Source organism: Salinicola corii, assembly GCF_008298015.1.
GTDB classification, from domain to species: domain Bacteria; phylum Pseudomonadota; class Gammaproteobacteria; order Pseudomonadales; family Halomonadaceae; genus Salinicola; species Salinicola corii.
On sequence record NZ_VTPX01000005.1, the window covers coordinates 113501 to 224221 of the forward strand.

Sequence of the window (110721 nt, forward strand, 5' to 3'; positions counted from 1 at the left end):
CGTCCCGCCTCTCGGCCTCGATCATACGACAGCGTGTCTCGATGCGTCAGTGCCTGCACAGGCGCCGGCGATGCCCACGAGCCTGGCGCCGCCCCGCGCCATGCTGCATCGGAAATTCCTACGCAAGGCAACGGCAAAGGCTGTTTTACCGATCCCGCCGCGCGAGGCCATGATGGCCTCGAACGGTGAACGGCTGATCGCCATGTCTCAAGTGACCGCGTCGTATTCCGTCGACGTTCACGCGACACGACGGCATCACGAGCTGCCCGACACCACGCCTTTCGACCATCGAACGAGAGCTAAAACAATGCATAAAGCCATCGCTCTGACCCTGCTGAGTGCCAGCCTGATGGGCATCTCAAGTGCGAACGCTGCCGACAAGTTGATCGTCAGCACCTGGGGCGGCAGTTTCCGCGATCTCATCGACGAGGCCATCGGCCAGGAGTTCACCCGACAGACCGGCGTCGAGGTCGAATACGTGACCGGCGGCACCATCGACCGTCTCAACAAGGCCAAGCTGGCTGGCAGTGCCGAAACCGATATCACCTTTACCACGTCCCACGTGGGTTGGCTCTACGCCAACGACGGCCTGTTTGAGGACCTGGACATGGGCAAGATCCCCAATGCCAAGAATCTCGTGCATCAGGCCAAGCTGAGCCCGAATCACATCGGCGTGTGGGGCTACGTCTACACCATCGGCTATCGCCCGGACTTGGTGCCGGACGACATCACTTTCGACAGTTGGGAAGACCTGTGGAATCCCGAGCTCGAGGGCACCATCGCACTACCCGACTGGGATCCGAGCCATATCATCGCTGTGGCTGCCAAGCTCGAAGGTGCCGACGCCGAGCACTGGGAGGCCGGCCAGGACAAACTCAAGGCGCTCATTCCCAATATCAAGGCGTTCTATACCAACGACGCCAACAGCCAGCAGTTGATCGCCACCGGGGAGACGCCAGTACAGCTGCTGCTGTCGATGAACGCCTACCACATGATGGACGAAGGCGTGGACATCGAACTGGCGATGCCAAAGGAAGGCGCCGTGCTTGGCATCGATGCCATGGGCATCAACAAGGGCAGCGAACACGCCGATCTGGCCTACCAGTTCATGAACATCGCACTGTCGCCGGACGTCCAGGCGAAAATCGCCGAGATCAACAACGGCAGTCCGGTCGTGACCAATGCGGCAGTCGACCCGGAAATCGCCAAACTGCCGGGCATGCTGACGACGGCCGAGCAGTGGGACGCCACGCTGGACACCGATCCCAAGCTGCGGGCCGAGATGACCGCCGAATGGCGCAAGTGGTTCTCGGAAAACATCATGACGCATTGATCATTGTGACTCCAAAGGCTCAAGACCCGGCCGCCGAGGCTCTCCCCCGGTGGTCGTTTCTCCCGACCGTGCTCGATGGAAAGCCCCATGACTCGTAGACCTGCCTTCGTCGGTTGGTTCCTGCTGCCGGCGATACTCACCGCACTCGGCCTGACGATCGCCATGCTGACCGTGCTTCAGTACAGCGTGCGCGCGTACATTCCAGGCTCGCTGGACGTAGGCGGCTTCACGCTCGACAACTTTCAGGACCTGATGAAGGGCCTCTACGCACGCGCCTTTCTCAACACTGTGTGGCTGAGTTTCAAGACAGCGCTGTTCGGGCTGATGCTGAGCTACCCACTGGCCTATACGCTGGTACGCACACGCACCGCATGGTTGAAGTCGTGCATCCTGATCATCGCCATCACGCCGCTGTTCCTCGGCGAGGTGGTGCGGACGTACTCTTGGATCATCGTGCTTGGCAACAGCGGCTTCCTCAATAGCCTGCTGCTGGCCATCGGGCTGATCGACAAACCGCTGCAACTGATGTTCACCAACACCGGCGTGGTACTGGCGCTGGTCCACGTCACCATGCCGATCATGGTACTCATGCTGGCGACCGGCCTGTCGCACATCGACATCGCCTACGAAAAGGCCGCCACCAGCCTGGGCGCAAGCCCCTTCAGAGCCTTCCTGACCATCACGCTGCCGCTGTCGCTACCGGGTGTCGTCGCCAGCGTGACGACCGCCTTCGCCTGGACGTTCAGCGCCTTCGCCACACCGCAGCTGATCGGTGGCGGACGCGTGAGTACCGTCGCCACGCTGGTCTACCAGTTGGGCTTTTCGTCGCTGAACTTCCCCTTCGCCGCCGCCCTGAGCATGGCCGGCCTAGCGATGACGGTAGTGCTGCTGGCCGCGCTCAAGCGTATGACCCGACCGCTGCAGAACGTAGGGATCCACTGAAATGACTCGCTCGACCCGTGATCGATGGCTGGGCTACGCCGGACGCCTCCTGGTGGCCCTGATCCTGCTCTTCGTGCTGCTGCCGACGGTGGTGGTAGTCATCTCCTCGTTCAGCAGCACCTCGGTGCTCTTCTTCCCGCCCAAGGGCTGGTCGCTGCGCTGGTTCGAACGCGCCGTGAGCTACGACGACTTCAGAAGCGGTTTCTACTCGGGGCTGATCGTCACCGCCTGGGCCTCGACGCTCGCCGTGTTCATCGGCACGACCCTGGCAATCGTCATCCACCGCTACACATTCCGCTTCAAGGCCGTGCTGGAAGGCATCCTGCTGTCGCCGCTATTCATCCCCCATTTCACTATCGGTCTCGGCCTGCTGATGCTGGTGGCACAGTTGAATCTGGGACGCGGCTACGCGCTGGTGATCTTCTGCCATGTCGTGCTCGTGCTGCCGTTCGTGCTGCGCAGTCTGTACGTTTCGCTTCAAAACCTGGGCCAGCGGGTCGAGATGGCGGCGGCCAGCCTCGGTGCCTCGCCACTGCGGGTGGTGTGGACCATCACGGTTCCGCTGATGCTGCCAGGCCTGTTCGGCGGGTGGCTGTTCGCCGCGATTCTCTCGTTCAACGAATTCACCGCGTCACTGTTCATCACGACCCAACGCACCCAGACGCTGCCGGTGGCGATGTACAACTACGTTCGCGAGTTCGCTGACCCGACGCTGGCCGCACTGTCGGTGATCTACATCGTGATCACGGCCACTCTGCTCACCCTGGCCAACCGTTTTCTCGGTCTGGGCCGGATTCTCAACGTCGACGCACCGCGCTGAATGCGCGCTCGCGTGACCTCATCCAGGAGAGACGACGCATGACCTTTTCCATCACGGGGCGTTGCGCCGAGACCGGGCAGATGGGGATCGCCATCAGTTCCTCGAGTATCGCCGTGGGGGCCCGATGTCCCTGGCTGCGTCCCGGTATCGGGGCGGTCTCCACCCAGAACGTGACGCTACCCGCACTCGGCGAGCGAGTGCTGGCGTGTCTGGCCGAGGGCGCGTCCCCGGCGCAGGCACGGGACATGGCGCTGGCCACAGATGCCCATTGCCAATATCGGCAATTAGCGGTGCTCGACGCACAAGGCCGCACCGCCCACTTCAGCGGCGACGAGACGCTGGGCTGCCACCACGCCGTAGCAGGCGAGCAGTGCGTCGGTGCCGGCAATCTGCTGGCCAGCCGTGACGTGATCGAGGCACTGGTGCGAGCGTTCGAGACCCACCGAGGCCCGCTGGCCGACCGTTTGATCGCGGCGATGCAGGCGGCAATGACCGCCGGCGGTGAAGCCGGGCCGGTACATTCGGCGGCGCTGCTGGTGGTCGGGGAACCGAGCTGGCCGATCGTCGATTTGCGCGTGGACTGGGCGGATGAGGCGCCGATCGAGCAGTTGGCGACGCTCTGGGCAGACTATCGGCCTCAGATGCAGGACTACCTCACCCGCGCGTTCGATCCGACCCAGGCGCCCAGCTACGGCGTCCCGGGCAACGAATGAGGCAGCGGTTGGCGCCGACCGGCATGGCCCATGCGAACGTCGGCCATCGCTGTACCCGTTCCACACGCCGCACGCGATCCGCACGGTACGCCGGGTTCACGTGCAGCGCCCCATCCACATGCCGCATAGGTTCCACGCGTCATAACGGGGCTTCAAGCCTTTCAGGAAACTTGCATGACAGTCGAGAGAATCAACACGCTGGTGGTCGGTGCCGGCCAAGCAGGCATCGCCATGAGCGAGCACCTATCGCTCATGAACATTCCCCATATCGTGCTCGAGCGCGCCCGCATCGCCGAGCGCTGGCGTTCCGAGCGATGGGATTCCCTGGTGGCCAACGGACCCGCCTGGCACGACCGTTTTCCGACGCTCGCGTTCGAGGGCGTTTCACCCGACGCCTTTCCGCCGAAGGAGCGCATGGCCGACTATTTCGAAACCTACGCGGAGATGCTGAAGGCCCCGGTTCGCAACGGGATCGAGGTGCAACGGGTGGAGCGCCTGACGGGGCGACGCGGGTTCCGGGTCGAGACTTCCGAGGGCGAATACGAGGCGGACAACGTGGTTGCGGCGACCGGCCCCTTCCAGAAGCCGACCTTCCCTCGCATCATTCCAGAGACGGCCGACGTGCAGCAGTTGCACTCCTCGGCGTACAAGAATCCCGATCAGTTACCCGACGGTGGCGTGCTGGTCGTCGGCGCGGGCGCGTCCGGTTCGCAGATCGCTGAGGAGCTGCGCCAAGCGGGCCGGCGGGTCTATCTGTCGGTGGGCGAGCATTATCGGCCGCCGCGCGCGTATCGTGGGCGCGACTACTGCTGGTGGCTGGGTGCCTTGGGTCTGTGGGACGAAGTTCGTATCCGCCCGAAAAAAGCGCATGTCGCCTTCGCGGTCAGCGGTTACGAAGGCGGCCGGACCGTGGACTTCCGCCGGCTCGCCCACGCTGGCATCACGCTGGTAGGCCTGACCCGTGCCTGGGAGGCGGGGCGCTTGCGCTTCGACGAGGGTCTGGCGGAGAACATCGCTCAAGGCGACCAGGCCTACTTCGACGTGCTGCGCGAAGCCGATGCGTATATCGCGCAGAATGGTCTGGATTTCCCACTGGAGCCAGAGGCCTGGGAACTCCTGCCCGATCCCGACTGCCTCACGTCCCCGATCCTCGAACTCGACCTGAAAGCCGAAGGCATCACCACCGTGCTATGGGCTACCGGTTTCCAATTCGACTTCGGCTGGCTGCAGGTCAACGCCTTCGACGACGCAGGGTTGCCGTTCCACAAGCGCGGCATCTCCGCCGAGAGCGGTATCTATTTTCTGGGCCTGCCCAATCTGGTCAATCGGGCCTCGTCGTTCATCTACGGGGTCTGGCACGACGCCAAGTACATTGCCGACCATATCGCGCTGCAGAATGCCTACATGGCTTACGAACGCGCTTGAGCAACCCAAGTGAGCGCCACGCCATGAGTCACGTCACCTGCATCGAAGATCTGCGCCGTCTGGCACGCAAACGCGTGCCGAGGATGTTCTACGACTACGTCGATGGCGGCTCGTGGACCGAGTCAACCTATCGCGCCAACGAGCGCGACCTCCAGCGCCTCGAGTTCCGTCAACGCGTGGCCTGCGACATCGCCCACCGCAGTCTGGACTCCACGATGGCGGGGCAATCCGTCTCCATGCCAGTGGCCATCGCCCCCACCGGGCTGACGGGAATGCAGCGCGCCGATGGTGAGATCCTCGCGGCGCGGGCGGCAAAACACGCTGGCATCCCGTTCACGCTGTCAACGATGAGTATCTGCTCGATCGAGGCCGTGTCCGACGCCACCGGAGACCATCCGTTCTGGTTTCAGCTCTACGTCACGCGTGATCGTCGATTCAGCGAGGCGCTGATCGAGCGCGCCCGTGCCGCTCGCTGTTCGGCGTTGATGGTCACCATGGATCTCCAGGTCTTCGGTCGACGGCACAAGGACCACAAGAACGGTCTCTCGGTGCCGCCACGACTCACGCCGAAACATCTTCTCGACCTCGCGTGCAAACCGCGCTGGTGCCTGGGCATGCTCGGCACACGACACCGCCAATTCGGCAATATCGTCGGCCACGCCCACGGCGTCGACGACATTCAATCACTGGTGGCGTGGACGCAGGAGCAGTTCGACCCCGCCTTGTCTTGGACGGACGTGGAGTGGATCAAAAAGCGCTGGGGCGGTCCGTTGATCGTCAAGGGCATCCAGCACCCCGACGATGCCCGTTTGGCGGTGGAAAGCGGCGCCGACGCCGTAGTAGTCTCCAACCATGGCGGTCGGCAACTGGACGGCGCGGCATCGTCCATCACCACGTTGCCGGAGATCGTCGAGGCGGTGGGCGCGACAACGGAGATTCATTTCGACAGCGGGATACGTTCTGGCCAGGACGCGCTCAGGGCGTTGGCGCTCGGCGCGCGAGGCGTCTACATCGGCCGCGCCATGCTCTATGGACTCGGCGCTCTTGGTGAGGAGGGCGTAACTCGGGCACTGACCATCCTTCACGATGAGCTGGACCTCTCAATGGCGTTCTGTGGTCACACGGATATCCGGGATGTGAACCGGGAAATTCTGCGGAGGCGGTGATGAAGCTCTCTTCCCTTCTTTACGAAGCGGGGGCGCGAGGTGGTTCATTTCCCCACCAACTGGAGAGTCGGTAATAGATTCGTAAGTCACGACGCCCCCGGAAAATGCTCGAGCAGTGACTCCCACGCAGTCAGCCGCAGCCCGCACTTCTAGCCGGCATCCCGACGGACACGCTTCAGCCAGCGCTGCTTGGCGTACTTGCGCAGGTTGTGCACGTTGTCGGTCTCGTCGACGATGTCCTGGCCCAGGATCGTCTCGATCACGTCTTCCATGGTGATCAGCCCGACCCAGTTGCCATGGTCGTCGTAGACCACGCGCAGATGGTTGTGATCCTTGAGCATGGCGATGAAGACATGCTCGACGCTATCGGCTTCGTCGACGATGGCGATCGGATGCATCAGTGCCTTGAGCTTCTGCTCGTCATCGGCGTGATAGGTATCCGCCTTGTGCACATAACCTAGGGCGTCTTCGGCGCCGTCCATGACCGGAAAGCGCGTGAACTGCGTCTTGCCGTAACGCTGATCGAACTCGGCCACGGTCATGTCGGGCGTCACCGTTTCGCACACGGTCCGCGGCGTCATCACGTTCTTCACCAGAATCTCGTGCAGGTTGAGAATATTGGTGATGGTACGGGTCTCATCGGCATCCAGCGCCTTCTCTTCCAGGCCGATTCTCGCCAGTGCCTTGATCTCCCCGCGCATGTCGACGTCATTCTCGCTCTTGGCGATGCGATTGGTGATCATCTCCGAAAGCCAGATGAACGGCAGCAGCACCAGTACCATGACGCGCAAGGTCGGCGGCAGAAAGGGGGCCAGGCCACGCCAGTAGCTCGCCCCGATGGTCTTGGGAATGATCTCCGAGAACACCAGGATGCCGAAGGTCATCAATGCCGAAGCGATCGCCACGTGAGCATCGCCGAACACGACAGCCACCTGGGCGCCGACACCCGTGGCACCGACAGTGTGCGCAATCGTATTGAGGGTCAGGATCGCCGCCAGCGGCCGATCGATATTCGATTTGAGCTTGTTGAGCTTGTCGTGAAGCTTGGGGCGGGTGTCCTTGAGCTGCGCGATGTAGCTCGGTGTCAGCGAGAGCAGCGCGGCTTCCAGCACCGAACAGACGAAGGAGAAACCGATCGAGAGAACGACGAATGCCGTCAGCAGAAACATGAGGGGTCGCTATGTGACTTGTGAGGACTCTTTATCCTGACTTGTCACGCGGCTGTCAATGACCTCGCGGAGAAATCCGCCGACATCCGGCCGGACGCCGGCGTGAGCTATGCTGACAACTCGCTACGCAGGGACGGTCAATCATGCATATTGCAGTCGAAGGCCCGATCGGCGCCGGCAAGACCACACTGGCTCGTCAACTGGCCACCTATCTCGAGTGGGCACGCCGAATTCCCGTGCGTCTGTCGCTGGAAAACTATCAGCGCAATGCGTTTCTGGCTGACTTCTACGCCACCCCTGATCGCTGGGCGCTAGCGGCCCAGCTTGATTTCCTGGTCTCCCGTCACAAGCAGCTCGAAGCTTTGCCGACCACCGGTGACGAAGTGATAGTCGCCGACCATACGCTACTCAAGGATCGCATTTTCGCGGACCTGGTGCTGCAAGGCCGAGAACTGGCCCTTTACAGAGAGATCGCGGATGCCATGCCCGTGGGCGGTTCCCGTCCCACGCTCATGATCTATCTCGACATCGAGACCGACACGCTACTTTCCCGCATCGCCAAACGCGGCCGCGACTTCGAAACATCGATCACCGCGGCCTACCTGCACGACCTCCATCAGCTGTATCGGCGCTATCTCGCACGCTCCGAGGTGCCGGTGCTGACGGTCGATGCCGACCTGGTCGATCCGGGTTCGGATGAGCAACTGGCGGCGCTGTGGCAACGTATTCTCCGCGCGCATCCAGGTTCGGATCGCCAATGAACAAGTCGGGCTAGGCTCGGCGTTGCAGCTGGGTATACTGGAAACCATGACAACCAAGACTCCCTTCTCGCTAGATCACGCCGCCCTGCTGGAAGAACTGGCGGCCACCGACAATCTGCTCGTCATCCAGGATCTGGACGGGGTCTGCATGGGACTGGTCGGCAATCCGTTGACGCGTCGGTTGGAGCGGCGCTACCTCGATGCCACCCGTCGACTCGATGGGCACTTCTTCGTGCTGACCAACGGCGAACACATCGGCTCCCGCGGCGTGAACGGCATCGTCGAGGCGCAGTTCGAGACGCCGGATCGCCCCGGCGAGCAGGGCCGCTACCTGCCCGGGCTGGCGGCCGGCGGCGTGCAGTGGCAGGACCGTTTCGGGGCGGTGTCGCACCCCGGCGTGAGCGACGCCGAGCTGGCGTTTCTGGAGGCGTTTCCCGTCCAGGCGGAGGCATTTCTCGAGTCGCTGCTGTCGCGGCCACCCTATGACCTTTCGTCGGAGGCGAGACGCGATCTGATTGCCGCGGCGGTACTCGACAACATCGCCTCGCCGACGCTCAACCTCAACGTCTTCCACCGCCACTGGCAGGCGACGCCAGCGTACTATCGGGCACTGCAGGCCGACATCGCCGAGTTCATGCACGCGCGGCTCGAAGCCGCTCGCCAGGCGGGGCTGGATGACGCCTTTTTCATCCACTACGCGCCCAATGCCGGCCATGACGCCGACGGCAACGAGCGCCTGCGACAGGGCGACGAAAACGGAGAAGGTGCCGGCACCACCGATTTCCAGTTGATGCTGCGCGGTGGCGTCAAAGAGATCGGCGTGCTGGTCATCCTCAACCGCTATTACCATCGTCACACGGGGCACTACCCGTTGGGCGAGGCGTTCAACGCCCGCGAGGCGCCCCGCGATCACAAGGCGCTGCTGCGACTGGCCAGCGACCATTTCGATCCCGCGCTGATGCCGCGCATCGTCGGGGTGGGAGACACCGTGACGTCGTTCATTCCCTCTGGCGATGCGCGCGGCGAGCGCCAGCGCGGCGGCAGCGACCGCGGTTTTCTGACCATGATCCAGCAACTGGGCGAAACCTTCGGCAGCGACAACCGCGTGCTCTACGTCGACAGCAGCGGTGGAGAAGTTCGGCGCCCCGGCGTCGATGCCGAGCGGCTGGCGCGCCATGCCGGGAATCCCGACATCGAGGTCTGGCCGGCGCTGGAGGGGATCAGTGATGCCGAGGACCCGTTGACGCTGGATGCGATCTTCCCGGCGGGTCACACGCAGTACATCGATTTCTTCTGCGAACTGGCCGCGCGGCGCTGAGCCCCGGTCGTTGAATCAGCGCCAGTCCCTCGCGTTCAGCAACACCGTGCCGGAGAGATGATCCAGGGTCGGCTCGGGTGTCAGCGACCCGCTCAGCGTCACTGGCAACAACCCTATTGACACCCCATCCTTGCGAAGCGTCACCAGCGTTGCCTCGGCGGCACTCCCGGTGGAGGCGGCGGTCATCTGCCGCGGCAGAGCGAAACCGATCGATCTGGCCTGCGCGGAGACGAGCAGCTCCCGCCCCTGCACGGTAAGGCGTAGAAGCTCCCCCGTCGGCAGCGTCACCTCGGTCTGGCGCCCGGCACTCACGTCGACGGCGTTCAACAGCAGATCGAACCCTTCGAGCGCGACGCCCGTCGAGCCCGAATAGACGCGCGAGTAGCGATCACTGCCGGCAGTGGCCGCCAAGGAGGGATCCAGCCCCCAGGCCCGGGCCAACGGCCCGATGCCCGATGGCGCCTCGCTCGCCGGCATGCCGCCCGTGGGCGCCACCCGTCCCAGTTCGCCGGCGTCCTCCAGATACCTCAGCGCCGCCAGGGCTTGGCCGGTCTGCTCCGCGTCTCTCGCCGGTTGCTCGACGATCGCCAGGAAGCGATTGCCCTGGCTGCGAATCGATGTCCATTCGGCCCCCTGGGGACCGAAGCTTGCCACCAGCATCGTCACGACAGGAACCGCTGCCATCAGCCGGATATCGCCGCGTGAGCGCCGAAAAACCTGCAGCAGCACCACCACCGCCAGCACGGTCGCCAGGGCGGCAAGCAGATAGCGCTCCGGCGTCACGCCATAGGCGCCGATTCGCTGCGCGACAGCGATGACGACGAGCACGAGCGGCACCGGCAACACCCATGGCCAGTAGCGCAGCAAGACACGCACGAGGGCGCGTTCTTCGCGCATGAAAGGCCGGCATACGATCAGAGCGACGAGCAGGCAAACGCCGAAGCCGGAAACCAGCCAACCGCTCTGCCCATTGGGCAAGCCCCCGCCCAACAGGCACTTCACGGCGTAGGCGTGAAGGATGAGGGCGTAGACGAGAATCAGCGGTGCGGCGATCCATTCACCTAGCGCGCCAATCGCGCGGGCGGAGAGCCTATCGAGTCGGCAATCGTCGGCCAGGTAGAACGAATCCGGTATCAGTGCCAGCCAGAAGAGTGGCGCGAAGAGTAGCGCCGTGATGGCGGCAATGTGAGCATAGAGCTGGAACGGCACCTCGAGCCCGAACAGCAGATTCAGGCTGACGAAGACCAGCGAGAGGCCGATACCGAGCAAGTTCCAGCCGATGCAGGAGAGCAGAAACGCGAACGTCAGCCGCCCCAGGAATCCTCGGAATGCCGTGCCGGAGCCTCCCGCGAGATAGGGCGACAGCGGAACCAGCGCGACGAGAGCAAACGCCAGCAGCCACGTCGAGGTATGCAGTGCGTCCTGAAACCAGACCAGGCAAAACCCAAATGCTCCGGCGATCACCGCCGTGAGCTGGCGCATGCCCGCACCGACCATCTCGCGTCGGGACGCCAAGGCTTCAAGACCAAGCGTAGCCGAAAGCGCGGCCAACGCGGCACATGCCAGCCCCATCAGCGCACGCCACACTAACGCCGCTGACCCGATCTCCTCGATCAACAGATTGGCGACGAACGTCGCCACCAGAAGCAGCGCGATGACCACCGGGAAACGCACCAGCACGTCCCGGTAGCTGGCCATTTCGCGCAGGCGTTGCCGCAGACGGTTACCGATCGACGCCGACATCGAGGATCAACCGGTCACCCGGCCAGGACCCCGTCAACCAGCGCCTTGGCCTCCTCCTGGATACGCTTGAGATGAGCCTCGCCCTGGAAACTCTCGGCGTAAATCTTGTAGACGTCCTCGGTACCGGAGGGGCGCGCGGCGAACCAGCCAGCATCAGTGACCACTTTCAGGCCACCGATGGCGGCACCGTTGCCTGGAGCCTCGGTCAGTTTGCGGGTGATCGGGTGGCCGGCCAGCGTGTCGGCGGTGACCTGCTCCGGCGACAGCTTGCCGAGCCTGGCTTTCTGCTCGCGGTTGGCCGGCGCATCGACGCGTTCATAGACCGGCGCACCGAAGCGTTCGGTCAGCGCCTGGTAGCGTTCGCCCGGGTCCTTGCCGGTGACAGCGGTGATCTCGGCGGCGAGCAGGCCGAGAATGATGCCATCCTTGTCGGTGGACCACGGCTTGCCGTCCAGGGTCAGGAACGAGGCGCCGGCGGACTCTTCGCCCCCGAAGCCGAGGCTGCCCTCGATCAGGCCATCGACGAACCATTTGAAGCCCACCGGCACCTCGACCACGTCCCGCCCCAGCCCTTGTGCGACGTGATCGATCATCGACGACGATACCAGCGTCTTGCCGATGGCGGCTTGGCCGCTCCAGTTCGGACGGTGGGTGAAGAGGTATTCGATGGCGACGGCGAGATAGTGGTTGGGATTCAGCAGCCCGCTCGAGCGGGCGACGATGCCGTGGCGATCGTGATCGGTATCGCAGGCGAACGAGACGTCGAAGCGATCCTTGTTCTCGATCAGGCCGGCCATGGCGTAGGGCGACGAGCAGTCCATGCGGATCTTGCCGTCCCAGTCGACGCGCATGAAGCGGAAGGTCGGATCGACGGTGGTCGAGATCACTTCCAACGGCAGGTCGTACTTCGCGGCGATCCGCGGCCAGTAGTGCACCCCGGCCCCGCCCAGCGGATCGACGCCGAACTTGAGTCCGGAGTCGCGGATCGCAGCCATGTCGATGACCTTGTCGAGGCCACCGACGTAGCTGTCGATGAAATCGAAACGCTGGGTGGTCGGTGCCTTCAGCGCGTCGGCGTAAGCGACGCGGCGAACGCCCTCGAGCCCGTCGGCGAGCAGTTCGTTGGCCCGTTCCTGGATCCACCTGGTGACGTTGGTATCGGCCGGCCCGCCATTGGTGGGGTTGTACTTGAACCCGCCGTCCCCCGGCGGGTTGTGCGACGGCGTGATCACGATGCCGTCGGCCAGACCGTCGCTGCGGCCCTGGTTGTGAACCAGAATGGCGTTGGAGATCGCCGGCGTCGGCGTATACCCCACCTCGCCACCGGTCTCGTTGCAACCGGCGTCGATGCGCGTCTCGACGCCGTTGGCCGCCAGCACTTCCAGTGCCGAGACGAATGCCGGCTCGGAGAGCGCGTGGGTATCCATGCCGATGAACAGCGGGCCGTCGACGCCCTGCGCTTCGCGGTACTCGCAGATCGCCTGGGTCGTGGCCAGGATGTGCCATTCGTTGAAACTGGCCTTCAGCGAGGAACCGCGATGGCCCGAGGTGCCGAAGGCCACCTGCTGGCCCGGGTCGCTGGGGTCCGGCCGCTCGCTGTAGTAGCGTGACACCAGGCGCGGAATGTTGGTTAGGCCGTGCTCGTCCGGCAAGCGTCCTGCTTGGGAAGCGATGCTCATCGTCAGTTCCTTTCGATGGTCTGGGGAGGGATGCCTTCCTTATAGCAGACCATCTTCACGGCCCGACAGGCAAGATGAGCTCGCCCATGCTCCCGACCGATACCCCGGTATCACCGGCCGGGTTGCCGATGTTTCACGTTTTACTGACAGGTTGCCGCCAGGGCGTCGCGATCGGCCGACGCTTCCGGCCGCGTCCTGACCGCAACCAGGATCAACGCGGTAGCGGCCAGCAGCAGCGTGCCGGCCGTCGCACAGACGCCCAGAACCCCGCCGATATCGAACATCACGCCGCCGACCGCGGCGCCCAGGGCGATCGCCAACTGGATCGAGGCCACGATCAAGCCGCCGCCGCTCTCAGCCTCGTCCGGCACGACACGCGTGATCCAGGTCGACCAGGCGACCGGTACGGCGCCGAAGGCGAAGCCCCACAGCGCGACCATGAGTGCATCGGTCCCCATCGAGAAGCCGCCCAGCGTGGCCAGCAGCCAGCCCAGCGAGCCCATGATCAGCGGCATCAGCAGCAGCGTCAGGCGCAGACTGCGCTCGAGCAGATAGCCCGCAGCCAGGGTCCCGACGAAGTTCGCCACGCCGAACGCCAGCAGGGTCGACGAAAGCGCATTGATCCCCATGTGCGACACGCCCTCGAGAAACGGACGGACGTAGGTAAAGAAGGCGAAATGGCCGCAGAACACCAGCAGGATGGCCACGATACCGACCACCATGCCCGGCCGTTTCATCACGCTCACCAGCGTGCCGAGCGGCGTCGGATGCTCCGGTGTCATGCGCGGCAGGGTGACGTACTGGAAGACCAGCGTCAGCACCGATATCGCGGTGGCGAGCAGAAAGACGTTGCGCCAGCCCACCAGGTCGCCGAGATAGCTGCCCAGTGCGGCGGCACTGATGGTGGCGATGGGCACGCCGGTGAACAGCAGGGAGAGCGCGCGCGGGACGTCGTGCTCCGATACCAGCCGCATCACGGTAGCGGCGGAGAGCGCCCAGAATCCGCCCAGCGCCACGCCCAGCAGCACCCGCCCGGCCAATAGCCAGATCAGGTCCGGCGAGTAGGCGACCAGCAGGTTGGCGGCGATCATTAGCCCGGAGAACGCCAGCAGCACGTGGCGACGATCGAGTCGCTGGGTGACGGAGGTCACCAGCAACCCGGACAGCAGCGCCACCACCGCCGTCACCGTGACGGCCTGCCCCGCCTGGCCCTCGCTGATCGCCAGCGAATCCGCCATCGGGGTCAGCAGGCTGGCCGGCAGGAATTCAGCCATGACCAGGCTGAAAACCCCCATCGTCAGCGAGAATACGGCAAGCCAGCGCGACGGCACCGGCGGCTTGTCCGTGGCGTGTTGAGCATCTTGCGTCGTCATGTCGATATTTCCGATTGAAGGCTTGGGATGCTGCATAGACTAAAGTAGGATTTCAGGATCATCTATCACCAAAGCTCCGACATGATTGATCAAAAGTCCGAGATTTTGACCGACATCGGCTCGCCCGCCCGCTCCAGCGAATGGATCAACGAGCTGCTCCTTGGCATGCGCCTGTCGGGGCTGAACTATCGATGCGTCCAGATGGCGCCCCCTTTCGGCATCCGTTTCGACACCGATAGCCAGTGCGCCCAGTTTCACTTTGTCGCCCAGGGGCCGGTCATGCTGCGGCTCCGAGACGAAGAGCAGGTTCTGGAGACGGGCGACGCCGTGCTGCTGCCGCGGGGAGGGCAGCACTGCCTGCTCTCTTCACCCGAGGTGGAGAGCCGTGACATCGGGCAGATCGATGCACTGCCGCTTTGCGCCGGCTTCAGCTGCGTCGGTGAGGGCTCGCCAACCGATGGCGGCGTTCCCCCCGTGCGCCTGTTCAGCGGCTGCATGCAGTTCGACCTGGGCGGCATGCAGCCCTTGATCCCGATGATGCCGGCGGTGATGCACGTGGGAACGCTGCTCTCCCGCTATCCGGAGATGCTGCCGATGCTCGAGGCGATGGCGCGGGAGTCGGGACTCGAGCGCGCGGGTGCCGCGGGCATTCTCTCGCGGCTGGCAGACGTGGTCGCCGCCAGCATCGTGCGAGGCTGGGTCGAGTGCGGCTGCGCGGAAGTGGGCGGCTGGGTCGAGGCGCTGCGCGACCCGCGCCTGGGCAAGGTGATCGCTGCCGTCCATCGCCAACCTGGGCGCCACTGGAGCGTGGCCGCCATGGCAGCGGAAATGGGCAGTTCACGCTCGGCCTTCGCCGAGCGCTTCCGCACTGCCTTGGGCGTTTCGCCGCTGGGCTACGTGACGCAGCTACGGATGCGACTCGCCACGCAGTGGATTCGCGAGAAGCGTCTCTCCATCGATCAAGTCGCCTGGCAGTTGGGCTACGGCTCCCAGGCAGCCTTCAGCCGCGCGTTCAAACGCGCCACCGGAAAGACGCCGGGCATGGTGCGCTCGCACTCGGGAGCTACGAGAATTACCGTTACACCGTCGGAATCTCTTTGACCCGCTCAGATGAGCCCATCACTATAAAAGTGGACTCGTAGACGGTTGAGAGGTTAGCGGTTTGAAAAAGGAAAGAGCGCCCACGATTCGTGATGTGGCCAAAGCAGCTGGTGTTGGAATGGGCACCGTCTCGCGAGTCATCAATGATAGTGGCTATGTGGGCAAGGAGACCCGCCAACGAGTCCAAGAAGCCATCGAGTCGCTTTCCTTCAAGCCAAACTTTATTGCCAGCGGGATGCGTTCGAATAGGCTACGTAGTATCGGGGTCATCGTCAGTGACATTACCAACCCCATGTTTGCCGCCATTGTTCAAAAAGCGCAGCAGATTCTGCTGGAAAATGACTATCAGCTTTTCCTAGGGGTTACCAACGATGACCCGGAGCTAGAAGTTCAATTATTCCAGACGCTCGAACATCAGGGCGTCAGCGGCATAATGGCCACACTGAATGATGATTCCTCTCCTCAGACGGCCGCGATGATCGAAAGCCTTGGCGTGCCGGTCGTCCTTCTCAATCGCGCGTTGGTACATGGAAAGGCCACTGTCGTGGCCAGCGAGCAGGAAACCGGGTGCCGGCAAGCGATAGATCACCTCGTCGAGCAGGGCCATCGCAGCATCGGGTTGTTAATCACGGATCAAACTACACTTCCAGGCCGCGAACGCCATAGCGCCATTACCTCCGCGCTGGCTCGGCATCGACTCGCCCCGCCACCGGAATTGGTCGCTACCGTGCGACACGACGTGTCGAGCGGATACCAAGCAATGGCAAAGCTGATGACACTCGAAATGCGACCCTCCGCCGTCGTCGTGGGAAGTAACCGCGCCCTGATAGGCGCACTCGACTACCTGCGGCAAAACCATCTACGCTACCCGCAGGATGTCTCGATCATCGGCTTCGATGAAACCGACGTCACACGCCTACTCTCTCCAGCCATCACAATCGTCAACCGAGACTATGGCGCTCTCACCACGACAGCAGTGGATCTGTTGCTTCAACGAATCAACAAGCCCCTGAGAAAGACCGAAACCGTATTGCAGCCGACATGGCTGGAGAAACGGGAATCGGTGAGCAAAATGGCGGATCAGGCCGGCACCTGACCACCAGGATCGGTGTTCTTTACTGATCCACCACGGAGCCATCCACGTGAAGACGTGTATTGACCTCCCGGCGTCGATAAGGGAACCGTTCACAAACATCTTCGACCAGCGCGATTCCCAAACCGGGGTACCTGAGCGCAGGGATAAAGCCACTCTCCGCCTTGGGCACCCAGGTCACCATATCGCTCTGCTTGAAGGAGCTAGGATCGACGGCCTCATCGCTGGTGTAGCGTTCGGTAGCCGATACGGTCTCATGATCCGGCAACTCCATCACGGCAAAGTTATCCACTGCCACGGAAAGCTGCAGGCAGGCGACGGAGCTCACGGGACTCAACGGATTGTGAGGTACGATTGCTACCCCGTGAGACTCTGCAATTGCGGCGATCTTGCGCGCGCCACTGATACCGCCGCACAAGCAGACACTGGTTCTGGCGTAACTCATGGCTTTACGTGACAGCAGCATTTGGAACTCTTGAATCGTATGAATACGCTCCCCGGTGGCGATAGGCACGGTCGTCTTGCTAGCCACCAGTCCCATCGCATCGAAGTTATCCGCAGGAATCGGATCCTCAAGGAAAAAAGGCCGGTACGGCTCTACTGACTGGGCAAAGGCGATCGCTTCTCCGGGTTTCATGCGGCGATGGAGTTCTAGGCAAAGATCTACCTCGTCACCTACCGCTTCCCTCAGCTTTGCGACACGATCCGTTGCCTCATTGATCAGCTGCGCATAGGTCATGAAATAGGGCTTATTACGCGGCTCGTCCAGAAATGGGGAAAGATGGCCGACTGCGGTGTAACCCTGAGACTTGGCTTTCAAACATTCGTCAATTAGCTCTTCCGTGGTTTCTCCACTGACATGGTAGTAAGCACGGACTTTCCGCCGGGATTCTCCGCCAAGAAGCGTATGGATCGGAGCGTCGAACCATTTCCCGGCAATATCCCACAATGCGATATCGATAGCACTGATTGCTCCCATAATAGCCGCACCGCGGAAGTGAAAAGAGCGATAGAGATACTGCCAGTGATGCTCGATATGCAGTGGATTCTTGCCAATCAAATACTGTTTGAACGTTTGCATGGCCTCTGCCGAGGCATCCAGAAACCCCCACGCGCCGGATTCTCCAATACCGGATATTCCCTCATCTGTCGTAACGCGCACATAGAGAAAGCGATTGGCCGGCAATATTTCAACCTGAGTAATTTTCATTGATTCATCCTTGCAGCAATCGTGACTTCAAAACAATAAGAAACCGGCAATCAAAAGGATTAGCGCACCACCGAGTCGGGAAGATATTTGAGCAAATGGCATCAACTCCATTCGATTGGCAGCGGACAGCACGGCCACATCACCGGTCCCTCCCATATTCGCCATGCACAGACCAGCAGTAATAGCAGCCTCAATAGGATAGAACCCAACCAGCTTACCTGCGACACCGGCTCCCAATGCCGCGCCGATAACGACACCGAGGATAATCAGGACATAACTAATACTTATCGTCCCTAAGACAGCGCCAATATCAGTATAGACAATACCGATTCCGGTCAAAATAACGATGACAAAGTTTTGAATACAAAATTCATACCATTGCCTCGCACCATCAACGACAGCTTGTGGAACGATATTGGTAACCTTGATAATTGCTACGGAGAGAATCATCAACGCATAAGGATGGATGGGAATGAAAATATGTAGAACATAACCCAGCGCCAGAAAAGCGCAGGAAATCACCAGTCCGGCCCCCATCTTCCCGACATCAAGCGGGGCTTTTTCTTCAGGCTCATACTCAAAGTTCTTGAGTATTTTTCCGTTTCCCGAAAGGCTGGGGAATCGCTTCCCCAACATGTTGAGCAAACTGCCGATGATAAGCGCAAAAACATTACCTAATGCTAACGCAGGTACCAAAATGGATATGTAATAGGCAGGATCATTACCTAATGCCGAAGCATACATCTGGGACATTGGGACCGCTCCGGCGCCCATTCCACCGCCCATGATGGGCAGCGCGATGACCATAACCGCCTCACGTAGATCGAAGCCAACGATGGCAGCTACGATTACCGCTATCAATGCTGACCCGAAAACCGCCGCGAGCAGCGGAATGATATATCGAACACCTGCGTAAACGAGCACTTTGGAATTGATGCCGAGGATGCTCCCTGTGATCAAGCCTGCTATCACGAAGTTCAAGAAGCCTCCACCGACCATGAACTCATTGACAGCGTCTAGTGTCTTTCCTGGAATCAAGTCAAAATAAACCATGATCGCGGGCACGAAGATTGCGACAATCGCACCGCCACCAAAGAAAGATCTGATAATGGGTGTCCTATCACCAATCCATCCCAGAATGGAACCTAACGATATAAGAAATATCAAACTGCCGACCATCCCGCCCGGCATTGACCCTGTGTAAGTCGCAACACCAGTGACAACAAACAATACAATGAAACAGCTAATAGGCATATTATATAGCGATAGATTGGCTAAACCTCCGCCACTGACTGGCTTTGCACTCGTCGACATAGCGCCCCCGTGTGAAAGAAACCCCTGTTGATGATGCTTCCCACTCCAACGCTTCATCTCAAATTCCATGAGAATGAGTCCGATAAACCTCACATGGAAACGTTTCCATAAAAACTTAAGGCAACTGGCCGAACGAATGCAATTGCCATCTGAAAAACGTGAGTCGGGAACCATTTTTGGAGAAATTCACAAGAGAGGCTGGATCATGCTCGCGCGCTCAAAATAACCAATAAAAAACAACAAGTTAAATTTAATAACTTGTCATTGGAGGCTGATGAATAGGAACCGAATATGCGACCAATGTCTAAACAAAAATGGTTCGTCACGGGAGGCACGACATGGTGATCTGGACGTTCAGAGACCTCAATTTCGCTATGGAAAAGACCTGGGGCGTCTCTTCTCGAGGTCGTTCCCGCCATGACCAGAATGACAAGAGCGGATCGAAAAACAACGACAGCCTGCCCAATGCACAGGATTTTGGCCGCCTGTAGTACGTTTCATCTGGTCGGTATCGAATAGACTCAGGGCATTAGAAGACGCATATCATTAATCTCGAAGAAGAAGCTGATATTCTAAAGATCGCTAGTTTGTCGCAGTAACCAGCGCTTCCTGCATCCATATGGTAAGGCGCATTGATTACCGAATAGTTGCTCTCACTTCGCGTCAGACGGTCAATATCACAGTGGTGAATTTGCAGACCGAAGATTCTTCCGCTCAGCCTATTCCTTTAAGACGCATCGGCTATCGTTGTACTGTCGCAGCCACACTCACTAGACTGAAGCGACTGCCTGCCTCGACGGATCGTTATCATACCCTTGTTTAGCCGTGACCGATTTTCCCGCGCTCGAACCTCCGAATCGCCGGGCGATATCGTCCACGACGACACCCTTCGCCTGCCTGCAGAGCCCGTCGTCCCCGGGGATGTGAGCGCGCACCACGACGTCTACAGCGACGAGCGCTTCTGGCGCAAGCTGAGCGCGCCGGCCGCGAAGTGGCCTTGAAAGCGCTCCAGTTCTACCTCTTGCTCAAGCGTCCCGATGTGCCGTTCTGGCAAAATCGACGATCGTCGGGGCGCAGCTACGGATGCGACTCGCCACGCAGTGGATCGCCGAGCGGCAAGTGTCGATCGAGCAGGTCGCCGAACGCCTCGGCTACGGCTCCCAGGCCGCCTTCAGCCGCGCCTTCAAGCGCGCCACGGGCAGAACACCGGGCGCGGTGCGCAGTCATTGAGAGGCTGGCTCACTCTCTCGCCATCGGCGGCGTCAGTCGCGGCAGCCGCGCCTCCAGCAGGCGTGCCACCGCCATCACCCGGTCGTCGCGGTAGCGCGGGCCGACCAGATGCAGGCCAACCGGCAAGCCATGGTCATCCAAGCCACAGGGAAGCGATGCGGCGGGCTGCTGAGTGAGGTTGAACGGGTAGCTGAACGGGGTCCAGTCGACCCAGTCGACGTAGCCGCTGCCTGGCGGCACGTCATGACCGACGGCGAAGGGCGAGAGCGGCAGGGTCGGTGTCACCAGCAGATCGAACTCGCGGTGGAATTCGGCCATGTGAGCCGTGAGCGCCGTTCGCGCTTCGCGAGCGACGAGATAGTCGGTCAGCGTGAGCGTCTTGCCATGCTCGGCAATGGCACGCAGGCCGGGATCGAGCGCGTCCCGCCGGGCGTCGTCCAGCCCGTCCAGCAGGCGCGAGGCACCGGCGTGCCAGAGCGTATCGAAGGTCGCCTTGGGCGAGTCGAAGCCGGGATCGACCTCGACTACCTCCGCGCCCAGCGCCGTCAACGCTTCGACCGCGGCATCCACCGCGCGCAGGATGTCCGGCGCCACCGAGATGTAACCCAGATCCCGGCTGTAGGCAATGCGCATGCCTTCGAGGTTCCGTGGCTCGGTCGCCAGCCAGTCGATCGGACAGACAGTGCCGGCGTAGCCGTCCCTGGCGTCGGGCTGGGCGATGACCGAGAGCATCAGCGAACTGTCGGCGGCGGTGCGGGTCATCGGTCCCAGGTGGGAGAGCGTGCTCATCGCGCTGGCCGGCCACTGCGGAATCCAGCCGAAGGTCGGCTTGATACCGAAGGTGCCGGTAAATCCGCAGGGAATGCGAATCGAGCCGCCAGCATCACTGCCCTGATGCAGCATGCCCAGGTTGAGCGCGGCCGCAGCGCCGGCCCCCCCGGAAGAGCCCCCGGCCGTGAGTTCGGGATTCCAGGGGTTGCGCGTCACCCCGTAGAGCGGGTTGTCGGTGACGCCTTTCCAGCCGAATTCAGGCGTGGTGGTCTTGCCCAGCAGCACCGCACCGGCCTTGCGCATATGGGCAGTGAACGGCGCATCGATCTCCCAGGGGCCCTCCGCCGGCGTGGTGGTCGAGCCCTTGCGCGTCGGCATGCCGGCGGTCAGGGTCAGATCCTTGATCGTGCCGGGTACGCCATCCAGCGCCCCCACAGGCTCGCCTCGCCGCCAGCGCTGTTCGGATGCCCGCGCCGCGTTCAGGGCCCCTTCGGTATCGACATGGCAAAACGCGTTGACGACCGGGTTGTGACGCTCGATTCGTGCCAGGCAGTCCCGGGTCAGTTCCAGCGGCGAGAGCTCGCCGCGCTTGAATAGTGCCAGTGCCTCGCGCGCTGACAGTTCGGCGAGTCTGGTCGCCTGGATATCGGGATTCATTCGCTCACCCCGGCCAGACTCAGCGTTGCGTGCAGCAGCACGTTGGCGCCGGCAGCGATGTCTTCCGGCGTCGCGTACTCGGCTTCGTTGTGGCTGATGCCTTTCTCGCAAGGGATGAAAATCATCGCGGCGGGGGCGACGTCGCCGATGAATACCGCGTCGTGCCCGGCGCCGCTGACGATATCGCGATGCGCATAGCCGCCCGCCAGCGCACCCTGTCGCACCGCTGCGATGCAGGCGGAATCAAAGTGCTGCGGCGGATAGTCCGCCGTCGGCGTAACGTCGATGCCGAGGCCGCTGTCGCCGACGATCTCGTCCAGCGCTCGCCGGAACTCGGCGACCATGGTCTCGAGCACTTCGCTCTCGCTGTGGCGAAAATCGACGCTGAGAATGACCTGGCCGGGAATCACGTTGCGGGAGTTGGGCAGTAGCTGGAAGGCCCCCACGGTGCCTCGCCCGTCGGGCTGATGCGCCAGGGCGATCCGGTTGACCGCCTCGACGACGCGGGTCGCGCCGAGCAGCGCATCCCGGCGCAGATGCATCGGTGTCGAGCCGGCGTGGGCCGCCATGCCGGTCACCGTGACATCGAACCACTTCAGTCCCAGCGCCCCGGTCACCACGCCAATGGTCTTGCCCTCGTCCTCGAGGATCGGCCCCTGCTCGATATGCGCTTCGAGATAGGCCGCAAACTGGCCGGGGCGATTGGCATCGTCCCCGACGTATCCAATCGCCTCGAGCGCTTCACCCGCGGTGATGCCGTCGACATCCTTTCGCGACAACGCATCTTCCAGCGTCACCTGGCCGGCGAAGACGCCGGAGCCCATCATGCAGGGCGCGAAGCGGCAACCCTCCTCGTTGGTCCAGGAAACCAGCTCGATCGGTCGATCGGTATCGATCCGCTGGGCGTTCAGCGTACGAATGACTTCCAGCGCCGCCAGCACGCCGAAGCAGCCGTCATACTTGCCGCCGGTGGGCTGGGTGTCGATATGACTGCCGATGACGATCGGGTCGGCGCCATTATCGCGTCCAGCGCGCCGGGCGAAGATGTTGCCGATGGCATCGAAGCGCACCTCGAGGCCTTCGGCTTCACACCAGCGAATCAACAGTTCACGCCCCTGCCGGTCGAGGTCGGTCAGTGCCTGACGATTGCAGCCGCCTCTGGGCGTGCCGCCGATTTCCGCCAGCGCCATCAGCGTCTGCCACAGCCGTTCGCCGTCGACGTTGAGTGGTTGCGTGGACTGTCGGGCCGAGCTTGTGCGCTGTGAAGGGTCTTGATCTGAAAGTGCCGAAGTCATGTCGTTGTCCTTATTATGTTGGAGTGGATCCGACTGTTCGACGCCAGGCTTCCGGGCAGATAATCGCACTCCGGAAGTACCAGCCGTGAACGCGACAAGTGTCGACAGACGACGTTAGACTCAACATTAGCATGTCATCCGGATCCAGATCACCGGTATCACCATTGCCGTCGGCGGATCGCCCCAGCCAGCGTTGTGTCACCGACGACGTGCTGACTAGACTGTAGCGATTGCCCGCCACGACGGAGCACCATCATGCCCCTGTTTACCCGTGATTCACGGTTTAGCCGTGACCCGTTTTCTCAAGCCCGGGCCTCTCGCGCTCGAACGTCCGACCCTGCTGGCGACATCGTCCACGACGATACCCTTCGCTTGCCGGAGGGCGGCCTCAGCGCCCAGAACGAGGACGCCCATCACGACGCCTACAGCGACGAACGCTTCTGGCGCAAGCTGGCCCGCTTCGGCAAGCGCGCCGGACGCGAGGTCGCACTCAAGGCGCTGCAGCTCTATTTCGTGCTCAAGCGTCCCGACGTGCCGCTCTGGGCCAAGTCGACGGTCATCGGGGCGCTCGGCTATTTCATCTCGCCACTGGATGCGATTCCCGACTTCATCGCCGGGGTCGGCTACACCGACGATGCCAGCGTATTGGCCGCCGCCCTGGCAGCGGTGTGGATCTACATCGACGAGGAGGTCAAGCGCCAGGCAGAGGCCGCCCTGGCACGCTGGTGGCCAGACGACCATGCCCCCTGACCCCATCGCCGTCGCTGGTTTGAGGACCAGCGGTTTTTTTGTACACAAAAACGCTCTAGAGTCGTTCGCCAAGGAGAGACAACAACAATAGATTGCGGAGTATTCGATGAGTCAGAACAACGCCCCGGCGCGTCGCTGTTTAGGGAACGAGAGCCGTCGTCATGCCAGTGCCGGCCACAATCGCCTGCGTGACGTCGACTATCTCCCGCCGCTGCAAAAGGCCATTCCCCTGGGTATACAACACGTGCTGGCGATGTTCGTCAGCAATGCCGCGGTGCCGCTGATCATTGCCGGCGCAGCGGGCCTTTCCAGCGCGGATACGGTGTTCCTGGTGCAGATGGCGATGTTCGTGGCAGGGGTCGCCACGCTGGTCCAGACGCTGGGTATCGGCCCGCTGGGCGCACGCCTGCCGATCGTCATGGGCACCAGTTTCGGATTCGTTCCGGTGATGATTCCGATCGCCGCCGCCCAAGGCCTGCCGGCGGTCTTCGGCGGCGCGTTGATCGGCGGCCTGGCCATGGCCGTGGTAGGGCTCTGCTACAGACGCCTGAGCGTGTTCTTTCCGCCGGTAGTGTCCGGCACTTTCGTGCTGCTGATCGGCATTCTGCTGCTACCGGTGGGCTTCGCCTACGTCGGCGGCGGCGTCGGTGCCGAGGACTTCGGGGCACCGCATCACCTGCTGCTGGCCGCGCTGGTCTTCATCGTCACCGTGGCGTTTCACCAGTTCTGCCGTGGCTTTCTCTCCGAGGCCGCCGTGCTGATCGGCATCCTGGTCGGCTGCGTGGCGGCGGCCCCGATGGGGCTGCTCGACTTCTCCCCCGTCGCCGAAGCCGGCTGGTTCCAGCTTCCGATACCGTTCGAGATCGGCCTTGCCTTCGATCCGGCGGCGATCCTGGCCATCACGCTGATGGCCGTGGTCACCTGCGCCGAATCGATCGGCGACATCTCGGGAACGGCGATCGGCGGCGCCGAGCGCGAGCCGACCGCGAGGGAGCTGTCCGGCGGGGTCATGGCCGACGGTCTCTCGAGCAGCTTTGCCGCCCTGTTCGGCGCCTTCCCGCAGATCAGCTTCAGCCAGAACGTCGGCCTGGTGGCTCTCACCGGCGTCGCCAGTCGCTTCGTCGTCGCCATCGGCGGCGGTTTTCTCGTCCTGGCGGGGCTGGTGCCCAAGCTGGGAGCGCTGGTATCGGCGATCCCGGCGGCTGCGTTGGGCGGGGCGGTGATCATCATGTTCGGGATGATCGCCAGCGCCGGCGTCAAGATGCTCTCCCATGCCGCCTTCAACAAGCGCAACATGCTGATCGTCGGCATCTCCCTGGCACTGGCGATCGGCCTGCCGGCCCAGAGCGGACTCTACCAGGGCGCGCCGCAACAGATCGGCGTACTGCTGGAGTCGGGCCTGATCCCCGGCGCACTGGCTTCGATCATTCTCAATCTGATTCTGCCCAAGGCGGACGACGAGGCCGCAGCGGCGGATTCTCCCGGGACCTGAGCCGCATCGCCCTGCGGGCTTCAGCGGGGAGTTGGCGATTTCATCCGCGATAAGGACAATCGCTCCCAGGACGGGCTACCCTGAACTGGATCTGGCTAATTCGGCAGCAAGGAGCACGCCATGGGTATCTACTGCCTGACCTTCGACAGGCCGCTGGGGAGGATGGATCGTCATCGCCTGGAGTCGATGCTCCGGAGATTCGAATCCATCGCGCTGTTTCGCACGACGTGGCTGATCGAATCGACCGATCCGGTAGAGTTTCTGCGCTCCCGGTTGAGTCGGGCATTCGGCAAGCAGACCCGCTTCTTCATCACCCGGTTGAGCGAGCCCTGGTGCACCGACGGCATCGGGCCCGTGGGCAAATGGCTGAGCGACCCCAACCGCCAGTGGTAGGCGATCAGGCCTTGGCCGCTTCCAGTACGCCCTGGGTATCCTTGGCCAGCTTGCAGCGAACCAGCGCGGCCATCAGCCTGGGGTAATCCTCGCGCGACACCTTGTTGGCGAGCTTCGCCGCATCGGCCTTGAGCCCCAGCTTGTCGGCGGCGGAGAGCGCTGCCTTGTCGGCGTAGGGATAGCATTCATCCCATGCCGTCTGTATCTCGCGCAGGAAGATATCGGCACCGGTGCCGCCGATTCCCTTGAACGCCTTGAGCCGCTTGCGCAGGGCTTTCGGGCTGCCCGCCGCCGCCTCTCGCAGCTTGCGCAGGTCACCTGCGTAGGTGTCCAGCAGTTCGGCGTTCATGTCGGCCAGTTGCGTGGCCGTCTTCTCGTCGACGCGAGCGTAGCCGGCTTCGTTGAGTACTCGCGCCCGGCTTGCCCAGTCGCTCGCCTGCAGCTTCCGCGGCGTCGTCCAGCCAGCGGCGGCCATCGCCCTGGCACCGCGCATCGCCAGATCGGCGCTGATCGGCGCGCTGGTCAGCAGCGAGTAGCAGAGCAGGCGGAACAGCGGCGACGGCGTGTTCTTGCGCAGGTCGACACCGAGTTCGCTGGCAAAGGTTCGGCCGTGACGCTGCATCAGCGCCTCGATGATCCGTTTCTGACTGGCCATGATGGCTCCTCGAAGCAGTACCAGCTCTCAACATGGCAGCACCGGGCCCGCTGTCAAATCGACAGGTGACGCATTCGATCGCGCCAGGCGCGTGAGGCGGCCTTGAGATGTCTCCCCTGCCACCGCATATTGCCCATTCGCCAGCGTTCTGCAATGGAGTCCCATGTCTTTCGACACCACCGCCCACAACCGCCGAATGACCTATTTCGACAATCACGAATCGGTATGGCTGTTTGGCTACGGCTCGCTGATCTGGAAGGCGGATTTCGACTATCTGGAGCGCCGGCCGGCATCGATTCGCGGCTGGACGCGTCGTTTCTGGCAGGGCTCCCACGACCACCGCGGCACGCCGGAAGCGCCGGGAAGAGTGGTAACCCTGGTACCGGACGACGACGCTGTCTGCCACGGCATGGCCTACCGCATCCCGCCCCGGGTGTTCGAGCCGCTGGATGTTCGCGAGAAGAACGGCTACCTGCGCGTGGTGACCGAGATGACCTTCGAGGACACGCCCTCGGCCGGCAGCGAACGGGTCGAGGGCGTCGTCTATCTGGCGGGGGAGGATAACGCGGCCTATCTCGGTCCCGCCGATGAAGCGGCCATCGCGCGCCAGATCGCCGAATCCCACGGTCCCAGCGGTCCCAATCGCGACTACCTGCTCAATCTGGCCGCCGCGTTGCGCGAGCTGGGGTTCGAGGACGCCCACGTGTTCGCCCTGGAGCGCGCACTGCTGGCCGACTGATCCGGGCGCGAGCCATCTACCGCCGAGTCAATGGCCGCCACCGGATCGGAGCTTCTTGATCAGCAGGACCACGCCGAGCACGAGCGCACCGACCAGGAGACCGAAACCGAAATTCAACAGCATCGGTGCCAGCGGCTGAACGATCGCGCCGACGCCGGGAATGTCGCCGGGGACTTCGGCGATATCCTCGATACCGTGGTGAATGAAGGGTATGCCGTGGGTCAGGATACCGCCGCCGACGAGGAACATCGCGATGGTGCCGACGATCGACAGCAGCTTCATCAGATAGGGCGCCGCCCACAGGATGGCGCGACCGGTCGCTTGGGCGAACTGGGTCGCACGCTCGGTGAGATAGACGCCAAGATCGTCGAGCTTGACGATGCCCGCCACCAAGCCATAGACCACTGCAGTGATGGCCACGGCAATGATCGCCAGTACCGCCACCTGCTGCATGAAGCTGGCGCTGGCCACCGAGCCGAGCGTGATGGCGATGATTTCCGCCGAGAGGATGAAATCGGTACGGACCGCGCCCTTGATCTTGTCCTTTTCGAACGCCAGGCGCTCCTCTTTCGACTTCAACTGCGCGGCAGCTCGGACATCTTGCTTGCTCGCCTCTGCCCCACCGTGCAGAAACTTGTGGGCCAGCTTTTCCGCCCCTTCGTAACAGAGAAACGTACCGCCCACCATCAGTAGCGGCGTGATCAACCAAGGCGCTATCACGCTGATCAGCAGCGCCGCCGGCACCAGGATCAGCTTGTTGCGCAGCGACCCTTTTGCCACCGCCCATACGACCGGCAGCTCGCGGTTGGCACGAACGCCGGTGACCTGCTGGGCGTTGAGCGCCAGATCGTCACCCAGTACCCCCGCCGTTTTCTTGGCGGCGACCTTGGTCATGAGAGAAACGTCGTCGAGCAACGTGGCAATATCGTCGAGTAATGTCAGTAAGCTGCCTGCAGCCAAGTGTCTTCCCCTCTCTATCCATCAAAACGGCTGGAAAACGCCAAGCGTAGTGGAAATTCTCACGATGACGCGGCGATTTCCGCCAACGCCCGCTGCAAGGGCTCGGCAGACTCCGGCCTGACGCAGCGGGCGACCTCTTCGCCATCACGCAGAAAGATCAGCGTCGGCCACAGCTTGACCCGAAAGGCGCGGCCCAGCGGTCGCCCCTTGCCATCCTCGATCTTGAAGTGCGGCAGGTCATCGAGCCCTTCAAACGCCCTAGCGATCAGCGGCTGGGCGGCCTGACACCAGGGGCACCAGGGGGCGCCGAATTCGACGACGGCCGGACCGCGAATGCCGTAAAGCGAACTCCGGCTGGGCTCATCGGTCGTGTAGTCGCTCGTCATGCTCGCTCCTTGAACGTGATTGTCTCGTCCTTTCGACAATGTAGCGGTAAATCACGACGTAGAGATAAACAACGACCTAGCGGAAAACGACAAAACCCTCGTCGTTAGCGAGGGACTTGTCGGGATAACGCCGAAGCGTCGACCGGAAGACGGCACCGGCGGGCGATATCGGTATCCAGCAGGGTCTCAGTGGCATCTCGTCTGGCGACGTATCAATCGACGTCGAGACGTTTCAATCCGCGGGAGAACGCCTGCCAGCGCTCGACATAGTGCGCGGCCGACGCTTTCAGTCCCTCGATCGCCTTGTCGTCCAACGTGCGCACGGCTTTTGCCGGTGCGCCCACGATCAGCGAATTGTCGGGAAAGGATTTGCCTTCGGTCACCAACGCATTGGCGCCGACCAGGCAATTGTTGCCGATCTGGGCGCCGTTGAGCACGGTGGAACCCATGCCGATCAGTGTGTTGTCGCCCAGGGTGCAGCCGTGCAGGACCGCGTGATGACCGACGGTACAGCCGCGACCGACGCGCAGCACGAAACCGGGGTCGGTATGCAGCATGCAGCCTTCCTGGATATTGCTGCCTGCACCGATCATTATCCGCTCGTTGTCGCCACGGATCACCACGTTGAACCAGATTCCCACATCCTCCCCGAGCTCGACCTGACCGATGACGTGGGCGCCAGGCGCGACCCAGTAGCGATTCCGGTCCGGTAGATTCGGCACCGCATCGAAATAGGCGTAGACAGGCATGGACTCGGCTCCGGCCAGAAAGGTGAGCGTCATCCTCGCCCGCGCGGGTATCCTCTGCCAGCCGACTTTAGCCCTAGAGAGCCTGCCCTCTCTTGTGCACGTGACGACGATTCTGCACGTCACTGCGAACCGGCCTCGATACGAAGAGGCCCCAACGTCGATACGACGCCGGGGCCTCTTGGTCACGCTTGCTGCTCGCCCGTTACTTTTACCTCACCACGACTCCTGCCCGTTATCTTCAGGCGGATTCTTCGTCCTGCTTCTCCTCGCTGGTAACGGAGGTAGCGACATTGCTACCGCTATAGGAAGTCTGGTGCTGGCTAGCTTCGCTCTCCGCTGCCATGGAAAACGGCAATACGGCGGAGACAACGATGGCGGCCAACATCGAAAACAGTTTGTTGAACGCTTTCATAACCACTCCTTCGGCAATGGGCGCCCTGCGACGTTTTGTCGCGACGCATTGTTAGCATGCTAAAAGAATAATCGTCAGTCAAGCTCGGAATGGTCGGATATCGAATCCTTTCGCATTTATCCACCAGTGTTCAGACGCCAATGAGCAGCATGGGCCGCTGAATCAGTGTCCAATCCACGCCTCGATACCCAGTGCCTGCGGCACAGAGCGCAGCACTTCCGTCAGTTGGCGCGCGCTCTCGGAGCGACAGCCACTATCGTGCTTCAAGGTCGCCTCTTCACCATCATCGGTCGTCCACGTCACCACGTAATGGGAAAGATCCGTCACCTTCGGGCCGCAGTCCGGTGTGTCGAGCGTTGTTCCCATGGCCGGCTGCCAAGAGGAAAGCCGTTCTCTGACAAGCGCAAAGCGCTCGGGGTCGTTGGTACGCACCCGCTCACCTTCGACGGTCGTGAACTGCTCGCCGGTGAATCGGGTCGAACCATCCGCACCGATATCGACGCTGTAAACCGGGCAAGTGCCGTGGCAGGGCCCGGCACGGTATTGAATGTCGGTCACGCGCGGCTCGAGATCTGTTGAGCCCACCGTGGGACGCGCGCTCTGTTGGGTGCAGCCAGTAGCCAGCGAAGCTGCCAGCGCGATCATGAGAAAGCTTGCCGACTGGCGCATCATGGGGTTCCTCGACGTGTCATGGATTTGAGCCCGTTCATTCGAGCACGATGACCAGGCATTTCGTTGCTTCGAAACCGATGCCTCAAACAGTGCCCAGGACAACGATATCCTACCCTCTCTCGACGGCCGGCGTCGCCGGTTCCTTTCAATGTTGTAAAAATCCTACAATGAATGACAACCATCTGTTTTTGAAAGATAAATGGAGGGAAACGTTACCAATACCCTCGCGCTGTCTCTGTCATAATCATGGCACTAACGCCACGACCTCATTAAACTGTCGTTCTAGTCGCGTTCGCGCCTGTCCGTATCCATCAGACAGAGAACCTTCATGAAATTGCGTCACGGCATGACATTCGTCTCCAGCCTGCAGACCCAGACTGGCGCCGAATCCGGCGAGACCCAAAACGTCGACGTCGTTCTCATCGGCGGCGGCACAATGAGCGCCACCCTGGGAACCCTGCTCCAGTCACTACAGCCCGACTGGACCATCCACCTCTACGAGCGCCTGGACAAGGCTGCCGAAGAGAGCTCCAACGTCTGGAACAATGCCGGCACCGGCCATTCGGCCTTTGCCGAGATGAACTACACCTCGCCACAGCCCGACGGCAGCGTCGACATCAAGCGCGCTGTCGGCATTACCGAGCAGTTCGAGGTGTCACGCCAGTTCTGGGCCAGCCAGGTGCGTGAAGGCGTGCTGGCCAACCCGCGCTCCTTCATCAACACCGTGCCGCACCTGAGCTTCGTTTGGAGCGGCGAGCGCGTGTCATTCCTGAAGACGCGCTTCGAGGCGATGCGGGAAAGCCCGCTCTACGCCGGCATGGAATACTCCGAGGATCCGCAGAAGATCTCGGAATGGATCCCGCTGGTCATGACGGGGCGCGACACCGACGAACCCGTGGCCGCGACCCGCATGCCGATCGGCACCGAGGTCAACTTCGGCGAGATTACCCGCCAGATGATGAACTCGCTGGCCCGCCGCGATAACTTCCACCTCTCCGTCAATACCCAGGTGCGCGATCTCAAGCGCAACGCGGACGGCAGTTGGAAAGTCACCGTGGCCAACACCAGCGACGGCGAGAACGAGCGCAGCGTCAACGCGCGCTTCGTGTTCATCGGCGCCGGGGGTGCGGCGCTGCCGCTGCTGCAGAAGTCCGGCATTCCTGAAGCCCGGCAGTACGGCGGCTTCCCGGTAGGTGGTCAGTTTCTGTTCACCACCAATCCCGACGTGGTTGCCAAGCACGATGCCAAGGTCTATGGATTGGCGCCCGCCGGCTCGCCGCCGATGTCGGTACCGCACATCGACAAGCGCATCCTCGACGGTACCCCAGCGATCATGTTCGGCCCGTTCGCCACCTTCTCGAGCAAGTTCCTGAAGAACGGCTCATGGACCGACTTGGTCCGCTCGATCACGCCCAACAATCTGTGGCCGATGACCAAGGTCGGCATCAACAACCTGGATCTGGTGCGATATCTGATCAGCCAGCTTCGTATGTCGGAAAGCGGCCAGTTCAAGGAGCTCCAGAACTACTATCCCGAGGCCAACCGCGACGACTGGAAGCTGTGGACCGCCGGCCAGCGGGTGCAGACGATCAAGGATATCGAGGGCAAGGGCGGCACCCTGCAGTTCGGCACCGAGCTGGTGACCGGTGCGGAAGGCTCCATCGCCGCGCTGCTGGGCGCCTCGCCGGGCGCATCGACCGCACCGTCGATCATGCTCACCCTGCTCGGGAGAGTCTTCCCCGATCGGGTGGCCAGCGAAGCGTGGCAGGCCAAGCTGAAGTCGATGATCCCTTCCTATGGCAAGGCACTGACCGACAACCCGCAACTGCTCTACGACGTTCGCGCCATGTCACGCGAGCTGCTGGAGCTTAGCGAGCCGGACCTGACCACGACACCCGTACCGAAGTCGGAGCCGGAAATCAGCGACAGCTGATCCCGATCGCCGCTCTCGGCAAAGATATCGTCCGCCTGGCTGAGCCAGGGCGGACGATATGTTCGACCCCATGTCTCGCTTTTCGCCGCTCTATCTCGCTCCTGGCGGTGCCTCCTGCCGATACAGCACCATCCCACCGTGATGCAGAACACCATCGATGAAATCGCCATCGGCGGTAAAGCCCGTGTCGTCCCAGTACTCGATGTGGTCTCCGGTGATTTCGTAGCGGCCCTGGTAGGCACTCTCCCGCGTCCCCCTGGCCTCGTCGTAACGGCCATTCGGTAGCAGTTCGTGGCGGACGTGGCCGTCTGCCGTCGCCCATAAGCCAACGTAGGATCGATCTGTCATGTCGGTGACTCCCCCGTGATTCTCTGCGGATGCCTGGGCCACCAAGAAGCCGAGCACGGCAGTGAAGATGCCGATGCACGTTTTTCGGTAGCCACGGAAACAGCGGACGCGGCCGGTCATGGCCCGTCCTCGACACGCTGGCGCCGCTCCTGGAACAGCTCGGCCAGAGCGGCGGATGCTGCGATCGCCGGCGGAAATCCGGCATGTACGGTCGTCAGGTAGATGACCTCCTTCAACTCTTCCTCGCTGACACCGGCATTCAGGGCGTAACCGGCGTGAATCTTCATGTAGTCAGGCTGGCCGAGAGCGGCGAAGACACCGACAGTGATCAGCTGACGAGTACGATCGTCCAGTATCTCGCGGCTCCACACCTCACCCAGCGCATAGCCCTGGGTGGCATCGGCGAGAAAGGGAAATTCCTCGCGCATGGCCTCCAGCGCGGGCTGGGGCTGCCCCTGGTTGAGGCGCTCGATCACTTCCCTTCCCGCCTCCAGGCGTTCCCGCTCGCTCGCGGCATGCGCCGGTTCGAGAGCGAACAGCGCCGCCGAGAGCCATAGTGCCCCGTAGCAACATGATGAACCCAGTGTCGTCAACGTCATCTCGCATCCTCCATTTCAGGTGTCCGATCCAGCGGCCACGGTCAGTAGGGACTGGCCGTGGGGCGAACGATGATTTCGCTGACATCGACGGTGGCCGGCTGTTCGATGGCGAAGGCGATCGATCGGGCAATGGCCTCGGCCGGTATGGCGTCTTGGCGGAAGGTTCGCATCGTCTCCTGGGCGGTCGGATCGGTGATCGAATCGGCAAGATCGGACTCGGTGACACCGGGACTGATCACGGTCACGCGGATGTCGCCCCCCACCTCCTGACGCAGCCCTTCGGAGATCGCCTCCACGGCGAACTTGGTCGCGCAGTAGACGGCCGCGGTGGGCGAGACCGCATGTCCACCAATGGAGGAGAGATTGATGATCTGCCCCGCCTTCTGGTCCTGCATGACCGGTAGCACAGCCGCGACACCGTGGAGGACACCACGAATGTTGACGTCGATCATCCGGTTCCACTCGTCCAGCTTGAGCGCCTCGAGCTTGGAAAGCGGCATGACGCCGGCGTTGTTGATGATGACATCGACGCGGCCATAGGTTTCCTGTGCTGCGGTGACGAAACCCCGCATGGAATCGATGGACGTGACATCGAGCTGGCGCCAGCTGGCCTCGCCACCCCCCTCTCGTATCTCGTCGGCCAGACGTTCGAGCCGGTCGACGCGACGCGCCCCCAGCATCAGTCGAGCCCCCCGTGCCCCCAGATAACGGGCGGTGGCTTCGCCGATGCCGCTACTCGCGCCGGTGATCAGAATGATCTTGTCTGCAAGATCCGTCATGGTGACTACCTCGTATCGTGAAGGGTCGTGCAATGGCACGACCAACGAGGAGCAGTCTATTGAGTGAGGGCAAAACGATAATCGGGGAATATATTCATGAGTTATGAAGCTGGACAGACATAATTGGACAAAAGCGGCGACGAGCCCGGGAATCGCTCACCCCTCGGGACCTCGCCAACCGCCAGCCTCAGGGTCTGATCGCCACGCTTCGTCTGCCCTTGCACGGGGCGTCCCGTGCGAAGGCCTGACCGACGCGTCGCGGCTCAGCCGTTCCGCTTGAGGAAGTCGATGAAGGTCCGCATCGCGGCTAGGTGGTGACGCTGACGCGGGTAACAGAAGTAGAATCCATCGAACGGCGCGCACCACTCGTCGAGCATGGTCACCAGACGCCCCTCGCGGATCAGCGGGGCTGCCCAGGCATCGACGGTGAAGGCGATGCCGACGCCGTTGATCGCAGCCTCGAGCATGGCTCTCAGATCGTTGACGATCAGCGGGCCATGGACGGCGACCCGAAACCAGCCGCCGTCGCGATGAAACTCCCATTGATACGGATGCATCTGCCCAGGCCAGCGCCAATTGATGCAGCGATGCCGATGCAGGTCGGAGGGCGTCCTGGGTTTGCCGTGGCGCTTCACGTACGCCGGTGAAGCGACCACGCAGTGGCGCAGGGTCGCGCCCAGCGGCATCGCGATCATGTCCTGCTCGAGCAGTTCGCCGAGCCGAATCGCCCCGTCGAAGCCGGCTTCGATCATGTCGACCGGCTGATCGTCCAGGGTCAGATCCAGTTCGATATCGGGATACGCCTCGGCAAAGCGGGCCAGTAGAGGTGCCAGGTAGAGCTGGTAACCGACCCGGAAGGCGTGAAGGCGCAATCGGCCCTGGGGTCGCTCACCGAGTTCGGCGGCATCCGCGACGGCCGCTTCGACCTCCTCGACCGCCGGCTTCAGGCGGGCAAGCAGCCTTTCCCCCGCCTGGCTCAACCCGACCCGGCGGGTGGTGCGATGAAACAGCCGGACGTCGAGCCTCGCCTCGAGCCCCTTGATGGTCTGGCTCAGGGCCGATGGCGAGACCTGCAGCGCTTCCGCCGCGCGAACGAAACTGCCCTGCTCGGCAACGGCGAGAAACGCCTGCAGTTCGGCGAATTCACTACCGCGCATCGCCACCGTCGATCACGTCCAGCTTCGACAGCATCTCGTAGGCCGCCTTGACGCGCGCATCGTTGGGATAGTTTCTGTTGGCCAGCATCACCAGCCCGACCTGCTTGCCGGGCACCAGGACCACGTAGCCGCCGAAGCCGTTGGTGGAGCCGGTCTTGTTGATCCAGACGTCTTCCCGCGGCGCCTGCGGTGGCTCGATCGCCTCGGCCGGGTTGGGTTTCAGGATCATGTCGTAGCCGTTGCCCGCCAGCAGCGTGTCCAGCGAGACCGGCAGCGGGTACTGCTCCCAGATCAGGTCCTGGGTCATGTCGCCGACCTGGAAATTGCCCTGGCGCGTGACGTCGATCGCCTGCTGCAGGTCGTCATCGACCTCGAGCAGACCGAGATTGGCCTGCACCAGCCGGGCCAGGTCACCGGCAGTGGTCTTGATGCCGTAGGCCTCGTCATCGAGCACGCCGGGCGCCACGCGAATCGGCTCGCCCTGCTTGTCCTCACCCATGGCGTAATGCGTCATCTGCGCCTCGGGGACGTCGTACCAGGTGTGCTGCAACCCCAGCGGTTCCAGCACGCGAGCCTGCATCGCCGGCACGAACGCCTGATCGAGACTGGCGGCGGTTTCCATGCCCAGCAGGCCGATGCCCAGGTTGGAGTAGGTTCGCACCTCGCCGATCGCCGCGGTGGGCTGCCACTGCCGATACCAAGTCATCAGCGAGTCGCGGTCCGTCACCTCGTCGGGCACGAACAGCGGCAGCCCGCCGGTGGTGTGGGTGCCCAGGTTACGCCCGGAGATCTCGTCGAACGCGCTGCCCTCGAGCGCCGGCAGATAACGGCTGACCGGCGCCTCGAGATCGAGCCTGCCCTCGACGGCGGCGAGTGATGCCAGCGTGGCGGTGAACGTCTTGCTGAGCGAGCCGATCTCGAACAGGGTGTCACCATCGACCGGTGTGCCGTTGTCACGCTCGGCGACGCCGTAGTTCAGTACCTGCGTTCCCTGCGGGCGAACCACCGCCACCGCCATGCCGGGAATGCTCTGCTGGCGCATCAGCGACTCGATGACCGGATCGACGACACCGCGAACATCGGCGTCACCGCCCTCCGCCAGCGCCAGACTCGACGAGCCCAGCAGCAGTAGCGACATTCCCAACGTGATTCCTTTCATGACGATTTCGATCCTCGGCAGTGTGCGCCGACAGGAATCGTCGGGCGCGGAAAACGGTGCCGCCAATCATGCGCAAAAACAACACAAACCGAAACCGTCGTCGATCGGCTACAGCAGCTTGTCCAGCGTGATCGGTAGATCGCGGACGCGCTTGCCGCAGGCGTTGTAGACGGCGTTGGCCACCGCCGCGCCGACGCCGGTGATGCCGATCTCGCCGATGCCATGAGCCCCCATGGGCGTGTGCGGGTCGGGAATGTCGGTCCACATCACCTCGATCTCCGGCACGTCCATCTGCACCGGCACGTGATAGTCGGCGAGGCTCGGGTTCATCACCCGGCCGCTGCGCGGATCGAACAGCGTCTCCTCCATCAACGCCAGGCCGAGACCCATGATCATGCCGCCGCGAAACTGGCTCGTCGCTGTCTTGGGGTTGAGGATCCGACCGCAGTCGAACGACCCCAGCAGACGACGAATACGCACCTCGCCGGTTACGCCATTCACGCCCGCCTCGCAGAAGATGGTGCCGAAGGAGTGCATCGACCAGTTGGCGAGCTCTTCCGACCCGGCGGCGTCCGCCTCCACGGAGAGCTCGCTCCGCCCGGCGCGCGCCAGGATCTGCCGATAGCTCTCGAAGCGCGAACCGTCGCCGATCGCGCCCAGCCCTTCGTTCCGACACTCGATCTCGTCCGGTGCAAGGCCGGACAGTGGCGAATCCTGGCCCACCAGCGCCAGCAGTTCAGCGACCAGCGCCCGCTGCGCCGCGATCACCGCACCGCCGATCGCCGCCGTCTGCTGCGAGCCGCCCGCCAGCACGCTTCCGGTTAGGCGCGAATCGCCATAGTGGAAAGCGACCTTCTCCACCGGCAAGCCCAGCCGCGCGGCGGCGACCTGGGTCTGCACCGTCGCCGTGCCCATGCCCATCTCGTGAGCGGCGATACCCACGGTCGCGCCGTCAGGCGTGAGCGTGATCCGCGCCGCCGCCCCGGGCATGCGCATATAGGGATAGGTCGCCGTCGCACAGCCCAGGCCGATCTGCCATTCGCCCTCGCGTCGACGACCGGGCGTGGCGCTCCGCTCGGACCAGCCGAAGCGTTCGGCGCCGCTGCGAGCCGCTTCCAGCAGGTGGCGCGAGGAGAACGCCAGCCCGCTGGTGGGGTCGCGTTCCGGCTCGTTGCGCGCCCTCAGCTCGAGAGGATCCATGCTGAGCTGATCGGCGAGTTCGTCCAGCGCCGACTCCAGCGCGAAGGTGCTCACCGATTCCCCCGGCGCGCGCATGAAGGTATTGGCCAGCATGTGCATGTCCGCCACATCGATCGACAGTCGGATATGGTCGGCGGCGTACAGGCACTTGGTGGCCTGGAAGAAAGGCTCCGGTAGGTTGTTGTGGCGGGTCATCGCCGCGACACCCGAGTGGATCAGCGCCTGCAGCCTGCCATTTTCATCCGCGCCGAGGGCCATCCGCTGCTCGGTGCAGGCCCGCCCGCCGACGACGCGATAGACGCCCTTGCGCGACAGCGCCAGCCGTACCGGACGATCCGCGAGCTTGGCCGCCGCCGCGGCCAGGATCTGATGCTGCCACAGCGTCTTGCCGCCAAAGCCACCGCCCACGAAGGGCGAGGTGATATGAATCTGCGCGGCATCGATGCCGAACACCTCGGCCAGCGATGCCACGGCCAGATCGACACACTGGGAGGCATCGTGAATCCGCAGCGTTTCGCCCTCCCCCTCCGACTCGTTCACCCACGCCAGCGTCAGCGCATGGGGCTCGATGGCGTTGTGATTGTGGCGCGGCGTGGTGTAGGTGGCATCGATACGATGCACTGCGGCTTCGAACGCGGCGTCGGCATCGCCGACCGTGATCTCCGCCGGCCCGCCCAGCACGTTGTCCGGCTGACGCGCCTGGGCTTTCGCCAGCTCGAAATCGATCATTGCCGGCTCCGCCGCGTAATCCACGCGGATGCTTTCGGCGGCGGCATCGGCCTGTTCCTGGGTCTCGGCCAGCACCAGCGCCACCGGCTGGCCGTTCCAGTGGACGCGATCGGTCTGCATGATCGGATGATCGTCGCCGGCGGCGCCGTTGGGCGAGCGCAGGAACACCGGTGGGGTATTGAGTCGCGGCGCGTTTTCGTGGGTCATCACCAATACCACGCCGTCCATCGCCTCGGCTTCACGCCGATCGATAGCCAGGATCCGGCCGTTGGCGATGGCGCTGTAGACCAGCGCAGCGTAGACCATGCCGTCGAAGATGAACTCGCCGGCAAAGCGCGCGCCGCCGGTGACCTTCTCCGCCCCATCGACGCGCGACAACGGCGCGCCGATCCCGATTCGCCCCTTCTCGCTCAGGGGATCCGGCCGGCCCTCCGGACGCCAGTAATCCCCGGCCAGGGCGACGCCCGCTGGCTGGTTATCGCCCGACCGTTCGTTATCGCCCGATCGTCCTTTATCGAGAGCACTCATGCGTCACCTCCGTTACGCGCGTCCGAAAGACGCTGCGACAGCGCCGCGATCATCAGCCGTCGCGCCAGTTCGACCTTGAAGGCGTTGCCCGGTAGCGGCCGGGCAGCGGCCAGCTCAGCATCGACGGCAGCGGCGAACGTCGCCTCGGTGGCCGGCTGGCCCCTCAGCGCCGCTTCTGCCCGCCATGCCCGCCACGGCCTCGTTCCCACACCACCCAGCGCCAGGCGTACGTTCTGGATCGTTTCGCCGTCGAGTTCGACCATGGACGCCACCGATACCAGCGCAAAGGCATAGCTGGCGCGGTCGCGCACCTTGCGATACTCGGAACGCACCGCCATCGGCAGCGGCGGCAACTCGACCGCGACGATCAGCTCCTCGGGCTGCAGTTCGGCCTCGAGATCCGAACGCTCGCCTGGCTCTCGATGGAGCTCGGTGACCGCCAGCTGCCGCTCCCCCTCGGGTCCGCGTAGATGAATGCGAGCGTCGAGCGCCGCCAGCGCCACCGCCATGTCCGAGGGATGCGTGGCGATGCAGGATGACGAGGTGCCGAGGATGGCGTGATAGCGATGGAAACCCTCCAGCGCATCGCAGCCCGCGCCCGGCTCGCGCTTGTTGCAGCGGGTCGCCACGTCGTAGAAGTAGGCGCAGCGCGTGCGCTGTAGCAGGTTGCCACCGACCGTCGCCATGTTGCGAATCTGGGCGCTGGCGCCGCTCAGAATCGCGCGGGACAGCAGCGGATAGCGGCTGCGGATCCGCGCATCACCGGCCAGCGCGGCGTTGGTGGCGGCGGCACCGATGATCAGGCCGCCCTCGGCGGTCTCGTCGATATCGCGGGAGAGACGCGTCACGTCGATCAAGGTCTGCGGACGCTCCACGGTTTCGCGCATCAGATCGACCAGATTGGTACCGCCGCCGAGATACTTGGCTTGCCGGCGACGCACCGCCTGTTCGATCGCCTGTTCGCTGTCGGCGACCTGGTGATAGTCGAAGGCTCTCATCGCACCACCTCCTTGCCGAGAGAAGCGGCTATCGCGTCAGCGATACCGTTGTAAGCGCCACAACGGCAGAGATTGCCGCTCATCCGCTCGCGCAGTTCGTCACGGCTCCATTCGAGATCCGCTGCCGCGAGATCCTGGGTGACCGCGCTCGGCAGGCCGCGCTCGAATTCACCGGCCATGCCCACCGCCGAACAGAGCTGGCCCGGCGTGCAGTAGCCGCACTGGAAGCCATCGTGTTCGATGAACGCCGCCTGCACCGGATGCAGCGTGCCGCGCTCGGCCAGCCCCTCGACCGTGGTGATCTCCCGCCCCTGATATTGAACGGCGAGTGCCAGGCAGGCGTTGATGCGCTCACCGTCGACCAGCACGGTGCAGGCGCCGCAAGCGCCCTGGTTGCAACCCTTCTTGGTGCCGCTGAGCTGGAACTGCTCGCGCAGCAGATCGAGCAGTGACGTTCGGAAATCCACCTCGGCCTCCCGAACCTGGCCGTTGATCGTCCATTGCATATCGAGCCTCGGGTCACGGTTGTGTATCGTTATCGAATTATCGTCAGGTCGTTGCCACACGCGGAACGCGGATAGTGGGTGTTTATCGAGCGTGGGTGTTTATCGAGCCTAGCCCGCTTCCCGGTCCGGGGCGGTCGCCATTTCGTGGCAGCCCGATCAGTCGATGCAGAAAGCGCTTTTGCCGATCTCGCCGCTGAAGGCGTCCTGGTCGCACGTCGGCGAGCTCGTGGGCAATGGCAGGGTCTCCAGCCGAATCGCCGTACCCTGCAGCAGGCCGGACAACGCCTCGCCACTGATCGCATCGACGGTGGAAAAGCGAACGATACGGGCCGCTCGCGCCCGGACGAGCAGTGGCAGGAAGGCGAGGATCGGTCCCAGGGTGGCAAAGCGATAGGGTAAGGCCTCTCTGGCCCAGGGGCAGCGACGGTCGGGCTCGGCGAGGCGTTCGACCGTGCCGATGACGAGGGCATCCAGCCGCCCGTATCGGTCGTCGATCCAGGCCGCCGCCCGCTGTAGCGCACCGGCATCGCCAATCGACAAGGGCAGGCCGACCACGTCACCGACAGCCGCGTTCGAACCGGGTCCTGGAAAAGATCTGGCGAGAGCGGTCGACGCGTCCAGCAACAGCGTCGCGTCGGCCCAATGGGAAGAGGCCAGCAAGAGGTCGATTTCGCTGTCGTCGAGACCGAGACCCAGCGTGATACGTGAATCGGGTTCCATCCACTCTCTCCGGTCAGCCACGAAGGCGTCGGTTGACGCCGCTGTCGGAAACCCTAGTATTCTCCGCTATCCTACAAAATTCGTGACTTTATCCTACGTTTGACAACCCCAGGCTCGGCCATCACCTCATGAGTGCATTCAACTCCCCTTCGCCCTCACTGGGCGAGTTCCTGCGTGCCAAGCGCGCCGACATCACACCCGAAATGGTGGGCCTGCCGCCGGGACGCCGTCGACGCACGCCGGGCCTGCGCCGCGAGGAAGTGGCCAGCCGCGCCAGCATGGGTTCGGCCTGGTACACCGCCCTGGAGCAGGGCCGGGACGTGCAGCCCTCCGATCAGGCGCTGGCCTGCCTGGCTCGCGCGCTGATGATGAACGAAACCGAGCGCGAGCATCTCTATGCGCTGGCCGGGCGACCGGCACCGCCGCGCGCTATCGACAACGGCTCGACGATCAACCCGATCCTCCAGCGTCTGCTGGATAGGATGGAGCCGGATCCCGCCTACGTGATGGACGCCTACTGGGAAGTGATCGCCTGGAACGCCGCCGCCGCCGCGCTATTCGATATCGAGCGCGCCGGAGACAAGCACCCGCGCAACAAGCTGTGGTGGGTCTTCACCCAGAAGCGTGTCGAGACGCATCGTGCCGACTGGTTGAAATCGGCCCGCACGCTGGTCTCGATCTTCCGCAGCCAGGCCACGCGCTACGCTGACGATCCGCGCATGCGCCGGTTGATCGACGATCTGCTCGAGGCCAGCGACGTCTTCCGCGAACTCTGGGCCGAGCAGGGCGTGCTCGACCTGGCCAGTGGCCGCAAGGCGATGCGAATGCCGGACGGCACCAACCACGAGTTCGACTACCTGCCGCTGCGCATTCCCGACCTGCCCGGCGCCTGCCTGATGATCTATCTGGGGGTGAGTCGGGACAGCTCGGATTGAATTGCCTGTCCGAGCACCTCGGCAAGCCTCCCGAATCTAGGTGTCGTCATGGTGAAGGATGCCCAGTATCTCGCGCTTGATATCGAGGAAGTGCTTTTCCATCACGATCTCCGATGTGCGCGGCCGTGGCAGATGCACTTCGATGGTTCGACTGATGACCCCGGGGCGCCCACTCATGACATAGATACGGTCGGCGAGCAGGATCGCTTCATCGATATCATGAGTGACGAAAAGCACGGTCTTGCTGTTGTGGCCCCAGACATTGAGCAAAAGTTGCTGCATGGAGAGCCGGGTCTGACTGTCGAGCGCACCGAACGGCTCATCCATCAGCAGGATATCGGGATCGTTGGCCAGCGCACGCGCAATCGCCACCCGCTGCATCATGCCGCCGGATAGCTGGCGTGGCCAGGCATCGGCAAAGCGCTCCAGCCCCACTTCGCGGAGATAGTATTCGACGATTTCCTTGCGCTGAGCGGCTGGCAGGCGACGTCGCTTCAAACCATATTCCACGTTGTCGCGCACGTTGAGCCAGGGAAACAGCGTATAGGCCTGAAATACCATGCCCCGGTCGGCGCCAGGCCCGTCGATCCTCTTGTCGTTGACTCGAATCTCGCCGGAAGTAGGCTCGATCAGACCTGCGGTGAGATAGAGCAGACTCGACTTGCCGCAGCCGGAGGGGCCAACAATGACCGCGAATTCATTCTCGGCCGCCTGCAGGGAAATGTCCTCGAGCGCGGTCACGGACTGCTGGCCCGAGGAGAACGTCAGCCCGATCTGCCGGATATCGAGACAGGTTCGCGAGCCCGTATGAAGCATCGATGGCTGAATCCCGCCACGCATTATCTCGCCATCGTTCAAAGCGCCCATGATGTCAGCCTCTTGCGGAGAAGTCGGAAAAACTGATCCGTCACCAACCCGAGCAGGCCGATCAGCCCTATGGATAAAAAGATCACATCGACCTGAAAGCCTCTCATCGCCTTGAGGCTGATGTAGCCCAAGCCACTGTTGGCTGCGACGAGTTCGGCGACCACGACAAACGTCCAGGCCCATCCCATGGTGACTCGCATCATGTCGATCACACCCGGCAGACAGGCGGGAAACAGGACATGCGTGACAACGTCCCGGCGCTTGGCACCAAGCGTGTAAGAGGCATTGATGAGGTCTTGCGAGACCCCACGTGATATGTCGGCAATCATGACCAGCTGTTGGAAAAAGATACCGAAAAAGATCACCGTCACTCGCTGCTCGATGCCGATGCCAATCCACAGGATGAATAGCGGGACGAACGCCGTGACCGGCAGGTAGCGCATGAAATTGACCAGCGGGTCGAGAAACGCCTGAGCAAGACGAAAGCTGCCCATCAGGATGCCGAGCGGAATCGCGACCACGGATGAAAGCAGGAAACCGTAGAGGACGACCTGCGCGCTCGACCAGATATCCTTCCACAGCGAACCATCGCCGATCATGCTGACCGCGGTCGACAGCACTGAGGTTGGCGTCGGCAGAAAGATCGATCTGACCAGACCGCTGTAGGTGACCAGCGACCAGAGTGCAATCACGACAAGCCAGATGCCGATGCCCGCGCTCCACGTCAGCGTCTTCGGGATCGTCGCTCTTGGCGTGAGGCAGCGTTGCCATAAAGAAGCGTGAGCCATTGTGATGTCCTCACGGTTGCTCGACGTAGGTGGGGTCGACAATATCGGCGTAAGTGGCGCTGATATTGCGATCCTCGAGCTGATTCCAGGTGTCGCGGGCAACATCGATCAGGGCGGAGATGGAGCCAGGCTCGTCCTGGGTGCCGAGAATACGCCGATTGCCAGGCTCACCGTAGAATTCGACGCCTTTGGTCGCCTCAGCCAGATCCGCGGGGTCCTTGAGGTAGCCGCCAACCCCTTCTGCCATGAGTCGATAAGACGCTTCCGGGTGGGACTTCAGATAGTCGACAGCCTTGTAAAGACCGGCAACCAGTGCCTTGACGTCATCGGGCTGGTTATCGATGACATCACAACTCAGCGCGACGACGTCGATGATGACCCCCGGCGTCGCGCTGCTATCGACCAGCACGTGACCCACGTCATGACTTCGCACGAAACTGAGGTTCGGCTCCCACGTCACCGCCACCGGCACGCGGCCGGCGATGAAAGCGGCGGCAGCGGCATCGGCGGACATGTTCTGAACCGTGACGTCGCTGAGTGAGAGACCATGCTGCTTGAGCAGATACGAGAGCCAGAATTGGGAGGCCGAGCCCTCATTCATGGCGACTGTCTGGCCCTTGAGCTGCTCGACGGAGGTCACGGCGTCGTCGGTTAGCACACCGTCACCACCGTTGCTGCCATCCAGCACGACCACCGTCTTGAAGCAGAAATCCGGTGAGCGATATTTGAGCAGCTCGGCGATGGTGCCTGCCGAGCCATCGAGATGGCCGGCGGCTTGAGCCGCCATGTAGGAAGAGGAGTCTTCGAAGGTCGGTAGCTCGACCGTCAATCCATTTTCCTTGAAGAACCCCTTCGCCTGCGCCAGGTAGAGCGTACCGTAACCCACCCAGGTGGTGTGTCCGATCGACAGCGTGCCGGCCTGGGCCGCCACGCTGGACAGCCCCAGCGCGGCTGCACCCGCGAAGCCGAGCGCCCTCCGCCTCCATGTCGAAGGCGGAAGCTTCAGGCTGATCGGAGCGTTCGAGGATTGGCTTTGTAATCTCATTGTTGTTCTCGCTGTGGACTGTCACTTGAGGTTGGCGAACAGCGCGCATGGCCGGCCGGCAGCGCGTGCCGCCGGGCGCCTGTTCGATAAGCATCATGGTATTGCCGTAAAGCGGGACGCTGCCGCAGGACAACTGCCGCAGCGGTCGTACGCTCAATCCGCGTAGGAAGGATCCTCGCGATCCAGGATGGCTTTCATCTCTTCGAAATGCGCCAGCGAGAAGTCGCGTATGGATTCCCAGTCGCGCGCGGTGGCTTCGGCGATCTCGTCAGGCAGCACGTTCAGCGGCTGGCCGGTCGCATACGCCTGCACCAGCGTGCGGCATCCGCGCTCGAGGGTGTACATGTCGTCGAACGCTTCGCCCACGGTCTGCGCCGCGACCATCACGCCGTGATTCCCCATCATCAGACGCGTCTTGTCCCCGAGCAGCGCTGCCAGCCGCTCTCCTTCCGCCTCGCTATTGGCCATGCCGCTGAAGCCACTGTCGATGGCGATACGGTTGAAATAGCGCGCCGTGTTCTGGTCGATCGGCAATACCGTCGGGTCCTTCAGCGTCGCGACCGTGGTGGCATAAGGGGGATGCAGATGCAGTACGACCCGCGCCTGCGGCATCAGCCGATGCATCTGGCCGTGAATGGCCCAGGCCGTCGGATCGACGACCGTGTCGAGATCCGGGGCCTCGCCATCGAGATCGAACAGCACCAGATCGCTGGCGCGGATGCGGGAGAAATGCTTCCACTTGGGATTCATCAGGAAGCGGCGGCCGTCGGCGGATACCGCCGCACTGAAATGGTTGGCGACAGCCTCGTGGAGACCTTGCCTGGCGACGATACGGAACAGCGCCGCCATGTCGATACGGAGCTGCGCTTCATCGGGGAGCGACACGTTAGGCATGATGAGAATCCTTGTCATTGTTCTGGTGACGCAGTCGAACAGCTATCGACTTTCGTCTCACTGCTGCCACGCTACTGAGCCGCGTTGATTTTTAAAATATCTTTATTCGCTCTTCGGCATCAGCTTTTCCTATCCACGTCTCGGGCTCATGTCTCGGCCTGACTCAACTCGCTGTGCTTGAGAAACTCGCCCATGGCCTGGGCGGCCGGACTCAAGCGAACGCCCTTCAACGTGGCCATGCCGACGGTCAGCGCGCGGACCTCCCCGTCCAGCGGGATGGTGCGAAACGACTTGCCATCCAGCGCCAGATGTCGACCCGGTGGCACGTTGAGCAGCGAAAAGCCAAAGCCATTGGCCACGAGGCCACGTACCATGCCGAGCGAGGTCGCGCGATGTGCGATCTTTGGCTGGCGTGGCGCATCGATGAACAGCGACAGGAAGTAGTCCCGACTCATGGGCCAGTCGAGCAGCACCATCGGATACTCGCTGAGCATGTCGATGGTCAGCCGCTCATGCGCGGCCAGCGGGTGATCGGGGGCGACCGCCGCGTAGGGTGGAAAGCGGCAAAGCGGTTGAAACTCGATATCCTCCGGCACCTGCATGTCGTAGATCAGCCCGAGTTCATATCGACCTTCCCGCAACCCCTCCACGATATCGACCTGATGCCCCTCGTCGCATTGGGGCACGACCCGGGGGAACTGGGTAAGGAATGACTGCATCAAGCGCGGCATGAAAATGGGCGCGAAGGTGTGAAAGGCTGCCATGTTCAGCGGACCGGCAATCTCTTCACCCAGCGATATCGCGAACTGCATCAGGCTGTCGGCATCGTAGAGCAGGCTGCGCGCCCGCCCCAGCAACTGCGTACCTGCGGTGGTCAGCGATAGCCCCTGTGCATGGTGCCTGACGAAGAGTTGAACGCCGGAGGCCTCCTCGAGGTGAGCGATCGCGGCCGAGATCGAGGGCTGAGACACGTGTAGCTGTTCCGCCGCGCGGGTGACGCTTTTCAGTTCACCGGCAACGACGAAGTATCGCAATTGCTTCAGGGTGGCATGCAGCATCTGGGCTCCCTGGCACAGCCTGGAGTGATGGAAACGGGCATCATCTCGCGTGGAGATGACGATGCGTTTCAACATCTTGCGCCCCCGCTGGTGGGGCGTCCATGCCAATCCCATCCCTGCTCAGTCATCGACACGGTTCAACGCTGGCGCCGCCTCGAACAGGGAGTTTCGCTCCAGATAATTGCCGAGAAACTGCGCGAGCCTGGGTGACTGGGGGTGTCTGAACAGCCGCGTGGGCGGGCCTTGCTCCACGATGTGCCCCTGGTCGAGAAACAGCACGCGATCGGCGACCCTGGCGGCGAAGCCCATTTCATGCGTCACGACCACCATCGTCATGCCCTCTTCAGCGAGCTGTCGCATGACCTGCAACACCTCACCGACCAGTTCGGGGTCGAGCGCCGAGGTCGGCTCGTCGAACAGCATGATGGCCGGCGACATCGCCAGGGAACGCGCGATGGCGACGCGCTGCTGCTGCCCGCCGGAGAGACGATTCGGCCAGGCACCGGCCTTTTCGGCCAGCCCCACTTTCTCCAGCGTCGCCAGTGCCAGCCGGTGGGCATCGTCTCTCTTCATTCCCCGCACTCGCAGCAGCGCCTCCATCACATTCTCGAGAACGCTCAGGTGCGGCCACAGATTGAACTGCTGGAAAACCATACCCATGTTGCGACGCACGTCGCTCAAGCGAGAGGGACGCGAGCGCACGCGACGACCGTCGCTTGCGCGGTCGTAGCCCAGCAGCTCCCCTTCGACGAATACCTCGCCGTCGTCGTAATTTTCGAGAAAGGCGAGGCTGCGAAGTAGCGTGCTTTTACCCGATCCGGAAGGTCCGATCAGACAGACAACCTCGGAACGCTGGATCGACAGGTTGATATCCTGCAGAACCGTGTGATCCCCGAACCGCTTGCTCATGCCCCGGGCTTCGAGCATGACGTCGCCGGCTCCCCGCTTCGCTGCTGACTGGTTCATGCGGCTGACTCCCTCGGCTTGAGGGCGCGTCGTTGCTGCACGCCCTGGGTAAGATAACGACTGGCTCTGCGCTCGAGCCACTGGCCCAGACGAGAGCAGAGCTCGGCCAGGAGGAAGTAACCGACACAGAGTGCCAGCAGGGTTTCGACGTAGGCGAAGGTCTCGGCACCGACGCCGGTGAGGACGAAGGTCAGTTCAGGCACCGTGATGATCGACAGCACCGGCGTCTCCTTGCCCAGGATGGTGGTGAAATTGACCAACGCCGGCAGGATGAGGACCAGCATTTGCGGTATCTGTACGCGCCAGATGATCTGCCAGGGCGTCATCCCCAGCATGGCGGCCGCTTCCTGCTGTCCACGCGGAATCGACGTGAAGCCGGTGCGAAAGATCTCGGCGAAGTAGACGCTGCCATAGATCCCCAGGCCGATCAGGCCAGCGGCCATGGGGGACAGCGAGAGGCCAAGGCTGGGCCCGCCGTAGTAGAGCAGGAACAGCTGCACCAGGAAGGGCGTCGCCCGAATCACTTCGATATAACAACGCAGCACGCCACGAACCCAAGGACCGGCGCTGAGTTGGATCACAGCCATGATCAGCCCCGCGATCACACCGGCAAGCACACCGCCGACCCAGGTCCAGATGGTCACGAGAAAACCGCTGCCTATTTCGCCGGCATGATCGGTCAGAACGCTGAAATCCATTACGCTCTCCCCTTTTCGAAGCGACGTTCGAGCTGTCCGGCGAGCAGCGCCAGACTGATATTGACGATGCAGTAGAGTACGGCCGCGGCCAGATAGAACTGGAGTTGAAGAAAGCTGCTTGCGGCCAGGTTCTGCGCCGTGCGGGTCAATTCAGCCAGACCGACAGCCGAAATCAACGACGAGGCCTTGATCAGCAGTATCACTTCGTTGAGCAGCGCGGGCAGCGTGGCGCGCAACGCTTGCGGCAGCTTGATTCGCGTCAGGATGGTGCGACCACGGAGCCCCAGCAGCCGAGCGGCCTCGACCTGCCCCACCGGCAGTGTCAGCAGACCACCCCGCAGGATTTCGGCCAGGTAAGCCCCACTACACAAGGCCAGTCCGGCGATCGCCGCCACCCAGGCGGGGATATCGAGCCCCAGACGAGGTAGCAGGTAATAGATGAAGAGCAACTGGATCAGTAGCGGAATGCCTCGGAACACGCTGATATAAGCGCCTCCGAGCCGCCGCAGCGCGCCTCGCTCGGAGAGCTTCAGCGAGCAAACCCCGATCCCGATCAGGAAGCCGAGCGCCAGTCCGCAGGCCGACAACCAGACCGTGTTCCACAGGCCTGCCAGCAGCAGCGGCAGGCCCTGGACCAGCAGCGCAAGATCGAACATCGAATGCCCCCGTTACTGAGCGGGCACCGGATGATCGGGCACGTCCATCTTCTGCCCGATTCATTGTTCCTGCAGCTCAGCCAGTCGACCATCATCGCGCATCTTTGCCAGCACATCGTTGAACGCGTCGATCAGTCGTTGGGAGTCGTCATCACCACGACCGATGTAGGCAAACCAGCTCTTGGGACCAAATGATGGGGTCACGACCTTGAACAACGAGGGTCGCTGCTTGGCGAGATAGGCAATATTGGGCAGGGAGTTTGCCACCGCGTCGAGACGCTGGGCGGCCAGGTCGGCGTAGGCCTGGTTGTTGTCGACGTACTCCCGGATCTCGACCGGCGAATCGAGTGATTCGGCATAGGCTTGCAATGTCGCCAACTGAGCCGATGCCTTGCCGGCACCGACGGTCTTGCCGGCGATATCCTCCGGTGCCGAGATGTCGTCGTCATTGGCACGGATCATCAACGCAACGGAGCTTTCGGCCACCGGGTCGGTAAAACGATAACGCTGCATGCGCTCGCTGGTGACGATCAGCGGGCCGGCAACCATATCGTACTTGTCCGCCTCCAGGCCGGGCAGCACGCTGGCCCACGGCAGATCGACGAACCCGACCTCGACGCCCAGCGCCTTGCCGACCTCCTCGAAGACCGCCTTGTTGAATCCTGTCTGCTTGCCGTTTTCCAGATAGTCGAACGGCGCAAACTGCATCTCGGTGCCGACACGGAGCACGCCGCGCGCCTTGACGTCATCGAGCGTATCCGCTTGAGCCGACGCCATTGCCGAGGCACCAAGTGCGATCAAGAGCGTTGCTACTGCCAATTTTTTCATGGTTCGTTCCACCGGGTTTTATCGTTGTTGGGGTGCTATCTAACCAGTTGCTAGATGACGTCAGATCACATCGTGGCGTCCATACCTGCCTGCTGCACGAAGAACGAGGCCCCTTTCGGCTTCTGCGGCAGCTTCATCACGCTGGCCGTGGTGCGGACCTCGCCACTCTCATTGCCGCGTAGCAGCATGCCCTGGTGCTGACTCGGCAGGGGATTGTCGCCGTAAGGGAGCGCATCTTCTGCCGCGTAGACCGTGATGAACAGCGTTCGCGGCAGCGTCGAGGCGTTCGGTGCGGAAGCATGCAGCAGGCGGGTGTGCATGAAGCAGACAGAACCGGCCGGACCCACACATTCGACCGGTGACTGACATTCGCGGCTGACCACCTCGTCGTCGACGCTGCCGGTGAAGCGGCCGCCCTGCCAATGGGAGTAAAGCGGCTGCTTGTGGCTGCCCGGAATGACCTGGAGCGGGCCATTCTCGGCCGTCACCTCGCCCACCATCAGCAGCGCAGTGACCAGATCATCGTTGCTGTGAGGCGTGAAGAGGAAATCCTGATGCCACTTCACCTGAGTCTCGGTGCCCGGCAGCTTGGAGTTGATCTTGCTGTGGTGGAGACGTACGCCACCCGCCCCGATCAGAGCGTGCACCATGTCGGTCATGCGCGAATCCGTCGCCACCTGCAGATAGGCCGGCGAGATCTCGGTCGGCGATGCCACCCGGCGCAGCGAGGGGTGCTCGGCACTGTGATCGCCACCGACGTCGAAACGCGGCCGATGATCCAGCGTTTCACCGTAGGCCGCGGTCTGCTCGCGGCTTTCCTCGACCCAGCCATTGAACTCGACATTGAGCGCTTCGAGCTCGTTGGCACTGAGGACATCCTCGACGACCAGATAGCCGTCCCGTTGGAATTGTTCGATCTGAGATTCGGTCAGCATGTTGTCACCCATTTTCTTGTCGATTCGGAAATTTGTCAGGGTCTGGCTCACTGATCCCCCGGGACGCCGTAACTCGGCGCCGCGTCCGGTTGGCGCGCGCGCGTGACATAGGCCTCGAGCTGAGGCGCGTAGCGCGTCCACAGCCCACGCAGCTCGGCGATCGGGGCGTCATGCCAATCGACGCGCAAGTCGACGACGGGCCAGGACGCCTCGGGACGCGCCACCACCAGGCCGGCAGAAAACACCTCTCCAGCTTCGCCGCCAGCGGCCAGACCTGCCTCCATGGCGATCAAAAGCCGCTCCGCCAGCGGCCCTTCGCTCTGCTCGAACGCCGTGACCATGGCCCGTGGCACCTCGGCATCGGCCAGTAGATTGCCGGCTGCCACGCAGTCGAGGCCATCGGCACGGCCGACCACACCGAGGGCATTGTCACCGTCATAGACGGCAGTGCGGCCCTCACCGTCGATCAGCAGCAACTGCCGATACTGCGGGGCAGGCTCCCCCTCGATCAGCCGCGCCAGCGCCGCCTGCGGCGACAGGCCCTGTGCCATGAGCGCCAATCCCTCGGGGCCCAGTGCCGGGTTGGTGACGTTCTGCGTCAGTACCGCGCCACCGGGACCGGCGAAGGCGCAGCGCGCCGCCACGCAGATGCTCGATGAGCTGACCGCGCAGCCGGTTTCGCCCGTCTCGGCGCAGCGTGCCGCAATCGAAAAGGTCATGCTTCCTCCTCGGGAATCACCGCGATCACGTCGATCTCCATCAGCCACTCCGGCTGCGCCAGACCGGCGACGACCAGTCCGGTCGAGATCGGGAAGACCCCACGCAGCCACTGGCCGACTTCACGGTAGACCGGCTCGCGAAAGCGCGGATCGGTGATATAGGTGGTCGTCTTGACGATGTGCGAGAGATCGCTGCCGGCTTCTTCGAGCAGCTGCTTGACGTTCTTCATCGCCTGCTCGGCCTGGGCGCGAGGATCGCCCAGCCCGACCAGATTGCCGTGAAAGTCCGTTCCCACCTGACCGCGTACGTAAACGGTGTTTCCTGCCCGGACGGCCTGGCACAGATCGTTGTCCAGGGTCTGATTGGGATAGGTTTCCTTCGTGTTGAACATGCGGATGCGCGTATGCGTCGGCATCAGTTGACCCTCCGAGGACGAGAATCGGTCGAAGACGCGGCATCGCTGGCAGACGACGTCGCCGAGACGGGATCGGGTGAGTCGTAGCGGGCGAGATAGTCACGCATCTTGGCGATGTGATCGGCGATGAACTTGGCGTCGTGCCAGACGCCCCAGATGAAACTGGAGCCGCGACGGGAGAGCCACGGCAAACCCAGGAAGTAGATCCCGGGCTCGCTCGAGACCCCGCGCTGGTGGCTTGGCTTGCCATCCTCATCGAAGGCATCGACTTCCAGCCAACGATAATCCTGCGAGAAACCCGTCGCCCAGATGATGGTGGTGATGCCAGCCGTCGCCAGGTCGAGTTCGGCAAGCGGGTTGGAGACGCAATCCGGATCGGGCGGAATCACTCGGGCTTCCGGCTCCGGCGGCAAGTCGAGCCCGTTGCGCTCGGCATAGGCATCGGCGCCGTCCAGCAGCGACAGATAGTTGGCATCGCCGGCATCGAGGTTAGCGCGAAGATCGGAGGCGAATTTCGCCACGCCGTCAACGAAGGACTCGGTGCGTCCGACCAGCGTCACGCCCGCATGCGCCAGCTCGCGGAAATCGATGGTGTAGCCGCCACGCGCGCCGGTGACGGCGATGGTGACATGCTCCGAGCCCGGCTGGCGGATCTCGTTATCCCACTCCCCGAGCACACCGAGCCACCAGCAGAAATCGCGACCACGGTAGGCCCGCGGCGGGCGGTTATGCGGCCCCACCGACAAGTAAACCTGACGTCCTGCACGATTGAGCTCTGCCGCCACCTGGGTGCCTGACGAGCCGGCCCCGACGACCAGAACGGCGCCCTCGGGAAGCTGCTCGGGGTTTCGATAATCGGCCGTGTGCAGCTGCGTGATGCGCTCGTCCTGAGGCGCGATGGCGGGGATGACCGGCGTCTGAAAGGCGCCCGTCGCCGCAACCACCCGCTGTGCGTTGATCGTGCCCTGAGAGGTTTCCACCGTGAATCCTGGCCGCCCCTGATTCGGTGTCACGCGAGTCACTTCGACACCAGTGCGAACGGGAACCTCGAATTTCCGCGCATAGGCTTCGAAATAGTCCGCCACCTCTTCCTTCGGCACGAAGCCGTCCGGCGAGATGGCGGGGAAGGTCAGCCCAGGAAAGCGGTCATGCCAGGCTGGACCGTTCGCCACCAGCGAGTCCCAGCGCGCCGTTCGCCAGCGTTCGGCGATGCGATCGCGCTCGAGTACCAGATGGGGAACGCCGTGTCGGCTCAGGTGTTCGCTCATGGCGATGCCAGCTTGCCCGGCGCCGACCACGAGCGTGTCGGTGGAAGTACTCATTGTGGCTCCAGCGTGCGTGAAGTTGTTATTGATGCTCTTCACCTAACACTAAAGACGTACAGTGCATCGTTAAAATATTGTTATCTGTTCTTTGGCATCAGAAAAACCAATGCAAGGCGGGCGAGCCTGCACGGCGGCGACAGCAGTAAGGATCCCAAGGTAGCAGGGAGGTCATTACCCATCGGCTAACCGCTCGCGGTAGAGTTCAGGCGTGGTCATCGTGAGTCCCATCGATGGTTCCAGGAGAAAACGTTTCAGGAGGAAACATGGAGTTCACCCAGGGAAAGAGATATCGGGCCGGTGTCGTCGCTGCCAGCCTGTTGACACTGATGCTGGCCGGTTGCTCGGATTCGTCTCCGGACGCGGACGACGACGCCAGCGGCCAGGCGTCATCGGCGGAACAGCCCACCGCCCAGGAACCGACACGCCAAGACCAGACCACCGACGAGCCGACGCCGGGCACTGGTGGAGAAACCCGGGGCGGGGACGGTTCGACGATCACCCTGGACGCCCTGACGGCGTCGGATATCGGCGAGGCCAACCTCTCGGGCGAGCTGGGCTGCCAGTTCTCGACCGCGCAAGCCTCGCCGCTGCTGGTCGCGAAGGGGAATGTCGACTCGTCATCGGCGGCGCAAGGGGTGGTCAAGGTAGCCGGCTACGTGGAGCGGGTCTCGACGCCAGGCGGATTCGATGGCATGACCGGCAACCCGACTTTCGAGGGCAAGGGCAAGACCCTCCGCATCGAGGTGACCGGCGAACCCAGCGGTGGCGGCGAGTCGCCCGCTCGGCCGGCGACGCTGACCTACGACCGCGCCGACGGCGCCCAGCGCACGCTGGAAGGCGAGTGGCAGTGCGGTCCTTGATGCCGAATGCGCCGGGGATCTGCCCGTCGAAGTGATGATGGGCTGTTCGAAGGGGTCGGCCGCCGTCAGTACCAGGCGTCGCCCAGCGCGGCAACCGCCTCTGCGATCATCGCCTCGGGAGTGGCGCGTCGGCCGACCAGCCCTTCCAGATACACGAATTCCGGCGCGCGAATGCCTAGCGTACTCAGCACGGCTTCGAGATGCGGGGTGAGGAAATTGGGCTGTTTCGACTCTCCGGCGCGGTGAAAGCCACCGGAGCTGACGATGACCAGCGTCGGCCGGTCCGCCAGCAGGCCCACCTTGCCCTGCGGGATCGGCGCGAAGGTTCGATGAATGCGCAGCACGTAATCGACCCAGAGCTTCAGCGCCGCGGGCATGCCGAAATTATGCATGGGGGTGGCGACGATCAGCCGGTCGGTGGATTCGAGCTCTTGGATCAGGCGTTCGGATAACTCAAGCGTCGCGCTCGAGCGAGGCAAGGGATCGCGCAGCGTCAGCGCCCGGGCGTAGTCCACCGTCAACGGCGCCAGCGGCTCGGCGGCGAGATCCCGTACCAGCAGGTCGCCTCCCTTTCGCGCCGCGATCTTCCGCGCCAGGCGGTTCCCCAAGGCCTCTTCGCGGTGCGGGCTGGCGGTCACGAGCAGTGTGGGTATCGTCACGATGTCGTCTCCTCGATGCTCAAGGCTTCCACGAAGTGCATGCCCCGGGAGAGCAGCCCTTGTCGAAAGTAGAAACGCTGTGCCAGCGCCATGCCCAGCCCGGTATCCAGCACCAGATGGCGACACCCCAGGGTTCTCGCTTCCTCGCGCACGGCCGCGATCAGCCGCGCACCCAAACCGTGGCGTCGCCCCGCTGCGCTGACCACGAGATCGTCCACATAGACGAAGCGGCCATACAGCAGGTTCTCGGTCAGGCGATAGCCCGCCAGGCCGACGACCCGATTCCCCTCCCACGCCGCCAACAGCCGATAGCCCATGGCCATCTGGCGCATGATCCGGCTGACGAAGGTCTGCGGTGCATCGAGATGCGGGCGAAGCTCACGCATGACATCGAAGCAGCGCAGACACTCCTGCTCCGTGGTCACCAGTAATAGTCGAACGGTCGTCATCGGACATCCTCCTGATAGAGCAGCCAGGGTAGAATCGGACTGACCCGCTTGGCAGCGCCAAGACGTCTTCGATCTTCTGGGACATCGACATGTCCAATACCCCACTTCGGCTCGACCGCACGCAGAACGTGCCGATCTACCGGCAGCTCTATCAGCGCCTGCGCGAAGCGATGACGGACGGGCGCCTGCCACCCGGCAAACGGGTGCCCTCGGTACGCAGCCTCGCCAGTGAGCTGAACCTGTCGCGCGGCACGGTCGAGCTGGCCTATCAGCTGCTGGTCAGCGAAGGGTATTTTCTGCCGCGAGGGCCGGCGGGAACCATCGTCTCGCCACACCTGCCCGATGCCTCGGGACCGGCGGCGACATCGGAGACGGCGACCGGGCAGGAACCACAGCCTGGTCTCGCACCGCCGCTCCCCTTCCAACTGGGGCTGCCGGCGCTGGACGCCTTCCCCGACAAGTTGTGGACACGCCTGGCCCATCGCCGACTCAGGGCCCAGACCAGCGCCGAACTCAACTACCCGCCGCCGACCGGCCACCCGGCGCTGAAGCGCGCACTGGTGAGCTACCTCGGCGTGTCGCGAGGCATCGCCTGCCAGCCCGAACAGATCTTCATCACCGACAGCTACCGCGACACGCTCGGTCTGATCTGCCGGGCACTGCTGAAACCCGGCGACAGCGGATGGTTCGAGGAGCCGGGCTATGTGATGGCGCGTGAACGACTGCTGCACGACGGGATGCACCTGACGCCAGTGGGCGTCGACGCCGAGGGATTGAACGTCGAAGAGGGAGATTCCCGCGCCGCCCAAGCCCGTTTCGCCGTCGTCACGCCCACGCACCAGAGTCCCACCGGGGTGACGATGACGCTGGCCCGACGCCAGGCCTTGCTGGGGTGGGCGAGTCGTGAGGATGCCTGGGTGATCGAGGACGACTACGACAGCGAATATCGCTACCACGGCCATCCCGTACCGGCACTGAAGAGTCTCGATCATGATGGCCGCGTGCTCTATGCCGGCACGTTCAGCAAAGTGCTGTTCCCCGCCATCAAACTGGCCTACCTGGTGGTTCCACTCTCTCAGGTCGCGATCTTTCAGCGCGCGATGCGGCGCCTGGGCCATGGCTGCCCGACGCTGACTCAGGCGGTGGTCGCGGATTTCATCGACGAAGGCCACTTTGCCCGCCACCTCAAGCGGATGCGGGCGCTCTACAAAGAGCGCCGTGAAAATCTTCGCCAGGCGCTCGAGCACCGTCTGGGCGATCGGATTCACATCGATCTGCAAGCCGGCGGGATGCACCTGCTGGCCCGTCTTCCCGACGGCGCCGACGACGTGGCCATCGCGAACCGGGCCGCCAGCGCCGGGCTGGGTGGGCACGCGCTGTCCGAGTGGTCCCTGACTCCGACACGACAGTCCGGGCTGCTGCTGAGCTTCACCAACGTCACCGATGCCGCCCAAGCCGACGCGCTGGCCGCCCGGCTGGCCGCGCTCATGGTTTGACGCGTCGCAGGTCGTCTTGCGATGGCCCAGAAATCGCCACCGTTCTTGGCTCTGTGAGAACGCCTTCCCGCATTTCATCCTGTCTCGGTACTCAAATCTCAACTCCCATGACCCAGACAGGTAAGCGACATGAAAGCCCGAGTGAACTACTACCAGACCTCTCCCCAGGCCGCCCAGAAGTACATCGATTTCAACATGGAGCTGTCGCAGAGCGACGTGATCAAGGAGATCAAGCATCTAGTGACGCTGCGCGCTTCCCAGCTCAACGGCTGCGCCTTCTGCGTCGACATGCACGTCAAGGAGGCGAAGATCGACGGCGAGCGCGAATTGCGCCTGCACCACGTTGCGCTGTGGCGGGAATCGACGCTGTTCACCTCGCGCGAGCGCGCCGCCCTGGCCTGGACCGAAACGCTGACCCGGCTGCCCGAGCATGGGGTCGATGACGGCGCCTACGACCACGTTCGCAGCCACTTCTCCGAAGCGGAGCTCTCGGACCTGACCTTCCTGATCGTCGCCATCAACGGCTGGAATCGCCTCAGCATCGCCTTCCAGGCGATTCCCGGCTCCGCCGACAAGGCGTTCGGACTGGACAAGGCCGGGCTGTAGAGCCGGTATCGCCGCGCTCGTAGCTCGGCTTCAATACACCACGTTGCGAATGAAGCGCAGTCGGCCAGCCCCATCGTTGCGATAGCGATAGGGCTGGTCGCTGGGATAGACGTGGAAGTCGCCGGCCTCGATCGTCACCTCACGCTCGCCGAGGGCCAGGGTCAGCGTTCCCTCGATCACCACCAGCATCTCGTGCCAGCCGGCGTCGTCCGCAGCCGATTCGTAGACGTCTCCCGGCTCCAGCGACCACGACCACAGTTCGACCTCCTGCCGTGCCGGCTTGCTCGCCAGCAGCCGCGCCCGGCTCTCCGGCGAGCGACCGACCCAGGCTACCTCGTCGATGCGCGCGGAGTCCTCGCTGTCCGGCGGCTGGACCAGCGCGTAGAACAGCACGCCCAGCGCCTCGGCCAATCGATCCAGCGTGCTCAGACTGACGTTGACGTCGCCCTTTTCGATATTGACCAGCATGCGCCGGCTGACACCGGACCGCTCGGCCAGCGCCTGCTGGCTCAAAGATACCGCCTGCCGCAGGCGCCTGACATTGGCGGCGACATGCACCAGTACGTCGGGGCGCTCGTTAGAGTTGTGCAATATATTGCCCATCCGTACAATCGCGACTCTCGTCCATTGCCGCTCGCCGCCAAGGCGACAAGCGGTCACGTTTGGCGAGTCATCATGCCGCAGACCTCGGGAGGTGTCATGTCAGTCGCCATGCGCGAATTCTTCGCCAGAGTCTGGCCGGTGGCCATGCTGATCGTGGCGATGTGCTCGATCCAGAGCGGCGCTTCCGTCGCCAAGTCGCTGTTCCCGGTCATCGGCGCCACCGGCACGACCTCGATCCGTCTGATCATCGCCGCCCTGCTGCTGCTGATCGTCATGCGACCCTGGCGTCAGCCGCTGAGCCGTCGCGCCTGGAAATCGACGCTGATCTACGGCGTCTCCCTCGGCGTCATGAACCTCCTCTTCTACCAGGCCTTGCGGACCGTGCCGCTGGGTATCGCGGTGGCGCTGGAATTCACCGGGCCGCTGGCGGTGGCGATGCTCTCGTCGCGGCGCTGGCTGGACCTGCTTTGGGTGGCACTCGCGGTCCTCGGCCTGATCTGCCTGCTGCTGCTGGGCGATGGCGGCAGCGGCCCGATCGACCCTCATGGCGCGGCCTGCGCCCTCGGCGCCGGCGTCTGCTGGGCGCTCTACATTCTGTTTGGACAGAAGGCCGGGGCGATCAACGGCGCCCAGAGTGCCACCCTCGGTATCACCATCGCCGCGGTGGTGATCGCCCCGGTGGGATTGCTCGACGTGGGCACGGCGATCTTCGCCCCGGAAGTGCTGCCGTACGCCCTGGCGGTGGCGATACTCTCCACCGCGCTGCCCTACACGCTGGAGATGATCGCCATGCCACGACTGCCGACCCAGACCTTCGGCACTCTGATGAGCCTCGAGCCCGCGGTGGGTGCGCTCTCCGGCCTGCTGTTCCTGGGCCAGCTGCTGGGTACGCTGCAGTGGTTGGCGATCGGGCTGGTGATCACCGCCTCGATCGGCACGACGCTGACGATCCGGCGCCGCGACACCTTCGAGGCGCCGGTGCCGGACTGAAGGCCCAGGATTCCGGCGGCGGGTCCCGGACTGCACGAACGTTCCAGACTCCCGCGTCCCGTTTCTGGCATGCTGCCAGGATCGAACCGGCGTACCGCTTCGACCGCAAGCCGGGCGGGAGGCAGCATGACATCGACGAACTGGATCGATCTGCGACAGGACAGCGATACCGGCATCGAGACGATCCGTGCCCACTTCGAGGGGCACGCCTACGATCCCCATTGGCACGACAGCTATCTGGTCGGCTTCACCGAGCAGGGCGTCCAGCAGTTTCACTGCCGCCGCGTTCGTCACGACAGCACGCCCGGACGCCTGTTTTTCGTCGAACCCGGCGAGATTCACGACGGCCACGCGCCGGCCGAGGGCGGTTTCACCTACGCCATGCTCTATCTCGACCCGGACTGGCTGCAACGTGAGCTGCGCCAGTTCGCGATCACCGGCGCCGCTTCCGGTGAACCGGGCTTCGCCTCGACGCTGGTCGACGATACGCCATTGATCGCGGGAATCGCCCGCGCCTTCACTACCCTGCGCCAGTCGACGTCGCGGCTCGAACGCGATGACGCCCTCGATGCCCTGCTGCAGGGCCTGGTGCCGCATCTGGGTTGGCGTCGGCGTCCATTGACCGATCCGCGCCTGCCGCGTGCCGCCCGCCGGGCCCAGGAACTGCTGCATGCGAACTATGCCGAGGATATCGGCCTGCAGACGCTGGCCGAGCAGTGCGGCGTCGATCGGTTTCGGCTGACCCGCGCTTTCAAGTCGGCCTTCGGCCTGGCGCCCCATGCCTATCTGGTGCAGCTGCGCCTGAGTCTCGCCCGCCAGCGGCTCGCTGCCGGCGAGCCTCCCGCCTCGGTTGCCAGCCAGCTCGGCTTCGCCGATCAGAGCCATCTGGGGCGCTGGTTCCGGCGCGCCTATGGCCTGACGCCGGCGGACTATCGCCAGCGCTGCGTCCGGGGCGGTTGAATCGGCTTCGTGGCGAGCCTGGGGCGCGACTGCTCAAACCTTCCAGACCTTGGGTGACAATGGCGCGATAGTCCCGACTCCACGCTATTTCCGGAGTCGATCATGTCCGCCTGGTTACCGTTCACCCTGTTCGCCTTCGTCGCCTCGATCACGCCGGGGCCGACCAATCTACTGATACTCGCGCAGGGATCGCGTCAGGGCTGGAAAAGCGCCCTCCCCGCCGTTCTCGGCGCCAGCCTGGCGGCGGCGGCGATCGTGCTGACGGTTGGCTTGGGGCTGTCGCACACGCTGCTGGCACACCCCCTCGTGCGTCGATTGATGGCGGCGATCGGCGTGGCCTGGTTGAGCTGGCTGGCGTGGCGGCTCTTCCGCAGCCCACCGCCGGAAGTCGATACCGGCGACCTGGCCTCCGTCGCGCCGGCCTTCGGGGCACGCCAGGCCGCCGGCCTGCAGCTGGTCAATCCCAAGACCTGGATGATGGCGATGTCGGTCGTCGGCGTGTTCACCGACGCGGCATCAAGCGCGACGCAGATCGGCGTATTGGCACTGACGTTCGGGGTCGTGGCGCTGCCCTGCCTGGCGCTCTGGGGGCTGGTGGGCAGCGGTGTCGCCAGGCTGTTCCGGCAACCGCGTCAGTGGCAGTGGTTTAATCGCGTGCTGGCGCTGCTGCTGTTGACGGTGGCGTGGTGGAGTCTCCTGATCACGGGCTGACCCCCTGTCGGCGTCGCGAGTTCAGCCACCGGTGCCGAGTCGGCGGCGGAGCTCGCGAACTTCTCTGCGAAGCGCCTCGCAACGCACTTCCAGTGTCTGCCGCGCGGCATGATCGGGCAACGCCTCGAGATTGGCTTCGGCCCCGATCAACAGCGCCTCCAGTGCCGCACCGAGCATGGTGGCGCCGGCCAGCGTGTCGCTACGCATCGCCGACGAGGTCAGCGGCAGCGCCTCGACCGCCAGTGCCAACCCCTGCCGACATCGCTCGGCGGCTGCCAGCGGGATCCGAATCGACGCCTCGCGGGCTTCGCGAAGGGCCGAATCGCACGGGTCCGATTCGGCGGCATCATCACTCGATCGCCGTTGCGCCTGCAGATAGTCGTCGAACGCCGCGGCATCGTCGTCGACAGCCTCGGCCAGCGCCTGCTGCAGCGCATCGCCCTCGTCTATCAGACGGCGACGGTGGTGATCCGGGCCGGATTCGCCCCGGTGCAAACGCACGCCCTTGAGAATCAGCGACAAGCCCAGGCACCCGTTCAACGCCGCGGCGGCACCGCAGCCCGGTGTGGAACGCGTTTCGACGGCGTGCTGGAAATCGGCAAGCGAGGCCTGCCAGAGCGAAGACGAGGTCGACATGAAGGCTCCCGGAGAGGATCGATATCTCAGCATAGACGCCACCACGGAAAGCATGGCGAATCGAGGGGGCGACGAGAGCCGACAGTGAGCAGCCGGAAGTGTCGGCAGGAGGGAAAACAGGGGAGAGCACCATGGCGAAACGGCCGGAGATCGAAAATGCCTCAAGCCGCTTGGCGATGGCGCCCTCCCTCGGGCGGCCGCCCTTTGCGGGAGTAGCTGCCCTTGCCTCTCTTCGGTTTCTGTTGCTGCTGTCGGAATTGGGGCGAGCGCAGTGCCGCCTTTAGCGCGCTGTCCCGGATGGGGTGTGATGCCATGTGACCTCCCGGTTCGTTCGAGTTCATGGATCTAGACAGTTGTCGGGGATCTAGCCAGTTGTCGGCAAACTTTCAAGCGACACGGGCCACCAGATGCTCGTAGAGCACGGTACAACCGATGCCGATCAGGACCAACCCCCCCACGATTTCGGCCCGCTTGCCGATCAGCGATCCGATCGCGCGGCCCAGCATGATGCCGACGGTGACCATCAGCATCGTCGCCAGGCCGATCGCCGCCGCCGCCACGATGATGTTCACATCGGCGAAGGCCAGCGTCACGCCGACGGCCATGGCGTCGATGCTGGTGGCCAGCGCCGTGAGGGCAAGCAGCCAGACCGATTTGCGCTCCGGCGCGCTGCCGTCGTCCGCCTCGACCGGGACCGGCTTGAACCCTTCCCAGATCATGTGTGCCCCGAGCGCCCCCAGCAGCACGAATGCGATCCAGTGGTCCCACTCGGACACGAACCGCGTGGCAGCCAACCCGATAGCCCAGCCGATGACCGGCGTGATGGCCTCGACCGTGCCGAAAATGGCGCCGATGCGCAGTGCCTCGGGGAACCGGGTGCGCCTGAGAGCCGCGCCCTTGCCGACGGAAGCGGCGAAGGCATCGGTCGACATGGCGAAAGCGAGTATGACCAGGGATGCAGGATTCATTGTCCGTTCCAGCCGGTGGTGTTGCCACGACATTCGCCGTACCCGACTCGGTACCGCGGATGCCCATGGTCTCGCCAACCGGTCTCGGCGTTCGTGCCACGGCATGGCCGGGTGTGTTGACACGAACATCACGACCGCAAGGTTTCACGGTAGTGATCGGCTACTCCCCAAGGAGGTCTCAGACTATAGACGCGAAAATGAAAACCGGCAATAAACGATTGAATTTAAAGAGAAAAATTCACCCCGGTTAATTCATGTCGTTGACGTTAATCAAGTTAACGCCGGTTGGACTTTGATGACGAGGTTGCGGGCCGGGACTTCAGCGTTGGCGGCAGCAATGACGAACCGTGGCGTAGGAGGTGCGTCGCGGCGCCACAACGAGATAACCCGCGCCAGTGACGCCATAAAGAGACAGCAAGACTGGAAATCTGTCTCGTTTTGGTAACAGATCATTCAGATAAATTCAGACGCACCTAATTCAGTAAAATCTCAAAATACAGGCACGTGAAAATCGGGCGGGAAAATTGTGCATTTTAGTGCGCACACTTCATCGATCGATGTCGAGTCATTGAAATGGAGAAAAATGCCACAGCGGTTTGAAACGCTCATTTCAACGTAACGAGGGGTAATAAGTGCATACCAGGAATGGATTGAACGACCGTTCAATATAGTTTTTATTCTTTCATATCAGTAATTTGCTAAAAACAATTTAGCTTGCCTTCCGTTACCTTTCGGAAACGCAAAACATCAAACTTTTACTTCCAAGCCGTCGCATTGTCATTCGGAGCCAGTAGTCTGAATGACGTTGGATCGCGTTCCCAAAGTTTGGTCGATGTCGAGAACCCGGTCTGGCACCTCTTTCAAACCGCTGGAATGGCGGACCTTGAATTTCACGCTACCAGGAGAAACACCATGGCTGATACGCCCGCAATCGATTCGTCAACTTCGAATGACAGCGCTGATTCTTCCATCGATCAATTGAAGGCCGTCTTTGATCAGGCAATCGAGAAATCCGCTGAAATCACCAAGGTCACGACCGAGAAGAAGACCATGCTCGATGCGACCAAGCAGCGTCCGCAGAACTGATGCGGAGAAGTCGCGGGCGAGACCACGGCCGCCCGCGACGCTCCACGCCGGAACGGCGGCAATGCGTCCGGGACGCATCGGATCTCGCCACGATGGAGACTACTCGATTTTCTGGAGCTTTCTTGGCTGTCCGCCTCGATAAACCGGGTACGGACAGCCAAGGAATTTCTTCCCGCTTCGTACGACATTAGCGAGTCAACCGCATGAATACCGTCACCTCCCCCACGGCGTCGGAAGGCGAAGTCGTTGCGACGCTCACGGTCACTGCCGGGCTGCATCACGGTGCGACGATGGATCTGGGCGAGCCGACCTGCCGGATTGGCAGCGACGAGGCCGCCGATATTCTGCTGGGCGACCCCGGCGTGGCGCCCGACCACCTGGTGCTGCGGTTCCACGGACGCCAGATGGCGGTCGAGGCGATCGGCGGCGATGTCGTCGTCAACGGTCGCATCGTACATCAGGGAACCGGGCAGCGCGGCGAGCTCCCGGCCGAGCTGCGCTTTGAGGGCGTGTCGCTGGCGCTGTCGCGCCCCCCCGCCCCCTCGATGATCCCGGCGCTCCCCAAGCTCCCCGCCCTGCCGCCACGCTGGCGGACCTCGCTCAACCGGGGTGCCACGCTCACCGCGCTGGTAGCGACGCTCGGGGTGCTGGCGGTCTACGAATTCATCGACGTCAATCAGGCCGGCGCCAATATCGGCGGCTACACGGCTGCCTCTCTCGATCCCCAGGCGCTCGACGGTGCGCATCGCCTGACGTCGGGGGAGCGCCCGGGCCCGGCGGAAGCGCTGCGCCGACAGCTCTCGGAGGCGGGCCTCGACTCGCTGAACGTCACCGATCATGGCGGCTACCTGAGCGTGTCCGGCCAGTACGCGGCGGCGCAGAGCGCGGCCTGGGATCGGACGCAGCGCTGGTTCGATCAGCACTACGGCAGCCACCAGGTGCTGCTCAACGACGCCAAGACCCGGCAGGATGCGGCGCGCCCGGATTTGAAGCTGCAGGCCGTGTGGCTGGGCGATAGCCCCTATGTCATCGACAACCGCGGGAAGCGACTCTATCCCGGCGCCGCGCTCGAATCCGGATGGGTGATCTCCGCGATTCAGCCGGACCGCATCACGCTGAGCCGTGGCGACGACCAGTTCGCGCTGACGCTTTGAATGAGAGACCGCGCTGACGAGGCCATCGTTCGATGAAGATCACCGGTCGCCAGGTCGACTCGGACCGCTATCGCATCTCGGGCACAGTCCCGGAGCCAGTCCGCCCCATCGAGAGATCCTCCGGGCAGGATGACGAATTCATCCGCGCGGTCGATCTTGCGCGGACGCGCGACGCCGACCAGCCGCCGCTGGCCGCGCGACTGGACGCGCTCGAGCGACCCGAGGCCAGAGATGGCCGCAGCTACGACAACGCCCGCAGCATCGAACTGCTCCAGCACGTGATCGACGACGTGCTGCCGACGCTGGAGGCGGAGGAGGACATCGTCGCGATGGCGCGGGACGTCGTCGGCGAGGAGCTCGAGTGGCGCCAGGCCTGGGATGGTCGCATGAACGAAGCCATGACGCCGCGGGATGGCGATGCTCCCGGTGGCGACGACGCCCGTGACGAGGAGCCGTCATGACAGAGAACGACGATCGCGATGCCGCCGACCTGCTGCACCTGATGGGCCACCTCTACCTCAAGAGCGGCCAGACGCAGCGGGGGATGGTACTGCTGCTGATCGCCACGCGCATGGCGCCGGAACACACCGGCATCCTGAGGGCGCTGTGCCGCGGCTTTCTGACCCACGGCAACGGCGGACGAGCCCTCAACGTGATCGAGCGTCTCGAGGCCGCGGGGCAGCGCGACGCCACGCTGCTCCTGCTGCGCAGCCGTGCCGAGTGGCTGAACGGCGACCGGGACGCCGCGCGGCGCCACTTTCAACGCTACCTGGAGCGCCGACAGGAAGCCGATGTACCACGGGAGCGGGCATGACATGAATCAGCTTCTCGGTCGACTCAACATCCTCGCCCGCCGCGCCTCCCAGCGCAGCGACGTGATCATCGCGGTCTTCATGGTGCTGGCCGTGGTGATGATGATCATCCCGTTGCCGACCGCCCTGGTCGACGCGCTGATCGGGGTCAACATCGGCTTCAGCCTGCTGATCCTGATCGTGGCGTTCTATATCTCGCACCCGGTGGAGTTCTCGTCGCTGCCGCCGATCATCCTGCTGGCGACGCTGTTCCGGCTGGCATTGTCGATCACCACCACACGCCTGATCCTGCTCGACGCCGACGCCGGCCAGATCGTCGAAGCCTTCGGCAACTTCGTCATCGCCGGGGAGGTCGTCATCGGCATGGTGGTGTTCCTGATCATCACCGTGGCCCAGTTCCTGGTGATCACCAAGGGCTCGGAGCGGGTTGCCGAAGTCGCGGCGCGTTTCACGCTCGACGCCATGCCCGGCAAGCAGATGAGCATCGACAACGAGATGCGCAATGGCGATATCGACCACGTCGAGGCCCGCCGCCGGCGTTCGCTGCTGGAGAGCGAGAGCCAGCTCTACGGTGCCATGGACGGCGCCATGAAATTCGTCAAGGGCGACGCCATCGCCGGGCTGGTGATCCTGTTCGTCAACCTGATCGGCGGCCTGCTGATCGGGATGCTCGAGCACGGCATGCCGTTCGGCGAAGCCGTCGAGACCTACTCGCTGCTCACCGTCGGCGACGGCCTGATCGCCCAGATCCCGGCGCTGCTGATCTCGATCGGCGCCGGCACCGTGGTCACCCGCGTCAGTTCCGACAACGCCAGCGACCTGGGCAGCGAGATCGTCGGCCAGCTGGGCAGCAACTCCAAGGCGCTGGGGCTGACCGCCGCCGTGCTGTTCTGCGCCGCCTTCATCCCGGGCTTCGCCACCGGCGTGTTCCTGGCGATCTCGGCGCTGCTGGGCAGCGCGGCCTTCCTGCTGCGTCGGCGCCACATGCGCGAGCGGGCCGAAGCGGAAACGGCCGATGCCGAGGGCGCGCCGAACGATGGCGCTCCCGCGCCGCGGCAGGATGACGCGCCCGCCGAGGCCACCGCTCCCGGTCGCCTGGCCGAGGACGAGCCGGGCCAGCATCGCGTCATGCTGTGCCTGAGCGCGTCCCTCGCCGACGCGCTGTCGCTGGACTTGCTGCGCGAGGGCATCCAGACGGTTCGGGAGCGCGTCGAGCGCGACCTGGGAATCGCCATCCCCACCGTCGGCCTCCGTCTCGAACCGGCCCTCGGGGCGCAGCGCTTCGCCATCGAGCTGGACGAAGTCCCCGTGCTCAACGGCGAGCTGCCGGCGGCCAGCGTGCTGCTGGACGACGACACCGGTACGCTGGCGCTACTCGAGCTCTCCGCACAGACGCAGCCCGCGCTGGTCGGCCGCGGCTCCTGGCAGTGGCTGCCGGACTCCGCGAGCAGCGCGCTGCGGGAGGCAGGGATGCGCTATCGCACGTCGGACCAGGTGCTGGAGCGCTGCCTGGAGCGCACGCTGACGCGCTACGCCGGCGATTTCGTCGGCATTCAGGAGGCCCGCTCGCTGCTGTCCCGCATGGAAGCGGATTATGCCGAGCTGGTCACCGAGGCCGTGCGCGTCGTCTCGCTGCAGAAGATGGCGGAAATCCTGCGCCGCCTGGTCAGCGAGGGGGTGCCGGTTCGCGCCATGCGCACCATCCTCGAGGCGATGGTGACCTGGGGGCCACAGGAGTCCAACAGCGCGCGACTCGCCGACCGCATCCGCGTCGCCATGGCGCGCCAGATCTGCCACCGCCATGCCCGCAGCGACAGGGTATTGCCGGCCTGGGTCGCCACCCGCCCGCTGGAGGAGGCGCTACGGGCCGCCCAGCGCCACGCCGAGACCCAGTCCTTGCGCATCGGGCTGCCGGCGCCGCTTTCCCGGGCACTCAATGGCTGGTTTCAGCAACAGCTGGACGCGCTGGATGCCGACTTGCAACCGGTGATCGTGATCGCCGGGGACGTGCGCGCGTCGCTGCAACAGTGGCTCAAGCAGCAGGAGATCGACATGGCAGTCATGGCCTGGCCGGAGATCGCACCGGAATTCAGCCTGCAGGCGATCGCCCAGGTGCGCCTGCCAAAACCCGCGCCGCGACGCGAGTCCGAGGCGCAGGCAAAGTCGTAACTTGATGACAAAAAAGCGGTTTTCGTTGTATGAGTAAAGCGATTTTCGATGTATGAGTAGAGACCCCGCGGCCAGCGGGGCTTTTCGACAAGGGATCCGATGACAACAGGGACGGAAGACGCTCGTGGCACAGTGGCAGACAATTTCATGAGGGGCGGTAGCCGCGTACCCCTACTCGCCGCCCTTGGCCTGGCACTCCAGGTGATGGTGGCATTGCTGATGACCGCACAGTTCGCTCACGCCGATGTCGCCGTCGATACGCCCGGCGAGACGCTGGCGCTGGAGACGGGCCAGGGCAGGATCCTGCGCTTCGATCGCCAGGTGGCCTCGGTGTTCGTGGCCAACCCGGCGATCGCCGACGTTCAGGTCGTCTCCCCCGGGGTGATCTACCTGTTCGGCAAGCAGGCCGGCGATACCAACCTGATCGCCCTCGGCGCCGACGACGAGAGCCAGGCCTCGCTGCGGCTGCAGGTCCGCGACGGTGACGCCAAAGCGAGCCAGGCGCTTCGCGGTATCGACGGCGACAGCCAGGTCAGGCTGCACATGGCCGGCAACCAGTTGGTGGCCGAGGGCCGCAACGCGACGGTGGAGAGCGCCATGGCCACGCAGTCGGCCCTCGATGCCGAGGCGCCCGCCGACGGCGGTCTCAATCGCTCTAGCTACGACGGCGCCAATCAGATCAACATCCGGGTGCGCTTTGCCGAAGTCGCCCGCGACGAACTGCTCAGCTACGGCGTCAGCTGGAATGCGCTGATCAACAACGGCTCGTTCTCGTTCGGCGTGCTGACCAGCAATATCGCAAGCTCCCCGGGCAGCGAGGGCGTCGACGGCCTGCTGCAGGCGCTGCAGCAGAACAACCTGTTGCAGATACTCGCCGAACCCAACATCACCACGGTTTCGGGTCAGACCGCCAGTTTCCTCGCCGGCGGCGAGATTCCGATCCCGGTGCCGGTCAACAGCGACCTGGTGGGGATCGACTACAAGCAGTTCGGCGTCTCCCTGCTGAGCACCCCGACCCTGCTGCCCAACGGCCGCATCTCGATGGAGGTGCGGCCCGAGGTCAGCAGTCTCTCCGGCGACAACGTTCAGATCGCCGGCTACGACGTGCCGTCGCTGCAGGTGCGGCGTGCCGACACCGTCGTCGAGGTGGGCAGCGGCCAGACCTTCGCCATTGCCGGGCTGTTCCAGCGCCAGGCCTCCAACGAGATCGAGCGCATCCCGGTGCTGGGCGACATCCCGATCCTGGGTCAGCTGTTCCGGTCGCGCCGTTTCCAGCGCAACGAGACCGAGCTGGTGATCCTGATCACGCCCTACCTGGTCCGCCCCTCCTCGTCCCCGACGCCGAGAACGCCGCTGGACCAGGCCCGGGTCAGCCGCGACACCCGGCTTGGCGACGATCCGGCACAGCACGCCAGGTCGGCGGGCGTCGACGATCCTTTCGGGTTCTATCTGCAATGAGCGAGGAGACCGCCGCCATGCCACCCAACCCGCTCGCCGCGACAGCCGCGATCCGTCATGTCGCGCCGCTGCTGATAGCGACGCTGCTGGCCGGCTGCCAGTCGTCGATGGGGCCGATGAGCTGGACCAGCGGCTACCGCCAGGTGGCGATGGCCGCTCCAGAAGGCGACCAGGCCGCCACGGATGGCCGGATGGCGACCCTGCCCAACCTGTGCCAGTCGTCCCCCGACGACGAGGGCATGGTGACGCTGCCGCCGGGTTGCGCCAACGATCTGAACCTGCAGCTGATGGTGGCCAATCCCCAGGACCTGGTCCGCGGGCGGGAGATGGGGCCGCCGATGGCGGGCCCCGTCGCCGACGCCGCCCGCGAGCGGCTCGACGATCGCGGCCGCGCCAACGAGCGGCGTGCGATGCTGGAAGGCGAGGCGCGCAGTGCCATGGGCGATACCGCGACGACCGATGGCCTGTGAGGGGCAGCGCGGGGCCGGCCCGAACTCACTCGCGCGCGGGGGAAGTCCGGGCCATGCCGAGGGCCTGGGCGCGAGCGGCGGCGCTGGGCAGCGCGGCGATACGCTCGGCGCTGGCGATCAACGACTCGCGCCGGGCTGCCGGCAGGTCGGGGATCTCGATACGGCGGGCTTCTTCACGCTGCCCTCCCAGTACCAGCACCAGGATGAGGTTGCGGTAATGGCGCGCTTCGGCCAGGGGGGAGTTGGCGACTCGACGCATGTCGGCGATCGCCTTGGCGTCGTCGCCGGCCAGGGACTCGGCCAGCGCCAGATTGGCCTGGACGTCGAGATCCTGCGGTTCGAGCCTCGCCGCCCTGGCAAAGGCCTCGACGGATCGATCGGGATGCCCCGCCAGCGCCTGCGCGGCGCCCAGACGGCTCCAGGCGGCCACGTTGTCGAGCTTGGGGGCGGCCCGCGAGAGGCTGCGCAGCGCCCCCTGGGGCTCGCCCAATCGCAGCTGGGCCGTGCCCAGGCCCAGCAGCGCCGGGGCCAGGTCGATGTCGTCGGCCAGCGCCGTCCGGAAGGCTTGCGCCGCGGCCTCGGGCTCTCCGGCCGCCAGCCGGGCATTGCCCAGCCGGATCAGGAGCTCGGCAGACGGCGCCCCCTGTTCCAGCGCACGTTCGTACATGGCCGCCGCCGTGGCGTGGTCGCCGCGCTGGTCGACATCGTCGGCCAGCTTGAGCAGCCGGTCCTCCCGGGTGTCGGACGGCGTCGCCGCGCAAGCGGAGAGCGCGAACCCGACGGCGATGACCGCCGCCCATGTCAGGCCCTTGCGGCAAGCCGCCGCGCGGGTCGAGACCATTCGAGAAACCGTAGAAGATGCCTTCATCCGTGAATCAGTCCAGAGGCTCGAGGAGTGGACAGACAGCGTACCGGAGAACCAGCGGTTTGGGGCAGCGAGGCATGTCAATGAACGGTGACAGTCGTTTACATAGGGCAAGCGAAAGCCACAAAAAGACATATAACCGGCCACCAAACCGTCATCGCGATCTTGCTAGGGTTATCGAAGCACTTGCGGCGGTGGCCTTCATGATCGTTCGTCGAACAGGATCCCGGTTGCGCTCCTCGATCATCGTCGCGCTGATGCTGGGGTTGGCGGGCAGCGGCGCCTTCGCGGCCGACGCCCCATGGGCAGACCGAAGCTACCGCTACGTGGTGATCGATCAGGACGTACGCGACGTGCTGCAGGAGTTCGGACGCAACCTGTCGCTGCCAGTCGAGGTGAGCAGTGCCGTGAACGGCGAGGTCCGCGGCGACATCCACGCCGACAGCGCCCAGGCCTTTCTGGAACAGGTCTGCCGGTCCAACGGGCTGGCGTGGTTCTTCGACGGCTACGTGCTCCATGTCGCCGCACGCGAAGAGCTGGGCCGGCGCAGCTTCGATCTCGACGGAGTGGACGTTTCGCGCTTGAGCGCCGACATCGAAGCGGCAAGGATCGGTTCGCCACTGAGCGCCGATTTCCGGGATGGTCGCCACCGTCTGGAGGCGATGGGCCCGCCCGCCTGGCTGGCGGAAGTGGCGCAGCGGGTGGAGGATTCGAGGCGGACGCCCGCGCCCTCGGCACCCGGTGAGGTCAGGGTCTTCCGCGGCAGCGTGGCACAACCGGCCGTGGAGCAGTGAGTGCGGATGTCGCGGCTGCCGGCGCCGGTGAGCCCCGGACGCTGGCAGGCCGGACCCAGAGGCAGGAACGAGCGGGCCGTCATCCCATGGCGACGCTCATCAGCGACCGTTCCCGAACGCTCTATCGAAGAACGGTACGACGACTCACCGACGGCTCGATGCCGATCGGTCAATGCCAAACCGAAGGAGACGATACATGGCTATCGATGCCGTAGGTAATGCCAACGCGACCGGCGAATCCACCCCCGACTCCCAGGCCTTCGACGACGCCGTCGACAACGCCAAGTTCCAGGAAGCGATGTCCGAGGGCATGGTCCAGGTGGGCGGGCAGCTGATTCTGATGCCGATGATGAAGGAAATGCTCAGCGAAGCCATGTCGGGCGGCGAAGAGTAGCAAGCCCAGGCCCGAGTCCCGCGAGGTGACGAGGGACGACGACCGGTTGGCGACTCGTCGCGACGACCGGTCGACGTCGTTGGAAGCGACACCGGCCCCGCCATGGGCCCGAACGCGAGGTGAATGATGACTCCCGTGACACCACCGGGGGTGGGGGTGCCGATGACGACACCCGCGCCGACCCCATCGGAGACGAGTGCCAAGACGCTGGCATCGCAGAACCTGTTCGAGCACATGGCCGGCCAGGCCGGTGCCTCCCCCCCTGGCGCGAGCCCCGGCGAGCTGGGCTCGAACCTGATCGACAACCTCGACGGCTTCGTCGACCGGGTCAACACCTTCGCGCAGCAGGCGCAGGTCCCCGATGCCCAGGCACCCGACCGCTTTGCCAAGGTCACCACGCCAGCGCCGGACGCAGGCGACACGCCCACCGCCATCGGCGACGACAAGATGGCGAAGGTCGTCGACTCGCTGAGCCAGGTCTTCGACCACTCCATCGAGACCACCATGGTGGTGCGAGGTGCCACGCAGGTGTCGGGCTCGGCCAATACCCTATTGAAAGGTCAATGACACTTGCATCTCGATCGACGCTTCAACCCCTCGCGCCCGTCCCGGGACAGCCGCCGACGCCCGCTGCACTGGATTGCGCTGCTGCTGATGGCCCTGCTGCTGCAGGCCTGCGATACCGACCTCTATACCCAGCTCGACGAGCGCGAGGCCAATGTCATCGTGGCGACCCTGGCACGCAACGGTATCCCCGCCAGTCGCCATGCCGAGGATGAAGGCCGGATGCGCGTCACCGTCGACGAGAGCCGCTTTGCCGAAGCGGTCGACGTGCTCGACCGGGCCGGCCTGCCGGAACGCAAGTTCGCCAATCTCGGCGAGGTCTTCCAGGGCAACGGCCTGGTGTCGTCACCGGTCCAGGAGCGCGCCCAGATGATCTACGCACTGAGCCAGGAGCTCTCCCACACCGTGTCCCAGATCGACGGCGTGCTGTCGGCGCGGGTCCACGTGGTGCTGCCTGACAACGACCTGCTGCAGCAGAACAGCACGCCCTCCTCGGCCTCGGTCTTCGTACGCTACATTCCTTCGCTGGATATCGACCCGCTGATCCCGCAGATCAAGACCCTGGTCGCCAACGGTATCGCCGGCCTCTCCTACGACAAGGTGTCGGTGGTGCCGGTGGTCTCGTCCCTGCCCGAGGAGACACGGTCGTCCCCCCAGCCGGCCATGAGTTCGTTTCTCGGCATCGCGATGCCGGCCGCCAGCGTGGCGCGTGCCGGCTGGCTGTTCGGCCTGATGATCGCGGCGATTCTCGCACTCGGCATCGCGGTCGGCTGGCTGGTCTGGCGCCAGCGCCGCCAACGCCCCTATGACCTGGCGACCCCTTCATGACGGAAACGCCCACGCCACCACCCGAGTTGCCGGTGCGCATCGATCCGGCCCACTGGATCGGCACCCTGGACGGCATCGCCAGTGACGAGACGCTACGCCGCTGGTGCCGCCAGCCCCGGTTCCAGCATCGACTGGCCGAACGACTCCAGCGTCGTCACGACCTCCCCGCCCAGGCCGAACTGCCGCCGAGAGACCCCATCGACCAAGCACTTTGCCTGCTCGACGAGGATGCGCTGACAGCCTGCACTCGCGCGGCAGGGATCATCTTCCATGCCGGAGCCCTGGTCCGCGAGATTCGCGCCCCTCGGGTCGCGGCCGTCAAGCAACGCTTCGGCACCGATCTTTATGCCCTGGCACTGGCCAAACGGGAGCATGGGCAGACCGGGGACAGCGACCTGGGCGATCTCGACGCCTTCGAGGCAGAGGTCGAGCAAGATGGCAGACGCTGTCTGCTGGCCTGGGCCGACGCCCAGCCCGCCACCCTGCGCGCCTGGCTGCGATTGGGCTGGTTCGGCAGGCTGGAGCGCGACGCCGGCGCCGAGGCGAACGCCGGCGCCGTGGAGATCGCACGCCTGGCCGCCGCCGACCGGCTTGCCTCGGGGACGGAGGATGCCGCCCAGGACCAGCCCGATGAGCCGGCAGCGCCGTCTCGGGGGAGTGAGCAGCCATGAATTCACTGCCGCTCCGCCCCGACAAGGTGATCCTGCGGGCCGAGGAAGCCGAGGCCTGGATCGATGGCTACGCCTTTCTGGACCGGGCGCGTCGACAGGCGGCCGATCAGGAACGGGCGCTTGGCGAAGCGCGCGACGCAGCCTACGCCGAAGGCTTCGAGGCCGGCCGCCGCGCAGGCGAGACGCAGGCCGCCCGGCTGCTGGCGACCACCCGGGATGACGTGGATCGCTATCTGGCGCGTCTCGAACCGGCGCTGGCCGAACTTGCGCTGGACCTGGTTCGGCGCCTGCTTGGCGAGTTCGACGAGGCCGAGCTGGTCGCCCGCTGCGTTCGCCAGGCGCTGCGCGAGTGGCGCCAGGAGCATCGGATCCGCATCCGCGTGGCCCCGTCGCTGGAGGCGCGAGTGGCGGTGCTGCTCTCGGAGGAGCCGCCCGACACCGGAGACTACGAGGTCGAAGCCGATGCCCAACTGGGGCCGGGGCAGTGCCTGCTGGTGAGTCCGGTCGCGGTCATGGACATCGGTGTGGATTCGCAACTCGACGTTCTCCGCCAGGCGCTGCTCGACGTGCCGGTGGACGGCCAGGAGCCGGCATGAGCCGTCATGCCCCGGATCAGGCCTCGGTGGCGCTCGACGCGCTGCTGCCAAGGCTCGGCCAACGTCTGGCCCGGACCGAGACGCGCCGGGTCAGCGGTCGGGTGCGCCGGATCCGCGGCCTGCTGATTCACGCCAGCATCGAGGGCGTCAGCATCGGCGAACTCTGCTATCTGCGCGATCCGGTCAGCGGACGTCGCGTCGCCGCCGAGGTGATCGGCTTCGAGGAAAAGGACGCTATCCTCTCGCCCATCGGCGAACTGCAGGGGCTCTCCACCCGCAGCGAAGTGATCGCCACCGGGCGCGCCCAGGGCGTCGGCGTCGGCGAGGCGCTGCTGGGCCGCGTCATCAGCCCGCTGGGAGAGTGGCTGGACGCTGCGGCGACACCGCCCGGCGACGTCCCTCTGCGCGAATACCCCGTGCATGCCGAGCCGCCCGCGCCCCTGAGCCGCCAGCTGATCGAGCAGCCGCTGGCGCTCGGCGTGCGTGCCATCGATGCCCTCAATACCGTGGCGAGAGGGCAGCGTGTCGGCCTGTTCGGTGAACCCGGCGTGGGCAAATCGTCGCTGCTCTCGGCCATCGTCAAGGGCAGCAGCGCCGAGGTGGTGGTGCTCGGGCTGGTCGGCGAGCGCGGCCGCGAGGTGCGCGAACTGCTCGACGTGCAGCTGGACGCCGAAGCGCGTCGCCGTACCGTCTGTGTCGTCTCCACCTCGGACCGCCCGGCCATCGAGCGTGCCCGCGCCGCGCTGGTCGCCACCAGCGTGGCGGAGTATTTCCGCGACCAGGGCCGCGACGTGCTGCTGCTGGTCGACAGCCTCACCCGTTTTGCCCGTGCCCAGCGCGAGATCGGCCTGGCCGCGGGCGAACCGCCGACCCGACGCGGCTACCCGCCGTCGCTGTTCGCCGCCCTGCCCCGCCTGCTCGAGCGCGCCGGTCCGGGCGATGCCGCCGCCGGCACCATCACCGCCATCTACACGGTGCTGACCGAGGGTGATGGCACACTGGACCCGGTGGCGGAGGAGACCCGTGCCATTCTCGACGGACACATCGTGTTGAGTGCCGAGCTCGCCCGGCGTGACCACTTTCCGGCGATCGACGTGCTGGCCAGCCGCAGCCGGCTGATGGAGAGCGTCGCCAGCGACGAGCATCGCCGCGACGCCGCCAAGGTCCGCGACCTGATGGCGCGCTATCGCGACGTCGAGCTGCTGCTGCAGGTGGGCGAGTATCGCGAGGGCAGCGATGCCGCCACCGACGAGGCGATTCGCAAGCACACCGAGATCGAGACCTTCCTTCGCCAGTCCCGGGACGATCGCAGCGATTTCGCGGAAACGCTGAAGCGGCTGAAGGAGATCGCCCAATGACCTCGTTGCCTCAACTCGAGCGCCTGATGCAGTTGCGGCGTCATCGTACCCGCCGGGCCGAGGAGGCGCTGGCGTCGAGCCAGCGCCACTGCCGCGACCTGGACACGCGACACCAGACGCTGGAGGCGTCGCTCGATCGGCATCAGCGCGCTTCCGGACGGCGCGAACAGGCGCTCTTCGACGACGGCGCGCAGCAGCCGATGAGTGCCGAGACCATGGCGGAGTGGCAGCAGACGCTGGCCGACGATGCCGGACGACGCGAGTCGTTGCTCCAGCAGCGGCGAACGCTGGCGCGGGAGCGCCGGGCCGCCGACGCCGAGCGCAGCGAGCGGGCCTCCGAGTGGGCGAGATGCCTTCGCGCCGAGCGGGCACTGGAACGCCTGCGAGCCGATCGCTCCCGCGCGCTGGCGGTCGATGCCGAGCGGCTGGCGGAACTGGAAATGGAAGAGATGCGACCGCCGCGGGGAGAGCTGACGTGACCCACCTGTCCACGACGTCACGCCGGGCTTCGGCGCAGCCCTCGACGATCACGGCCGACCTGGCGCCGGGCCGGGCGATGCCGTTGTCATTGGCGTCGCTCCCCGCGATGGCCTCCGACCGCCTGGCGCTCCATAACGCGCTGCACGTCGCTCGCCAGCCGCTCGAGTTCGACTGGCACGGCCGCAAGGCAATGCTGCGCTTACTCCCCGAGGGCACCGCCATCGATCAGGCGTGGTCGATCACCCTCGACCTCGGCGGGGAACCATTATTGCTGTCCGGCAGCGCGGCGGCGCTTGACCGTCTCGGTGAGCATCCCGACCGTCGGCGAGATCTGCGAGAGGTGGATCGCGAGCTGGTCGCCATGTGGCTGGAGGTGGTCTGGCTCGAGTGGCTGGAGCCGCTGGAGCGCCGGCTGGAAGTCGATATCCATCTGCGGCCTGCCCTATCGGCGCCGATGGAGCGCCTTGCGCGCCTCTGTATCGCGTTCGAGATCGATGGCGAAACGCACCCGCTCGCCCTCGACCTGCCGGTGGCCATCGCCGAGCGACTGCTACCGACGCTCGATAGCGCCTTTCCGGCACGCCGCGCCCCGGCCGACGGCGTCGTTGCCACCCTGCGAATCGAAAGCGGCGCGCAGACCCTGACGCTGGGCGAATGGCGCAGCCTGCGCGCCGGCGACGTGGTCATGCTCGACGGCGCAGTGGCCGATGGCGTCCGGCTGAATCTCGCCGACCGTTTCGGCTGCCGGGCTCGCTTCAGCGACACCGGGCTGCGTGCCGACGGGCCGCTCGGCGCGAGTTCCCCCGATCGAGCCCCGAATCCCTCTTGTGAAGCCCCGAACCGCCCTGGTAAAGAGAGTGTCATGAGCGAACCTCCTGTGGATAAATCAACACCGCCCGCACGATCCGAAACGCCCGTGGACAGCTCGGCATCGAGTACGGAAGCGCCGGATGTGGACAGTTCGCCCACGGATCCGCTGGACTCGGCTGGCTTGAACCTGGATGACCTGCCGGTGCAGCTGACCTGCGAACTGGGTCGCCTGGAGCTGTCGCTCGGCGAACTGCGCCGGCTGGGCGAAGGCAGCGTGTTGCCGCTGGAGCGGCATCCCGAACGGGCGGTCGACCTGGTCGTCAACGGCAGACGGATGGGGCGTGGGCGCCTGGTCGCCATCGGCGACGCGGTCGGGGTGCAGGTCGAGAGGCTCGCGCTCGACGAAGGGCGCGCTGGGGATGACTGAGTTTCAGCCCAACCTGATCGCGATCATCATCGTGGTCGCCACCATCGGCCTGGTGCCGCTGGCGGTGGTCACGATGACGGGCTTTCTCAAGATCTCGGTGGTGCTGTTCCTGATCCGCAACGCTCTCGGCGTGCAGCAGACGCCGCCCAACCTGGTGCTCTACGGCATCGCACTGATCCTGACGGTCTATATCACCACGCCGTTGATCGGCGAGATGGCTCACGAGTTCGAGCAGCGCTCGGCGGGGCTGGCCAGCGTCGAGGAAATCAAGCAGACCGGCGAGGCCCTGCGCGGCCCGCTGCAGGCGTATCTGTCACGCTACGCCAGCGAACACGAGCGAGCGTTCTTCATCGACGCCACCCGCACGTTGTGGTCCGACGAAGCCCGCGAGGACCTCAAGAGCGATGACCTGATCGTACTGATTCCCGCCTTCGTCAGCTCGGAACTGACCCGCGCCTTCGAGATCGGCTTTCTGCTCTATATCCCGTTTCTGATCATCGACCTGATCGTCTCCAACGTGCTGATGGCGATGGGCATGATGATGGTCTCGCCGACGCTGATCTCGATTCCGCTGAAGATTTTCCTGTTCGTGGCGGTGGACGGCTGGTCGCGGCTGATGCACGGACTGATCCTGAGTTACGGAGGCGGCTAGGATGACCGACGACATCTTCCTCTCGCTGATGAAGAACGCCCTGTGGACGGTACTGCTGGTGTCGGCGCCAGCGCTGCTGGTGGCGATCGCCGTCGGTTTCGGCGTCGGCCTGCTGCAGGCGCTGACCCAAATCCAGGACCAGACGCTGCCGCAGGCGGTCAAGCTGGTGGCGGTACTGCTGGTGCTGATCCTCTCGGGCCCGCTGCTGGCCGGGCAGATCGTCAACATCACCGATCAGGTGCTGGACAATTTTGCCGCCTGGTCGCGCTGAGGAAACGCCACCTGACCGGCTGCGCATCCTTTTCGAGTGATTCAAGGGACCGATGGACTACGACGATTTCGCCCGTTTTCTCACCGACTTCGCCTACCCGCTGATCGCGGCGGCGGCCGTCGGCGTGGCCCGGGCGCTGGGCATGGTGCTGGTGACGCCGGCCTTCAATCGCCTGGGGCTGACCGGCATGATCCGCTCCGCCGTGGCGGTGACGATCTCGCTGCCGCTGATCGTGCCGCTGTTCGATGCGATGGTGAACGCGGAGAGCTTGTCGACCTTCAGCGTCGCCGGCATGGTGATCAAGGAGTTGCTGATCGGCGTCGCCATCGGCCTGGTCTTCGGCGTGCCGTTCTGGGCGGCCGAGGTGGCCGGCGAGCTGATCGACCTCCAGCGCGGCTCGACCATGGCGCAGATCGTCGATCCGATGGGCGCGACCGAAACCGGGGTGACCTCGACGCTGCTGACGATCACACTGCTGGCGCTGTTCTTCATCACCGGCGGCTTCATGCTGCTGCTCGACGGCTTCTATCGCAGCTACGCGCTGTGGCCGGCGGTGGACTTCGTGCCGCTGCTGTCGCAAACCTCGGCGATGTCGCTGCTCGGCCTGCTCGACCAGGTGATGCAGATCGGCGTGCTGATGATCGCCCCGCTGGTGATCGCGCTGCTGATCGCCGACCTGATGCTGGCCTACGTCGCCAGGATGGCGCCAAACCTTCACGCCTTCGATCTGTCGCTACCGATCAAGAACCTGCTGTTCGCGTTCCTGATGCTGATCTACGTGGTCTTCCTGATCCCGCTGATGGTCGACCAGCTCGATATCGTCGCGCTCAACATGGAGCGTCTCGAGGCCATTCTCGGCGCGATGCGATAGCCGTCGTCCGCCCCACCAAAGCCATACAGTCCGTTACTCAGCGTTTCGTCGCTGCCATCGGGTCGTCATCCGGCACCTGAATACTGGAGGCGTTTTCCCGCGATGCCGTCCCGTCCTGTTCATGGATCGAACGTCGGCGTCCTCGAGCCAACCTCCTTTCAGAGAGAACAAGCCGATGCGCGTCAACGATGATGTCACCCTGGACAAAGACCCGACCTCGTCCGTCCCCACACAGGTTTTCAATTCCGTGCTCAAGCTGGCGCAGGAAATGGCCGAGGATGGCGGCAAGGGGAAGGAAAATCTCGAGCCCGGTAGTCAGGATTACGAGGACACGCTGAATTCGTTGGCGGTGGACATGGCGGACGGCATCGATATCGACAAGCGCACGGTTTCCAGCCTGGAGGGAGACGCCGCGAACAAGTTCGAGAAGCTGGTCACCGCCGAGCTCAATGCGCAGCGCGCCGACGGCAAGAGCGCCGACCTGTCCAAGGCGATCGATAACGCCAGGAAAGCGCTGTTCGACCGCATAGGACATGCCCTCGACAACGCAGACCGAAACGCCGACAAGGGCCTCAATGTCTTCGAGGGCTACTGGAAGCGCCATGGTGGTGCAGAGGATGCGATCAACGCGGGTTATGACGCCTATGGCGGCTTTCTGGCCGATACCACGCTGACCGACAACCCCGACTACGAGGACAACCTCAATGCGCTGGCCCTAGGGCTGGCCGGCGGCACACTGACCGATCAGCGCAAGATCCTGCATCTCGACTCATCGGACACGCTCTCCCAACTCTACAAGAATCTGATCCAGAACCGGATCGATCAGGGCGACGATACCCAGGAAGCGATGGATCACGTTAACGACGATCTGCGTTCGCGCATCGACAGCGTCGGCGGTGGCGACGTCGCCAATGTCTTCGACGGCTATTTCAAGCGTCACGGTGGCGAAGAGGACACCGAGAAGCTGGCCGAGGAAAGCTATCTGGCCAATCGCGACGAGGCCGACATCGCCTATGACGACACGCTAAATTCGCTCTCCTCCGACATGGCCGAAGGCATCGATATCGACAACCGCAAGGTGCGACCGCTGACAGGAGACGCCAGCGATCAGTTCAGCCAACTTGTGGAGTACCAGCTTAACCAGCAGCGTGAGCGCGGCGATGCCCCGGATCTCCAGGCGGCCATCGACGATGCCAAGGAAGACCTCTTCGATCGCACCGGTAACGCCTTGACCAATGCCGACAAGGACAGCAAGGACGGACTCGATGTGTTCAACGGTTACTGGAAGCGTCATGGTGGCAAGGACGACGCCATCGATGCCGGCTACGCGGCCTACGACGACTTCCTCGCCAACAACACCGTGACCGACAACCCCAGTTACGAGGACAACCTCAACGCGCTCGCATCCGGACTGGCGGGCAGCACGCTGACCGACTCTCGCCAGATTCTGCATATCGAAAGCTCGGAAACGCTGTCACAGCTCTATCAGAACCTGATCGACAGCAAGGTAAGCGACGGAGTCTCCCGCGAGAAGGCCACCGCCCAGGTCAACGACGACCTGCGCGAGCGGGTCAGGCACGCTGCCGGGGACGATGGCAAGGCGGTCCAGAATATCTTCGACGGTTACTGGTCGAGGCACGGCGGCGAAACCAACACCCAGCGCCTGTCCGACAACGCGGAGCTGGATACGGCGCGGCGCGATCACGATCTGCCAACCTTCAGCGATGTCGATATCCAGTCGATGGAGACCAGCGAGACCGACCCGGACGACAGTTCACGCAAGCTGACCGTCAGCGAGCTGACCTGGCAGAACCTGATCGAAGAGTGGAAGACGGGGATCGAGGACGGCAGCATCGACAAGAGCGATGAGCGTGCCCAGTTCTACCGCGCGCTGCGCGCCCAGGGCGCGCTCGACAACGGCCTTGACCTGGTCGGCCTCGATATCTCGGAGGGACTGAGCCTCGATCACGTCACCGGCGATGATCTCTCGTCGATCATCGATGGCGAGAAACTCGATACCAGTCTCGGCGATCTTTTCGCCTCCGATGCCGTGCAGAAGGATTACATGGAAGCCCAGAAAGGCGCAGTCGACAAGGTCGCCGACAAGGACGACATCGCTTCGCGACTGGAGGAGACCGCCTTCAGCGAGGAGTACATCGACTACATCAATGACCTGCGCGAGAGCGGCCAGGGTGAACTCGCCGAGCAGGATATCTCGCGGACCTACAATGCACTCTCGACACTGTTCCCGGCGACCGAAGAGAGCGACAAGGCGGCCGAATTCGCCCAGAGCCTGCAACTCGACTCGATGATCACCGATCTCGACGACCTGATCGCCAATCCCGACGACATCAACGATGCCAATACCGCAACCGCCACGCAGGACGTGGTCAAGATGGTGTTGACGGCGCTCAAGCGCGCCGGCGTCGATATCCCGCGACGCACGGCGGAGTCGATCGACAAGTTCGTCAACGAGTATCTCAACGATCAGCAGACGGCGAAGAATTTCGGCAAGGCGCTACAGGAACTCGGCGACCGTTTCCAGAAAAATGGCGCCATCACCCAGTCGGATATCGACGGCCTGATGAAGAACGGCGTCTACAAGGCGCTCAACGAGAAGACCAACGGCGGCATGATGTCGCTGATCGGCACGCTCAACAGCAACGGCGCGCTGGGCTCGACCGGCGGGTTGATCTCACTCGCCTCTGGCATCTATCAGCTCGCAGGCGGCGGTAGCAAGTTGGCGGACAGCGACGAGGCGCGGATGGCCGTGGCCAAGGAGTTCATCAGCTTCCTCGGCGCCAGCCAGCACTTCGTCAACCTCGGCAGTAACATCAGGGACAAGGTCAAGGGCACCAACGTCAACGCCATGCTGGGGCTGGACAAGACGCTGCCGCAGATATGGGGCAAGGATACCACCAGCGGCAGCCCTTTTACCGAGGGCAAGGGTCTCAAGTTCGTCGAGAACATCGAGCAAATCATCGACGACGCCCCCGTCGGCGATCGCGAGAAGCTGAGCCAGAAACTGGATCTGAGCGAGTCAGACACGAGCAAGATCGTGAAGGGTATCGAGGACGGATACGCCAAGAACCCGGCTCTGCCCGATGCCACGACGACGACGCGTACCATCAGCTCCTTCCTGCGGGTGCTGGATGGGGCCGCCAACTCCGCCGCAGGTGCCCTGGACATCGCCCTCGGCGGGCTGATGATCAAGCGCGGCGCGGACAGCGGCGATGGCGCCACCATCGGCCAGGGCGCCGTCACCGTCGCGGCGGGTGCCTTCGGCCTCGCCGGCGGCGCGTCATCGCTGGCAGCGCTCAAGGGTATTGCCGTCGCCCGCGCGGCCACCGGGCCGCTGTTCTGGATATCCGCCGGCCTGACGCTGGCGACGCTGCCGTTCTCCATCGTCCAGGACATCAAGCGCACCAACGCGTTGGAGGGGCATAAGGCTGACCTCAAGGAACTCTTCACCTCTCTCGACGAGGATGGTCTACTGACCGAAGATGGTTTGAAGCGCTATGAGTTTCTCGAGGATTACATCAGGCACTACGGTCAGCGCGACGCACCGGACGACGAGAGCATTCTCGACTACCGCAGCGACGAGTACGAGTTCTACGTGCAGGAGGGCCATCTACCCAACTCGAGCTGGGACGATTTCGATCACGAGGACTACGACGGCGATGGCAGTAATCTCCAGACCAATATGGACGAGGGCTCGACCGTCGGCTCCTGACGACTCGGCGGGTGAACGCATCGCGCCATGAGCCAGCAGCCCTCCGAGGAAAAGACGCTACCGCCGTCGACGAAGAAGCTTCGCGACGCGCGCAAGAAGGGCCAGGTCTCCAAGAGCGCGGACCTGGTCACTGCCATGGTGTTGCTGGCCTGCACGCTCTACATCGCGGTCAGCGCCAGCGATATCATCGCCCGGGTACAGGGCCTGCTCGAGGTGACATCGAGACTCTATACCGAGCCGTTCGATTCGCTGTGGCCGCGCCTGATGGCGCAGGCGGGTGAGGTGCTGCTGCTTTCGGTGGTACCGCTGGTGGCGCTCACGTTCGTGATCATCGTGCTGACCAACATCGTGGTTTCTCAGGGTTTCGTCTTCGCCACCGAACCGGTGCTGCCCAAGGCGGAGAAAGTCGACCCGGTGCAGGGTTTCAAGCGCATCTTCTCGATGCGTGGCCTGATCGAATTCCTCAAGTCGCTGTTCAAGATGGTGGCGCTGGGCGTCGCCCTGATCGTGGTCTATGGTCTGGGCCTGCAGTCGCTGATGGAGTCTTCCAGCTGTGGCTTTGGCTGCATTCAGGGCACCTTCCTCGAACTGCTGCAGCCGCTGGTGATCACGACGCTGATCGCGTTCCTGCTGGTCGGCGGCTTCGACGTGCTGCTGCAGCGCTGGCTGTTTCGACGTGACCAGCGCATGACCAAGACCGAGCAGAAGCGAGAGCGCAAGGATCAGGAAGGCGACCCGACGATGAATCAGGAGCGCCGCAAGCGGCGACGCGAGATGCATCAGCTGAATGCCAAGGTCGGCGTACAGCACGCCTCGATGATGATCGGCACCGAAGATGGCTGGCTGGTCGGCATTCGCTACGTGCGCGGGGAAACACCGGTACCGCTGGTCACCTGCAAGGCATCGCCGGAACAGGCCGTGGAACTGCTGGCGAGCTCGAACTCACGCCACATCCCCCGGGCAGCGGACGCCACGCTCGCCGCCAGCATCGCCAGACGAGCCAGCAATGGCGACCCGATACCCGACGGGACCTTCCAGTCGGTGGCCGACCTGCTGGTGGCCGCCAAGCTGATCTGAGTTTCAGTCGACATCCTCCACCGCCAGCGCGCGGGCGATCCATCGCCGGAGATTGGCGGCGGTCGCCGATTCGCGATCGTACAGCAGACGGTAGGTCATCGGCGCCACCACGCCATCGACGAGCCGGTCCAGAGATGGCACCGCCGCCTCGCCGCGAGAGAGCGCGCGCTCCCGCAGCGTCGCCATGAGCGATTCGCTGTAGTGACAGCAGCGCTCGCGACGTCCGTTCTCCGCGCTGGCCATCACGTCGTTGAGTGCGCGCTGCCCCGGCACAGAGGTCATCTCCTCGAGATACTGCTCGCCCCAGGCCTGCAGATCGCCGGCCAGGGTACCGGTATCCACGGGATCGTCATCGGGGCGCATGCGCTCGACGGAGACATCGGCGACCAGTTCCGCCAGATTGCCCCAGCGCCGGTAGATCGTCGACGGCGTGACACCGGCATGTTCGGCGACCTGGGGCACCGTCAATTCATCGCGCGATTTTACCGCCTGCAGCTCGCGAACGGCCTGATGGACGGCTTCCTGTACCCGGGCACTGCGCCCGCCCGGTCTGACGGCTTCTTTGATCGGCATGGTTGTTCACTGATAGAAAACACAAACGCAAAATATTTGCTTTACGAGCCTGCTACGTCCAAACTCTCTCTAACGCAAAATTTTAGCATTAATGGATTTCACCATGTCACCTTCATCTTCATCCCCATCGACCAATGTCTATCCGGCACCCCAGCTCGGTTCGCTGGTCTACTATGCGGTACTGATGGTGACGTTTCTCGCGGCCTCGAGCGCCCCGACGCCACTCTACCGGATCTATCAGACCACCTGGCACTTCTCGACGACCTGGCTGACGCTGGTATTCGCGAGTTACGTCTTTGCGCTGCTGCTGGCACTGCTAGTCACCGGTTCGCTATCCGATTACATCGGCCGGCGGCCAGTGGTGGCGATTGCCATCGTCGGCGAGATCCTGTCGCTGATGCTGTTTCTGACCGCCGACGGGCTCGTCTGGGTGCTGGCGGCGAGGATTCTGCAGGGCATCGCCACTGGCATCGTGACAAGCGCCTTGGCCGCGGCAATGCTCGACAGCGACCATACCCGCGGACCGGTGCTGGCGAGCATCGCGCCGCTCTCCGGCATGGGCCTCGGCGCGCTGTTCGCCGGTCTGCTGGTGACCTACGCGCCGGCACCGATGCGTCTGGTCTACCTGGTGCTGATCATTCTGCTCGTCGTCATGGGGGCATGCCTCAAGCGAATCCCGGAGAGCGTGACGCCTCGCCCCGGCGCGCTGGCGGCACTTCGCCCTCGTGCGACGATTCCACCGTCGGTGCGAGGGCCGCTGTTCCGGGTCATTCCAGCGGTGATCTCTTCCTGGGCGCTGGGGGGATTTTCGCTCTCGCTGGGGCCCACGCTGGTGGAGACGATCAGTGGCGTTCACAACCCGCTGGTGGGATGCCTGATCACCTTCCTGCTCCCCTTCATCGGCGGCATCAGCGTGCTGATCCTGCGCGCCAGGCCTCCGCGACTGGCAGTGCTGCTGGGCACCGCCTGCCTGATCGTCGGCATGCTCGGCTTGCTGCTGGGGGTCCATCAGCGGGCGGTGGGAATACTGCTGGCCGGGACGGCGATCGCCGGCATCGGTTTCGGCGCCGCATTCATGGGCGCCATGCGCGTCGTCATGCCCCTGGCACCGCCCACCGAGCGATCGGCGTTGATGGCGGCGTTCTACGTCATCTGCTATCTGTCCGCCAGCACGCTGGCGCTGTGTGGCGGAATCGCGACCCAGCACCTGGGCCTGATACCCACCACCTACGCCTATGGCAGTCTGGTGGCACTGCTGTCACTGGCCGCGTTCGTCGGTACCTTGACCCAACGCCAGCCCGAGGCCGAGCCCCAGGTCAGATGCACCAACCCGGCCTAAGCCGAGCTTTCGCCGGCCTGGCGTTCCAGCGTGCGACAGAGATCACCGTCGAGCTTGAGCGCTGCCGCCAGTTGATCGAGCCAAGCCCGCTCCATCGGGTTCTGGTCGTCGACGATCGCCACGCTGGCCAGGTAGACCTCACGGGCGGCCTGGGGTGAATCGGCATCGCGGGCGATGGCATTGGCATCCAGTGGTGCGGACATCTGCTGCTCTACCCAGGCGTGAAGTTCGTCGTCGGCACCGAGCGCGTCGATCTGCTCGGCCAGCGCGGCCCGCTCCTGGGCATCGATATGGCCATCGGCACGCGCGGCGGCGATCATTGCCCGCAGAATCACCAGGCTGCGGCTCTCCTGTCGCTCGCCGGAGAGCTGCTCCAGCGGCTGGTCCGTTGCGGTCGTCGCCTCGGCGGGCGCCGATTTCTGCTCCTGATGCGCCTGCCAGGCTTTCCAGGCCAGGGCGCCCAGACCGGCCAGGGCGCCATACTTGATCGCCTTGCCGCCCATGCTGCGGCCACGCTTGCTGCCGACCAGCATGCCCAGCGCGCCACCTCCCAGCAGCGATTTGGCGTCGAAGCCACCGATACCCGACGACGAGCCCTTTCCGCCCCCGGCCTGTTTCATGATCTGCGATAGAATTTTCTGTGCGTTCATGGGTCATGATGCTCCCGGTAGTCAATGCGTGTCTGCTTCCACTGATGAGACCGCAAAGACAAGAAGAGGTTACCGGAATTGGTGCTATTCAACTCAAGCCAGAGACGGCTATGCCGATAATTTGGCAACGAGTCAGTCGTTCACCTAGAGATCATCCAGGCGATGTCCACGATTTACCCTAATTCCAATGTAGTTGACGGCATCTCCCAATCTGGCAAATCAATCAGTACACCGAATCTTCTAGCTGACCTGGAAGTGATCGTTTCCCGCGGCGTATCGCTGAAGCATTCACTGGAGGCCACTCGCCTCACGCCACCGGGCGATACTTCCAGGCTTCTCATACGGGAAATAGGTGCGCTGGGGACTCGTTCCGCCGAGACAGCAAGAGAGATCAGCGAGCAAATTCGCCATGCTCCCGGGAGTCTCGGCCGGGAGTGGCGACTCACCAGCAATCAGGAGACACTTCCAAAGGCTCTCGCTTCCCTTGATTCTCTACATGATGCCATGCACGAAATCGCCGGCCTCTCGGAGGCGTATCTCCGCGATCTCTTACAGCTCCCCCCGATACTCCCTTCGCGTGACGTCCCTTCCCTAAGCCAGCAAGCGGCTAAGCTTGTTCAACAGTCAGCCAAATTGGCCCATGAGCTGGAGCGATTACGTAGCCGACTCAGCGCCGAGTCACGCAACCAACCGCGTGGCTTCGGACAAGACGGATAGCGCTACCGCGGAGTCAATAAACCAGATCCCCTAAAAGTACTCTGGCGACGCCAGAGAAGTTGGAATTCATTACTCAAGCCTCGACTCAATCGACCATCACTGGACGCTGAGGGTCAACCTGGAAGGCGAAGGCATCGGTAATGTCCTGGACAATGACTCTTGGTTCCGAAAGTGGTGGCAGATCGTCGGGGGAGAAGTAGGCTGCATCGGACACTTCATGACCGGGATCGAGCGGTGCCCGGTCGCGTCGCTCACACAGGAAGAACAGCTTGTAGAAGTCGAGCACGTCGACCGGATAGGCATGCTTGGCCTTGTGGCGGATGGCATAGAGCCGCTTGGCTTCGACCTTGATGCCGGCCTCTTCCCACACCTCCTTGATGGTGTTCTCGACGGCCGAGAGCCCGACCTCGGCGTAGCCGCCGGGCATGGTCCAGCGCCCGTCCATCTTCTCCTTCACCAGCAGGATCCTGCCATCGTCGATAATCGCCGCACGCACATCGATCTTCGGCGTGACGTGTCCCTCGCCCTTGCCCAGTGCCAGATTCACGCGTCCGATGGGAATATCGCCCAGCGCCGCCATCATCGATGTCGAAATCTCGGCGACTTCTTCATAGCGCTCGCGATCGAACTTGTCGCGACAGTAGTGCAGCCCGGTATCGGCCAGAGCCGAGAGCCGCTTGGCCCAGGCGAGCCATTGATCTTCCATGAGGCGGTTTCCAATCGCAGAGGGTGAATGGCGATGCATGCTCGCCCAGAGACTAACAACTGTGGCCGAAAACGTCAGGCAAGGATAGGCGGCCGCCCCACGCAAAAGCCCTTCCGAAGAAGGGCTTTCCAGGCGAGAGTTCGAGAAGACTCTGGCGGCATCAGCCGGCGGCAGGCAGCTCGTCGCTCTGACGCGTATCGTCGCGAGGGCCACCATGCGGACCTCGAGGCGGCTGCGTCAACGCTTCGAAGGCGGTTACCTGTTCGTCGTCGAGCACCGCGGAAAGCGCGCTGTGACGCTGCTCCAGCAACTGCTTGAATTGCGCACCACGCGCATCCCGTGATTCGTCACCACTTTTCAGGTCCGGGCGCTTCAACTGATGTAGCCCGTCGAAGAAGGTGCGTTCGGCGTTCAGCACCTTGGCGCTCTGGTCCTGATCGAGATTCCAGGTCGCGAACAGAGGCGCATAGCGCTGCTCGAGTTGGGCGGTCATCTGCTCGGAATCCATGCGTGGACCACCGTGACGCATCATCGGCGGCCGCGGGCGCTCCAGCATCTGGTAGGCGCGCAGCTGTTCGTCGGTGAGCACGTCGGCCAGTTGCTCGCGCTGCTGCTGGAGCAGGGACTCCATCGCGGCCTGGCGCTGTTCGGGTGCTGCCTGGTCATCGTTACCACGCAGTTGCTGGAGGCCGGCGTGGAAATCGCTGTCGGCTCGGGCCAGCTTGGCCAGCTTGTCCTCGTCGAGATTCCAGCTGGCGACCACCGCCTCCTTCAGCGGGTTGACGTGCGCCATGCGTGCCTCGTGGGGCGCAGACGGCTTAGATTGTTCGGCAGGTGCAGCCATGGCCAGCGGTGACAAGGTGGAAGCGGCAACGACCAGCGCGATGAGTGACTTGTGAAATTTCATGACTTCGACTCCGGTTGCGCACCGGGACGCGGTGCAGGAGCACTATCTCGTGGCTTCGTGCAGGCAGTGTGCAGTGAGCGAGGAAGGTCGAATCACGAAATCGGCAAGTCCACCGTCGACCTCGGGAACCGATAGGCGGGCAGACATAAAAACCGCCCTGGGCAGGGCGGTTTCGTCGAGATGGGCAGTTGGGGTCAGAACGCCCAGTCGTCGTCTTCCGTGCTGACGGTCTTGCCGATCACGTAGGAGGAGCCGGAGCCGGAGAAGAAGTCGTGGTTCTCGTCGGAGCCGGGCGAGAGCGCGGCGAGGATCGCCGGGCTGACGTCGGTGACGCTGGCCGGGAACAGCGCTTCGAAGCCCAGGTTCATCAATGCCTTGTTGGCGTTGTAGTGAAGGAACTTCTTGACGTCCTCGGTCAGGCCGACGTCGTCGTAGAGCGCCTCGGTGTACTTGACCTCATTGTCGTAGAGCTCGTGGAGCAGCTCGTAGGCGTAGATCTTGATCTCTTCCTGGCGCTCCGCCGGCAACTGGGCCAGCTGACGCTGGAACTTGTAGCCGATGTAGTAGCCGTGGATCGCCTCGTCGCGAATGATCAGGCGAATCAGATCGGCGGTATTGGTCAGCTTGGCGCGGCTGGACCAGTACATCGGCAGGTAGAAGCCGGAGTAGAACAGAAACGACTCGAGGAAGGTGCTGGCGACCTTGCGCATCAGCGGATCTTCGGCGCGATAGCGTTCGAGGATCAACTCGGCCTTCTTCTGCAGGAACGGATTCTCCTCGCTCCAGCGGTAGGCGTCGTCGACATCGCGGGTGGCGCAGAGCGTCGAGAAGATCGAGCTGTAGGAGCGCGCATGGACCGACTCCATGAAGCTGATGTTGGTGATCACCGCTTCTTCGTGCGGGGTCACGGCGTCGTCGATCAGCGCCGGTGCACCGACGGTACCCTGGATGGTGTCGAGCAGGGTCAGGCCGGTGAACACGCGGATGGTCAGTTGCTGCTCGTGCTCGGTCAGGGTGTTCCAGGACGGGATGTCATTGGAGAGCGGAATCTTCTCCGGCAGCCAGAAGTTGCCGGTGAGACGGTTCCAGACCTCCAGGTCCTTGTCGTCCTGGAGGCGGTTCCAGTTGATCGCATCGACCCGGTTCAGATGACGGGCGGCAGAGGTGGGCATATCCATGAGAGTGTTCTCGTTCGGTTGGCGCCGAGCCTCTGGCTCGGCGCGTTCAAACAGATTCAGGCTTACAGCGTGCAGGAAACGCAGCCCTCGACTTCCGTTCCTTCGAGAGCGGCCTGGCGCAGACGGATGTAGTAGATCGTCTTGATGCCCTTGCGCCAGGCATAGATCTGCGCCTTGTTGACGTCACGGGTGGTCGCGGTATCTCGGAAGAACAGCGTCAGCGACAGGCCCTGGTCGACGTGCTGGGTCGCCTCAGCGTAGGTGTCGATGATCTTCTCGGGGCCGAGCTCGTAGGCGTCCTGGTAGAACTCCTGGTTATCGTCGGTCAGGTACGGCGCCGGGTAGTAGACGCGGCCCAGTTTGCCTTCCTTGCGAATCTCGACCTTGGAGGTGACCGGATGGATGCTCGAGGTCGAGTTGTTGATATACGAGATCGAACCGGTGGGCGGAATCGCCTGCAGGTTGCGGTTGAACAGGCCGTGGGCCATCACCGATGCCTTCAGCTCGCGCCAATCGTCCTGGTTCGGAATGGCGATGCCGCTCTGCTCGAACAGCCCGCGCACCTTCTCGGTCTTCGGCTCCCACGCCTGCTCGGTGTACTTGTCGAAGTACGCGCCGCTGGCATAGGCCGACTTTTCGAAGCCGGCGAAACGCTGGTTGCGCTCGATGGCGATGCGGTTGGAAGCGCGAATGGCATGGAACGCAATGGTGTAGAAGTAGATATTGGTGAAATCCAACCCTTCTTCGCTACCGTAGAGGATATGCTCGCGCGCCAGATAGCCGTGCAGGTTCATCTGCCCCAGGCCGATGGCGTGGGACCTGGCGTTGCCTTCGGCGATCGATGGCACCGAGGTGATGTTGCTCATCTCGGAGACCGCGGTCAGGCCGCGAATGGCCGCTTCCACCGTGGTGCCGAAGTCCGGCGAATCCATGGTCTTGGCGATGTTGAGCGAGCCCAGGTTGCAGGAGATGTCCTCGCCGACGTGACGATAGCCGAGATCGTCGTCGTACTCGGTCGGCGTGTTGACCTGCAGGATCTCCGAGCAGAGGTTCGACATGTTGATCCGGCCGTGGATCGGGTTGGCACGGTTCACCGTGTCCTCGAACATCAGATACGGATAGCCGGATTCGAACTGCAGCTCTGCGATGGTCTGGAACAGCTCGCGGGCGTTGATCTTTTTCTTGCGGATGCGGCCGTCGGCAACCATCTCCTCGTACTTCTCGGTGACGCTGATGTCGCCGAACGGCACGCCGTAGATGCGCTCCACGTCGTAGGGCGAGAACAGGTACATCTCCTCGTTGCGCTTGGCCAGCTCGAAGGTGATGTCCGGCATCACGATGCCCAGCGACAGCGTCTTGATGCGGATCTTCTCGTCGGCGTTCTCGCGCTTGGTGTCGAGGAAACGCAGGATGTCCGGGTGGTGGGCGTTGAGGTAGACCGCCCCGGCGCCCTGACGCGCGCCCAGCTGATTGGCGTAGGAGAAGGCGTCTTCGAGCATCTTCATGATCGGAATAATGCCGGAGGACTGGTTCTCGATGCGCTTGATCGGCGCTCCCGCCTCGCGGATGTTGGAGAGCGAGAACGCCACCCCGCCGCCGCGCTTGGAGAGCTGCAGCGCCGAGTTGATGGAGCGCCCGATGGACTCCATGTTGTCCTCGATGCGCAGCAGGAAGCAGGAGACCAGCTCGCCGCGCTGGCGCTTGCCGCAGTTGAGGAAGGTCGGCGTCGCCGGCTGGAAGCGGCCGTGGATGATCTCCTCGACCAGCTGTTTGGCCAGCGTCTCGTCGCCGCGCGCCAGGCTCAGCGCGACCATGCAGACGCGGTCCTCGAAACGCTCGAGGTAACGCTTGCCGTCGAAGGTCTTGAGCGTGTAGCTGGTGTAGTACTTGAACGCGCCCAGGAAGCTCTGGAAGCGGAACTTCGCCGCGTAGGCCTGATCGAACAGCGCCGTGACGAAGCTGAAGTCGTACTGATCGAGGACCTGCTGCTCGTAGTAGCCCTCTTCCACCAGGTAGTCGAGCTTCTCCTTCAGCGAGTGGAAGAACACGGTATTCTGGTTCACGTGCTGCAGGAAATACTGACGCGCCGCTTCCCGGTCCTTGTCGAGCTGCAGACGGCCATTGGCGTCATACAGGTTCAACATGGCGTTGAGCGCGTGATAATCGAGCGCCTTGGCATTGTGTTCGGCGCTGACGGCAGGCCGCACGGTCGTATCCGTATCTAGGCTGAGCGTTTCCAAAATTCGGTCACCCCTGCAAGGACTCGATGGACATCTTCGGTCGTGCCCATCAGTTCGAAACGATAGAGAAGCGGTACCCGACACTTTTTCGCGACAACCCGTCCCGCCAGGCCAAAGGCCTCGCCGAAATTGGTGTTGCCGCCGGCGATGACGCCGCGAATCAGGGACCGATTATGTTCGTCATTCAGAAAGCGAATGACTGGCGCGGGCACCGCGGAGCGCGGATCGCCGTCACCATAGGTCGGTACAACAAGAATGTAGGGTGTTTCGACCTGCAGGGGGGGAGCACTCCGGTCGAGCGGAATCCGGCTGGCCGGCACCCCCAGTTTCTCGACGAAGCGCCGCGTATTGCCTGATTTGGTCGAGAAATAGACCAGCCCAGCCATGACGGTCTCCTGCGCCCCTGCGCGGTATCGGCAGCGCGGGCGAGGCCTGCGCTAGCCGGAAAGAGTCGAGTCTGAAAAATTCGAAGCGATCGGATCAGGCAACCAGCGTGCTGATCTTGTCCGGACGGAACCCGGCCCAGTGATCTTCCCCCGCGACCACGACCGGCACCTGGCGATAGCCCAGGTTCTGAACGCGCTGCATCGCATCGGCGTCTTGGGTCAGATCAACCACGGTATAGTCGATTCCTTGCTTGTCCAGAGCGCGGTATGTGGCATTGCACTGGACGCAGGCCGGCTTGCTATAGATCGTGATGCTCATGATAACCATCCTTGACAGGGAAAGACGCCATCGACAGCCGATGGTGCAGGCTATGGCGGTTGGGAAATCACGGTTTCGCACCGTTCCCGCCGCCTCTGGAAAACACTATATATGGTAGCCGATGGTTTTTCCAAGCATAGATGTGGCCTTTTTCTGTCAATATCCTGTGGACAATTTTGCATGGCCTGGGAGCCCGCATGATAGCCGGCCTCCCGCGCTGTCAAGGTCTGAAATCGAGCTCGTTTCCAATCAAGAACGCCGAGTGGCTTGTGCCACCCGGCGCATCGAAACACCACATCTGGTAGCGCGAGGAGCCGAGGCCGCTAGCGCAAGCAGCGCGGGCTACCCCTTCTTGATCTCATGCCCGCCGAATTCGTTGCGCATGGCGGAGAGCAGCTTGTCACCATAGGAATCCGGCTCGCGGGAACGCAGACGCTCGAGCAAGGACAGGGTGATGACCGGCGCGCTGACCTCGAGTTCGATCGCCTCGTTCACGGTCCAGCGCCCCTCGCCGGAGTCCGAGACATAGGGCGCGATGCCCTCGAGCGACGGGTTCTTTTCCAGCGCATCGGCGGTCAGGTCGAGCAGCCAGGAGCGCACCACGCTGCCGTGGCGCCAGATCTCGGCGATCTGGTGCAGGTCGAGGTCGAAATCCTTGCGCTCCATGATCGCGAAGCCCTCGGCATAGGCCTGCATCATGCCGTACTCGATGCCATTGTGGACCATCTTGGTGAAGTGGCCTGCGCCGTTGGGGCCGACATGCCCCCAGCCTTTGTCGGCGTCAGGCGCCAGGCTCTCGAACAACGGCCGGAGCGAATCGACGACAGCCGTCTCGCCACCGACCATCATGCTGTAGCCTTCCTGCAAACCCCAGACGCCGCCGCTGGTACCGACATCGACCGCATGCACCTGGCGCTTTTGCAGAGTCTCGGCCCGGCGCACGGTGTCCTTGTACATCGAGTTGCCGCCGTCGATCACGATATCGTCCTGCGACAGTAGCGGTTCCAGTTCGGTGATGAGCTTGTCGATCAGGGGACCGGCCGGAACCATCAGCCAGACGATTCTGGGCGTCGGCAACGCATCGACCGCTGCCGCCAGCGTCGCGGACGACTCGATGCCCTTCTCCGCGGCCCTGGCCATCACCTCTTCGTTAGGATCGTGCCCTACCACGCGGTGTCCGCCACGCACCAGACGCTCCGCCATGTTGGCGCCCATGCGCCCGAGTCCCACCATTGCCAGATCCATAAGAACTCCTCTTGAGAGAGAAAGACCTTGAGAGAGAAAGACACTGCCTGTCGAGGCAGGATCGCGCTCGGCTAGCCCCCCGAACGCATCAGATGGCTCGCGATCAGCCGTCTCGCCGGCCAAGCCGCTTCGCCCGCCCGCAACACAGCCTTACGCAGCCATCTGGCCGGCGTTCGATCGTCGGTATACAGCCCCACGATGGCCAATGTCGCAGCGAACAGCGGCGCCGTCGCCAGGCGCTGTTCCCGTTGATACCGACTCAGCAGCTCGGGGGACGCGATATCCTGCCCCCGGGCGTGCGCCTGGCCGATCCTTTCGGCCAGCCCCGATAATCCCTGCAGCCCGAGATTGAAGCCATGCGCGGTCACCGGGTGCATCCCCACCGCGGCGTCGCCAACCAACGCCTGACGATGACCGACGAAGCGCTCGGCATAGACGCTGACCAGCGGATAACAATGCGGTTCGGCAACCCGACGCATGGCGCCCAGCCGGCCCTCGAAACGCCGGGTAATGTCGGCATCGAAAGCCTCGTCGCTCAGAGATAGCTGCTTCTCCATGGCAGCCGGAGACAGCGTCAGCACCAATGATGAACAGTGCGTGTCGACCGGCAACAACGCCAGCGTATGACCGTAGCCGAACCATTCCCAGGCGGTCTGGTCGTGAGGCTCGTCATGGTGCATCCGACAGACCAGCATCTGCTGGCCATGCTGATAGATATGGGCGGGGATGCCCATGGCCCGCCGCGTGGTGGAAAAGCGGCTGTCCGCCGCCACCAGCAATGAAACCTGGATACGCTCGCCACTCCCGAGCTGAATATCGACTGCCGCGTCGCTGACCCGGAACCGTGCGATCTCCTGTTCGTCGCGCCACAGGATATCCCCCGTCCCCGGCGCCCCCGACTGCAGGGCGGCATAGGCAGCCCGACGGATTACTTGATTGGGTACCAGGCAACCGAGCGGATCATCCCGGGTGGCGCCCGGCGCAATTTCCATCGTGAACAGCGACTGGCCGTCGAAGACCTTGGCGGCACACATTAGGGCCCGTTCGTCGTGATCGATACGCGACCAGACGTCGAGTCTGTCGAGAATCTGTTGCGACGCTCGGGTCAGCGCGATCTCCCGGCCGTCGTTGCCAGGGTCCGCCATCGCCGATCTCGGCTGGCGATCGATCAGCACCGAACTCACGCCCCGGCGCGACAGCGCATTGGCGAAACACAGGCCGATCGGTCCCGCACCGACGATGGCGACATCGACCTGCGTGGTCGGGGTTGAATCATCCATTCGTGCCGCTCCCTAGCCTCAATGGGGCGTAACGGTAACGGAAAAAGAGGCCACGGCGAAGCATCTCCCGTGGCACTCTGACCTCGCCGACCGTCATGTTCATGCCATCTCCTTCATCAAGGGAACGTCGGATCCCTTCCGACACTCCCAGCCTAGACCATGACGCCGGTTGGGAGTCTCGTCATCGCATCGAGGATAGCGGCGCCAGCAAGGGGGCTATACCGAGAGCGCAACCGACAAGGTCAAGAACAGCCTGCTCGAGAAGGCCTGCGACATGATCACCCACAAGGCCATGTCATCTTTCCTCGGCGGCTAACTTCGACCACGAACGGGTGTCCCTGCCCACTCGTATCGCGATATCGGAGCGCCCGTTCTTCGATTGCCTGTCTTCTCACGATGGCTATCCTCGGGTTCACGGTGGATCATCGATCTCGTTACGTTGCCGACAGAACTCGACGAATCGCTCGATCAACGGGCTGCGATACTTGTCGCGGTGCAGCACCAGGCTGAATTCACGGGTCATCTCCAGATCCAGGTCGATCTCCACCAGACGCCCATCCTTTAAGGCGTGCCGTGCCTCCAGCGCGGAAAGGCACGTCAGCCCAAGCCCGGCCGCAGCGGCATTGATGATCGCCTCCGCCGAATTGATCTCCAGGCTCAGTTCCCACTGTGGCAACCGCGGAGCGATGAACCGCATGAACTGTTCTCGCGTGCCGGAGCCCGGTTCGCGCAACAGCCACGCGTATTCTGCCAGCCTGTCGATCGCCACCGGCCCCGGGGCCGCCAGAGGGTGATCGCGGGAAGCCGCCACCAGCATCCGGTCGCGGCGCCAAGGCAGCACATGGAAACGCTCTCCCGCGACGCGGCCCTCGATCATCCCGACGTCCAGCTCGAACGCTTCCAGCGCCGTGCAGATCGATGCACTGTTGGCGATGGTGACCCGCTGATCGTGATGCCCGCTCTCGGCACGGAAGTCCCGCAACAACGCCGGCAACAGTTGGTGGCCGATCGTGTAACTGGCGCCAATGTGGAGATGCCCGCCCAGGGCATCGTTGTCGAACAGCTGCTCGATCGCCTCGCTGCGGGCCAGCAATTCATCCGCCATCGGCAGTAATCGCCGACCCTGGTCGTTGAGATAGAGTCGGTTACGATGGCGATCGAAGAGCGTGCGACCGCACTGCTTCTCCAGTTCCGCCAGCGCGATACTGACCGCCGGCTTGGTCAGGAACAGCGTTGCCGCCGCCGAGGTCAACGTACGCTCGCGCGCCACCGCGACGAATACTTGAAGCTGGCGGAATGTGATCGCCATCGCTCCCTCTCTTTCGTTGAATTTAGTTCGTTAAATTTTAAAAAACATACAGTAAATAAAGTTAAAATATAACGATAGCGCAAAATACCATAAGGTGTCTCCATCGATCATGAGGAGACCCTCCATGCCGACCCTGACCCAACGTCTTCAGACTGCGCCGACGCCAATGGCCGGCCTGGCACTGGGGATCTCCAGCCTGGGCTGGAGCTGGGAGAGTTTCGCCCCCCTCGGCGGCAGAGCGCAGTTGGCCGGCGCGATAGCCGCCGCGATGCTACTGCTGATCCTCGGCGCCAAGTTCGTACTCCACCCACGCTTACTACTGGCGGACCTGGCGCACCCCATCGTCGGCAGCGTCGTACCGACCTTCGCCATGGCGTTGATGGTGGTATCGAAAACCGCCGGGGAGTGGCTGATGCCGGCCGTCGGCGTCACGCTCTGGCTCGTGGCGGTGGCGCTGCACCTGAGCTTTCTCGTCGCCTTCGTCGTGCACCGTGCGAGCGCGTTCGAACTCCATCACATGGTGCCGGCCTGGTTCGTACCGCCGGTCGGGATCATCGTTGCCGACGTGGCCTTTCCCGGCGTCGCGGCGCTGCATCCTCTGGCCATCAGCCTGCTCTACCTGGGCATGGGGCTCTACGCCATCCTGCTGCCGGTCATGATCTACCGACTGATCTTCGCCGACGAGATCCCGGACCCGGCCAAGCCCACCATTGCTATCATGGCGGCACCAGCCAGTCTGTCGCTGGCCGGCTACCTCACCGTAACCCCCGAACCCTCACCGCTGCTGATCGCCCTGCTAGGCGGCATCGCGGTGTTGATGACCCTGATCATCTATCTGGCGTTCGTCAAACTGCTGCGCCTGCCCTACAGCCCGGGATATGCCGCGTTCACCTTTCCCATGGTGATCGGTGCCACGGCACTTGCGAAGACAGCCGACTGGATGCAGTCCCACGGCTTCAGCGCACACGATGTCGCGATCGTTCACGGTCTGGCAACGCTCGAAGTAATTGTCGCTACCGGCATCGTCGGCTACGTGGCCCTGCGCTATCTCGGCTTCTATCTGCATGGCTGGCGTGCGAGTGCACTGACACGCACGGTCTGAAAAGCGGCATAAGCCCACGTAGAAGATCGCGGTGGCATGCGCCACACTCGGAACCATGCCGACTTCCCTGAAAAACTCTCACTCCATGCCCGCTGCCCGCGTTTTCCGCTGGCGGCTCTGTCTCCTTGGCTTGCTGATGCTGCTGCCGCTCGAGCCGGTGGTCGCGGCATTGGCTCCCGAGCAGCGGGAGAGCGTCGTCGAACGCGCCGGTGCTCTGCCGCGTAGCCACACCTTGCTGGTCGCCGTCGACGGCGAAACCGTGATCGACGAAGGCTTTCGCGGTCATCGGACGGACGGGACGGCCAACATCAAGTCACTCTCCAAGACGCTGATAGCGGCACTGGTGGGTGCTGCCATCGACCGTGGCGTGTTCGAGAGCGTCGATCAGCCGGTGGTCGAGCTGCTGGGCGACCGAGTGCCTGCGGATATCGATCCTCGTGTGAATGGCATCACCATCGGTAACCTGCTCTCGATGCAGGCCGGACTCGAACGTACCTCCGGCGGTAACTATGGCGCCTGGGTCGCGAGTTCGAACTGGGTCGCCGACGCGCTGGAACGCCCTTTCGTCGCTGAGCCCGGTGAACGCATGCTCTACTCCACCGGCAACAGCCACCTGCTCTCGGTGGCGCTTACCGAAGCGACGGGGCGCAGTACCCTGGCACTGACACGCGACTGGCTGGGCGATCCGCTGGGAATCGCGATTCCTCCATGGACACGTGATCCGCAGGGCATCTATTTCGGCGGTAACGAGATGGGCCTCACGCCGCAGGCCTTACTGCGCTTCGGCGAGATGGTCCGGCAACGCGGTAGATACGGCGGCCAGGTGGTCCTCTCCACCGCCTGGGTCGAACGCTCCTGGCAGCCGCGCACGCGCTCGTTCTTCAACGGCGACGATTACGGCTATGGCTGGTTCATCACTCGCATCGCCGACCAACCCGTCTATTACGGCTGGGGCTACGGCGGCCAACTGCTCTACGTGGTGCCCTCCCGTGCCATGACCGTGGTCGTGACCTCCGACCCGACACCACCGTCCAATGGCAGCGGTTATCTGAACAAAGTCGAAGCGCTGGTCTCCGAATTGATCGAAGCGACAACAGTGACCGGAATGTCCGTCAGCTCCGATGACTGACGGGCGTACAAAAATCGCTTATCCCTGCCCAAAGAAAAATCGATTGGACGCTAATGTCCGGAATCGGTTTCCTCTCATGAAGCGACTCATCATCCAATTCCAAACACAATCGAGAGCGCCTCATGAAACGATCGATGCTCGCCGCGACTTTCACGGCGTTATCCGCTGCCGCCCTGATCCCGGCCCATGCCGATACCTGGCGCATGGCCACCAAGATGCCGGTGGACAGCCCCGAGGGACAGCTTTTCCAGCAATTCGCCGAGAAGGTCAACCGCTACACCGATGGCGAACTCACCATCCAGATATTTCCTAACGAACAGCTTGGTAAAGAGGACGCAGTCCTCGAACAGCTTCAATCAGGCGTTGTCACGATCTACGCCGAGGGCTTCAATTTCATGAAGCGCTGGGAGCCCGAGCTTGCCTGGGTCGTGGCACCGTTCGCCTTCGACGACTACGAGCACTGGTCGCGGTTCATGAACTCCAAGCTGGTCGATAGCTGGTTCGAACAAGCCGCCGAGAAATCCGGCATCGTACCCCTCGGCGATCCCTCCGCCATCATCCGTGGCCCTTATCGCGTATTGCTCTCAAATAAGCCTGTCAATTCGCTGGCGGATGTCGACGGCCTCAAGATGCGTATGCCAGCCAACCAACTGCTGATGAAGGTCTGGGACAGCCTCGGCGCTCAGGTCATGACCCTACCCTGGACCGAGGTCTATCAATCGATCTCCAAAGATATCGTTCAAGCCGTGACCAGCCCCGCGGCCATGGTCGAATCGATGCGGTTCAACGAAGTGGCGCCCTACATGGCGCGCACCAACGAGTACTACCAGTCTATCGGCTTCATGACCAACCAGGCCGCGCTAGATGGGCTGGATGACGATACCCGAGCCGGGCTGATGCGGGCCTATCGTGAAACCGGCGAGGAGAGTCATGACGTCCTGGCCAAGGTGACCCAGGCCAGCCTCGAGCGAATGCAGCAGGAGGGTCTGACTTATACCGAACTGGATACCCAACCGTTCATCGAGCGCACCCAGCAGCGCTATCAGCAGATGGATACCGATGGCGATCTACCCGCTGGTTTCCTGCAGGCGGTCAAAGATAGTCGCGGCGCGGCGGAATGAACCGCGCCATGAGCGAGCACAAAAACATTCTTCAACGTCTGGTGACAGGTGCCGACCGGGCTCTGTGGCAGCTCGGCGGCGTCTGCCTGTGGTTATGCAATCTCTGCCTGCTGGCGATGCTTTCTCTGACTGCCGCCACTTTCCTGCTGCGTCCTTTCGATGTCTCGGTGTGGTGGTTCTGGCCATGGACCATGGTGCTTTTCATCTGGCTGAGCTTCTTCGGCTTTTTCGCCATCTACGTTCGCCTCAAGGACGTGCGCATCGATTTTCTGGTCAAGCGTCTTGGGAGGGCCGGCAATATCCTCAGCCGGTTACTCTCCGATGCCGTCGGCGCGGGCGTCAGCGTGGTTCTGCTACAGCAGGCCCCTACCGTGATGGCTTCCGCTGCCGGATTCGTCGAAGGTGCGCTACTGCCCTGGGGAGATGAGCTGCCGCGCCAGGCGCTATTCGCGCCGCTGTTCGTCTCCAGTGCACTGGTAGCGCTTACGGCTCTAACCGATATTGCCAAGTGCTGCGTTGGCCTGCCCGAGAATACTGCACCGCTCCATCCGGAGGCCGCGTCATGATCTATATCCTGTTCGGCGTCTTTCTACTGCTGATTCTGCTGCGAGTGCCGATCTCGATCGCCATCGGCGGTGCAGTGACGCTCGCTTTCCTGACCTCGGACTTCTCGACCGCGCTACAGATCATTCCGCAGCAAATGCTGGAAGGGGTCAACAAGGCGTCGCTGACTGCCGTGCCCTTCTTCATCATGGCTGGCAACCTGATGAACGTGACCGGCGTCACCGATCGCATCTTCGCCTTCGCCAATGCGCTGGTAGGCCACTTTCGCGCTGGGCTGGCTCAGGTCAATGTGCTCTCCTCGATGATCTTCGCCGGCATTTCCGGTGCCGCGGTGGCGGACTGCGCCGGTCTAGGAGCGATCGAGATCAAGGCGATGCGGGAGCGTGGCTATCGCGGAGACTTCTCCGCCGCCATCACGGTTGCGTCTTCAGTGATCGGGCCGCTGATACCGCCCTCCATCGGCCTGGTGATTTATGCCTTTCTGGCCCAAGTATCGATCGAACGCATGTTTCTGGCGGGGCTAATTCCCGGACTGCTGGTCGGCCTGTCGCTAATGCTCTATCTGCGCCTGCGCGCCACTCGCGAGAACTTCCCGACACAACCACGTGCCTCGCGAGGGGAAATCGCGACGACCGGTAAGCATGGCTTTCTGGCCCTGCTCGCACCGGCGATCATTCTCGGCTCGATCATGACCGGGTTCGTCACGGCGACCGAAGCAGGCGTACTGGCTTGTCTCTACTGTATAGGCTTGGGCCTGTGGTACCGCGAGCTGACATGGCGCAAGTTCCGTGACGCGCTTACCGACACCACCTCGATGACAGCAGTGATCATGATCATCATCGCCTTCTCCATCGCCATGGGCTGGGTGCTGGCGATCGAGCAGGCGCCGCAGCACATCGCCGACCAGATGTTTGCACTGACCGAAAATCGCCATGTCTTCCTGCTGCTGTTGCTGGTGTTCATCATCATCGTCGGCTGCGTGGTCGAAGGCGTGCCGGCCAAGCTGATCCTGGTACCGACGCTACTCCCGGTGATCGACGCCTACGGGATCGATCGCGTCCACTTCGGCATCATCATCCAACTCGGCCTGCTGCTCGGTATCGCGACGCCACCGATGGGAATCGGGCTCTACATCGTGTCGAAGGTCGGTCGTGTGCGCTTCGAGGATGTCACGCTGGCGGTCCTTCCCATGCTGGTTCCGCTGATTCTGGTACTGCTGCTGATCACCTTCGTACCCGGCGTGGTGACCTTTCTCCCCGATCTGATTCTGGGGCCTCCGTGAACCGACCCGACACCCCGCCCACAGATATTGCCGGGTGCCCACAACAACCGCCCGTACCCAAGCGACCACCCATGAACCAGAGAGCCGTGATGACGCAATTGACCTACAAGATCAACCCGATGCCGGAACCGATCGCCGCCGACAAGCTTGAGCGTCTCGCCAAGCTCGAGACCGCAACGCTCGGCCACTTCTATCATTTCGGCTTCGTCAGCCCGGCCATCTCGCCGGTGCTACCAAGCAAGACAGTAGTCGGAACCGTTTGCACGCTGGCAATCCCCGGTCTCGACAGCACCCTGCTGCATCACTGCCTGGCACAGATGGGGCCGGGCTATTTTCTTGCCGTGGACCGCCTCGGCGACCGCAAGTACGCTTGCTGGGGCGGCGGCGTCACGCGCATGGCAGCCTCAATGAAGATTGCTGGCGGCTGCGTCGATGGACCGCATACCGATACCGCGGAAATTCGCGAGCAGGATTTTCCGATGTGGTCTCGCGGCGCTTCACCAGTCACCACGCGTCTTTACAACACGGGGGGCGGCTTCAATATTCCGGTATCGGTCGGCGGTGCCGCCGTGCTGCCAGGATACGCGGTACTCGCTGATGAATGTGGGGTGCTGTTCATTGCGCCGGAGGATCTGGATACCGTGCTCGAGGCAGGCGAGACCAAGACAGCCAGCGGCTTGAAGAACGAAGCTCGTGTCAGTGCGGGAGAACGCCTGGGCGATCTTTCCGGCGCAACCCGTATGATCGAAGACACACTGGCAACCTGAGGCGGTCATGGCCACGAACAATATTCTCGCGAACGGCGACAACTGGATCCTGACAACCCCCACTGCCCGATCGACACACGGTGCGGTGGCGTCCCAGCACCGCATGGCGGCGCAAGCGGGTGCGGCCCAGCTCGATGCCGGCGGCAACGCGATCGATGCCATCGTCGCCACCGCCTACGCGCTCAATGCCGTCGAGCCGTGGATGTGCGGCCTCGGTGGTGCCGGTTTCATGGTGATCTGGCTGGCGAAGGAGCAGCGCGCGGTGGCGCTCGATTTCCAGGGTGTGCTGGCCGGCGATACACGCCTCGAAGACTATCCCGTCGACCCGAACCTGCCGGCGACGCCGATGGGCTTTCCCGGAGTAGTCGACAACGCCAATATCGAAGGCTATCGCTCGATCACCGTCCCCGGCGCCGTGGCCGGGCTCGATCACGCACTCGCTCGTTTCGGCACCCGGCCGCGTAGCGCAGTCATGGCACCCGCGATCGCCTTGGCCGAACGAGGCTTGCACGTCGACTGGTTCACCAGCCTGCAGATCGGCGTCTGCGCCAGAACGCTGGCCCGCGACCCGGTCTCGAATTCGATCTATCTACCCGGCGGTCATCCAGCGACGCCGGAGAGCCGGCTGCGAATCCCGAACCTGGCCGATACCCTGCGCGAAATTGCCGAGGACGGCGCTGCCACCTTCTACCGCGGCGCCCTGGCCGAGAAGATCGTTGGCGATCTGCAAGCGGGCGGCTCGCGCATCTCGCGGGAGGATCTCGCTCGCTACGAGGTGCTCGAATATGAGCCAATGGTCGCCGAGCATCGCGGCTACACGCTCTATACGCCGGGCGAGGTTTCCGGTGGCCTGCGCCAGCGCGAGATGCTGGCGCACGCGCTGGAGGCGATGCCGATCCCGCTGGAAAAGCCGACACCGGAGACCTGGCTCGCCTACGCCGAAGCGCTGGAGCACTGCTGGCGACGTCACAAGATTCGCAACGGCGTGCTGTCGCCCACGGATAGCGGTGTCGATGGCGAACAGGGTGCCTGTACCTCGTCGATGTCGTCGGTGGACGCCGAGGGCAACATGGTGGCGCTTACCTACACTCTGCTCAACCGCTTCGGCTCCGGCGTCACGCTGCCCTCCACCGGCATGCTGATGAACGACAGCGTCAGCTACTTCGATCCGCGCCCGGGCTACCCCACCACCATGGTCGGCGGCAAGCGCATCAACTCCTCGAACATGTGTCCGACGGTGGTGGTGAAGGAGGGCGAAGCACGCTTCTCGGTGGGGGCCTCCGGCGGCAACCTGATCATGCCGGCAGTGACCCAGGTCGCGGCGCTGATGATGGACTTCGGCATGAGCGTAGAAGAGGCCGTGCATCATCCGCGCCTGGATGCCAGCTATCGCGGCTCGGTCCGTGTCGATCCGCGCTTCGATGCCGAGACGCTGACCAGATTGGGGAAATGCTTCGAGCTGGAGATGGCCCAGCAGCTGGTATTTCCCAAGCTTTACGCCTGTGTCACGGCGGTCTCGCGAGACCCTGAAACCGGCGAATGCACCGGTATCAACGACCCGACGCAACCGATCGGTGGTGGCGCCATACCGGCAGCATTCACGCTCGAATCACTGGATGGCAATGGCCCCAAGGTGCGCCCGTGATCAGCTCGTCTCGATATAGTGCGCATAGTCCCCGTGATCGTGGCACCAGGTCCTCGCGGCATGTCGCGCCAAGGCGAAGACATCGTCGATTAAGGGCCGGCGAGATTCATTGAGATGCACGCAGCGAATCTCCAGTGGAGCCAGCGCCGTCGTCGTCGGAATCTCGACCAGCAGACCGCTGGCGATGTCGCGTTCGACCACCGCCAGTGGAATCGCCGAAGGGCCGAAACCCTGGCGTAGCATCTCGACGATCATCGGCAACGAATTGGCGTAATGACGAGGCCCACGACTGAGCTGGTCTTCATGCACATAGTCGGCAATCGGCGAAAACAGTGGCGACGAACGCGGATAGAGAATCAGCGGCATCTGACGAAGCTCATCGGGTGTTCTGGGCATGGCGATATCGGCCATGGCGTCGGCTCGAGCGACCCAGCCGACACGATACTGCACGGCAAAACTGCCATCGACCGGAGAAAGTCCGGCGTCATTGGAGAGAAAGGCGATATCGATACCACCCGAGGCTATCATCGGCCGCAACTGGTAATTCGCCGAGGCATGGAAGTCGACGACGAGATCTTCCGCGTAGCGGGCAATATCGTCTCTCAATCCCGCCCCCCAGGTCAGTGCTGCCGGGCCCGTCATGGCGATCGAGAGTCGTTGATGCCGGCGCTGATCGAGACGGGCATTCATCGCTTCGCGCAGGTTGAGGAACTGCTCGGCGTAGCCGGCCACCGCATGCCCCGACTCGGTCAGCGCGAAATCGTGACCGCGCCGCTCGACCAGCCGTGTGCCGAGCATCTCCTCGAGGCCGCTGATGCGCGCCGACACCGCGGGCTGCGTGAGACTGAGACGCTCGGCGACACGCTGATAATTACCCAGTTGGGCTAGCCAGTAGAAGGCCTCCAACTGCTTGAAATTCATCCTTGGGTTATTCCGAACATTATTCTCATCAGGTAGATCATCATGGCCATTATTGTTTCTCATCCTTCGCCCGAAAAGATCGATTGGTGGATCGGACAATTGCAACCGCTGCTACCCGGCTGGACGATTCGTTCGATTCATGACCCAGGCGCTGCCGAAGCGGTCACCTATGCGGTGGTGTGGAAGCCGGCAAGCGGCGCTTTCCTGCCCTTTCCCAACCTCAAGGCGATCGTCTCGCTGGGCGCGGGCATCGATCACGTACTGGCCGATACGAAGCTGCCACGCCAGGTTCCCATCATTCGCACCGTGGGTACGGATCTGACTCAGCGCATGCGCGAATACGTGGCGCTGCACGTGCTGCGCCACCATCGCGATATGCCGGCCATTGCCGCCAACCAACGAGAGAAGCGCTGGACACAGCTGGTCGTGCCGCCGGCGACGCAGCGCAGCGTGGGCGTGATGGGACTGGGCAATCTTGGTGGCACCGCGGCGCGAACGCTTGCCTCGCTCGGCTTCGAGACGCGGGGCTGGTCGCGTACCCGGCGCGAGATCGAAGGCGTCACGAGCTACGCTGGCGCTGCCGAGTTCGACGACTTCCTCGCGGGCTGCGAGATCCTGATCAGTCTGTTGCCATTGACCGAAGCGACGACAGGCATTCTCGGCACCAGTCTCTTCACCAAACTGCCGCCAGGTGCCAGTGTGATCAATGCCGGTCGCGGTCCTCATCTGATCGACGGCGATCTGCTTGCCGCGCTGGACAGTGGCCAGTTGAGTCACGCCACGCTGGACGTCTTCCATATCGAGCCGTTACCGAGTGAGCATCCGTTCTGGACACATCCCAAGGTTACGCTGACGCCGCATATCGCTTCTCTGATCGACCCCCCCACGGGCAGTCGCATCGTCAGCGCCAATATCGAACGTTTCGAAGCGACTGGGCATGTCGAAGACCTGGCCGACGCCGAGCGCGGATACTAGCCTGTTGCCCGCTGTGATGACGCCTCCAATCACCCCATGGCACTATGCCGACCATGATCCAAGCCAATGACCAGCGACTCACGATACCTCATGTATGACAACAAGCTCGCCACGATATCAGAAGTCTCGAAAATACTTGGCTTGTCACCCAGCACGCTGCGTCGCATGGAAGTGGAAGGAGAGCTCTCCCGCTACGGCCTGACGGTCATCTACACACCCGGGGGGCAGCGTCGATATCTGTTCAATCCCACACGGCACCTCTATTCCCAGCAGGGCTTCTCAGCCCCCCTCGCTTTCGGTCGGCGGCCAGCGCTGCTGATCCGCGACTTGACCATAGGTTTCTGCACCGCCGAAAGTCAGTTATGCGTTCAACTCGACGATCAACTCAACGCAGCACGCACTTTGATCGAAACCTTCGCCGCCCAAGGCCATCCAGTGATATTTAGCCGCACGGTCTACGACCCCGCTCACGCCTTTTCAGCGCTCTGGGGCGAGAAATTCCCGGCCATGCGCATCCTCGAGGCGGAGTCGCACTGGATCCGGAAGCATGAGGCACTTGCGAACTACGTCTACGACCTGGAACTCAGTACCCACTATGTCTCGGATCTGAAGGCATCCAAGCTGGAAGCATTTCTGGATCGAAACCGGATCGATACCGTGGTCTTGGCGGGGGTTACCACCAGCGGCAGCATACGCACCAATGCCATCGACCTGTTCCAGAGCGGCCGCCGGACAGTGATTCCCAGCGAGGCTGTCGCCGACCGCACACGGCCGCTACAGGACTTCACCTTGCTTGACCTCAACTCCCGCTATGCCGAAGTCACCACGCTCTCCCGCACGCTGGCCGAATTGGCGTAAAGCGGTTGACAGCCGCCTGACGAAAGGCGTAATGATAATAGCGCCTGGTAAGTTTGGTAGGTTTTAGCCAGACGCGCCTTGAATCGCGACAATCTGACGATCGCTCCCACAGGACGGTCACATAAGATCGCGGCCATGAGCCTACGCCAGCCAGAACTCCGACAAGACGAACAAACACAAACCGTCAGGAGCCATGGCATGACCCTTTCCACTCAACTGCGCGAAATCGCGGCGATACCCAGCGGCGGCGCTAACGTCGCGATCGCCCTGGACCACGTCGAAAAGCACTTCGAGGACCAGCAGGGCAATCCGATCCCGGTGATCCGTGACATTACCCTGGATATTCGGGAGCACGAGTTCATCAGCATCGTCGGGCCCAGCGGCTGCGGCAAAAGCACGATGTTCAACATCATCGCCAACCTGCTCGAGCCCAGCGCCGGCAGCATCACCCTGCGCGGCAGCCACCCGATCCGCGGCGCCCACATCGGCTACATGCTGCAGCGCGATCTGCTGTTCCCCTGGCGAACCATCCTGGAGAACGTCGCTCTCGGACTCGAGGTGGTCGGTGTTCCCCGCACCCGACGTCTGGCGATGTCCCGAGAGTACCTGGAGCGCTACAACCTGGCGGATTTCGCCGACGCCTACCCACATACGCTGTCCGGTGGCATGCGCCAACGGGTGGCACTGATCCGCACCCTGATCACCGATCCCGATGTGATCCTGCTTGACGAACCGTTCTCGGCGCTCGACTACCAGACCCGGCTGGTGCTGGAAGAGGAGATCCTGTCGATCCTCAAGTCGTTCGACAAGACGGTGGTACTGATCACCCACGACATTGGCGAGGCAATCGCGATGTCGGATCGCGTCGCGGTCATGACCCAGCGTCCGACCTCGGTCAAGCGGCTCTACGAGGTCGGCCTGTCGCGACGACTGGGCTCTTGTCTCAAGGCCCGCAGCGATCCCCGATACCAGACTCTGTTCGACCAGATCTGGGCCGATCTCGACATTCAAATGGGAGGACAGGCATCGTGAGCACGGCATCGCTCTATACCAGGCGTATCGAAGTTTCGGCCGGCGGGACCAAGCCCAGGAAGCACCAGGATCATTCTCTATGGAAGGAGAACCTATGGCGGCTGGCCATCGTCGCGGCACTGATCGTCGCCTGGCAGTTCGCGGTCAACTTCGGCTGGGTCAACGCCTTCCTGATGGGCTCACCCGCTGGCATTGCCATCGAGGCCTGGCGCCAGTTGCAAAGCGGGCAATTACTCAGCGACACCTGGACCACGCTCTACGCCACCATCGTCGGCTTCCTGCTGGGTAGTATCGGTGGCTCGGCGGCCGGCCTGCTGCTGTGGTATTCGCGCCATGTCGCCCGCATCATCGACCCATTCGTCGTCGCCCTCAACGGGCTGCCCAAGATCTCGCTGGCGCCGATGATCATTATCTGGTTCGGCTCGGGCATGCTGTCCAAGGTGGCCCTGGCATTCATCGCCACCTTCATCGTCGCGTTGCTGAGCGCCTACCAGGGGACTCACCAGATCGATGCCAACCTGGTCAACCTGATGCGCTCATTGGGTGCCACCAAGCGTCAGATCTTCCTCAAGGTAGTTGTTCCCGCGACCCTGCCGTGGATCATCTCCGCCTTCCGCCTCAACATCGGCTTTGCCCTGATCGCCGAGATCGGCGGCGAGTTCATCGCCTCGGACAAGGGGCTCGGCCGCTCGATATTCGTCGCCGGCAATCTGTTCAACCTGAACGCGGTATGGGTTGGCGTGCTGACCCTGATGCTCGTCGCCATTGCTCTCTATCTCGTGGTGTCCAGGATCGAAAGATACCTGCTGCCCTGGGAGAGCCGCTGATCCGTCATCGACTTCACCATACCAGCGTGCATCCCGTGCCGAATAAACCCTCCACAAGTCCAACAAAGGAAGTGAACCATGACAGCGTCTCGTCTCCTCGCCCTGCCCCTGCTGCTCGGCAGCTTGGGCTGGCTGCCTGCCACCCAAGCCGCCGATGGCGATCCGGATACCGTCCTGGTCACCGAGGCCTTCCACAGCCTGCTCTATCTGCCGGTTTATGTGGCCCGTCACGAGGGTATTTTCGCCGCCCACGGCATCGATGTACCGGTAGTGCGCTCGGCAGGATCTGGCCCCACCGCACTGGCTTCGGTGTTGGCCGGCGAGGCACAGTTCTCGGTGCATGGCCCAGAGCATGTCGGCTTCGCTCAGGAAAAAGGCGGTCATGCCAAGGCCGTCAGTGCCGTCGCCAACAGCGCTCCAGTGTGGGCGCTGGCCAAGACCCAATTCGAGTACGATGGCCCAGCCGACCTGAAAGGCAAGACGGTGGCCGTCGGCCTGGCCCCGGGAACCTCCAACACGCTGCTGAAACGCCTACTGGCTGACAACGACCTGTCCTATCAAGGTGATGTACATGTCTCCGAAGTGCAGAACGGGTCGGAGCTCGGACCAGTGCTGGCCGGTCAGGCCGATGTCGCCATCGCCTACCAGCCACAGGTCGAACAGGGCATCTCCCAGGGCCTGAAGATCATTCATGACTTCACCCAGGATTATCCCGAATATGCCTTCTCGACCATCAACACCTCACAGTCGCTGATCGATGATGATCCTGATCTGGTCCAACGCTTTGTCAGTTCGATCAACGAATCTCTGCACTTGATCCACGACGATCCGGAAGCAGCCATGGCGGTCGCCCGGGAAGAATTCGCCAGTCTGGATGGGGATACTATCGATGACGCCGTGCAACGCATGATCGATCGCAATGTCTACCCACCCAACGTCACGATCACCCAGCAAGCCTTCGAGAATGCCATCGACATGCAGAAGTTCGTCGGCAACATCACCGGCGACATGGTCTATGACGACATCGTCGATCCCAGTTTCGCCGAGACCGCTCTTGAGGAGGCCGCCCAGTGACCCTTGCGGAGGCCATTGCCCAAGTCCGGGCCGCGTCCGTCGACGCGGCCACCGTGCCGCTGTTCGGTCCCAAGGGGGCCTGCCCCACCGATCAGGAAGCTCGACATCATGAATGATCATGCGCCTGAACCACGTTCCATCGCCGAGGCCCACGACCTGCTGTGTCGGCGCAAGATTAGCCCCAGCGAACTGCTCGAGGAGTCTCTCACTCGACTGACACGTCTGGAGCCGCATGTGCACGCCTGGGTAGCTTGCGATATCGAGAGCGCCCGCCGCCAGGCGGTGGCGCTGGACGCACGCCTGTCGCGGACACAGGACCTGCCGCCTATGTTCGCGATTCCTTATGGGGTCAAGGATATTTTCCATACCCGGGACTTTCCTACCGAAGCCGGCTCCCGAGTGCTGCAGGGCTTTCGCAGCGAAGACGACGCCACCGCGGTGGAGCGGCTGGCGGCCCAGGATGCGATCCTGATCGGCAAGACGACGACCACCGAATTCGCCAACTGGGGCACGCCGCCGCCCACCGTCAATCCCTGGCGTGACGGCCATACACCGGGTGGCTCCAGTAGCGGTTCGGCAGCCGCGGTCGCCGCCGGCATGGTCATGACCGCGCTCGGCACACAGACTGCTGGGTCGCTATCGCGCCCCGCCGCTTACAATGGACTGACCGTTCTCAAGGCCAGTTATGGGCGAATCAGCAAGGCCGGAGTGATCCCCGCCAGTTGGAGCCTGGACCACGTCGGCGCCTTTACCCGCAGCGTCGAGGACAGCCTGCTGGTTTATCAGGCACTAGCCGGGCCGGATCCGCGCGACGAAACCACCTGGACGCTGCCCGCTCAATCGTTGTCGCTGAAGGGCGAGATCACGGGTCAAACCATCGGCTGGCTGCAGCATCCGCATTTCGCCACCAACGACGGCGATGTCGTTGCGGCGCTCGATGACACCCGACGGACGCTGGAAACGCTGGGCATACGCTGTATTGATATTGCG

At 63.5% G+C, this 110721-nt stretch carries 114 protein-coding genes (1 of these 114 running past the window's edge); 59 read left to right on the forward strand and 55 right to left on the reverse strand.

Annotated elements, in window-relative coordinates; genetic code table 11:
* Nucleotides 1-307 precede the first annotated feature (307 nt).
* From F0A16_RS10825 to F0A16_RS10850, 6 genes are all read left to right on the forward strand, one after another.
* Nucleotides 308-1333 (forward strand): ABC transporter substrate-binding protein, encoded by a 1026-nt coding sequence (locus F0A16_RS10825; protein ID WP_149435409.1) that lies wholly within the window; start codon nucleotides 308-310, stop codon nucleotides 1331-1333.
* 87 nt (nucleotides 1334-1420) lie between these two features.
* Nucleotides 1421-2275, forward strand: coding sequence for an ABC transporter permease (locus F0A16_RS10830; protein WP_149435410.1), 855 nt, complete (start codon nucleotides 1421-1423; stop codon nucleotides 2273-2275).
* A 1-nt stretch (nucleotide 2276) separates the two neighbouring features.
* Entirely contained in the window at nucleotides 2277-3095 is an 819-nt protein-coding gene (locus tag F0A16_RS10835; protein WP_149435411.1) for an ABC transporter permease, read from the forward strand.
* A 38-nt stretch (nucleotides 3096-3133) separates the two neighbouring features.
* Nucleotides 3134-3808: a DUF1028 domain-containing protein gene (locus tag F0A16_RS10840; RefSeq protein ID WP_149435412.1), complete on the forward strand. Its 675-nt coding sequence runs from the start codon at nucleotides 3134-3136 to the stop codon at nucleotides 3806-3808.
* Between the two features lie 174 nt (nucleotides 3809-3982).
* Nucleotides 3983-5233: a flavin-containing monooxygenase gene (locus F0A16_RS10845; protein WP_149435413.1), complete on the forward strand. Its 1251-nt coding sequence runs from the start codon at nucleotides 3983-3985 to the stop codon at nucleotides 5231-5233.
* Nucleotides 5230-6399: an alpha-hydroxy acid oxidase gene (locus F0A16_RS10850; protein ID WP_338100604.1), complete on the forward strand. Its 1170-nt coding sequence runs from the start codon at nucleotides 5230-5232 to the stop codon at nucleotides 6397-6399. Before F0A16_RS10845 ends, F0A16_RS10850 begins: the two co-directional genes overlap by 4 nt.
* A 149-nt stretch (nucleotides 6400-6548) precedes the next feature.
* Here F0A16_RS10850 and F0A16_RS10855 read toward each other — a convergent pair whose 3' ends face one another.
* Complete coding sequence (locus F0A16_RS10855; RefSeq protein ID WP_149435414.1) at nucleotides 6549-7568, reverse strand: CNNM domain-containing protein; 1020 nt, start codon at nucleotides 7566-7568, stop codon at nucleotides 6549-6551.
* A gap of 143 nt (nucleotides 7569-7711) precedes the next feature.
* On the opposite strand from F0A16_RS10855, the gene F0A16_RS10860 reads away from it, so the two are divergent.
* Nucleotides 7712-8329: a deoxynucleoside kinase gene (locus F0A16_RS10860; RefSeq protein ID WP_149435415.1), complete on the forward strand. Its 618-nt coding sequence runs from the start codon at nucleotides 7712-7714 to the stop codon at nucleotides 8327-8329.
* A gap of 46 nt (nucleotides 8330-8375) precedes the next feature.
* Nucleotides 8376-9647 (forward strand): glucosylglycerol 3-phosphatase, encoded by a 1272-nt coding sequence (gene stpA, locus F0A16_RS10865; protein WP_149435416.1) that lies wholly within the window; start codon nucleotides 8376-8378, stop codon nucleotides 9645-9647.
* A 15-nt stretch (nucleotides 9648-9662) separates the two neighbouring features.
* On the opposite strand, the gene F0A16_RS10870 is transcribed toward stpA, so the two are convergent.
* From F0A16_RS10870 to F0A16_RS10880, 3 genes are all read right to left on the reverse strand, one after another.
* Nucleotides 9663-11390, reverse strand: coding sequence for a DUF4153 domain-containing protein (locus tag F0A16_RS10870; protein ID WP_149435417.1), 1728 nt, complete (start codon nucleotides 11388-11390; stop codon nucleotides 9663-9665).
* Nucleotides 11391-11404: 14 nt separating this feature from the next.
* On the reverse strand, nucleotides 11405-13069 hold the full coding sequence (gene pgm / locus F0A16_RS10875; RefSeq protein ID WP_149435418.1) for a phosphoglucomutase (alpha-D-glucose-1,6-bisphosphate-dependent): 1665 nt from the start codon (nucleotides 13067-13069) through the stop codon (nucleotides 11405-11407).
* A 140-nt stretch (nucleotides 13070-13209) separates the two neighbouring features.
* Nucleotides 13210-14442, reverse strand: a complete 1233-nt coding sequence (locus tag F0A16_RS10880; protein WP_149435419.1) for an MFS transporter — start codon at nucleotides 14440-14442, stop codon at nucleotides 13210-13212.
* An 81-nt stretch (nucleotides 14443-14523) separates the two neighbouring features.
* Between F0A16_RS10880 and F0A16_RS10885 the strand changes: the two genes are divergently transcribed.
* Nucleotides 14524-15543: an AraC family transcriptional regulator gene (locus F0A16_RS10885; protein WP_149435420.1), complete on the forward strand. Its 1020-nt coding sequence runs from the start codon at nucleotides 14524-14526 to the stop codon at nucleotides 15541-15543.
* A gap of 61 nt (nucleotides 15544-15604) precedes the next feature.
* Nucleotides 15605-16639: a LacI family DNA-binding transcriptional regulator gene (locus tag F0A16_RS10890; RefSeq protein ID WP_149435421.1), complete on the forward strand. Its 1035-nt coding sequence runs from the start codon at nucleotides 15605-15607 to the stop codon at nucleotides 16637-16639.
* A 19-nt stretch (nucleotides 16640-16658) separates the two neighbouring features.
* On the opposite strand, the gene F0A16_RS10895 is transcribed toward F0A16_RS10890, so the two are convergent.
* Nucleotides 16659-17846: a mandelate racemase/muconate lactonizing enzyme family protein gene (locus F0A16_RS10895; RefSeq protein ID WP_149435422.1), complete on the reverse strand. Its 1188-nt coding sequence runs from the start codon at nucleotides 17844-17846 to the stop codon at nucleotides 16659-16661.
* Between the two features lie 27 nt (nucleotides 17847-17873).
* On the reverse strand, nucleotides 17874-19229 hold the full coding sequence (locus tag F0A16_RS10900; protein WP_239023790.1) for a 2-hydroxycarboxylate transporter family protein: 1356 nt from the start codon (nucleotides 19227-19229) through the stop codon (nucleotides 17874-17876).
* Between the two features lie 269 nt (nucleotides 19230-19498).
* Here F0A16_RS10900 and F0A16_RS21720 point away from each other — a divergent pair, with 269 nt between their 5' ends.
* Together F0A16_RS21720 and F0A16_RS10905 are read left to right on the forward strand one after the other, a co-directional pair.
* Nucleotides 19499-19651 carry a hypothetical protein gene (locus F0A16_RS21720; protein ID WP_187775978.1) on the forward strand — a complete coding sequence of 51 codons (153 nt, stop codon included), beginning with the start codon at nucleotides 19499-19501 and terminating at the stop codon, nucleotides 19649-19651.
* 592 nt (nucleotides 19652-20243) lie between these two features.
* A complete protein-coding gene (locus F0A16_RS10905) occupies nucleotides 20244-20390 on the forward strand; it encodes a helix-turn-helix domain-containing protein (protein ID WP_149435423.1) in 147 nt (48 codons plus the stop codon).
* Between the two features lie 9 nt (nucleotides 20391-20399).
* On the opposite strand, the gene F0A16_RS10910 is transcribed toward F0A16_RS10905, so the two are convergent.
* Both F0A16_RS10910 and F0A16_RS10915 read right to left on the reverse strand, forming a co-directional pair.
* A complete protein-coding gene (locus tag F0A16_RS10910; protein ID WP_149435424.1) occupies nucleotides 20400-21818 on the reverse strand; it encodes an amidase in 1419 nt (472 codons plus the stop codon).
* The gene (locus F0A16_RS10915) at nucleotides 21815-23113 is read right to left on the reverse strand and encodes a Zn-dependent hydrolase (protein ID WP_149435425.1); all 1299 of its coding nucleotides are present in this window, start codon (nucleotides 23111-23113) and stop codon (nucleotides 21815-21817) included. The genes F0A16_RS10910 and F0A16_RS10915 overlap by 4 nt, the downstream gene beginning before the upstream one ends.
* Before the next feature lie 255 nt (nucleotides 23114-23368).
* On the opposite strand from F0A16_RS10915, the gene F0A16_RS10920 reads away from it, so the two are divergent.
* The 3 genes from F0A16_RS10920 (at nucleotide 23369) to F0A16_RS10930 (ending at nucleotide 25748) form a co-directional block, all read left to right on the forward strand.
* Nucleotides 23369-23863 (forward strand): YkvA family protein, encoded by a 495-nt coding sequence (locus tag F0A16_RS10920; protein WP_149435426.1) that lies wholly within the window; start codon nucleotides 23369-23371, stop codon nucleotides 23861-23863.
* Between the two features lie 106 nt (nucleotides 23864-23969).
* Nucleotides 23970-25355: a uracil-xanthine permease family protein gene (locus F0A16_RS10925; RefSeq protein ID WP_149435427.1), complete on the forward strand. Its 1386-nt coding sequence runs from the start codon at nucleotides 23970-23972 to the stop codon at nucleotides 25353-25355.
* A 120-nt stretch (nucleotides 25356-25475) separates the two neighbouring features.
* Complete coding sequence (locus tag F0A16_RS10930; RefSeq protein WP_149435428.1) at nucleotides 25476-25748, forward strand: hypothetical protein; 273 nt, start codon at nucleotides 25476-25478, stop codon at nucleotides 25746-25748.
* A gap of 4 nt (nucleotides 25749-25752) precedes the next feature.
* Here F0A16_RS10930 and F0A16_RS10935 read toward each other — a convergent pair whose 3' ends face one another.
* Nucleotides 25753-26403, reverse strand: coding sequence for a hypothetical protein (locus F0A16_RS10935; RefSeq protein WP_149435429.1), 651 nt, complete (start codon nucleotides 26401-26403; stop codon nucleotides 25753-25755).
* A 163-nt stretch (nucleotides 26404-26566) separates the two neighbouring features.
* Here F0A16_RS10935 and F0A16_RS10940 point away from each other — a divergent pair, with 163 nt between their 5' ends.
* A complete protein-coding gene (locus tag F0A16_RS10940; RefSeq protein ID WP_149435430.1) occupies nucleotides 26567-27142 on the forward strand; it encodes a gamma-glutamylcyclotransferase in 576 nt (191 codons plus the stop codon).
* Between the two features lie 27 nt (nucleotides 27143-27169).
* Here the strand turns inward: F0A16_RS10940 and F0A16_RS10945 are convergent, their stop codons facing one another.
* The 5 genes from F0A16_RS10945 to F0A16_RS10960 all read right to left on the reverse strand — a co-directional run bounded on the left by F0A16_RS10945 (nucleotide 27170) and on the right by F0A16_RS10960 (nucleotide 30318).
* Entirely contained in the window at nucleotides 27170-28102 is a 933-nt protein-coding gene (locus F0A16_RS10945; protein WP_149435431.1) for a DUF808 domain-containing protein, read from the reverse strand.
* Between the two features lie 59 nt (nucleotides 28103-28161).
* The gene (locus F0A16_RS10950; protein WP_149435432.1) at nucleotides 28162-28488 is read right to left on the reverse strand and encodes a thioredoxin family protein; all 327 of its coding nucleotides are present in this window, start codon (nucleotides 28486-28488) and stop codon (nucleotides 28162-28164) included.
* 212 nt (nucleotides 28489-28700) lie between these two features.
* Complete coding sequence (locus F0A16_RS10955; RefSeq protein ID WP_149435433.1) at nucleotides 28701-29237, reverse strand: gamma carbonic anhydrase family protein; 537 nt, start codon at nucleotides 29235-29237, stop codon at nucleotides 28701-28703.
* A 238-nt stretch (nucleotides 29238-29475) separates the two neighbouring features.
* Nucleotides 29476-29649: a hypothetical protein gene (locus F0A16_RS21725; RefSeq protein ID WP_187775979.1), complete on the reverse strand. Its 174-nt coding sequence runs from the start codon at nucleotides 29647-29649 to the stop codon at nucleotides 29476-29478.
* 162 nt (nucleotides 29650-29811) lie between these two features.
* The gene (locus F0A16_RS10960) at nucleotides 29812-30318 is read right to left on the reverse strand and encodes a DUF6438 domain-containing protein (protein ID WP_149435434.1); all 507 of its coding nucleotides are present in this window, start codon (nucleotides 30316-30318) and stop codon (nucleotides 29812-29814) included.
* 331 nt (nucleotides 30319-30649) lie between these two features.
* Between F0A16_RS10960 and mqo the strand changes: the two genes are divergently transcribed.
* The gene (gene mqo / locus F0A16_RS10965; RefSeq protein ID WP_149435435.1) at nucleotides 30650-32254 is read left to right on the forward strand and encodes a malate dehydrogenase (quinone); all 1605 of its coding nucleotides are present in this window, start codon (nucleotides 30650-30652) and stop codon (nucleotides 32252-32254) included.
* A 90-nt stretch (nucleotides 32255-32344) separates the two neighbouring features.
* On the opposite strand, the gene F0A16_RS10970 is transcribed toward mqo, so the two are convergent.
* The 9 genes from F0A16_RS10970 to F0A16_RS11010 form a co-directional block, all read right to left on the reverse strand.
* Nucleotides 32345-32602 carry an Atu4866 domain-containing protein gene (locus F0A16_RS10970; RefSeq protein WP_149435436.1) on the reverse strand — a complete coding sequence of 86 codons (258 nt, stop codon included), beginning with the start codon at nucleotides 32600-32602 and terminating at the stop codon, nucleotides 32345-32347.
* Between the two features lie 116 nt (nucleotides 32603-32718).
* Nucleotides 32719-33201: a carboxymuconolactone decarboxylase family protein gene (locus F0A16_RS10975; RefSeq protein ID WP_149435437.1), complete on the reverse strand. Its 483-nt coding sequence runs from the start codon at nucleotides 33199-33201 to the stop codon at nucleotides 32719-32721.
* A 41-nt stretch (nucleotides 33202-33242) separates the two neighbouring features.
* On the reverse strand, nucleotides 33243-33980 hold the full coding sequence (locus F0A16_RS10980) for an SDR family oxidoreductase (protein WP_149435438.1): 738 nt from the start codon (nucleotides 33978-33980) through the stop codon (nucleotides 33243-33245).
* A 263-nt stretch (nucleotides 33981-34243) separates the two neighbouring features.
* On the reverse strand, nucleotides 34244-35137 hold the full coding sequence (locus tag F0A16_RS10985; protein WP_149435439.1) for a LysR family transcriptional regulator: 894 nt from the start codon (nucleotides 35135-35137) through the stop codon (nucleotides 34244-34246).
* Complete coding sequence (ampC, locus tag F0A16_RS10990) at nucleotides 35127-36296, reverse strand: class C beta-lactamase (protein WP_149435440.1); 1170 nt, start codon at nucleotides 36294-36296, stop codon at nucleotides 35127-35129. Before ampC ends, F0A16_RS10985 begins: the two co-directional genes overlap by 11 nt.
* A 108-nt stretch (nucleotides 36297-36404) precedes the next feature.
* Nucleotides 36405-38753 carry a xanthine dehydrogenase family protein molybdopterin-binding subunit gene (locus tag F0A16_RS10995; protein ID WP_149435441.1) on the reverse strand — a complete coding sequence of 783 codons (2349 nt, stop codon included), beginning with the start codon at nucleotides 38751-38753 and terminating at the stop codon, nucleotides 36405-36407.
* A complete protein-coding gene (locus F0A16_RS11000; RefSeq protein WP_149435442.1) occupies nucleotides 38750-39751 on the reverse strand; it encodes an FAD binding domain-containing protein in 1002 nt (333 codons plus the stop codon). The genes F0A16_RS10995 and F0A16_RS11000 overlap by 4 nt, the downstream gene beginning before the upstream one ends.
* Nucleotides 39748-40257, reverse strand: coding sequence for a 2Fe-2S iron-sulfur cluster-binding protein (locus tag F0A16_RS11005; protein WP_149435443.1), 510 nt, complete (start codon nucleotides 40255-40257; stop codon nucleotides 39748-39750). Before F0A16_RS11005 ends, F0A16_RS11000 begins: the two co-directional genes overlap by 4 nt.
* Nucleotides 40258-40413: 156 nt before the next feature.
* A complete protein-coding gene (locus F0A16_RS11010; protein WP_149435444.1) occupies nucleotides 40414-40977 on the reverse strand; it encodes an SDR family oxidoreductase in 564 nt (187 codons plus the stop codon).
* 128 nt (nucleotides 40978-41105) lie between these two features.
* On the opposite strand from F0A16_RS11010, the gene F0A16_RS11015 reads away from it, so the two are divergent.
* Nucleotides 41106-41912, forward strand: a complete 807-nt coding sequence (locus F0A16_RS11015) for a helix-turn-helix transcriptional regulator (RefSeq protein WP_149435445.1) — start codon at nucleotides 41106-41108, stop codon at nucleotides 41910-41912.
* Between the two features lie 36 nt (nucleotides 41913-41948).
* Here the strand turns inward: F0A16_RS11015 and F0A16_RS11020 are convergent, their stop codons facing one another.
* From F0A16_RS11020 to F0A16_RS11080, 13 genes are all read right to left on the reverse strand, one after another.
* Nucleotides 41949-42779, reverse strand: a complete 831-nt coding sequence (locus F0A16_RS11020) for an ABC transporter ATP-binding protein (protein WP_239023791.1) — start codon at nucleotides 42777-42779, stop codon at nucleotides 41949-41951.
* Nucleotides 42767-43378, reverse strand: coding sequence for an ABC transporter permease (locus F0A16_RS11025; protein WP_239023792.1), 612 nt, complete (start codon nucleotides 43376-43378; stop codon nucleotides 42767-42769). Before F0A16_RS11025 ends, F0A16_RS11020 begins: the two co-directional genes overlap by 13 nt.
* Before the next feature lie 199 nt (nucleotides 43379-43577).
* Complete coding sequence (locus F0A16_RS11030) at nucleotides 43578-44612, reverse strand: ABC transporter substrate-binding protein (protein ID WP_149435446.1); 1035 nt, start codon at nucleotides 44610-44612, stop codon at nucleotides 43578-43580.
* Nucleotides 44613-44765: 153 nt separating this feature from the next.
* Nucleotides 44766-45506, reverse strand: a complete 741-nt coding sequence (locus F0A16_RS11035) for a class II aldolase and adducin N-terminal domain-containing protein (RefSeq protein ID WP_149435447.1) — start codon at nucleotides 45504-45506, stop codon at nucleotides 44766-44768.
* Nucleotides 45507-45652: 146 nt separating this feature from the next.
* On the reverse strand, nucleotides 45653-46639 hold the full coding sequence (locus F0A16_RS11040) for a LysR family transcriptional regulator (RefSeq protein WP_239023793.1): 987 nt from the start codon (nucleotides 46637-46639) through the stop codon (nucleotides 45653-45655).
* 45 nt (nucleotides 46640-46684) lie between these two features.
* Nucleotides 46685-47530, reverse strand: a complete 846-nt coding sequence (locus tag F0A16_RS11045) for an amino acid ABC transporter ATP-binding protein (protein ID WP_149435448.1) — start codon at nucleotides 47528-47530, stop codon at nucleotides 46685-46687.
* A complete protein-coding gene (locus F0A16_RS11050) occupies nucleotides 47527-48228 on the reverse strand; it encodes an amino acid ABC transporter permease (protein ID WP_149435449.1) in 702 nt (233 codons plus the stop codon). The genes F0A16_RS11045 and F0A16_RS11050 overlap by 4 nt, the downstream gene beginning before the upstream one ends.
* Nucleotides 48228-48884 carry an amino acid ABC transporter permease gene (locus F0A16_RS11055; RefSeq protein ID WP_149435450.1) on the reverse strand — a complete coding sequence of 219 codons (657 nt, stop codon included), beginning with the start codon at nucleotides 48882-48884 and terminating at the stop codon, nucleotides 48228-48230. The genes F0A16_RS11050 and F0A16_RS11055 overlap by 1 nt, the downstream gene beginning before the upstream one ends.
* A gap of 60 nt (nucleotides 48885-48944) precedes the next feature.
* Nucleotides 48945-49712: a transporter substrate-binding domain-containing protein gene (locus tag F0A16_RS11060; RefSeq protein ID WP_149435451.1), complete on the reverse strand. Its 768-nt coding sequence runs from the start codon at nucleotides 49710-49712 to the stop codon at nucleotides 48945-48947.
* 65 nt (nucleotides 49713-49777) lie between these two features.
* Entirely contained in the window at nucleotides 49778-50647 is an 870-nt protein-coding gene (locus F0A16_RS11065) for a phytanoyl-CoA dioxygenase family protein (protein ID WP_149435452.1), read from the reverse strand.
* 47 nt (nucleotides 50648-50694) lie between these two features.
* Nucleotides 50695-51366, reverse strand: coding sequence for a DUF1028 domain-containing protein (locus F0A16_RS11070; protein ID WP_149435453.1), 672 nt, complete (start codon nucleotides 51364-51366; stop codon nucleotides 50695-50697).
* On the reverse strand, nucleotides 51363-51782 hold the full coding sequence (locus F0A16_RS11075) for a RidA family protein (RefSeq protein ID WP_149435454.1): 420 nt from the start codon (nucleotides 51780-51782) through the stop codon (nucleotides 51363-51365). The genes F0A16_RS11070 and F0A16_RS11075 overlap by 4 nt, the downstream gene beginning before the upstream one ends.
* Nucleotides 51782-53104, reverse strand: a complete 1323-nt coding sequence (locus tag F0A16_RS11080) for a flavin-containing monooxygenase (protein WP_149435455.1) — start codon at nucleotides 53102-53104, stop codon at nucleotides 51782-51784. The genes F0A16_RS11075 and F0A16_RS11080 overlap by 1 nt, the downstream gene beginning before the upstream one ends.
* Before the next feature lie 266 nt (nucleotides 53105-53370).
* Between F0A16_RS11080 and F0A16_RS11085 the strand changes: the two genes are divergently transcribed.
* Complete coding sequence (locus tag F0A16_RS11085; protein ID WP_149435456.1) at nucleotides 53371-53967, forward strand: hypothetical protein; 597 nt, start codon at nucleotides 53371-53373, stop codon at nucleotides 53965-53967.
* A 65-nt stretch (nucleotides 53968-54032) separates the two neighbouring features.
* Here the strand turns inward: F0A16_RS11085 and F0A16_RS11090 are convergent, their stop codons facing one another.
* Nucleotides 54033-54626, reverse strand: a complete 594-nt coding sequence (locus tag F0A16_RS11090; protein ID WP_187775980.1) for an FMN-dependent NADH-azoreductase — start codon at nucleotides 54624-54626, stop codon at nucleotides 54033-54035.
* Nucleotides 54623-55075 carry a GNAT family N-acetyltransferase gene (locus F0A16_RS11095; protein WP_149435458.1) on the reverse strand — a complete coding sequence of 151 codons (453 nt, stop codon included), beginning with the start codon at nucleotides 55073-55075 and terminating at the stop codon, nucleotides 54623-54625. The genes F0A16_RS11090 and F0A16_RS11095 overlap by 4 nt, the downstream gene beginning before the upstream one ends.
* A gap of 89 nt (nucleotides 55076-55164) precedes the next feature.
* On the opposite strand from F0A16_RS11095, the gene pdxR reads away from it, so the two are divergent.
* Complete coding sequence (gene pdxR / locus F0A16_RS11100; RefSeq protein ID WP_149435459.1) at nucleotides 55165-56571, forward strand: MocR-like pyridoxine biosynthesis transcription factor PdxR; 1407 nt, start codon at nucleotides 55165-55167, stop codon at nucleotides 56569-56571.
* A gap of 129 nt (nucleotides 56572-56700) precedes the next feature.
* A complete protein-coding gene (locus tag F0A16_RS11105; RefSeq protein ID WP_149435460.1) occupies nucleotides 56701-57177 on the forward strand; it encodes a carboxymuconolactone decarboxylase family protein in 477 nt (158 codons plus the stop codon).
* A gap of 30 nt (nucleotides 57178-57207) precedes the next feature.
* Here the strand turns inward: F0A16_RS11105 and F0A16_RS11110 are convergent, their stop codons facing one another.
* Nucleotides 57208-57768: a helix-turn-helix domain-containing protein gene (locus F0A16_RS11110; protein WP_239023794.1), complete on the reverse strand. Its 561-nt coding sequence runs from the start codon at nucleotides 57766-57768 to the stop codon at nucleotides 57208-57210.
* Between the two features lie 108 nt (nucleotides 57769-57876).
* Here F0A16_RS11110 and rhtA point away from each other — a divergent pair, with 108 nt between their 5' ends.
* The 3 genes from rhtA to F0A16_RS11125 all read left to right on the forward strand — a co-directional run bounded on the left by rhtA (nucleotide 57877) and on the right by F0A16_RS11125 (nucleotide 60441).
* Nucleotides 57877-58770: a threonine/homoserine exporter RhtA gene (rhtA, locus tag F0A16_RS11115; RefSeq protein ID WP_239023795.1), complete on the forward strand. Its 894-nt coding sequence runs from the start codon at nucleotides 57877-57879 to the stop codon at nucleotides 58768-58770.
* Nucleotides 58771-58896: 126 nt separating this feature from the next.
* Nucleotides 58897-59730: an AraC family transcriptional regulator gene (locus tag F0A16_RS11120; RefSeq protein ID WP_149435463.1), complete on the forward strand. Its 834-nt coding sequence runs from the start codon at nucleotides 58897-58899 to the stop codon at nucleotides 59728-59730.
* Nucleotides 59731-59832: 102 nt separating this feature from the next.
* Nucleotides 59833-60441, forward strand: coding sequence for a LysE family translocator (locus F0A16_RS11125; RefSeq protein ID WP_149435464.1), 609 nt, complete (start codon nucleotides 59833-59835; stop codon nucleotides 60439-60441).
* A 21-nt stretch (nucleotides 60442-60462) separates the two neighbouring features.
* Here F0A16_RS11125 and F0A16_RS11130 read toward each other — a convergent pair whose 3' ends face one another.
* The 3 genes from F0A16_RS11130 to mntP all read right to left on the reverse strand — a co-directional run bounded on the left by F0A16_RS11130 (nucleotide 60463) and on the right by mntP (nucleotide 62045).
* Nucleotides 60463-61077 (reverse strand): cyclodeaminase/cyclohydrolase family protein, encoded by a 615-nt coding sequence (locus F0A16_RS11130; RefSeq protein ID WP_187775981.1) that lies wholly within the window; start codon nucleotides 61075-61077, stop codon nucleotides 60463-60465.
* A gap of 161 nt (nucleotides 61078-61238) precedes the next feature.
* Nucleotides 61239-61391: an alternative ribosome rescue factor ArfA gene (gene arfA / locus F0A16_RS11135; protein ID WP_149435466.1), complete on the reverse strand. Its 153-nt coding sequence runs from the start codon at nucleotides 61389-61391 to the stop codon at nucleotides 61239-61241.
* A gap of 72 nt (nucleotides 61392-61463) precedes the next feature.
* Nucleotides 61464-62045, reverse strand: a complete 582-nt coding sequence (mntP, locus tag F0A16_RS11140) for a manganese efflux pump MntP (protein ID WP_149435467.1) — start codon at nucleotides 62043-62045, stop codon at nucleotides 61464-61466.
* Between the two features lie 912 nt (nucleotides 62046-62957).
* Between mntP and F0A16_RS21730 the strand changes: the two genes are divergently transcribed.
* From F0A16_RS21730 to F0A16_RS11170, 7 genes are all read left to right on the forward strand, one after another.
* On the forward strand, nucleotides 62958-63131 hold the full coding sequence (locus tag F0A16_RS21730) for a hypothetical protein (RefSeq protein WP_187775982.1): 174 nt from the start codon (nucleotides 62958-62960) through the stop codon (nucleotides 63129-63131).
* Between the two features lie 203 nt (nucleotides 63132-63334).
* The gene (locus F0A16_RS11145; protein ID WP_149435468.1) at nucleotides 63335-64285 is read left to right on the forward strand and encodes a SctD/MshK family protein; all 951 of its coding nucleotides are present in this window, start codon (nucleotides 63335-63337) and stop codon (nucleotides 64283-64285) included.
* Nucleotides 64286-64317: 32 nt separating this feature from the next.
* Complete coding sequence (locus F0A16_RS11150; RefSeq protein ID WP_149435469.1) at nucleotides 64318-64746, forward strand: hypothetical protein; 429 nt, start codon at nucleotides 64318-64320, stop codon at nucleotides 64744-64746.
* Nucleotides 64743-65099: a type III secretion apparatus assembly chaperone SctY gene (gene sctY, locus F0A16_RS11155; protein WP_149435470.1), complete on the forward strand. Its 357-nt coding sequence runs from the start codon at nucleotides 64743-64745 to the stop codon at nucleotides 65097-65099. Before F0A16_RS11150 ends, sctY begins: the two co-directional genes overlap by 4 nt.
* Before the next feature lies 1 nt (nucleotide 65100).
* Nucleotides 65101-67266 (forward strand): type III secretion system export apparatus subunit SctV, encoded by a 2166-nt coding sequence (gene sctV, locus F0A16_RS11160; RefSeq protein ID WP_149435471.1) that lies wholly within the window; start codon nucleotides 65101-65103, stop codon nucleotides 67264-67266.
* A gap of 99 nt (nucleotides 67267-67365) precedes the next feature.
* Nucleotides 67366-68724 carry a type II and III secretion system protein family protein gene (locus F0A16_RS11165; protein ID WP_239023796.1) on the forward strand — a complete coding sequence of 453 codons (1359 nt, stop codon included), beginning with the start codon at nucleotides 67366-67368 and terminating at the stop codon, nucleotides 68722-68724.
* 17 nt (nucleotides 68725-68741) lie between these two features.
* Nucleotides 68742-69194, forward strand: a complete 453-nt coding sequence (locus F0A16_RS11170) for a hypothetical protein (RefSeq protein WP_149435472.1) — start codon at nucleotides 68742-68744, stop codon at nucleotides 69192-69194.
* A gap of 25 nt (nucleotides 69195-69219) precedes the next feature.
* Here the strand turns inward: F0A16_RS11170 and F0A16_RS11175 are convergent, their stop codons facing one another.
* Nucleotides 69220-70062: a tetratricopeptide repeat protein gene (locus F0A16_RS11175; protein ID WP_187775983.1), complete on the reverse strand. Its 843-nt coding sequence runs from the start codon at nucleotides 70060-70062 to the stop codon at nucleotides 69220-69222.
* 200 nt (nucleotides 70063-70262) lie between these two features.
* Between F0A16_RS11175 and F0A16_RS11180 the strand changes: the two genes are divergently transcribed.
* The 14 genes from F0A16_RS11180 to F0A16_RS11245 all read left to right on the forward strand — a co-directional run bounded on the left by F0A16_RS11180 (nucleotide 70263) and on the right by F0A16_RS11245 (nucleotide 83585).
* A complete protein-coding gene (locus F0A16_RS11180; protein WP_149435474.1) occupies nucleotides 70263-70853 on the forward strand; it encodes a type III secretion protein in 591 nt (196 codons plus the stop codon).
* 196 nt (nucleotides 70854-71049) lie between these two features.
* Nucleotides 71050-71247 (forward strand): hypothetical protein, encoded by a 198-nt coding sequence (locus F0A16_RS11185; protein WP_149435475.1) that lies wholly within the window; start codon nucleotides 71050-71052, stop codon nucleotides 71245-71247.
* 123 nt (nucleotides 71248-71370) lie between these two features.
* A complete protein-coding gene (locus tag F0A16_RS11190) occupies nucleotides 71371-71814 on the forward strand; it encodes a hypothetical protein (RefSeq protein ID WP_223119771.1) in 444 nt (147 codons plus the stop codon).
* 3 nt (nucleotides 71815-71817) lie between these two features.
* Nucleotides 71818-72639: a type III secretion system inner membrane ring lipoprotein SctJ gene (gene sctJ / locus F0A16_RS11195; protein ID WP_239023797.1), complete on the forward strand. Its 822-nt coding sequence runs from the start codon at nucleotides 71818-71820 to the stop codon at nucleotides 72637-72639.
* On the forward strand, nucleotides 72636-73310 hold the full coding sequence (locus tag F0A16_RS11200) for a hypothetical protein (RefSeq protein WP_149435476.1): 675 nt from the start codon (nucleotides 72636-72638) through the stop codon (nucleotides 73308-73310). Before sctJ ends, F0A16_RS11200 begins: the two co-directional genes overlap by 4 nt.
* Nucleotides 73307-73906 carry a type III secretion system stator protein SctL gene (gene sctL, locus F0A16_RS11205; RefSeq protein ID WP_149435477.1) on the forward strand — a complete coding sequence of 200 codons (600 nt, stop codon included), beginning with the start codon at nucleotides 73307-73309 and terminating at the stop codon, nucleotides 73904-73906. Before F0A16_RS11200 ends, sctL begins: the two co-directional genes overlap by 4 nt.
* Entirely contained in the window at nucleotides 73903-75264 is a 1362-nt protein-coding gene (locus F0A16_RS11210; RefSeq protein WP_149435478.1) for a FliI/YscN family ATPase, read from the forward strand. The genes sctL and F0A16_RS11210 overlap by 4 nt, the downstream gene beginning before the upstream one ends.
* On the forward strand, nucleotides 75261-75743 hold the full coding sequence (gene sctO, locus F0A16_RS11215; protein WP_149435479.1) for a type III secretion system stalk subunit SctO: 483 nt from the start codon (nucleotides 75261-75263) through the stop codon (nucleotides 75741-75743). Before F0A16_RS11210 ends, sctO begins: the two co-directional genes overlap by 4 nt.
* On the forward strand, nucleotides 75740-76981 hold the full coding sequence (gene sctQ / locus F0A16_RS11220; protein WP_187775984.1) for a type III secretion system cytoplasmic ring protein SctQ: 1242 nt from the start codon (nucleotides 75740-75742) through the stop codon (nucleotides 76979-76981). The genes sctO and sctQ overlap by 4 nt, the downstream gene beginning before the upstream one ends.
* Entirely contained in the window at nucleotides 76974-77633 is a 660-nt protein-coding gene (gene sctR, locus F0A16_RS11225) for a type III secretion system export apparatus subunit SctR (protein ID WP_110597668.1), read from the forward strand. The genes sctQ and sctR overlap by 8 nt, the downstream gene beginning before the upstream one ends.
* Before the next feature lies 1 nt (nucleotide 77634).
* Complete coding sequence (gene sctS, locus F0A16_RS11230; protein WP_149435481.1) at nucleotides 77635-77904, forward strand: type III secretion system export apparatus subunit SctS; 270 nt, start codon at nucleotides 77635-77637, stop codon at nucleotides 77902-77904.
* 52 nt (nucleotides 77905-77956) lie between these two features.
* The gene (sctT, locus tag F0A16_RS11235; protein WP_149435482.1) at nucleotides 77957-78775 is read left to right on the forward strand and encodes a type III secretion system export apparatus subunit SctT; all 819 of its coding nucleotides are present in this window, start codon (nucleotides 77957-77959) and stop codon (nucleotides 78773-78775) included.
* 175 nt (nucleotides 78776-78950) lie between these two features.
* The gene (locus tag F0A16_RS11240) at nucleotides 78951-82508 is read left to right on the forward strand and encodes a hypothetical protein (protein WP_149435483.1); all 3558 of its coding nucleotides are present in this window, start codon (nucleotides 78951-78953) and stop codon (nucleotides 82506-82508) included.
* Between the two features lie 27 nt (nucleotides 82509-82535).
* Nucleotides 82536-83585, forward strand: a complete 1050-nt coding sequence (locus F0A16_RS11245) for an EscU/YscU/HrcU family type III secretion system export apparatus switch protein (RefSeq protein ID WP_149435484.1) — start codon at nucleotides 82536-82538, stop codon at nucleotides 83583-83585.
* A 3-nt stretch (nucleotides 83586-83588) separates the two neighbouring features.
* On the opposite strand, the gene F0A16_RS11250 is transcribed toward F0A16_RS11245, so the two are convergent.
* On the reverse strand, nucleotides 83589-84158 hold the full coding sequence (locus F0A16_RS11250) for a TetR/AcrR family transcriptional regulator (RefSeq protein WP_149435485.1): 570 nt from the start codon (nucleotides 84156-84158) through the stop codon (nucleotides 83589-83591).
* 103 nt (nucleotides 84159-84261) lie between these two features.
* Here F0A16_RS11250 and F0A16_RS11255 point away from each other — a divergent pair, with 103 nt between their 5' ends.
* Complete coding sequence (locus tag F0A16_RS11255) at nucleotides 84262-85497, forward strand: MFS transporter (RefSeq protein WP_149435486.1); 1236 nt, start codon at nucleotides 84262-84264, stop codon at nucleotides 85495-85497.
* On the opposite strand, the gene F0A16_RS11260 is transcribed toward F0A16_RS11255, so the two are convergent.
* The 10 genes from F0A16_RS11260 to F0A16_RS11305 all read right to left on the reverse strand — a co-directional run bounded on the left by F0A16_RS11260 (nucleotide 85494) and on the right by F0A16_RS11305 (nucleotide 96434).
* Nucleotides 85494-86147, reverse strand: coding sequence for a tellurite resistance TerB family protein (locus F0A16_RS11260; protein ID WP_149435487.1), 654 nt, complete (start codon nucleotides 86145-86147; stop codon nucleotides 85494-85496). The genes F0A16_RS11255 and F0A16_RS11260 overlap by 4 nt on opposite strands.
* Before the next feature lie 802 nt (nucleotides 86148-86949).
* Nucleotides 86950-87570, reverse strand: a complete 621-nt coding sequence (locus tag F0A16_RS11265; protein ID WP_149435488.1) for an NUDIX hydrolase — start codon at nucleotides 87568-87570, stop codon at nucleotides 86950-86952.
* Between the two features lie 160 nt (nucleotides 87571-87730).
* Nucleotides 87731-88477 (reverse strand): hypothetical protein, encoded by a 747-nt coding sequence (locus F0A16_RS11270; RefSeq protein WP_149435489.1) that lies wholly within the window; start codon nucleotides 88475-88477, stop codon nucleotides 87731-87733.
* A gap of 194 nt (nucleotides 88478-88671) precedes the next feature.
* The gene (gene nrdF / locus F0A16_RS11275; protein WP_476748630.1) at nucleotides 88672-89655 is read right to left on the reverse strand and encodes a class 1b ribonucleoside-diphosphate reductase subunit beta; all 984 of its coding nucleotides are present in this window, start codon (nucleotides 89653-89655) and stop codon (nucleotides 88672-88674) included.
* Nucleotides 89656-89717: 62 nt separating this feature from the next.
* Nucleotides 89718-91862, reverse strand: a complete 2145-nt coding sequence (gene nrdE / locus F0A16_RS11280) for a class 1b ribonucleoside-diphosphate reductase subunit alpha (RefSeq protein WP_239023798.1) — start codon at nucleotides 91860-91862, stop codon at nucleotides 89718-89720.
* Between the two features lie 14 nt (nucleotides 91863-91876).
* Nucleotides 91877-92281 (reverse strand): class Ib ribonucleoside-diphosphate reductase assembly flavoprotein NrdI, encoded by a 405-nt coding sequence (gene nrdI / locus F0A16_RS11285; RefSeq protein WP_149435491.1) that lies wholly within the window; start codon nucleotides 92279-92281, stop codon nucleotides 91877-91879.
* Between the two features lie 94 nt (nucleotides 92282-92375).
* Nucleotides 92376-92600, reverse strand: a complete 225-nt coding sequence (nrdH, locus tag F0A16_RS11290) for a glutaredoxin-like protein NrdH (RefSeq protein ID WP_071230919.1) — start codon at nucleotides 92598-92600, stop codon at nucleotides 92376-92378.
* A gap of 342 nt (nucleotides 92601-92942) precedes the next feature.
* A complete protein-coding gene (gnd, locus tag F0A16_RS11295; protein ID WP_149435492.1) occupies nucleotides 92943-93845 on the reverse strand; it encodes a phosphogluconate dehydrogenase (NAD(+)-dependent, decarboxylating) in 903 nt (300 codons plus the stop codon).
* Nucleotides 93846-93916: 71 nt separating this feature from the next.
* Nucleotides 93917-95125 carry a 5-demethoxyubiquinol-8 5-hydroxylase UbiM gene (gene ubiM / locus F0A16_RS11300; protein ID WP_149435493.1) on the reverse strand — a complete coding sequence of 403 codons (1209 nt, stop codon included), beginning with the start codon at nucleotides 95123-95125 and terminating at the stop codon, nucleotides 93917-93919.
* A 412-nt stretch (nucleotides 95126-95537) separates the two neighbouring features.
* The gene (locus tag F0A16_RS11305; RefSeq protein WP_149435494.1) at nucleotides 95538-96434 is read right to left on the reverse strand and encodes a LysR substrate-binding domain-containing protein; all 897 of its coding nucleotides are present in this window, start codon (nucleotides 96432-96434) and stop codon (nucleotides 95538-95540) included.
* A 124-nt stretch (nucleotides 96435-96558) separates the two neighbouring features.
* Here F0A16_RS11305 and F0A16_RS11310 point away from each other — a divergent pair, with 124 nt between their 5' ends.
* From F0A16_RS11310 to F0A16_RS11340, 7 genes are all read left to right on the forward strand, one after another.
* Nucleotides 96559-97536, forward strand: a complete 978-nt coding sequence (locus tag F0A16_RS11310; RefSeq protein ID WP_149435495.1) for a TDT family transporter — start codon at nucleotides 96559-96561, stop codon at nucleotides 97534-97536.
* 85 nt (nucleotides 97537-97621) lie between these two features.
* Complete coding sequence (locus F0A16_RS11315) at nucleotides 97622-98665, forward strand: serine hydrolase domain-containing protein (protein ID WP_149435496.1); 1044 nt, start codon at nucleotides 97622-97624, stop codon at nucleotides 98663-98665.
* A gap of 122 nt (nucleotides 98666-98787) precedes the next feature.
* The gene (locus F0A16_RS11320; protein ID WP_149435497.1) at nucleotides 98788-99786 is read left to right on the forward strand and encodes a TRAP transporter substrate-binding protein; all 999 of its coding nucleotides are present in this window, start codon (nucleotides 98788-98790) and stop codon (nucleotides 99784-99786) included.
* Nucleotides 99787-99794: 8 nt separating this feature from the next.
* Nucleotides 99795-100352 carry a TRAP transporter small permease subunit gene (locus F0A16_RS11325; RefSeq protein ID WP_149435498.1) on the forward strand — a complete coding sequence of 186 codons (558 nt, stop codon included), beginning with the start codon at nucleotides 99795-99797 and terminating at the stop codon, nucleotides 100350-100352.
* Complete coding sequence (locus F0A16_RS11330; RefSeq protein ID WP_149435499.1) at nucleotides 100349-101632, forward strand: TRAP transporter large permease; 1284 nt, start codon at nucleotides 100349-100351, stop codon at nucleotides 101630-101632. Before F0A16_RS11325 ends, F0A16_RS11330 begins: the two co-directional genes overlap by 4 nt.
* Nucleotides 101633-101703: 71 nt before the next feature.
* Entirely contained in the window at nucleotides 101704-102399 is a 696-nt protein-coding gene (locus tag F0A16_RS11335) for an RraA family protein (protein ID WP_223119774.1), read from the forward strand.
* Between the two features lie 7 nt (nucleotides 102400-102406).
* Nucleotides 102407-104044 (forward strand): gamma-glutamyltransferase family protein, encoded by a 1638-nt coding sequence (locus tag F0A16_RS11340; RefSeq protein ID WP_149435500.1) that lies wholly within the window; start codon nucleotides 102407-102409, stop codon nucleotides 104042-104044.
* Here F0A16_RS11340 and F0A16_RS11345 read toward each other — a convergent pair whose 3' ends face one another.
* Nucleotides 104045-104965: a LysR family transcriptional regulator gene (locus tag F0A16_RS11345; RefSeq protein WP_149435501.1), complete on the reverse strand. Its 921-nt coding sequence runs from the start codon at nucleotides 104963-104965 to the stop codon at nucleotides 104045-104047.
* A gap of 42 nt (nucleotides 104966-105007) precedes the next feature.
* On the opposite strand from F0A16_RS11345, the gene F0A16_RS11350 reads away from it, so the two are divergent.
* The 6 genes from F0A16_RS11350 to F0A16_RS11375 form a co-directional block, all read left to right on the forward strand.
* Complete coding sequence (locus F0A16_RS11350; RefSeq protein ID WP_149435502.1) at nucleotides 105008-105940, forward strand: 2-hydroxyacid dehydrogenase; 933 nt, start codon at nucleotides 105008-105010, stop codon at nucleotides 105938-105940.
* Nucleotides 105941-106030: 90 nt separating this feature from the next.
* Nucleotides 106031-106798: an isochorismatase family protein gene (locus F0A16_RS11355; RefSeq protein WP_149435503.1), complete on the forward strand. Its 768-nt coding sequence runs from the start codon at nucleotides 106031-106033 to the stop codon at nucleotides 106796-106798.
* 198 nt (nucleotides 106799-106996) lie between these two features.
* The gene (locus F0A16_RS11360) at nucleotides 106997-107830 is read left to right on the forward strand and encodes an ABC transporter ATP-binding protein (RefSeq protein ID WP_149435504.1); all 834 of its coding nucleotides are present in this window, start codon (nucleotides 106997-106999) and stop codon (nucleotides 107828-107830) included.
* Nucleotides 107827-108657, forward strand: a complete 831-nt coding sequence (locus tag F0A16_RS11365) for an ABC transporter permease (protein WP_239023799.1) — start codon at nucleotides 107827-107829, stop codon at nucleotides 108655-108657. Before F0A16_RS11360 ends, F0A16_RS11365 begins: the two co-directional genes overlap by 4 nt.
* Nucleotides 108658-108735: 78 nt before the next feature.
* Nucleotides 108736-109731 (forward strand): ABC transporter substrate-binding protein, encoded by a 996-nt coding sequence (locus F0A16_RS11370; protein ID WP_149435505.1) that lies wholly within the window; start codon nucleotides 108736-108738, stop codon nucleotides 109729-109731.
* A 108-nt stretch (nucleotides 109732-109839) separates the two neighbouring features.
* On the forward strand, nucleotides 109840-110721 hold the 5' portion of the coding sequence (locus F0A16_RS11375; protein WP_149435506.1) for an amidase. Its footprint extends 486 nt past the window's final position; 882 of the gene's 1368 nt are visible here — the first part of the coding sequence; it begins with the start codon at nucleotides 109840-109842; its stop codon lies beyond the right edge, outside the window.

What these genes read in the sequence shown, in the direction of transcription:
- F0A16_RS10825 (WP_149435409.1), top strand. Translation starts at nt 308, where the DNA reads ATGCATAAAGCCATCGCTCTGACCCTGCTGAGTGCCAGCCTGATGGGC.
- F0A16_RS10830 (WP_149435410.1), top strand. Translation starts at nt 1,421, where the DNA reads ATGACTCGTAGACCTGCCTTCGTCGGTTGGTTCCTGCTGCCGGCGATA.
- F0A16_RS10835 (WP_149435411.1), top strand. Translation starts at nt 2,277, where the DNA reads ATGACTCGCTCGACCCGTGATCGATGGCTGGGCTACGCCGGACGCCTC.
- F0A16_RS10840 (WP_149435412.1), top strand. Translation starts at nt 3,134, where the DNA reads ATGACCTTTTCCATCACGGGGCGTTGCGCCGAGACCGGGCAGATGGGG.
- F0A16_RS10845 (WP_149435413.1), top strand. Translation starts at nt 3,983, where the DNA reads ATGACAGTCGAGAGAATCAACACGCTGGTGGTCGGTGCCGGCCAAGCA.
- F0A16_RS10855 (WP_149435414.1), bottom strand. Translation starts at nt 7,568, where the DNA reads ATGTTTCTGCTGACGGCATTCGTCGTTCTCTCGATCGGTTTCTCCTTC.
- F0A16_RS10860 (WP_149435415.1), top strand. Translation starts at nt 7,712, where the DNA reads ATGCATATTGCAGTCGAAGGCCCGATCGGCGCCGGCAAGACCACACTG.
- stpA (WP_149435416.1), top strand. Translation starts at nt 8,376, where the DNA reads ATGACAACCAAGACTCCCTTCTCGCTAGATCACGCCGCCCTGCTGGAA.
- F0A16_RS10870 (WP_149435417.1), bottom strand. Translation starts at nt 11,390, where the DNA reads ATGTCGGCGTCGATCGGTAACCGTCTGCGGCAACGCCTGCGCGAAATG.
- pgm (WP_149435418.1), bottom strand. Translation starts at nt 13,069, where the DNA reads ATGAGCATCGCTTCCCAAGCAGGACGCTTGCCGGACGAGCACGGCCTA.
- F0A16_RS10880 (WP_149435419.1), bottom strand. Translation starts at nt 14,442, where the DNA reads ATGACGACGCAAGATGCTCAACACGCCACGGACAAGCCGCCGGTGCCG.
- F0A16_RS10885 (WP_149435420.1), top strand. Translation starts at nt 14,524, where the DNA reads ATGATTGATCAAAAGTCCGAGATTTTGACCGACATCGGCTCGCCCGCC.
- F0A16_RS10895 (WP_149435422.1), bottom strand. Translation starts at nt 17,846, where the DNA reads ATGAAAATTACTCAGGTTGAAATATTGCCGGCCAATCGCTTTCTCTAT.
- F0A16_RS10900 (WP_239023790.1), bottom strand. Translation starts at nt 19,229, where the DNA reads ATGGAATTTGAGATGAAGCGTTGGAGTGGGAAGCATCATCAACAGGGG.
- F0A16_RS21720 (WP_187775978.1), top strand. Translation starts at nt 19,499, where the DNA reads ATGGTGATCTGGACGTTCAGAGACCTCAATTTCGCTATGGAAAAGACC.
- F0A16_RS10905 (WP_149435423.1), top strand. Translation starts at nt 20,244, where the DNA reads ATGCGACTCGCCACGCAGTGGATCGCCGAGCGGCAAGTGTCGATCGAG.
- F0A16_RS10910 (WP_149435424.1), bottom strand. Translation starts at nt 21,818, where the DNA reads ATGAATCCCGATATCCAGGCGACCAGACTCGCCGAACTGTCAGCGCGC.
- F0A16_RS10915 (WP_149435425.1), bottom strand. Translation starts at nt 23,113, where the DNA reads ATGACTTCGGCACTTTCAGATCAAGACCCTTCACAGCGCACAAGCTCG.
- F0A16_RS10920 (WP_149435426.1), top strand. Translation starts at nt 23,369, where the DNA reads ATGCCCCTGTTTACCCGTGATTCACGGTTTAGCCGTGACCCGTTTTCT.
- F0A16_RS10925 (WP_149435427.1), top strand. Translation starts at nt 23,970, where the DNA reads ATGAGTCAGAACAACGCCCCGGCGCGTCGCTGTTTAGGGAACGAGAGC.
- F0A16_RS10930 (WP_149435428.1), top strand. Translation starts at nt 25,476, where the DNA reads ATGGGTATCTACTGCCTGACCTTCGACAGGCCGCTGGGGAGGATGGAT.
- F0A16_RS10935 (WP_149435429.1), bottom strand. Translation starts at nt 26,403, where the DNA reads ATGGCCAGTCAGAAACGGATCATCGAGGCGCTGATGCAGCGTCACGGC.
- F0A16_RS10940 (WP_149435430.1), top strand. Translation starts at nt 26,567, where the DNA reads ATGTCTTTCGACACCACCGCCCACAACCGCCGAATGACCTATTTCGAC.
- F0A16_RS10950 (WP_149435432.1), bottom strand. Translation starts at nt 28,488, where the DNA reads ATGACGAGCGACTACACGACCGATGAGCCCAGCCGGAGTTCGCTTTAC.
- F0A16_RS10955 (WP_149435433.1), bottom strand. Translation starts at nt 29,237, where the DNA reads ATGCCTGTCTACGCCTATTTCGATGCGGTGCCGAATCTACCGGACCGG.
- F0A16_RS21725 (WP_187775979.1), bottom strand. Translation starts at nt 29,649, where the DNA reads ATGAAAGCGTTCAACAAACTGTTTTCGATGTTGGCCGCCATCGTTGTC.
- F0A16_RS10960 (WP_149435434.1), bottom strand. Translation starts at nt 30,318, where the DNA reads ATGCGCCAGTCGGCAAGCTTTCTCATGATCGCGCTGGCAGCTTCGCTG.
- mqo (WP_149435435.1), top strand. Translation starts at nt 30,650, where the DNA reads ATGAAATTGCGTCACGGCATGACATTCGTCTCCAGCCTGCAGACCCAG.
- F0A16_RS10970 (WP_149435436.1), bottom strand. Translation starts at nt 32,602, where the DNA reads ATGACAGATCGATCCTACGTTGGCTTATGGGCGACGGCAGACGGCCAC.
- F0A16_RS10975 (WP_149435437.1), bottom strand. Translation starts at nt 33,201, where the DNA reads ATGACGTTGACGACACTGGGTTCATCATGTTGCTACGGGGCACTATGG.
- F0A16_RS10980 (WP_149435438.1), bottom strand. Translation starts at nt 33,980, where the DNA reads ATGACGGATCTTGCAGACAAGATCATTCTGATCACCGGCGCGAGTAGC.
- F0A16_RS10985 (WP_149435439.1), bottom strand. Translation starts at nt 35,137, where the DNA reads ATGCGCGGTAGTGAATTCGCCGAACTGCAGGCGTTTCTCGCCGTTGCC.
- ampC (WP_149435440.1), bottom strand. Translation starts at nt 36,296, where the DNA reads ATGAAAGGAATCACGTTGGGAATGTCGCTACTGCTGCTGGGCTCGTCG.
- F0A16_RS10995 (WP_149435441.1), bottom strand. Translation starts at nt 38,753, where the DNA reads ATGAGTGCTCTCGATAAAGGACGATCGGGCGATAACGAACGGTCGGGC.
- F0A16_RS11000 (WP_149435442.1), bottom strand. Translation starts at nt 39,751, where the DNA reads ATGAGAGCCTTCGACTATCACCAGGTCGCCGACAGCGAACAGGCGATC.
- F0A16_RS11005 (WP_149435443.1), bottom strand. Translation starts at nt 40,257, where the DNA reads ATGCAATGGACGATCAACGGCCAGGTTCGGGAGGCCGAGGTGGATTTC.
- F0A16_RS11010 (WP_149435444.1), bottom strand. Translation starts at nt 40,977, where the DNA reads ATGGAACCCGATTCACGTATCACGCTGGGTCTCGGTCTCGACGACAGC.
- F0A16_RS11015 (WP_149435445.1), top strand. Translation starts at nt 41,106, where the DNA reads ATGAGTGCATTCAACTCCCCTTCGCCCTCACTGGGCGAGTTCCTGCGT.
- F0A16_RS11020 (WP_239023791.1), bottom strand. Translation starts at nt 42,779, where the DNA reads ATGGGCGCTTTGAACGATGGCGAGATAATGCGTGGCGGGATTCAGCCA.
- F0A16_RS11025 (WP_239023792.1), bottom strand. Translation starts at nt 43,378, where the DNA reads ATGATCGGCGATGGTTCGCTGTGGAAGGATATCTGGTCGAGCGCGCAG.
- F0A16_RS11030 (WP_149435446.1), bottom strand. Translation starts at nt 44,612, where the DNA reads ATGAGATTACAAAGCCAATCCTCGAACGCTCCGATCAGCCTGAAGCTT.
- F0A16_RS11035 (WP_149435447.1), bottom strand. Translation starts at nt 45,506, where the DNA reads ATGCCTAACGTGTCGCTCCCCGATGAAGCGCAGCTCCGTATCGACATG.
- F0A16_RS11040 (WP_239023793.1), bottom strand. Translation starts at nt 46,639, where the DNA reads ATGTTGAAACGCATCGTCATCTCCACGCGAGATGATGCCCGTTTCCAT.
- F0A16_RS11045 (WP_149435448.1), bottom strand. Translation starts at nt 47,530, where the DNA reads ATGAACCAGTCAGCAGCGAAGCGGGGAGCCGGCGACGTCATGCTCGAA.
- F0A16_RS11050 (WP_149435449.1), bottom strand. Translation starts at nt 48,228, where the DNA reads ATGGATTTCAGCGTTCTGACCGATCATGCCGGCGAAATAGGCAGCGGT.
- F0A16_RS11055 (WP_149435450.1), bottom strand. Translation starts at nt 48,884, where the DNA reads ATGTTCGATCTTGCGCTGCTGGTCCAGGGCCTGCCGCTGCTGCTGGCA.
- F0A16_RS11060 (WP_149435451.1), bottom strand. Translation starts at nt 49,712, where the DNA reads ATGAAAAAATTGGCAGTAGCAACGCTCTTGATCGCACTTGGTGCCTCG.
- F0A16_RS11065 (WP_149435452.1), bottom strand. Translation starts at nt 50,647, where the DNA reads ATGCTGACCGAATCTCAGATCGAACAATTCCAACGGGACGGCTATCTG.
- F0A16_RS11070 (WP_149435453.1), bottom strand. Translation starts at nt 51,366, where the DNA reads ATGACCTTTTCGATTGCGGCACGCTGCGCCGAGACGGGCGAAACCGGC.
- F0A16_RS11075 (WP_149435454.1), bottom strand. Translation starts at nt 51,782, where the DNA reads ATGCCGACGCATACGCGCATCCGCATGTTCAACACGAAGGAAACCTAT.
- F0A16_RS11080 (WP_149435455.1), bottom strand. Translation starts at nt 53,104, where the DNA reads ATGAGTACTTCCACCGACACGCTCGTGGTCGGCGCCGGGCAAGCTGGC.
- F0A16_RS11085 (WP_149435456.1), top strand. Translation starts at nt 53,371, where the DNA reads ATGGAGTTCACCCAGGGAAAGAGATATCGGGCCGGTGTCGTCGCTGCC.
- F0A16_RS11095 (WP_149435458.1), bottom strand. Translation starts at nt 55,075, where the DNA reads ATGACGACCGTTCGACTATTACTGGTGACCACGGAGCAGGAGTGTCTG.
- pdxR (WP_149435459.1), top strand. Translation starts at nt 55,165, where the DNA reads ATGTCCAATACCCCACTTCGGCTCGACCGCACGCAGAACGTGCCGATC.
- F0A16_RS11105 (WP_149435460.1), top strand. Translation starts at nt 56,701, where the DNA reads ATGAAAGCCCGAGTGAACTACTACCAGACCTCTCCCCAGGCCGCCCAG.
- rhtA (WP_239023795.1), top strand. Translation starts at nt 57,877, where the DNA reads ATGTCAGTCGCCATGCGCGAATTCTTCGCCAGAGTCTGGCCGGTGGCC.
- F0A16_RS11120 (WP_149435463.1), top strand. Translation starts at nt 58,897, where the DNA reads ATGACATCGACGAACTGGATCGATCTGCGACAGGACAGCGATACCGGC.
- F0A16_RS11125 (WP_149435464.1), top strand. Translation starts at nt 59,833, where the DNA reads ATGTCCGCCTGGTTACCGTTCACCCTGTTCGCCTTCGTCGCCTCGATC.
- F0A16_RS11130 (WP_187775981.1), bottom strand. Translation starts at nt 61,077, where the DNA reads ATGTCGACCTCGTCTTCGCTCTGGCAGGCCTCGCTTGCCGATTTCCAG.
- arfA (WP_149435466.1), bottom strand. Translation starts at nt 61,391, where the DNA reads ATGGCATCACACCCCATCCGGGACAGCGCGCTAAAGGCGGCACTGCGC.
- mntP (WP_149435467.1), bottom strand. Translation starts at nt 62,045, where the DNA reads ATGAATCCTGCATCCCTGGTCATACTCGCTTTCGCCATGTCGACCGAT.
- F0A16_RS21730 (WP_187775982.1), top strand. Translation starts at nt 62,958, where the DNA reads ATGGCTGATACGCCCGCAATCGATTCGTCAACTTCGAATGACAGCGCT.
- F0A16_RS11145 (WP_149435468.1), top strand. Translation starts at nt 63,335, where the DNA reads ATGAATACCGTCACCTCCCCCACGGCGTCGGAAGGCGAAGTCGTTGCG.
- F0A16_RS11150 (WP_149435469.1), top strand. Translation starts at nt 64,318, where the DNA reads ATGAAGATCACCGGTCGCCAGGTCGACTCGGACCGCTATCGCATCTCG.
- sctY (WP_149435470.1), top strand. Translation starts at nt 64,743, where the DNA reads ATGACAGAGAACGACGATCGCGATGCCGCCGACCTGCTGCACCTGATG.
- sctV (WP_149435471.1), top strand. Translation starts at nt 65,101, where the DNA reads ATGAATCAGCTTCTCGGTCGACTCAACATCCTCGCCCGCCGCGCCTCC.
- F0A16_RS11165 (WP_239023796.1), top strand. Translation starts at nt 67,366, where the DNA reads ATGACAACAGGGACGGAAGACGCTCGTGGCACAGTGGCAGACAATTTC.
- F0A16_RS11170 (WP_149435472.1), top strand. Translation starts at nt 68,742, where the DNA reads ATGCCACCCAACCCGCTCGCCGCGACAGCCGCGATCCGTCATGTCGCG.
- F0A16_RS11175 (WP_187775983.1), bottom strand. Translation starts at nt 70,062, where the DNA reads ATGAAGGCATCTTCTACGGTTTCTCGAATGGTCTCGACCCGCGCGGCG.
- F0A16_RS11180 (WP_149435474.1), top strand. Translation starts at nt 70,263, where the DNA reads ATGATCGTTCGTCGAACAGGATCCCGGTTGCGCTCCTCGATCATCGTC.
- F0A16_RS11185 (WP_149435475.1), top strand. Translation starts at nt 71,050, where the DNA reads ATGGCTATCGATGCCGTAGGTAATGCCAACGCGACCGGCGAATCCACC.
- F0A16_RS11190 (WP_223119771.1), top strand. Translation starts at nt 71,371, where the DNA reads ATGATGACTCCCGTGACACCACCGGGGGTGGGGGTGCCGATGACGACA.
- F0A16_RS11200 (WP_149435476.1), top strand. Translation starts at nt 72,636, where the DNA reads ATGACGGAAACGCCCACGCCACCACCCGAGTTGCCGGTGCGCATCGAT.
- sctL (WP_149435477.1), top strand. Translation starts at nt 73,307, where the DNA reads ATGAATTCACTGCCGCTCCGCCCCGACAAGGTGATCCTGCGGGCCGAG.
- F0A16_RS11210 (WP_149435478.1), top strand. Translation starts at nt 73,903, where the DNA reads ATGAGCCGTCATGCCCCGGATCAGGCCTCGGTGGCGCTCGACGCGCTG.
- sctO (WP_149435479.1), top strand. Translation starts at nt 75,261, where the DNA reads ATGACCTCGTTGCCTCAACTCGAGCGCCTGATGCAGTTGCGGCGTCAT.
- sctR (WP_110597668.1), top strand. Translation starts at nt 76,974, where the DNA reads ATGACTGAGTTTCAGCCCAACCTGATCGCGATCATCATCGTGGTCGCC.
- sctS (WP_149435481.1), top strand. Translation starts at nt 77,635, where the DNA reads ATGACCGACGACATCTTCCTCTCGCTGATGAAGAACGCCCTGTGGACG.
- sctT (WP_149435482.1), top strand. Translation starts at nt 77,957, where the DNA reads ATGGACTACGACGATTTCGCCCGTTTTCTCACCGACTTCGCCTACCCG.
- F0A16_RS11240 (WP_149435483.1), top strand. Translation starts at nt 78,951, where the DNA reads ATGCGCGTCAACGATGATGTCACCCTGGACAAAGACCCGACCTCGTCC.
- F0A16_RS11245 (WP_149435484.1), top strand. Translation starts at nt 82,536, where the DNA reads ATGAGCCAGCAGCCCTCCGAGGAAAAGACGCTACCGCCGTCGACGAAG.
- F0A16_RS11250 (WP_149435485.1), bottom strand. Translation starts at nt 84,158, where the DNA reads ATGCCGATCAAAGAAGCCGTCAGACCGGGCGGGCGCAGTGCCCGGGTA.
- F0A16_RS11255 (WP_149435486.1), top strand. Translation starts at nt 84,262, where the DNA reads ATGTCACCTTCATCTTCATCCCCATCGACCAATGTCTATCCGGCACCC.
- F0A16_RS11260 (WP_149435487.1), bottom strand. Translation starts at nt 86,147, where the DNA reads ATGAACGCACAGAAAATTCTATCGCAGATCATGAAACAGGCCGGGGGC.
- F0A16_RS11265 (WP_149435488.1), bottom strand. Translation starts at nt 87,570, where the DNA reads ATGGAAGATCAATGGCTCGCCTGGGCCAAGCGGCTCTCGGCTCTGGCC.
- F0A16_RS11270 (WP_149435489.1), bottom strand. Translation starts at nt 88,477, where the DNA reads ATGAAATTTCACAAGTCACTCATCGCGCTGGTCGTTGCCGCTTCCACC.
- nrdF (WP_476748630.1), bottom strand. Translation starts at nt 89,655, where the DNA reads ATGGATATGCCCACCTCTGCCGCCCGTCATCTGAACCGGGTCGATGCG.
- nrdI (WP_149435491.1), bottom strand. Translation starts at nt 92,281, where the DNA reads ATGGCTGGGCTGGTCTATTTCTCGACCAAATCAGGCAATACGCGGCGC.
- nrdH (WP_071230919.1), bottom strand. Translation starts at nt 92,600, where the DNA reads ATGAGCATCACGATCTATAGCAAGCCGGCCTGCGTCCAGTGCAATGCC.
- gnd (WP_149435492.1), bottom strand. Translation starts at nt 93,845, where the DNA reads ATGGATCTGGCAATGGTGGGACTCGGGCGCATGGGCGCCAACATGGCG.
- ubiM (WP_149435493.1), bottom strand. Translation starts at nt 95,125, where the DNA reads ATGGATGATTCAACCCCGACCACGCAGGTCGATGTCGCCATCGTCGGT.
- F0A16_RS11305 (WP_149435494.1), bottom strand. Translation starts at nt 96,434, where the DNA reads ATGGCGATCACATTCCGCCAGCTTCAAGTATTCGTCGCGGTGGCGCGC.
- F0A16_RS11310 (WP_149435495.1), top strand. Translation starts at nt 96,559, where the DNA reads ATGCCGACCCTGACCCAACGTCTTCAGACTGCGCCGACGCCAATGGCC.
- F0A16_RS11315 (WP_149435496.1), top strand. Translation starts at nt 97,622, where the DNA reads ATGCCCGCTGCCCGCGTTTTCCGCTGGCGGCTCTGTCTCCTTGGCTTG.
- F0A16_RS11320 (WP_149435497.1), top strand. Translation starts at nt 98,788, where the DNA reads ATGAAACGATCGATGCTCGCCGCGACTTTCACGGCGTTATCCGCTGCC.
- F0A16_RS11325 (WP_149435498.1), top strand. Translation starts at nt 99,795, where the DNA reads ATGAGCGAGCACAAAAACATTCTTCAACGTCTGGTGACAGGTGCCGAC.
- F0A16_RS11330 (WP_149435499.1), top strand. Translation starts at nt 100,349, where the DNA reads ATGATCTATATCCTGTTCGGCGTCTTTCTACTGCTGATTCTGCTGCGA.
- F0A16_RS11335 (WP_223119774.1), top strand. Translation starts at nt 101,704, where the DNA reads ATGAACCAGAGAGCCGTGATGACGCAATTGACCTACAAGATCAACCCG.
- F0A16_RS11340 (WP_149435500.1), top strand. Translation starts at nt 102,407, where the DNA reads ATGGCCACGAACAATATTCTCGCGAACGGCGACAACTGGATCCTGACA.
- F0A16_RS11345 (WP_149435501.1), bottom strand. Translation starts at nt 104,965, where the DNA reads ATGAATTTCAAGCAGTTGGAGGCCTTCTACTGGCTAGCCCAACTGGGT.
- F0A16_RS11350 (WP_149435502.1), top strand. Translation starts at nt 105,008, where the DNA reads ATGGCCATTATTGTTTCTCATCCTTCGCCCGAAAAGATCGATTGGTGG.
- F0A16_RS11355 (WP_149435503.1), top strand. Translation starts at nt 106,031, where the DNA reads ATGTATGACAACAAGCTCGCCACGATATCAGAAGTCTCGAAAATACTT.
- F0A16_RS11360 (WP_149435504.1), top strand. Translation starts at nt 106,997, where the DNA reads ATGACCCTTTCCACTCAACTGCGCGAAATCGCGGCGATACCCAGCGGC.
- F0A16_RS11370 (WP_149435505.1), top strand. Translation starts at nt 108,736, where the DNA reads ATGACAGCGTCTCGTCTCCTCGCCCTGCCCCTGCTGCTCGGCAGCTTG.